This window comes from Gemmatimonadota bacterium, from assembly GCA_040388535.1.
Taxonomy (GTDB): domain Bacteria; phylum Gemmatimonadota; class Gemmatimonadetes; order Gemmatimonadales; family GWC2-71-9; genus Palsa-1233.
The window spans coordinates 461,373-576,715 of the sequence record JAZKBR010000004.1; the positions used below are offsets into that span (position 1 = coordinate 461,373).

Annotated in this window: 106 protein-coding genes (2 of these 106 cut by a window edge); 39 read left to right on the forward strand and 67 right to left on the reverse strand. The window is 65.3% G+C overall.

The window, feature by feature from the left end:
* The 3 genes in view from V4558_12050 to V4558_12060 are tightly spaced (each overlapping or abutting the next) and all read left to right on the forward strand, a layout consistent with a single transcriptional unit that may run on beyond the window.
* On the forward strand, positions 1–557 hold the 3' portion of the coding sequence (locus tag V4558_12050; protein MES2306236.1) for an N-acetyltransferase. It extends 517 nt beyond the left edge of the window; only the last 557 of its 1,074 coding nucleotides appear in the window; its start codon lies beyond the left edge, outside the window; the stop codon is at positions 555–557.
* Positions 554–1,528: an NAD(P)-dependent oxidoreductase gene (locus tag V4558_12055; protein ID MES2306237.1), complete on the forward strand. Its 975-nt coding sequence runs from the start codon at positions 554–556 to the stop codon at positions 1,526–1,528. Before V4558_12050 ends, V4558_12055 begins: the two co-directional genes overlap by 4 nt.
* Positions 1,519–2,364, forward strand: a complete 846-nt coding sequence (locus V4558_12060; GenBank protein ID MES2306238.1) for a phosphatase PAP2 family protein — start codon at positions 1,519–1,521, stop codon at positions 2,362–2,364. Before V4558_12055 ends, V4558_12060 begins: the two co-directional genes overlap by 10 nt.
* Positions 2,365–2,476: 112 nt before the next feature.
* Here V4558_12060 and V4558_12065 read toward each other — a convergent pair whose 3' ends face one another.
* Positions 2,477–2,941 (reverse strand): plastocyanin/azurin family copper-binding protein, encoded by a 465-nt coding sequence (locus V4558_12065; GenBank protein ID MES2306239.1) that lies wholly within the window; start codon positions 2,939–2,941, stop codon positions 2,477–2,479.
* 205 nt (positions 2,942–3,146) lie between these two features.
* On the opposite strand from V4558_12065, the gene V4558_12070 reads away from it, so the two are divergent.
* From V4558_12070 to V4558_12080, 3 genes are all read left to right on the forward strand, one after another.
* Positions 3,147–3,908 carry a hypothetical protein gene (locus V4558_12070; GenBank protein MES2306240.1) on the forward strand — a complete coding sequence of 254 codons (762 nt, stop codon included), beginning with the start codon at positions 3,147–3,149 and terminating at the stop codon, positions 3,906–3,908.
* 90 nt (positions 3,909–3,998) lie between these two features.
* Complete coding sequence (locus V4558_12075; GenBank protein MES2306241.1) at positions 3,999–4,529, forward strand: sigma-70 family RNA polymerase sigma factor; 531 nt, start codon at positions 3,999–4,001, stop codon at positions 4,527–4,529.
* Positions 4,510–5,427 (forward strand): zf-HC2 domain-containing protein, encoded by a 918-nt coding sequence (locus V4558_12080; protein MES2306242.1) that lies wholly within the window; start codon positions 4,510–4,512, stop codon positions 5,425–5,427. The genes V4558_12075 and V4558_12080 overlap by 20 nt, the downstream gene beginning before the upstream one ends.
* Positions 5,428–5,598: 171 nt before the next feature.
* Here the strand turns inward: V4558_12080 and V4558_12085 are convergent, their stop codons facing one another.
* The 8 genes from V4558_12085 to V4558_12120 form a co-directional block, all read right to left on the reverse strand.
* The gene (locus V4558_12085) at positions 5,599–6,870 is read right to left on the reverse strand and encodes a hypothetical protein (protein MES2306243.1); all 1,272 of its coding nucleotides are present in this window, start codon (positions 6,868–6,870) and stop codon (positions 5,599–5,601) included.
* Complete coding sequence (locus tag V4558_12090; GenBank protein ID MES2306244.1) at positions 6,870–7,469, reverse strand: cytochrome c; 600 nt, start codon at positions 7,467–7,469, stop codon at positions 6,870–6,872. Before V4558_12090 ends, V4558_12085 begins: the two co-directional genes overlap by 1 nt.
* The gene (locus V4558_12095; GenBank protein MES2306245.1) at positions 7,462–7,974 is read right to left on the reverse strand and encodes a DUF3341 domain-containing protein; all 513 of its coding nucleotides are present in this window, start codon (positions 7,972–7,974) and stop codon (positions 7,462–7,464) included. The genes V4558_12090 and V4558_12095 overlap by 8 nt, the downstream gene beginning before the upstream one ends.
* Complete coding sequence (nrfD, locus tag V4558_12100; protein ID MES2306246.1) at positions 7,974–9,332, reverse strand: NrfD/PsrC family molybdoenzyme membrane anchor subunit; 1,359 nt, start codon at positions 9,330–9,332, stop codon at positions 7,974–7,976. Before nrfD ends, V4558_12095 begins: the two co-directional genes overlap by 1 nt.
* A gap of 1 nt (position 9,333) precedes the next feature.
* Entirely contained in the window at positions 9,334–12,351 is a 3,018-nt protein-coding gene (locus tag V4558_12105) for a molybdopterin-dependent oxidoreductase (GenBank protein MES2306247.1), read from the reverse strand.
* Between the two features lie 34 nt (positions 12,352–12,385).
* The gene (locus V4558_12110) at positions 12,386–12,961 is read right to left on the reverse strand and encodes a cytochrome c3 family protein (GenBank protein MES2306248.1); all 576 of its coding nucleotides are present in this window, start codon (positions 12,959–12,961) and stop codon (positions 12,386–12,388) included.
* 85 nt (positions 12,962–13,046) lie between these two features.
* On the reverse strand, positions 13,047–13,880 hold the full coding sequence (locus V4558_12115) for a TrmH family RNA methyltransferase (protein MES2306249.1): 834 nt from the start codon (positions 13,878–13,880) through the stop codon (positions 13,047–13,049).
* Entirely contained in the window at positions 13,877–14,767 is an 891-nt protein-coding gene (locus V4558_12120) for an NAD(P)-dependent oxidoreductase (GenBank protein MES2306250.1), read from the reverse strand. The genes V4558_12115 and V4558_12120 overlap by 4 nt, the downstream gene beginning before the upstream one ends.
* A 38-nt stretch (positions 14,768–14,805) precedes the next feature.
* Here V4558_12120 and dinB point away from each other — a divergent pair, with 38 nt between their 5' ends.
* The 6 genes from dinB to V4558_12150 all read left to right on the forward strand — a co-directional run bounded on the left by dinB (position 14,806) and on the right by V4558_12150 (position 22,898).
* Positions 14,806–15,999: a DNA polymerase IV gene (gene dinB, locus V4558_12125; GenBank protein MES2306251.1), complete on the forward strand. Its 1,194-nt coding sequence runs from the start codon at positions 14,806–14,808 to the stop codon at positions 15,997–15,999.
* A gap of 31 nt (positions 16,000–16,030) precedes the next feature.
* Positions 16,031–16,426, forward strand: a complete 396-nt coding sequence (gene queF / locus V4558_12130) for a preQ(1) synthase (GenBank protein MES2306252.1) — start codon at positions 16,031–16,033, stop codon at positions 16,424–16,426.
* 78 nt (positions 16,427–16,504) lie between these two features.
* Positions 16,505–18,379: a serine/threonine-protein kinase gene (locus V4558_12135; protein ID MES2306253.1), complete on the forward strand. Its 1,875-nt coding sequence runs from the start codon at positions 16,505–16,507 to the stop codon at positions 18,377–18,379.
* Positions 18,376–20,292, forward strand: a complete 1,917-nt coding sequence (locus V4558_12140; protein MES2306254.1) for a serine/threonine-protein kinase — start codon at positions 18,376–18,378, stop codon at positions 20,290–20,292. Before V4558_12135 ends, V4558_12140 begins: the two co-directional genes overlap by 4 nt.
* Before the next feature lie 72 nt (positions 20,293–20,364).
* On the forward strand, positions 20,365–21,036 hold the full coding sequence (locus tag V4558_12145; protein ID MES2306255.1) for a TetR family transcriptional regulator: 672 nt from the start codon (positions 20,365–20,367) through the stop codon (positions 21,034–21,036).
* Positions 21,033–22,898 (forward strand): acyl-CoA dehydrogenase family protein, encoded by a 1,866-nt coding sequence (locus V4558_12150; protein MES2306256.1) that lies wholly within the window; start codon positions 21,033–21,035, stop codon positions 22,896–22,898. Before V4558_12145 ends, V4558_12150 begins: the two co-directional genes overlap by 4 nt.
* Here the strand turns inward: V4558_12150 and V4558_12155 are convergent.
* Entirely contained in the window at positions 22,895–23,383 is a 489-nt protein-coding gene (locus V4558_12155) for a hypothetical protein (GenBank protein ID MES2306257.1), read from the reverse strand. The genes V4558_12150 and V4558_12155 overlap by 4 nt on opposite strands.
* A gap of 91 nt (positions 23,384–23,474) precedes the next feature.
* A complete protein-coding gene (locus V4558_12160) occupies positions 23,475–24,383 on the reverse strand; it encodes an ADP-ribosylglycohydrolase family protein (protein ID MES2306258.1) in 909 nt (302 codons plus the stop codon).
* 103 nt (positions 24,384–24,486) lie between these two features.
* Here V4558_12160 and V4558_12165 point away from each other — a divergent pair, with 103 nt between their 5' ends.
* On the forward strand, positions 24,487–25,770 hold the full coding sequence (locus V4558_12165) for a citrate synthase (GenBank protein ID MES2306259.1): 1,284 nt from the start codon (positions 24,487–24,489) through the stop codon (positions 25,768–25,770).
* 108 nt (positions 25,771–25,878) lie between these two features.
* Here V4558_12165 and V4558_12170 read toward each other — a convergent pair whose 3' ends face one another.
* Both V4558_12170 and speA read right to left on the reverse strand, forming a co-directional pair.
* On the reverse strand, positions 25,879–26,457 hold the full coding sequence (locus V4558_12170) for a peptidylprolyl isomerase (GenBank protein MES2306260.1): 579 nt from the start codon (positions 26,455–26,457) through the stop codon (positions 25,879–25,881).
* Positions 26,458–26,499: 42 nt separating this feature from the next.
* Positions 26,500–28,434 carry a biosynthetic arginine decarboxylase gene (speA, locus tag V4558_12175; protein MES2306261.1) on the reverse strand — a complete coding sequence of 645 codons (1,935 nt, stop codon included), beginning with the start codon at positions 28,432–28,434 and terminating at the stop codon, positions 26,500–26,502.
* Positions 28,435–28,527: 93 nt separating this feature from the next.
* Here speA and V4558_12180 point away from each other — a divergent pair, with 93 nt between their 5' ends.
* Positions 28,528–29,448, forward strand: coding sequence for a TIGR01777 family oxidoreductase (locus V4558_12180; protein MES2306262.1), 921 nt, complete (start codon positions 28,528–28,530; stop codon positions 29,446–29,448).
* On the opposite strand, the gene V4558_12185 is transcribed toward V4558_12180, so the two are convergent.
* Positions 29,445–30,206 (reverse strand): PEP-CTERM sorting domain-containing protein, encoded by a 762-nt coding sequence (locus V4558_12185; GenBank protein ID MES2306263.1) that lies wholly within the window; start codon positions 30,204–30,206, stop codon positions 29,445–29,447. The two genes, V4558_12180 and V4558_12185, sit on opposite strands and share 4 nt — an antisense overlap.
* Before the next feature lie 25 nt (positions 30,207–30,231).
* Entirely contained in the window at positions 30,232–30,999 is a 768-nt protein-coding gene (locus V4558_12190; protein MES2306264.1) for a PEP-CTERM sorting domain-containing protein, read from the reverse strand.
* 401 nt (positions 31,000–31,400) lie between these two features.
* On the opposite strand from V4558_12190, the gene V4558_12195 reads away from it, so the two are divergent.
* The 4 genes from V4558_12195 to V4558_12210 are packed head-to-tail and all read left to right on the forward strand — an operon-like array spanning position 31,401 to position 37,942.
* Positions 31,401–32,951 (forward strand): multiheme c-type cytochrome, encoded by a 1,551-nt coding sequence (locus V4558_12195; protein ID MES2306265.1) that lies wholly within the window; start codon positions 31,401–31,403, stop codon positions 32,949–32,951.
* 10 nt (positions 32,952–32,961) lie between these two features.
* Positions 32,962–35,001 carry a hypothetical protein gene (locus V4558_12200; protein ID MES2306266.1) on the forward strand — a complete coding sequence of 680 codons (2,040 nt, stop codon included), beginning with the start codon at positions 32,962–32,964 and terminating at the stop codon, positions 34,999–35,001.
* Complete coding sequence (locus V4558_12205; GenBank protein MES2306267.1) at positions 34,998–36,488, forward strand: hypothetical protein; 1,491 nt, start codon at positions 34,998–35,000, stop codon at positions 36,486–36,488. The genes V4558_12200 and V4558_12205 overlap by 4 nt, the downstream gene beginning before the upstream one ends.
* Positions 36,485–37,942, forward strand: a complete 1,458-nt coding sequence (locus V4558_12210) for a cytochrome c3 family protein (protein MES2306268.1) — start codon at positions 36,485–36,487, stop codon at positions 37,940–37,942. Before V4558_12205 ends, V4558_12210 begins: the two co-directional genes overlap by 4 nt.
* A 16-nt stretch (positions 37,943–37,958) precedes the next feature.
* Here the strand turns inward: V4558_12210 and ugpC are convergent, their stop codons facing one another.
* On the reverse strand, positions 37,959–39,047 hold the full coding sequence (ugpC, locus tag V4558_12215) for a sn-glycerol-3-phosphate ABC transporter ATP-binding protein UgpC (GenBank protein MES2306269.1): 1,089 nt from the start codon (positions 39,045–39,047) through the stop codon (positions 37,959–37,961).
* Positions 39,048–39,061: 14 nt separating this feature from the next.
* Here ugpC and V4558_12220 point away from each other — a divergent pair, with 14 nt between their 5' ends.
* The gene (locus V4558_12220; GenBank protein ID MES2306270.1) at positions 39,062–40,414 is read left to right on the forward strand and encodes a GH1 family beta-glucosidase; all 1,353 of its coding nucleotides are present in this window, start codon (positions 39,062–39,064) and stop codon (positions 40,412–40,414) included.
* On the opposite strand, the gene V4558_12225 is transcribed toward V4558_12220, so the two are convergent.
* From V4558_12225 to V4558_12260, 8 genes are all read right to left on the reverse strand, one after another.
* Entirely contained in the window at positions 40,390–43,794 is a 3,405-nt protein-coding gene (locus V4558_12225) for a glycosyl transferase (GenBank protein MES2306271.1), read from the reverse strand. The two genes, V4558_12220 and V4558_12225, sit on opposite strands and share 25 nt — an antisense overlap.
* Entirely contained in the window at positions 43,791–46,916 is a 3,126-nt protein-coding gene (locus tag V4558_12230; protein ID MES2306272.1) for a discoidin domain-containing protein, read from the reverse strand. Before V4558_12230 ends, V4558_12225 begins: the two co-directional genes overlap by 4 nt.
* Complete coding sequence (locus tag V4558_12235) at positions 46,913–47,734, reverse strand: carbohydrate ABC transporter permease (protein MES2306273.1); 822 nt, start codon at positions 47,732–47,734, stop codon at positions 46,913–46,915. Before V4558_12235 ends, V4558_12230 begins: the two co-directional genes overlap by 4 nt.
* On the reverse strand, positions 47,731–48,621 hold the full coding sequence (locus V4558_12240) for a sugar ABC transporter permease (GenBank protein MES2306274.1): 891 nt from the start codon (positions 48,619–48,621) through the stop codon (positions 47,731–47,733). The genes V4558_12235 and V4558_12240 overlap by 4 nt, the downstream gene beginning before the upstream one ends.
* The gene (locus V4558_12245) at positions 48,621–49,880 is read right to left on the reverse strand and encodes a sugar ABC transporter substrate-binding protein (GenBank protein MES2306275.1); all 1,260 of its coding nucleotides are present in this window, start codon (positions 49,878–49,880) and stop codon (positions 48,621–48,623) included. The genes V4558_12240 and V4558_12245 overlap by 1 nt, the downstream gene beginning before the upstream one ends.
* Positions 49,877–51,313 carry a glucoamylase family protein gene (locus tag V4558_12250; GenBank protein MES2306276.1) on the reverse strand — a complete coding sequence of 479 codons (1,437 nt, stop codon included), beginning with the start codon at positions 51,311–51,313 and terminating at the stop codon, positions 49,877–49,879. Before V4558_12250 ends, V4558_12245 begins: the two co-directional genes overlap by 4 nt.
* A gap of 63 nt (positions 51,314–51,376) precedes the next feature.
* The gene (locus V4558_12255) at positions 51,377–54,316 is read right to left on the reverse strand and encodes a carboxypeptidase regulatory-like domain-containing protein (protein ID MES2306277.1); all 2,940 of its coding nucleotides are present in this window, start codon (positions 54,314–54,316) and stop codon (positions 51,377–51,379) included.
* A gap of 34 nt (positions 54,317–54,350) precedes the next feature.
* On the reverse strand, positions 54,351–55,382 hold the full coding sequence (locus V4558_12260; GenBank protein ID MES2306278.1) for a LacI family DNA-binding transcriptional regulator: 1,032 nt from the start codon (positions 55,380–55,382) through the stop codon (positions 54,351–54,353).
* Between the two features lie 294 nt (positions 55,383–55,676).
* On the opposite strand from V4558_12260, the gene V4558_12265 reads away from it, so the two are divergent.
* The 5 genes from V4558_12265 to V4558_12285 all read left to right on the forward strand — a co-directional run bounded on the left by V4558_12265 (position 55,677) and on the right by V4558_12285 (position 60,963).
* The gene (locus V4558_12265) at positions 55,677–56,342 is read left to right on the forward strand and encodes a hypothetical protein (protein ID MES2306279.1); all 666 of its coding nucleotides are present in this window, start codon (positions 55,677–55,679) and stop codon (positions 56,340–56,342) included.
* A 31-nt stretch (positions 56,343–56,373) separates the two neighbouring features.
* Positions 56,374–57,243, forward strand: coding sequence for an alpha/beta fold hydrolase (locus V4558_12270; GenBank protein MES2306280.1), 870 nt, complete (start codon positions 56,374–56,376; stop codon positions 57,241–57,243).
* Between the two features lie 74 nt (positions 57,244–57,317).
* Positions 57,318–57,911: an ECF-type sigma factor gene (locus V4558_12275; protein MES2306281.1), complete on the forward strand. Its 594-nt coding sequence runs from the start codon at positions 57,318–57,320 to the stop codon at positions 57,909–57,911.
* Positions 57,908–60,607 (forward strand): protein kinase, encoded by a 2,700-nt coding sequence (locus V4558_12280; GenBank protein ID MES2306282.1) that lies wholly within the window; start codon positions 57,908–57,910, stop codon positions 60,605–60,607. Before V4558_12275 ends, V4558_12280 begins: the two co-directional genes overlap by 4 nt.
* A gap of 98 nt (positions 60,608–60,705) precedes the next feature.
* The gene (locus V4558_12285) at positions 60,706–60,963 is read left to right on the forward strand and encodes a hypothetical protein (GenBank protein MES2306283.1); all 258 of its coding nucleotides are present in this window, start codon (positions 60,706–60,708) and stop codon (positions 60,961–60,963) included.
* Here the strand turns inward: V4558_12285 and V4558_12290 are convergent.
* Positions 60,960–61,871, reverse strand: a complete 912-nt coding sequence (locus V4558_12290; protein MES2306284.1) for a YegS/Rv2252/BmrU family lipid kinase — start codon at positions 61,869–61,871, stop codon at positions 60,960–60,962. The genes V4558_12285 and V4558_12290 overlap by 4 nt on opposite strands.
* Positions 61,872–62,077: 206 nt before the next feature.
* Between V4558_12290 and V4558_12295 the strand changes: the two genes are divergently transcribed.
* The gene (locus V4558_12295; GenBank protein MES2306285.1) at positions 62,078–62,371 is read left to right on the forward strand and encodes a hypothetical protein; all 294 of its coding nucleotides are present in this window, start codon (positions 62,078–62,080) and stop codon (positions 62,369–62,371) included.
* 108 nt (positions 62,372–62,479) lie between these two features.
* On the forward strand, positions 62,480–64,015 hold the full coding sequence (locus V4558_12300; GenBank protein ID MES2306286.1) for a M20/M25/M40 family metallo-hydrolase: 1,536 nt from the start codon (positions 62,480–62,482) through the stop codon (positions 64,013–64,015).
* On the opposite strand, the gene V4558_12305 is transcribed toward V4558_12300, so the two are convergent.
* From V4558_12305 to V4558_12345, 9 genes are all read right to left on the reverse strand, one after another.
* Positions 64,009–65,121 (reverse strand): hypothetical protein, encoded by a 1,113-nt coding sequence (locus V4558_12305; protein ID MES2306287.1) that lies wholly within the window; start codon positions 65,119–65,121, stop codon positions 64,009–64,011. The two genes, V4558_12300 and V4558_12305, sit on opposite strands and share 7 nt — an antisense overlap.
* Complete coding sequence (locus tag V4558_12310; protein MES2306288.1) at positions 65,121–66,284, reverse strand: hypothetical protein; 1,164 nt, start codon at positions 66,282–66,284, stop codon at positions 65,121–65,123. The genes V4558_12305 and V4558_12310 overlap by 1 nt, the downstream gene beginning before the upstream one ends.
* Positions 66,285–66,353: 69 nt before the next feature.
* Positions 66,354–66,842 carry a GNAT family N-acetyltransferase gene (locus V4558_12315; protein MES2306289.1) on the reverse strand — a complete coding sequence of 163 codons (489 nt, stop codon included), beginning with the start codon at positions 66,840–66,842 and terminating at the stop codon, positions 66,354–66,356.
* Positions 66,842–67,303: a YaiI/YqxD family protein gene (locus tag V4558_12320; GenBank protein MES2306290.1), complete on the reverse strand. Its 462-nt coding sequence runs from the start codon at positions 67,301–67,303 to the stop codon at positions 66,842–66,844. The genes V4558_12315 and V4558_12320 overlap by 1 nt, the downstream gene beginning before the upstream one ends.
* Positions 67,300–67,695, reverse strand: coding sequence for a hemerythrin family protein (locus tag V4558_12325; GenBank protein ID MES2306291.1), 396 nt, complete (start codon positions 67,693–67,695; stop codon positions 67,300–67,302). Before V4558_12325 ends, V4558_12320 begins: the two co-directional genes overlap by 4 nt.
* A gap of 27 nt (positions 67,696–67,722) precedes the next feature.
* On the reverse strand, positions 67,723–70,350 hold the full coding sequence (locus tag V4558_12330; GenBank protein ID MES2306292.1) for an ADOP family duplicated permease: 2,628 nt from the start codon (positions 70,348–70,350) through the stop codon (positions 67,723–67,725).
* Entirely contained in the window at positions 70,347–70,697 is a 351-nt protein-coding gene (locus tag V4558_12335; GenBank protein MES2306293.1) for a PadR family transcriptional regulator, read from the reverse strand. Before V4558_12335 ends, V4558_12330 begins: the two co-directional genes overlap by 4 nt.
* A gap of 50 nt (positions 70,698–70,747) precedes the next feature.
* Positions 70,748–71,461 (reverse strand): DNA alkylation repair protein, encoded by a 714-nt coding sequence (locus V4558_12340; GenBank protein MES2306294.1) that lies wholly within the window; start codon positions 71,459–71,461, stop codon positions 70,748–70,750.
* Between the two features lie 45 nt (positions 71,462–71,506).
* Positions 71,507–72,253: an SDR family NAD(P)-dependent oxidoreductase gene (locus V4558_12345; GenBank protein MES2306295.1), complete on the reverse strand. Its 747-nt coding sequence runs from the start codon at positions 72,251–72,253 to the stop codon at positions 71,507–71,509.
* A 149-nt stretch (positions 72,254–72,402) separates the two neighbouring features.
* Here V4558_12345 and V4558_12350 point away from each other — a divergent pair, with 149 nt between their 5' ends.
* The 3 genes from V4558_12350 to V4558_12360 are packed head-to-tail and all read left to right on the forward strand — an operon-like array spanning position 72,403 to position 74,827.
* Positions 72,403–72,912 carry a DinB family protein gene (locus V4558_12350; GenBank protein ID MES2306296.1) on the forward strand — a complete coding sequence of 170 codons (510 nt, stop codon included), beginning with the start codon at positions 72,403–72,405 and terminating at the stop codon, positions 72,910–72,912.
* Complete coding sequence (locus tag V4558_12355; protein MES2306297.1) at positions 72,909–73,763, forward strand: NAD(P)-dependent oxidoreductase; 855 nt, start codon at positions 72,909–72,911, stop codon at positions 73,761–73,763. The genes V4558_12350 and V4558_12355 overlap by 4 nt, the downstream gene beginning before the upstream one ends.
* Complete coding sequence (locus V4558_12360) at positions 73,760–74,827, forward strand: 6-bladed beta-propeller (GenBank protein MES2306298.1); 1,068 nt, start codon at positions 73,760–73,762, stop codon at positions 74,825–74,827. The genes V4558_12355 and V4558_12360 overlap by 4 nt, the downstream gene beginning before the upstream one ends.
* A gap of 3 nt (positions 74,828–74,830) precedes the next feature.
* Here the strand turns inward: V4558_12360 and V4558_12365 are convergent, their stop codons facing one another.
* The 12 genes from V4558_12365 to V4558_12420 all read right to left on the reverse strand — a co-directional run bounded on the left by V4558_12365 (position 74,831) and on the right by V4558_12420 (position 84,797).
* Positions 74,831–75,817 carry a sterol desaturase family protein gene (locus tag V4558_12365; GenBank protein MES2306299.1) on the reverse strand — a complete coding sequence of 329 codons (987 nt, stop codon included), beginning with the start codon at positions 75,815–75,817 and terminating at the stop codon, positions 74,831–74,833.
* 33 nt (positions 75,818–75,850) lie between these two features.
* Positions 75,851–76,888: a 6-bladed beta-propeller gene (locus tag V4558_12370; GenBank protein ID MES2306300.1), complete on the reverse strand. Its 1,038-nt coding sequence runs from the start codon at positions 76,886–76,888 to the stop codon at positions 75,851–75,853.
* Positions 76,889–76,902: 14 nt separating this feature from the next.
* Positions 76,903–77,496 carry a hypothetical protein gene (locus tag V4558_12375; protein MES2306301.1) on the reverse strand — a complete coding sequence of 198 codons (594 nt, stop codon included), beginning with the start codon at positions 77,494–77,496 and terminating at the stop codon, positions 76,903–76,905.
* A 41-nt stretch (positions 77,497–77,537) separates the two neighbouring features.
* The gene (gene rraA, locus V4558_12380) at positions 77,538–78,029 is read right to left on the reverse strand and encodes a ribonuclease E activity regulator RraA (protein MES2306302.1); all 492 of its coding nucleotides are present in this window, start codon (positions 78,027–78,029) and stop codon (positions 77,538–77,540) included.
* Between the two features lie 199 nt (positions 78,030–78,228).
* Positions 78,229–78,609, reverse strand: a complete 381-nt coding sequence (locus V4558_12385; GenBank protein ID MES2306303.1) for a DUF1801 domain-containing protein — start codon at positions 78,607–78,609, stop codon at positions 78,229–78,231.
* Positions 78,606–79,160 carry a TonB family protein gene (locus V4558_12390; protein MES2306304.1) on the reverse strand — a complete coding sequence of 185 codons (555 nt, stop codon included), beginning with the start codon at positions 79,158–79,160 and terminating at the stop codon, positions 78,606–78,608. The genes V4558_12385 and V4558_12390 overlap by 4 nt, the downstream gene beginning before the upstream one ends.
* The gene (locus V4558_12395; GenBank protein MES2306305.1) at positions 79,160–79,432 is read right to left on the reverse strand and encodes a DUF2164 domain-containing protein; all 273 of its coding nucleotides are present in this window, start codon (positions 79,430–79,432) and stop codon (positions 79,160–79,162) included. The genes V4558_12390 and V4558_12395 overlap by 1 nt, the downstream gene beginning before the upstream one ends.
* Before the next feature lie 4 nt (positions 79,433–79,436).
* Positions 79,437–79,793, reverse strand: a complete 357-nt coding sequence (locus tag V4558_12400) for a cupin domain-containing protein (GenBank protein MES2306306.1) — start codon at positions 79,791–79,793, stop codon at positions 79,437–79,439.
* On the reverse strand, positions 79,783–82,080 hold the full coding sequence (locus tag V4558_12405) for an MHYT domain-containing protein (GenBank protein ID MES2306307.1): 2,298 nt from the start codon (positions 82,078–82,080) through the stop codon (positions 79,783–79,785). The genes V4558_12400 and V4558_12405 overlap by 11 nt, the downstream gene beginning before the upstream one ends.
* Before the next feature lie 207 nt (positions 82,081–82,287).
* A complete protein-coding gene (locus V4558_12410; GenBank protein ID MES2306308.1) occupies positions 82,288–82,710 on the reverse strand; it encodes a GNAT family N-acetyltransferase in 423 nt (140 codons plus the stop codon).
* A complete protein-coding gene (locus tag V4558_12415) occupies positions 82,701–84,410 on the reverse strand; it encodes a hypothetical protein (GenBank protein ID MES2306309.1) in 1,710 nt (569 codons plus the stop codon). The genes V4558_12410 and V4558_12415 overlap by 10 nt, the downstream gene beginning before the upstream one ends.
* A 51-nt stretch (positions 84,411–84,461) precedes the next feature.
* The gene (locus tag V4558_12420) at positions 84,462–84,797 is read right to left on the reverse strand and encodes a cupin domain-containing protein (GenBank protein ID MES2306310.1); all 336 of its coding nucleotides are present in this window, start codon (positions 84,795–84,797) and stop codon (positions 84,462–84,464) included.
* An 85-nt stretch (positions 84,798–84,882) separates the two neighbouring features.
* Here V4558_12420 and V4558_12425 point away from each other — a divergent pair, with 85 nt between their 5' ends.
* Complete coding sequence (locus V4558_12425) at positions 84,883–85,833, forward strand: cobalamin-dependent protein (GenBank protein ID MES2306311.1); 951 nt, start codon at positions 84,883–84,885, stop codon at positions 85,831–85,833.
* Here the strand turns inward: V4558_12425 and V4558_12430 are convergent.
* The 6 genes from V4558_12430 to V4558_12455 are packed head-to-tail and all read right to left on the reverse strand — an operon-like array spanning position 85,830 to position 91,172.
* On the reverse strand, positions 85,830–86,291 hold the full coding sequence (locus tag V4558_12430) for an SRPBCC family protein (protein MES2306312.1): 462 nt from the start codon (positions 86,289–86,291) through the stop codon (positions 85,830–85,832). The genes V4558_12425 and V4558_12430 overlap by 4 nt on opposite strands.
* The gene (locus tag V4558_12435; GenBank protein ID MES2306313.1) at positions 86,288–87,055 is read right to left on the reverse strand and encodes a DUF1295 domain-containing protein; all 768 of its coding nucleotides are present in this window, start codon (positions 87,053–87,055) and stop codon (positions 86,288–86,290) included. Before V4558_12435 ends, V4558_12430 begins: the two co-directional genes overlap by 4 nt.
* Complete coding sequence (locus V4558_12440; protein MES2306314.1) at positions 87,052–88,284, reverse strand: cyclopropane-fatty-acyl-phospholipid synthase family protein; 1,233 nt, start codon at positions 88,282–88,284, stop codon at positions 87,052–87,054. Before V4558_12440 ends, V4558_12435 begins: the two co-directional genes overlap by 4 nt.
* Positions 88,281–89,042 (reverse strand): DUF1365 domain-containing protein, encoded by a 762-nt coding sequence (locus tag V4558_12445; GenBank protein ID MES2306315.1) that lies wholly within the window; start codon positions 89,040–89,042, stop codon positions 88,281–88,283. The genes V4558_12440 and V4558_12445 overlap by 4 nt, the downstream gene beginning before the upstream one ends.
* Complete coding sequence (locus V4558_12450) at positions 89,039–90,265, reverse strand: FAD-dependent oxidoreductase (protein MES2306316.1); 1,227 nt, start codon at positions 90,263–90,265, stop codon at positions 89,039–89,041. Before V4558_12450 ends, V4558_12445 begins: the two co-directional genes overlap by 4 nt.
* 1 nt (position 90,266) lies before the next feature.
* Positions 90,267–91,172: an acyl-CoA desaturase gene (locus tag V4558_12455; GenBank protein MES2306317.1), complete on the reverse strand. Its 906-nt coding sequence runs from the start codon at positions 91,170–91,172 to the stop codon at positions 90,267–90,269.
* An 88-nt stretch (positions 91,173–91,260) separates the two neighbouring features.
* On the opposite strand from V4558_12455, the gene V4558_12460 reads away from it, so the two are divergent.
* The 3 genes from V4558_12460 to V4558_12470 all read left to right on the forward strand — a co-directional run bounded on the left by V4558_12460 (position 91,261) and on the right by V4558_12470 (position 93,631).
* Positions 91,261–91,674 (forward strand): DUF2177 family protein, encoded by a 414-nt coding sequence (locus V4558_12460; GenBank protein ID MES2306318.1) that lies wholly within the window; start codon positions 91,261–91,263, stop codon positions 91,672–91,674.
* A 22-nt stretch (positions 91,675–91,696) separates the two neighbouring features.
* Complete coding sequence (locus V4558_12465) at positions 91,697–92,647, forward strand: AraC family transcriptional regulator (GenBank protein ID MES2306319.1); 951 nt, start codon at positions 91,697–91,699, stop codon at positions 92,645–92,647.
* Positions 92,648–92,764: 117 nt separating this feature from the next.
* Entirely contained in the window at positions 92,765–93,631 is an 867-nt protein-coding gene (locus V4558_12470; GenBank protein ID MES2306320.1) for a methyltransferase domain-containing protein, read from the forward strand.
* A gap of 29 nt (positions 93,632–93,660) precedes the next feature.
* On the opposite strand, the gene V4558_12475 is transcribed toward V4558_12470, so the two are convergent.
* The 3 genes from V4558_12475 to V4558_12485 all read right to left on the reverse strand — a co-directional run bounded on the left by V4558_12475 (position 93,661) and on the right by V4558_12485 (position 96,893).
* Positions 93,661–96,375, reverse strand: coding sequence for a response regulator (locus tag V4558_12475; protein ID MES2306321.1), 2,715 nt, complete (start codon positions 96,373–96,375; stop codon positions 93,661–93,663).
* Positions 96,376–96,464: 89 nt separating this feature from the next.
* Positions 96,465–96,695: a CsbD family protein gene (locus tag V4558_12480; protein ID MES2306322.1), complete on the reverse strand. Its 231-nt coding sequence runs from the start codon at positions 96,693–96,695 to the stop codon at positions 96,465–96,467.
* A gap of 24 nt (positions 96,696–96,719) precedes the next feature.
* The gene (locus tag V4558_12485; protein ID MES2306323.1) at positions 96,720–96,893 is read right to left on the reverse strand and encodes a DUF1328 domain-containing protein; all 174 of its coding nucleotides are present in this window, start codon (positions 96,891–96,893) and stop codon (positions 96,720–96,722) included.
* A gap of 171 nt (positions 96,894–97,064) precedes the next feature.
* Between V4558_12485 and V4558_12490 the strand changes: the two genes are divergently transcribed.
* The 4 genes from V4558_12490 to V4558_12505 all read left to right on the forward strand — a co-directional run bounded on the left by V4558_12490 (position 97,065) and on the right by V4558_12505 (position 100,698).
* A complete protein-coding gene (locus V4558_12490; protein ID MES2306324.1) occupies positions 97,065–97,889 on the forward strand; it encodes a Ku protein in 825 nt (274 codons plus the stop codon).
* Positions 97,889–98,368: a DNA polymerase ligase N-terminal domain-containing protein gene (locus V4558_12495; protein ID MES2306325.1), complete on the forward strand. Its 480-nt coding sequence runs from the start codon at positions 97,889–97,891 to the stop codon at positions 98,366–98,368. The genes V4558_12490 and V4558_12495 overlap by 1 nt, the downstream gene beginning before the upstream one ends.
* Positions 98,365–100,245 carry a DNA ligase D gene (gene ligD, locus V4558_12500; GenBank protein MES2306326.1) on the forward strand — a complete coding sequence of 627 codons (1,881 nt, stop codon included), beginning with the start codon at positions 98,365–98,367 and terminating at the stop codon, positions 100,243–100,245. The genes V4558_12495 and ligD overlap by 4 nt, the downstream gene beginning before the upstream one ends.
* Positions 100,246–100,317: 72 nt before the next feature.
* Complete coding sequence (locus V4558_12505; protein ID MES2306327.1) at positions 100,318–100,698, forward strand: hypothetical protein; 381 nt, start codon at positions 100,318–100,320, stop codon at positions 100,696–100,698.
* Here the strand turns inward: V4558_12505 and V4558_12510 are convergent.
* The 4 genes from V4558_12510 to V4558_12525 all read right to left on the reverse strand — a co-directional run bounded on the left by V4558_12510 (position 100,691) and on the right by V4558_12525 (position 103,914).
* Positions 100,691–101,059, reverse strand: coding sequence for a hypothetical protein (locus V4558_12510; GenBank protein ID MES2306328.1), 369 nt, complete (start codon positions 101,057–101,059; stop codon positions 100,691–100,693). The two genes, V4558_12505 and V4558_12510, sit on opposite strands and share 8 nt — an antisense overlap.
* Before the next feature lie 73 nt (positions 101,060–101,132).
* The gene (locus V4558_12515) at positions 101,133–103,193 is read right to left on the reverse strand and encodes a papain-like cysteine protease family protein (protein ID MES2306329.1); all 2,061 of its coding nucleotides are present in this window, start codon (positions 103,191–103,193) and stop codon (positions 101,133–101,135) included.
* A 19-nt stretch (positions 103,194–103,212) separates the two neighbouring features.
* Positions 103,213–103,575, reverse strand: coding sequence for a hypothetical protein (locus V4558_12520; protein ID MES2306330.1), 363 nt, complete (start codon positions 103,573–103,575; stop codon positions 103,213–103,215).
* A gap of 126 nt (positions 103,576–103,701) precedes the next feature.
* Positions 103,702–103,914 carry a hypothetical protein gene (locus V4558_12525; GenBank protein ID MES2306331.1) on the reverse strand — a complete coding sequence of 71 codons (213 nt, stop codon included), beginning with the start codon at positions 103,912–103,914 and terminating at the stop codon, positions 103,702–103,704.
* 50 nt (positions 103,915–103,964) lie between these two features.
* On the opposite strand from V4558_12525, the gene V4558_12530 reads away from it, so the two are divergent.
* Positions 103,965–104,888: a DUF4350 domain-containing protein gene (locus V4558_12530; GenBank protein ID MES2306332.1), complete on the forward strand. Its 924-nt coding sequence runs from the start codon at positions 103,965–103,967 to the stop codon at positions 104,886–104,888.
* Here V4558_12530 and V4558_12535 read toward each other — a convergent pair whose 3' ends face one another.
* From V4558_12535 to V4558_12565, 7 genes are all read right to left on the reverse strand, one after another.
* Positions 104,889–106,691, reverse strand: a complete 1,803-nt coding sequence (locus V4558_12535; protein MES2306333.1) for a CocE/NonD family hydrolase — start codon at positions 106,689–106,691, stop codon at positions 104,889–104,891. It lies immediately after the preceding gene.
* A gap of 83 nt (positions 106,692–106,774) precedes the next feature.
* Entirely contained in the window at positions 106,775–107,830 is a 1,056-nt protein-coding gene (locus tag V4558_12540; GenBank protein MES2306334.1) for a hypothetical protein, read from the reverse strand.
* Between the two features lie 42 nt (positions 107,831–107,872).
* On the reverse strand, positions 107,873–108,250 hold the full coding sequence (locus V4558_12545; protein MES2306335.1) for a hypothetical protein: 378 nt from the start codon (positions 108,248–108,250) through the stop codon (positions 107,873–107,875).
* Positions 108,251–108,339: 89 nt separating this feature from the next.
* Positions 108,340–108,768 carry a VOC family protein gene (locus tag V4558_12550; protein ID MES2306336.1) on the reverse strand — a complete coding sequence of 143 codons (429 nt, stop codon included), beginning with the start codon at positions 108,766–108,768 and terminating at the stop codon, positions 108,340–108,342.
* Positions 108,769–108,802: 34 nt separating this feature from the next.
* Positions 108,803–109,360: a GNAT family N-acetyltransferase gene (locus tag V4558_12555; protein ID MES2306337.1), complete on the reverse strand. Its 558-nt coding sequence runs from the start codon at positions 109,358–109,360 to the stop codon at positions 108,803–108,805.
* Entirely contained in the window at positions 109,332–110,024 is a 693-nt protein-coding gene (locus V4558_12560) for a hypothetical protein (protein ID MES2306338.1), read from the reverse strand. Before V4558_12560 ends, V4558_12555 begins: the two co-directional genes overlap by 29 nt.
* A 43-nt stretch (positions 110,025–110,067) precedes the next feature.
* Positions 110,068–110,679 carry a hypothetical protein gene (locus V4558_12565; GenBank protein ID MES2306339.1) on the reverse strand — a complete coding sequence of 204 codons (612 nt, stop codon included), beginning with the start codon at positions 110,677–110,679 and terminating at the stop codon, positions 110,068–110,070.
* A 190-nt stretch (positions 110,680–110,869) separates the two neighbouring features.
* Here V4558_12565 and V4558_12570 point away from each other — a divergent pair, with 190 nt between their 5' ends.
* Positions 110,870–114,277: a CheR family methyltransferase gene (locus V4558_12570; GenBank protein MES2306340.1), complete on the forward strand. Its 3,408-nt coding sequence runs from the start codon at positions 110,870–110,872 to the stop codon at positions 114,275–114,277.
* Here V4558_12570 and V4558_12575 read toward each other — a convergent pair.
* A protein-coding gene (locus V4558_12575; GenBank protein ID MES2306341.1) for a PAS domain S-box protein crosses the window boundary here: on the reverse strand, positions 114,274–115,343 show its 3' portion. It continues 2,449 nt past the right edge of the window; only the last 1,070 of its 3,519 coding nucleotides appear in the window; the start codon falls outside the window, past its right edge — the gene reads right to left on this strand; its stop codon occupies positions 114,274–114,276. The two genes, V4558_12570 and V4558_12575, sit on opposite strands and share 4 nt — an antisense overlap.

The following is a 115,343-nucleotide window of genomic DNA, read 5'->3' on the forward strand; positions in this document are numbered from 1 at the left end:
TCGAGCTGCTGAAGAAGCGCTACGGCCTCACGATGCGTTCGCTTGACATGAAGCGGTTCGCCGACGAGGTCGCGCTCATCAAGAAACTCTACAACGCCGGCTGGGAACAGAACTGGGGTTTCATCCCCATGACTGACGCGGAGATCGACAACCTCGCGACGCAGTTCAAGCCGGTCGTGATTCCGTCAATCATTCCGTTCGTCGAGAAGGATGGCGTGCCGATCGCATTCGGCCTCGGCCTCCCCGATCTCAATGAGGCGCTGCGTGACAATCGCGGCGGAGGGATGTTTCCGGCGGCCCTCACGATGATGTGGAAGCTGAAGACCAGGAAGATCACCCGGGCGCGCATTCCGCTGCTGGGCATCCTCCCGGAGTGGCGCGGCAAAGGGATCGACTCGGCGCTGTACCACTGGATCTGGAGCAAGGCGGCGGAAGTCGGCATCGGCTGGGGTGAGGCGGGCTGGCTGCTCGAGGACAACCCAGGAATCATTCAGGGACTGTCGAAGGCCGGCTTCACGCCTTACAAGACATATCGCGTGCTCGACCGCGCCACGTGAGGGCCCTCGTCACGGGCGCGACCGGCTTCGTCGGCGGGCACTTGGTGGATCAACTGCTCGAGCGTGGTGACACTGTCACCGCGCTCGTTCGTTCTCCGGCCCGCGCAGCCAGCGCCGCGTCCCGCGGTGTGCGGCTCGTGCCAGGTGATCTTGGCGACCTCGACGCACTTCGTCAGGCGACACGCGATCAGGATGTGATCTATCACGTCGCAGCATTGACCGGCGCAGTGGACGAGGCCGAGTTCATGATGGCGAACCGCGACGGCACCGCGAACCTCGCCAGGGCTGCCGTGGCAGCGGGCGGGGCCGCCCGCTTCGTCCTGGTGTCATCGATGGCTGCCGGCGGCCCGTCGCGACGTGGTGTCCTCAAGGAAGCCGATGGACACGACCAGCCGGTGACGATGTACGGTCGCAGCAAGCTGGCATCGGAACTGGTGCTGCGAGGCGAGCCGCTCTCGTGGACGATCCTCCGGCCGCCCACGGTGTACGGACCGCGCGACCGCGAGAACCTGCTCACGGTGTTCAAGGCCGCCCGGCTCGGCGTCGCCCCGGTCTTTGGCGATGGTTCCATGGAACTCTCGATCATTCACGTCGCCGACCTCGCGGATGCAATCATCCGGGCCGGGAGCACCGCCGGACTCGACCACCGGGTCTTCTACGTGAACCACCCTGACGTGATTACCAGCGCCTCACTGGTCCGCACCATCGGCGCGGAGATGGGAAAGGATGTCACCCTGCTCCCGATCCCGGAGTGGGTCGCCCGTACGGCGCTCAATGCCACCGGTCTCTGGGCGCGAGCGCTGCGCCGAAAGACCATCCTCCGCGCCGACAAGGCGAACGAGTTCTACCAGGAGGCGTGGACCGGCAATCCGGTGGCCTTCAGCGCCGCCACCGGATGGACGCCCCGATGGGCACTGGGCGACGGCATTCGTGACACCGCGGCGTGGTACCGCGAGGCGGGATGGCTCTGACATTCGCCGCACCGCGCTGGCGACTCGTCGATCGCCTGCTGGCCGGGTATGGCGTGCTGGTGGCGACGATCGCCCTCACGCGGATCACCCAGCGGGGCATGGGGCTGTTGTTCGCCGCGCATCTCGGTGTCGCGCTGCTTGCCTGGCTGGCCGCGCACGCCCCAGAGAGTTCGACGGGTCGCTTTCTGCGGACGAGCTATCCGTTGATCCTGCTCACGGCGCTCTACTCCTCGATTGACGCATTGAACGGCTTCGGCGCGGCGACGACGCACGATGGCGCACTGCAACGTCTCGAGTCGAGCTGGTTCGGCGGCCAGCCAAGTCGTGACTGGTGGCGACAGGCACCGAGCGTGTTCTGGTCGACCGTGCTCCACGCGGTGTACTTCTCGTACTACCTCATCGTCCCGATTCCCGCGCTCTTCTTCCTGTTCACTCGCCGGCTCGCCGTGCTGGAGCAATATCTCAACGGCGTGATGGCGACATATCTCTGCTGTTACCTCTGCTACATCCTCTTCCCTGTTGCCGGACCGTACTACGAATTTGCGCGCCCTGCGGGGAGCTTCGTGGCCAACGGACCGGCCCGACTCGTGTATGCCACACTCGCCCGGGGAAGTGCATTCGGCGCCGCCTTTCCATCTTCCCACGTCGCGGCCACGGTCGCGGCCACGGTCGGTGCGTGGTTCGGCTCGCGACGGCTGGCGATGGTCATCGCCGTGCCAACCGCGATGCTCGCGGTTGGCGTGGTGTACTGTCAGATGCACTATGTCATCGACAGCGTCGCGGGCGTCGCGGTCGGGATCTCGGTGCCGCTGCTGGTGATGCGGAGGGTGGCGTAGGAGTCGACGCCTGCGCCCCCGGGACAAGCAAAGCAAAGCGGGCGATGCAAGTGCATCGCCCGCTCTGTTCGTTCAGATCCCCATTCGACCGCGCGAGCGCGGTCGCTACGGGTTATTGAACGGTGATCATGCCGTGCATCCCCATCGCCATGTGCGGGGTGCAGGTGAAGTGGTAGGCACCCACCGGCGCGCCAGCGAACGAAACGACGAGCGAATCGCCCGGCGCCGCGATCAGGGCAGACGAGAGCGGACCCATCTTGTCGGCGATCGCCGCATCAAGAATGGCCTCTGCGCCAGCCGGAATGCTGTCGGACTTGAACGCCACGTTGTGCGGGCCGCCCGAGACGTTCTTGAACACCACCACATCGCCCGCCTTGATCGTCAGGTCGGCCGGCGAGAACTTGTAGGTGGTGCCTTCCTGCATCATCTGAACTTCATGCCGGGCGCCAGTCGCCGCCGCAGCCGGAGCCGCCACAGGGGCCGCAGCCGTCGTGGTATCCGCCGAAGTTTCCTTCTTCTCACCGCCGCACGCCGCCAGCACCAGCGCGACACCGGCCACGATTGCAGAAACGCGCATTCTTGTCTTGCCTCATCCCTGGTGATGTTTGTCGTCGAAACTGCCCCCCGGCAGCACCGGCTCCCGTCCACCAGGATCTCGGGAAGCTTCAAGAGTAATGCGTGGACGGGTCTCCGCGGTAGTCTGTCTGCTGGCAAATCCCGCCGAGGGCGCTAGTTTCCGGCCGCGCGCGCCCTGTTGACCGCACCTCCGCACCAGGAATCCGATGGCTCCACCGCCCTGCCGACGCTTAGGCTCCCAATGCCGCACCCTCAAGGTCACTGCCCGGGCGGCCACGCTTGAGGGCCAGGAGGACCACGATGCAACCTGGTTCTTCGGCCACACCGAGCGGCTTGAGTTCGGTCGGACCTTCGTGGATGATGGCGAGCTCTGGTGCGAGACGACGATCTTCGTGCCCTGCAAGTATCTCGAGGCCGGCGCAGGCAGCGCGGTGCGGTGCGGCGCGCATGGCTTCACTGGGCGCGTTCCGGTGCCTCGTCGCACCGCGGCGCCGCGGCGACTCGGGAAGGACCGCTTCCGTATCGTGGAAAACCGGAAGCTGGTTACCCGCGTCATCCCGCCCCCGACGCCGGTCAAGCGGGCCCTCCCGCTCGCGCCCGATACCAACCCCTGCGCCAAGGCACCCTGCCGGACCGCCGATCATACGCGTCACGCGGCGTGCTGCCGCGACCTTAATGTCGAGATCCGCTGCACTACCGAGGAGACGATGCTCGAGGCGCTGCTGCGCAGCCGGAAGTCTCCTTACCTGTGCAAAGTGGAACGCGAGGACCCCGAGGAAGGGCTCGTGAGCGCCGAGATCATCTCGGCCTGCGATTATCTCAAGGAAGACGGCCTGCATTGCGACCTCCACGGCCGCACCCGAAGCAATGGCGAGCCGGCCAAGCCGCATATGTGTACACATTGGCCTGAAACAAGGACAGGTCTGCATCCGGGGTGCGCCTTCCGGAATCGACGACTTCCTCTGTAAGTTGTTGTAACGCAATATTTTGGACTTGGGTGTGCATGCGGGCCCGGGGTGTGCGTCTACAGGGAAGCATCCCAGACCAAAGAGGACCCGATGGCCTTCGATCTCGAAGGGCTCTACCGGACCACCTACGACGCCGTTGTTCGTTTCCTTTACCGCAAGGTATGGGACGCCGACCGCGCCGAAGATCTCGCGCAGGAAGTTTTCATGCGCGCCCTCGCCCATCAGCCAGAGAAGCCCCGATCCTGGGTCTTCGCCGTCGCCGCGAATATCGCCCGTGATGAAGCGCGTTCGGCGATTCGTCGTCGCAAACATCTGGTTCTGCTGACGCACGAGCCGATCGCCTCGCCGGCGCCACTCGACAATGTCGAAGAAGATCTGGAGCACGAGGAGCAGGAGAATGAAGTCAAGCGCGCACTGGCGACCCTGAGCCCGCGCGATCGCGAAGTACTGTTGCTGTGGGATGCTGGACTCGCGTACCCCGAAATCGCCGAGCAGACCGGTCTCGCGCTGGGCGCCGTGGGCACGACGCTGGCGCGGGCTCGCAAGCGCCTGATTGCCGCACACGATGAACTGGGATCGGAGACCGAACAGGAGCCTCGCCGTGCGTCCGCACGTCCCTGAAGAGGAATTCCACGCCTACGCCGACGGGGAACTGTCGCCGGCACAGCGTGCCGAGATTGCCGAGCACCTGCTCGCTTGCCTGATCTGTCGTTCGATGTACGGCGAGGTGCAGGAAGTGCGGGCGCGGACATCGCGCCTGCTTGCCATTGCATCACCACGCACGATCAAGCGCCCTGCCCTTCCCGGCCGGACCGCGAAGCCGGTTCGCACCTGGATGGGTGGAGTCGCCGCGGCGAGCGTCGCGGTAGTCGGTCTGAGCACCTACCTCGCCCTGCAGCCGGTGCCTGCTGCGACGTCGCCAACGCGGCTCGCTGCGGCATTCGTGGCCCCGGCACTCTTTGCCACCGCCGGTTCCGCCTCGGCCACTACTCCGACCGAGCCTGCGCCATTGACGGCTGAGCAGCGCACGATGACCCTCGCCTCGCGGGCCGTCATCCGGCCGCAGGTTGTCGGTCCGGCGCCAGCGATGCAGGTCGTTCGTCGCTTCCGCCCGGTAGAGCCGCTGGCAGAGATTGATCCGTCGACCGGCTGGGAGTCGCTTTCCTGGGACGCGGCCATGACACTCGCCCACGGCTCGATTGCCCGCCTCGAGGGGTACGCCGTCGCGGCGGTACGGATCCAGCGGTCTGCCAGCGGCGGGCGGCCCACCTTCCTCGTGCGGCACCAGCTCCCCGACGGTCGCTCGCTCTGGGTGGTCGAAGGACAGGTGGATGAAGTCGGCCCGGTGCACCAGCTGCTTGAGGCGAGCGGTCTGTCGATGAGCATCCCGCTCCGCGCGAAGCCCGACTATGTCGGGACCGATGAGGAGCCCAAGCGCACGATCCGGATGGTGACCATTGCGGGCTACCTGCCGAGCGACTCGCTGAATGCGATGATGGGGAAGCTGACGCTGCAGTAACAACAGGGTGATGGATGACAGAAGGATGATGGATGACAGATGACAGATGATGGATGTGTGAAGGGCCGGCTTCCCAAAGAGGAGCCGGCCCTTCCAGTTTGTATCCATCATCCATCATCCATCATCCATCATCCATCATCCATCATCCGTCATCCGTCATCTACTTGTCAGCTAGTGCGCCGCTTCCTTCTGCAGCGTGATCAACGCCAGTCGCGGGGAGACCATCGGATAGGTGCGAGCGAACCAGCCAATGCAGGCGATGAAGAGCCCGAGGAAGGTCAGCGTGGGGCCGATTTCCGGGAGCCCGAAGACCGGCCCTGCTTCGGCGGTCACCGACGGCATCACCAGCAGATAGCGCTCGAGCCAGAGGGCGCAGAGCGAGATCGTGGCGAAGGCGCCGAAAATCGCCGGCGTCTTCTTGGGGCCAACGCCGAGCAGGCCGGTGAACGGAAGCACGAACATCCCCAGGAAGACCGCGCTGCCAACGACCCGCCACGGGCCCCAGAGACGCGCGAAGACGAAGCCCGTCTCTTCCGGCAGGTTGCCGTACCAGATCACCAGGAACTGGGCCCACATCAGGTAGGTCCAGAAGACGGTGAAGCCGAAACAGAGCTTGCCGAGGTCGTGGCGCTGCTTCGGCGAGATGAACTCACCGAGCTTGGCGCCGTTGTTCCGCGCAAAGATCACCATCAGGCCCAGAAGCATATGGGCGCCCAGGAACGACCCCATGAAGAACCAGCCACCGAGCAGGTTGGAGAACCAGTGCGGCTGCAGCGACATGATGCCGTCGAATGCCACGATGGTGAAGACCAGGGCATAGACCGCTGCGAAGATCGCCGCCAGCCGGTAGATGCGGGTATGGTTCTCGGCCTCGTTGTACCCGGCAAGCATCCGTTCGTAGCGAGCCTTGCGACCATCACTGACCTTTTCCTTGGCCAGCACGAGGTCCGGAAGCATGTCGCTCCGGATCAGGCGAATGCCGAGGTAATAGAGGACGCCGAGGCCAATGAAGAGCCGCGCCGCCATCCAGCTCTTCGAGAGCCAGAGGGCCTTGCCCGGCGACACGCCGTGCAGTGCCGCCTGCATGTTGCCGTAGATGTCCTGGTAGCCGAAGGTGAAGATCAGCGCGAGGCCGATGAGCGAAACCGGGATGAAACCCGACACCGCCTGCGACAACCGCAGGATCACACCCGACCACTTGGCATTGGCGATCTTGTAAACGGCCGTGATGGCGATCGATCCGCCGGTCAGCGACGTGAAGAAGAGCCAGTTGACGTGGAAGGTCTGCCAGGCGCGATGACTTCCTTCGCCCATGAGCGCCATCACGAAGAGCACGATACCGACCAGCGCAATCCCGCCACCGATCGTCAGGAAGGAGCCGTAATCGCTGTTGACACTCTTCTCAGCGAGGCGGTCTTCTACCACGGAAAAATCGGTCGCCATCAGCGGGCTCCCCCGGCGGCAGGTGGCAAGGGCGACTTCGCCTGGAGCGAGCGCACATAGTCAACGACGGCCCAGCGCTCGTCCTGACGGACGATCTTGTCGCCATACTGCGGCATACCGGCGCGGCCATAACGAATGATGCTGTAGAGGTAGCCATCACCCCAGTGACGCGCACTCGCCGTCATCAGGGATGGGGCACCATTGTACGGCGTCACGGTACCGTCGCCAGCACCCTGATAGCCGTGACACATCGAGCAGTAGGTGTCGAAGAGCTCTTCCCCGCTCCGCGCGCCGACCTTGGCGGGCGTGGTGGGATGCTGCAACGCGTTCGCCACCAGGGTATCGAAGCCGTAGACCGGGAAGGCCGCCGTCGGATCTCCGACGCGCCAGTCGCGCTCCCCACCGCCGAGTGGGACCACGTGGGCGGGCGTGTTGCGCGGGATGTCGAACCGCTGATACGGGTGGACGCCCTTGGAGAGAATCATGTGGTCGAACCACGGCACCCGGTGCATGAGGTCGTCGGGGGACGGCACTTCGTTGTACCAGAAGTTGCAGCCACCGAGCGCCAGCAGCACCATCGCAGACATTGCCTTACGCATCACGGAGCACCTCCACCGAGCCAGCCGCCGTCAGCATCCCGGCCACGGCGGCGGCCTGATCGGCACCGCAGGGGACGAAGACCCCAATCAGGTCGTCGCTGTACTTGGGATGATACGGACGGCCCTTGAGCGAGCGGCGCATCGAGAGAATGATGATGCCGGCGATGGTCGAGAGCGCACCCACGAGAATCGTGAGTTCGAACCCGAGCACCACGAAGGCCGGAATCGCCGCGATCGGCTTGCCACCAACCAGCAGTGGCCATTCGCGCGCCATCCAGATCGTCATCGAGAAACCAGCGGTGCAGCCGGTCAGGCCACCGATGAGCGTCCACATCCGGACCGGCGAGATCGGATCGCCGAGCGCAGCTTCGAGCTCGTGATTCGGCGCAGCCGAATAGACGGTGAGGTCGGTATGCCCCTCGGCCTTGAGGCCGCGGATCGCATCACACGCCGCATCGATGTGCTGGAACGACCCGAGCACTCCGGGTACGGTCTTCGCCGCCATCAGTGTGCCCCCCCGTGGGAGTTCCGGCGCGGCATCGGGATCAGTTCCTTCAGCTCCTGGATCGCCACGATGGGGAAGTTCTTGTAGAACAGCGTGAACCAGAGCCCGAACCAGCCAAACGATCCGGCGAGCATGGACCAGTCGGCCCACGTCGGGTTCATCTGGCCCCACGCGAACGGCATGTAGTCGTTCGAGAGGGACGAGACGACGATGACGTAGCGCTCGAACCACATCCCGATGTTGATGAAGATCGAGATCACGAACAGCGAGGTCATGTTGGTTCGGATCTTCCGGAACCAGAGCAACTGCGACACGAACGCGTTGCAGGTGATCATCGTCCAGCCGGCCCACCACATCGGGCCAAACGCGCGCCGGTAGAAGGTGACCTGTTCGAACGGCGATCCGGAGTACCACGCCACGAAGTATTCCATCGCGTAGGCGTAGAAGAGGATCGACCCCGTGAACAGCGTCAGCTTGCCGAGGTTATCGAAATGGTAGTCGGTGATCATGTGCTCGAACTTGAGCACCTTGCGCAGCGGCACTACCAGCGTGAACACCATGCCGATGCCGGAATAGATCGCGCCGGCGACGAAGTACGGCGCGAAGATGGTGCCGTGCCAGCCCGGGACGATCGATGAGGCGAAGTCCCACGAAACGACGGAGTGGACCGAGAGCACCAGCGGCGTCGCGAGGGCGGCGAGGTAGAGATAGGCGCGGGTGTAGTGGCGCCACTGCGAATCGGCGCCGGTCCAGCCCAGCGAGAGCGCGCCATAGACCTTCTTCTTCCAGCCGCTGACATTGTCGCGAATGGCGGCGATGTCGGGGACTAGCCCGACCATCAGGAAGGTGCTCGACACCGTCAGGTAGGTCGAGATGGCGAAGACGTCCCACATCAGCGGCGACTTGAAGTTCGGCCAGAGGTAGCGCTGGTTGGGGTACGGAATCAGCCAGTAGAAGACCCACTCGCGACCGATATGGATGATCGGAAAGAGCGCGGCCGTCATGACGGCGAAGACCGTCATCGCTTCCGTTGCGCGGTACACCGCGGTGCGCCAGGGCGAGCGGAACAGGAAGAGAATCGCCGAGATCAGCGTGCCCGCGTGACCGATACCGACCCAGAATACGAAGGTCGTGATGTAGACCGACCACATGATCGGCGGCGCGTAGCCGGCCAACCCGAGGCCGTACTTGAGCTCGGCCGTGACGGTGGCGAACATCACCAGGGTGAGGAAGGCCATCGTCGCGACCAGGAAGTAGTACCCCTTGGTCGGCTTGTCGGTGATCGACTTCAGGACGTCGCGGGTGACCTCACCGTGCGTCTGGGTCGGAATGCTCGGATCGTGCGCGATGACGGCCATCTCAGTGCTCCCCCGCCGGCGCGTGCGCAGCTGCCGGCTCGCGGTGGAGTACCTTGGCCAGATAGGTGACCGCTGGCCGGACGTTGGTCTCTTCGAGCATCACATATCCTCGCGGGTCACGCTTCCACTTCACGACCTTGGCCTCGGGGTCCTTCACGTTGCCGAACGCCAGGGCGCCCGACGGGCAGGCCTGGGCGCAGGCGGGCTGTACTTCCTTCTCCGTCGGGTCGCGATCCTCGAGCTTTGCCGTGTTCTGCGCACCGCGAATTCGCTGGACGCAGAAGGTGCACTTCTCCATCACCCCTCGCGCGCGCACCGTGACTTCCGGATTGAGCTGAAGGTTGAGCGGCTCCGGCCACGCGAATTCACTGTAGCGCGACCAGTTGAAGTAGCGAACCTTGAACGGACAGTTGTTGCTGCAATAGCGAGTGCCGACGCAACGGTTGTAGACCTGGCCGTTGAGTCCGTCGGGCGTGTGGTACGACGCGTAGACCGGACAGACCGGTTCACACGGCGCGTTGTCGCAATGCTGGCACATCACCGGCGCGAAGCGGGCCTCGAGCGGCTCACCATTCTCGCCGCCCTCCCAGTAGCGCTCGATGCGGACCCAGCTGAGTTCACGACCCTTCAGCACGGCCTCTTCGCCGACGGTCGCGATGTTGTTCTCGGCGTAGCAGGCGGTCACGCAGGCCGAGCAGCCAGTGCAACGCGACAGATCCACCGCCATCCCCCACTTCGGATGCGGATCGGCGTAGTTGCCGAGCTTGGTGCGCTCGGTCTGGCTCTCGTACCAGCCCGCGATCGCCTCGGCTTCCTTCTCGGTGTTCACTTCGTGCGCCGGATGCCCTTCGGCCTTGATCGCCTCTTCCGGCGTCATCCCCTTCGCTGCATAGGCAAGCGGCATCGCTTCGATGATGCCACGGCCGAGCTGTCGCGGGTTCCCTTCGGTCTTGGACACCTTGCGGTAGTCGCCGGTCGTCTTGACCGACACCTTGGTGCTCACGTACGGGAGGAATCCCTGTCCGTCGGCTGCGCCAAGGAGGTCGACGGCGTTGACACCGCGGCCCTTGGCGTAGCGGCCGTATTCGGTGTGGCCGAGTCCGAGCGGCATCGCGAGTACATCCTCGCGGATGCCGGGATAGACCAGCACCTGCGCCCGGATGGTCCCGTGCGGTGAAGTGAGCTCGACGATTTCGCCCTCGCGCACGTCGATCTTCTTTGCGGTTTCCGGATTCACTTCAACCCACGACTGCCAGGTGATCTTGGTGATCGGGTCCGGGTTCTCGAGCAGCCACGGCTTGTTGGTCCCGCGGCCATCGTGGTACATCGAGCTCGGATACGGCAGGAAGACGAACTCGCCGGTGCCATCGAAGGTCGGAACCGTGACGCTCACCGTTGCCGCCGACGACGCCATCGTGACCGTGGTCGTGGGTGAAGCGCCGAAGAGCCCGCCACGCCCGAGCGATTCACGCCAGTAGGTGTCGAAGTCGCCGGCGGGTGAGCTCTTCTGCCACTCGCGCTTGAGGTGCTCCTCGAAGCTCGGGGCGTTGAAGCCCGCGAAGGGGCCCCCGGCGAGCTGCGCGGCCTTGAGCAGCAGGTCGCCGGTGTGCATCGCCGCAAAGACCGGTTCAACCGTCGGCTGCAGCAGCCCGGTGACACCAGCGCGCGGACGGAGATCGTCCCAGCGCTCGAGGGCGTGAAGATTGGGGAGGATCAGATCACACGCGGCCGCCGTCTCATCGAGGACGGACGCGGTCGAGATCTTGAACGGCACCTTGGCCATCGCCTCGGCGAACTTGCCGCTCTTCGGCAGGGCGTAGAGTGGATTCGCTTCGTGGACGAGGAGCACCTGCACCTGGCCACCGCGCATCGATTCGAACAGAGCCGCGACGTCGCCATATCCGGACGCGGTCGCCGGAGCAGCGGAGGCCGCTGCGAAAAGCACCGTCTTGCCGACGTTGCCCGCGGCCTCGTTGAGCAGGTTCACTGCGTGGCAGAGATCGATCGCGCCGCGATGCTGGGCTGCGACGCCACCAGCGACCGCGAGTGACGGGGTGGCGGCGGCAAAGGCCTCACCCATCGCGGTCAGTTGTGCAGCCGAGAGCCCGGTCGCCTTGGCAGCCTGTTCCGGTGCATATGCGGCAAGCGATCCGGCGAGCGCGCCGCCCTTTCGTGCGGCGACGACCTGGGCCATTGCGAGTGCCACCATCACCTCGCTGCCGGCCGGGACATTCATCCACTCATCGGCATTCGCGCCGGTGAGCGACATCCGGGGACCGACGTACACATGCTTCGCCATGGTGCCGTCGTGGAAGCCGTGTGATTCGGCGAAGCCACGCTGCTGCTCGACGACCGCACCCCACGTTTCGAGGAAGTCGGCGCCGAACGACACGATGTGCTTCGCGCTGGCGAAGTCATACACCGGCAGGTCGGAGCGTCCCCACGTCTTCTCGTTGGCCTTGCGTTCCGCGTCGCGACCGAAGGCCTCCCAATAGACGACCTTGCCGCCTGCCGCGCCGATAAAATCGGTGAGCAGGGTGGAAAACGTCGAGGGACCGTAGCCGTTGATCGCCGCAACCTTGCCCGACGCTGCACCGACCTTGGCCGCGACACGCGCGGCAGCATCGTTCCACGAAATCTTGTCGAATCCGCCGGCGGCATTGCGCGCGAGCGGTCCGGCGAGGCGGTCGGGATTGTAGAGCCCCTGCAGGCCTGCCTGGCCACGGCTGCAGAGCGTCCCGGCGTTGATCGGGTGCTCGGCGAGTCCTTCCAGCTTGATGGGGCGGGCTTCGCGGGTCTTCACGGCGATGCCACACCCGGTGCTGCACTCGGTGCAGGTGCTGGCATACCAGGTCGCCACGCCGGGCACCTGCTGCTCGGACTGGACCAGGTAAGGCACCAGCTTGGCGACCTTGTCAGTCGAGCAGCCCGAGAGGGCGGCTGCGCCAGCACCGGTCACGCCGAGCACCTTGAGGAACTTCCGTCGATCGACGCCGGACGTTTCGCTCTCGTCGGCCATCGCTACTCCGTGGTCGGGATGTCTGGTCGTCATATCAGTAGTGGCAGACAGTGCAATCGCGCGAAACCTTCCGCTCGATGTGGCAGCTGATGCAGAAGCCCATGTTATTCACGTTGTTGACCTTGTAGACCTGCGGCATCCGCGAGACGTTGCCGTGACAGGTGGCACAGGCCGCGGGCCCGAGTGCCTTGATGTGACGCGCGTGCGGAAAGCGGACGTGGCGGGCGACGCTGTGGACGCGTACCCACTCCACCGGCTTCTTCGCGCTCCAGGCTTCCTTGAGCTTCTTGATCTCGGCCTTGTTGGCGTCGGTCTTTCCGGCGACCGCGATATGGCAGCCCATGCAGGTCTGCATGCTCGGAATGCCAGGCTCGGACGAAACACCGACCGAGTAATGGCAGTACTGGCACTGCATCTTGAGCTGGCCAGTGTGGATGTCGTGACGGAAGAAGATCGGTTGCCGCGGACCCTTGAGGGAAGACGAATCGGCCGCACTGAGCGGTGCCGGGCCGGTGGCGGGTTTCTGTGCGACGCCGGGGAGGGCGGCAAAGGCCAGCAAGGCCGTTGCCATCGTCACGACGCCGAGTCCGAGGACGAACCGCTTACTCATATCTGCTGACCGCCGAAGAGGATCCGAGACAGGGTTGCAACTCCTTGCCGGGCGCAAAGCTAGCCGAAGTCAGAGGTCCGTTCAACTACGGGACGGATGGGTCGTCTTCCGGAGCGGGGTCCGCCGGGACCAGCTGGCCGCCCACTTTGCGCGGCAATGGGGGAAGCAGGCCCTTCCGCCGGAGAAAGTGGCCCACTTCGAGGCCGATCGCCCGGAAGAGGCCAGCCTCGCGAACGTCGAGGTCGGCGCGGAAAATGACCTCCCGGAAGCCCCGCATCACCAGATCCGCCTGTCGCTTCTTGAAGAACTCGATGGCGTGCATCGAGGCCTCCCAATCGGCAAAGAGCGCCTCGAGCTCGGCGTGATTGGTGGGTCCGGCGGCGTGTCGCGGCCTCTTGAGGGGAATCTGGTCACCCCCACGGGCCACCCAGGTCTCGTAGGCCATCACCGCCCAGGCCTGCGCCAGGTTCAGTGAGGTGTACTCGGGGTTGGCGCTGATGGTCACCAGCTTGGCGCAGCGATCGAGTTCCTCGTTGCTGAGCCCGTGGTCCTCGCGCCCCGCGAGGATTCCCACTCGACCCTCGAGGCTCCGCTCCACCAGCTCCACCGCCGCCTCGCGGGGCCGCAGCGTGGCCCGCTTGGCGGTCCGCTCCCGACCGGTGAGCGCCAGCACGTAGCTGAGGTCGGCGAATGCCTCGTCGATGGTGGCGTGGATCGTCATCCGCTCGAGGACATCGGCGGTGTTGTGCGCCACCCCTTCGATACGGTAGAGGTCGACCGGACACTCCGGCGCCACCAGCCGGATTTCGGTGACCCCGAAATTCTTGGCGACCCGGACACAGGAGGCGAGGTTCACGAGGTCCTGCACGGCCACCAGCACCAGCACGGGCGCCGGCGGCATGACCCGTTCCCTGGTCATGCGCGGAGTTCCACGCCCGCACGACGTTCGGCATTGCGGAAGGGGTCGAGATAGTCGGCGCTTTCGCCCAGTTCACTCCGCAGGACCCGGGCGCGCTCACGGGCGGTGCGAATCACCGGGTCGGGGATGCCGAGTTCCTGTGCCAGATCATGGGCGATGCCGATGTCCTTCTCGAGCAGCGCGAGCCGGAAGAGCCGTGGAAAGCTGCCGCTGAGCACCCGCTCCGGCACGAGGACCTCACTGACGAATGACCGGCCGCTCGATGCATTGATCACGTCCAGCACCGCCGCCGGCGACAGACCCGCCTTGGCGAGGGTGACCATCCCCTCCGCGAGTGCCAGGATGTTGATGGCAAGGAGGGCGTTGTTGACCGCCTTGACGGCGTGCCCTGCCCCGACCGGGCCGAGGTGGATCACCTTGGCGGCGAAGGGAGCTACCACCTTCTCGGCCCGCGCAACGTCTGCCGGCGAGCCACCGCACATCACCGTGAGAGCGCCCTTGATCGCCATCGGCGGACCGCCGCTGAGCGGCGCATCGACAAAGCCAATGCCGCGCTCGTGCAGCCGTGCGGCGATCAGCCGCGAAGTCGCCGGATCGCCCGACGTGCAGTCGACAACGAGGGCGCCGGCGGGGAGGGTCGCGAGCAGGCCATCGGGTCCGTCGAACAGGGTTGCGACGTCCGCCGAAGTCGGCAGGCAGGTCACGATGGCGTCGACGCCATCGGCAAGTTCTCGCAGAGTATGGGCCTGATTCGCGAGCGGGTGAGCCGCAACGAATTCGGCCGCACGGGCCTCCGTCCGGTTCCAGACCTTTACTTCGTAGACCTCAGCCAGTCGTGCAGCCATCGGGACTCCGATGGCGCCGAGGCCGGCAAAGCCGATCCGCATCCGGGCTCCGGGTGTGTGAGACGCTAGAATGTACGGCCATGGCTACCCGAATCCTGCACCTCGATCTCGATGCCTTCTTCGTGGAGGTCTGCCGGCAGCAGCAGCCCGAGCTGCGCGAGATCGAACTGCTGGTCGTGGGTGGCAAGCGCGAGTCTCGCGGGGTGGTGCAATCGGCGAGCTACGGCGCGCGGAAATTCGGGGTCCGCTCGGGAATGCCGATCGGCCAGGCCGTGCGGCTCTGCCCCGATGCCACTTTCGTGCGTGGTGAATTCGCTGACTACCGTGACGCATCGCGACGCGTCAGGGGCGTGCTCGAAGCGCATGCGCCACTGGTGGTGATGACGGGACTCGATGAAGGGTATCTCGACTTCAGCGGCACCGACCTGTTGCATCCGGTGTCCTTGCTGGCCACGGCCACCACCATCCGGAATGCGGTGCACGCCGCCACCGGACTCGATTGCTCCATCGGCATCGGTCCGAATCGGATGATTGCGAAGATCGCGAGCGACTACGCCAAACCGCGCGGCGTCTGCGAAGTGCGCGAAGGATGGGAGCGCGACTTTCTCGCCGGCCTCGCGCTGTCGGCACTCCCCGGCATCGGTCCGAAGACGGCACAACGCCTTCGCGATCTGGGGCTTGAGAATGTGGCTGAGGTGCAGGCGATGTCACTCGACGAACTCGCTAGCGTGCTTGGGCGCGACGAAGCAGCTGCCCTGGCTCGCCGCGCGTCGGGCAAAGGGAGCGTCACGCTGCGACCCCACGGGCCCGCCAAGTCTGTGAGTCGTGAAACGACGTTCGGTCGCGACCTCACTGATGTGACGGAACTCGACCGGGTGCTGTTGCTCCTCACGGCGCGAATGGCGGGTCAGCTGCGCGATGAGGGGCTGGTGGCAGGGGCTGTCGTCCTGAAGCTGCGCCATGGCGATTTCGTGACCGTGACCCGACGGAAGACGCTCACGACACCGACTGCGTTCGATCACGAATTGCTGACCGTCGCGCGTGACCTGCTGCGCCCCGCCTTTGCTGCGGCACGGAGCCGCCGGCAGGGGATCCGGTTGCTCGGGGTCGCGGCGACCTCGCTGCTGCCGGTCGAGGCGCCGGATCTCTTCGAATCGGCCGACCGGGGGCGCCAGCGGGAGGTGGTCCGCGCGATGGATTCGGTTCGGGCGAAGTTCGGCTTTGACGCCCTCCGGAGCGGTCGGCTCGTCCGGCCGCCAAAGCCGGTGGATTAGCTTTGCTGTAAGACTTTACGTGGAGCAGGCGATGGCAACAGCAGAAGGTCGGACGATCCCGTTCGTGGGACCCGAGGCAATCGACACTACGGTACTGGAAACTTTCCCGTATGAGGGCCCCGATCAGGAGATCGTGACCAGCACCGGAGAGTTCAGCGCCGTCTGTCCATTCAGCGGCCTTCCCGATATTGCCGTACTGACGCTACGCTACGTGCCCGGCGATTGCTGCATCGAACTGAAGAGCCTCAAGTACTATGTGATGAGTTATCGAAACGTCGGCATCTTCCAGGAACACGCGACGGCCCGACTCGCGCAGGACCTGCAACAGGTGCTCCGCGCCAAGACGCTCACGGTCACTACGCGCTACAATGTCCGTGGCGGTTTCGAGACCACCTGCAGCGTCACGTTGCCGGGCAAGCCACTGTAGGACCACCACGAGGCACCCCCGATCGCCTTCTCCGCCGAGTCCGTCGCACTTCAGGAACTCCTGCTCGGTCGCTTTTCGCTGGAACGCGAGCTGGGGCGCGGCGGGATGGGCACGGTCTACCTCGCTCGTGATGTCCGGCTCGACCGGCCGGTGGCGCTGAAGGTTCTCCATCGCGAACTCGCCGGACAGCTCGACTCGCGCGCCCGCTTCCTGCGCGAGGCTCGCACCGCCGCCAGACTCGCCCACCCCCACATCGTCCCGATCTTCGCGGTTGAGGAACACCCCGACTGCGTGGTCATCGTGATGGCCTACGTCGATGGTGAGACACTCGGCGAGCGACTGCGGCGGCGTGGCACGCTCCCTCCTGATGATGCCGAACGGATGCTCCGCGAAACGGCCTGGGCACTGGGGTATGCCCACGCACACGGGGTCATTCACCGCGATCTCACGCCGGCCAACATCCTGCTCGAACGGGGAACTGGTCGGGCCGTGCTCGCCGACTTCGGCATTGCCACCCGGCGCGACGATCTGGAGCAGGGACCGGTCTTCGGCACCCCGGGGTATCTCGCACCGGAAACCATTCGCGGCGACCCGGCGACGATGGCCTCCGACCTCTATGCCCTCGGTGCGGTGGGCTACCTGGCCCTTGCGGGCACGCCGCCGCTCGAAGCCGAGTCACCGGCCCAGCTGCTGGCGCGGCACCTGGTACAGCCGCATCGGCCGCTGGCCCCCAAGGCGCGCGGAGCATCGCGGCGAATGATCGACGCGGTGGAACGGTGCCTCGCAAAGGACCCGGATGCGCGGCCCGCCGATACCGCCGCGTTCCTGACGCTGCTCGAGCGACCACCCGAACCGGTGGCGATCGCGCCGGCACTGCGAAGCTGGTTCACGCGATGGGATCGCATCCGTTCGATCTACGCGCTGGCAACGCCGCTGCTCGCGATGCAGACCTGGCTGCTGATCCAGAGCGCGTTCGAAGAAGGCAAGCGCGAGCTGCTGACGGTCGCCCTCATCACCACCGCCCTCTCCCTCACGGCGATCCCGATCATCACCCACCTGCTGTTCGAGGCCGCCGAGCTGCGGCGGTTGCGGCGCGTCGGCTTCGGCATCGATGACATTCGCTCGGCGCTGCCACACTGGCGCGCGGAGATGGTGCGCGAGCGCCGGCGGGAAGGGCTGGCGCCGTTGGGCGGTCGAGTCATCTGGGACCTCACGGTGATCGGTGCCCTGACGCTCATTGTGTCGCTTGGAGTGATCTGGCCCAACCTCGAGACGTGGAATGTTGCCGACGTCAGCATTGTCCGCGATGCGATGGTGTGGATGCTCTCCGGAGTCTACTTCGGCACGCTCACCGGCGTCGGCATCGGCTTCCTCCTGCCCGGTCACCGACCGAAGCCGGATGGCTGGATCAACGCCATGAAGGAAGCGTTCTGGCGGTCGCGCGTTGCCGGAACTCTGGCGCGTCTCTCGGCAGCGGGACAGCGCGCCGTCATCGCCGCGTCGTCGACGCTGCACCGCAATACCGAACTCGTACTCGGGCTCGCCGTCGATGATCTCTGGAAGGTCATCCCGCCCGCGACGCGCACCGAGCTGGGCGATGTTCCCTCGCTCGCGCATGCCCTGCAAGGGAGCGCGACCGAACTGCGCGACCTGATTGATCGGCTGCGCGAGAGTGAGCGCGAACTGTCGACCGATTCGTTCGAGTTCACCCAGATCAGCGAAGCGCTGGTCCCGCTCGAGGCGCGCCACCGCGAGACGGTGGCATCGCTTGAGCGCATCCGGCTGCAGCTGCTGCGGTTGCTGGCGACGCGCGAGCATACCGCGGAGCTGACCCAGCAACTCGAGGCCGCCCGATTGCTCGAATCGGCGCTGCTTTGTGAGGTCGGCGGCCACGCCGAATTGCGGAAGCTGCTTGGCCGCACCCGCCGGCCCGGCGCGGGCACCCCGACGTGACCGACACTCCGCCGGGCGCGACGCTCGAAGCAGTACAGGATGCCTTTGCCGGTGCCTGGTCGCTCGAGCGCGTACTCGGGATCGGTGGCATGGGAACGGTCTTTCTCGCCCGCGACGTTTCGCTCGACCGACCGGTGGCGATGAAGGTGCTCCACCCCGCCCTCGCGGCACGCGACGAGCAGCGTGAACGCTTCCTGCGCGAGGCTCGCACCGGCGCGCGACTCTCGCATCCGCATATCGTTCCGATCTTTGCCGTCGACGAACTCGGTGGCTTCGTCTTCTTCGTGATGGGACTCGTTGACGGCGAATCGCTGGGCAGCCGCCTCCGACGTGAAGGCCCGGTGCCTGGTGCAGACGCCGAACGGATCCTCCACGAAGTGGGGTGGGGCCTGGCCTATGCACACGCGATGGGAATCGTGCACCGCGATGTCACGCTCGACAACATCCTGCTCGAGCGGAGCACCGGTCGCGCGCTGCTCGCTGATTTCGGCATCGCCGCCGAGGTCGATCGCGCCGATCACGGCCCGCTGCTCGGAACACCGGCCTACCTCGCCCCCGAATTGATTCGCGGCGAAAGCGCCGGACCGGCAAGCGACATCTATGCACTCGGCATCACTGCGTGGACGATACTGGCCGGGCGCTTTCCGTTCGATGGCGACGATACCGCCGCCGTCCTGTTGCAGCACGTCACCGCCCCGCTGCCATCGCTCGCCAGCGCCGCACCGGCCACATCGCCTCGAGTCGTTCGCGCGATCGAACGCTGCCTCGAACGTGATCCGCTCGCGCGACCCGAGAGCGTCGAGGCACTTCTGGCGCTGCTGCAACGCCCTGGCACTGGTGCCACCCTCGCGGCCCCGATGCAGCGATGGATCGTGCGGGGCGCACGGATTCGGCCGGCGTGGGCTTTCGCGGCTCCGCTGGTTGGCATGCTTTCGATCTCGGCATTTACAGCCGCGATGATGACCCTGGATCCGTTCGACCTCCTCGGCACGCTTCTCCGGAGCGCACTCCTCGTCCTGATCCCGACGCTGCTGTTGCAGGCGATCTTCGAGTGGCGCGAACTTCGACTCGCCCTGCGTGCGGGCTACGGGCTCGAGGATCTGCGCCTCGCGCTCCAGCGCCACGCTGCCGAACGCGAAATCGAAGTCGCGCCGCTGCTGGGACGGGTGATGCACGACGTGGCCTGGCTCTCGGTGGGCGCCATCCTGCTGATGACGCAGGCAATCCGGTACGGTCCGCTGCTGGTCCGCGACTGGGAATCCTTCGTGCCGTTCGTGAAGGCCGTCGTCGATCTCGCTCGCTGGTGCTGGATGCTGCTCTGGACCGGCGTCGGCGCCGCCTTCGTCATCCGGATGCGCCGCTCGCTTCCGCGTCGCAACGCGACCCTGACGGAGCGATTCTGGGGCTCGCGACTCGGGGCGCTCGCCGCGCGCCTCGCCGGGATTGGCCTCCGCAATGCCGTGCCACCCGAGACGACCCTGCATCGACCGACCGAACTGGTGCTCGATCTCGCCATCGAAGAGTTGTGGGCCGCGCTGCCCGAATCGAGCCGCGTCTCGCTCGACGACCTCCCGACGCTTGCGACCGCCCTGCGGCATCGGATCGCCGAAATGAAGGCACTGCGGCGACACCTGTCCGACCCGGCCCTGCCGCAGTCGCCGGGTCATCTGTTGCTGGAACGCCAGCTGGGCGAACGGGAAGCCGCCGCCATCACCGCGCTCGAGGGGCTGCGCCTGCAGCTCGCGCGACTCACGCTCGATGTCGCCTCGGCCGGCGAGTTCACCGGACAACTTGCCGACGTGCGGACGCTCGAGATGGAATTGCTGGAGGAACTGGGCGGCCACGGCGCACTCCGTCGGGTGCTGCGGAGCGAGCGACCGCGCGAAGGGACCCCAGTGACGACTCCTGGCTGATGCGATCGGTTGCCAGGGTAGCGTAGCTGGCGGTAACTTGCTGACCAGCAAGCAAGCTATCGGAGGGCCCCTGTGCCTCGTGCCGCCGCTTCCCCGCCCCGACCCCGTGACGCTGAGCGTACTCGCAGCGCCGTGCTCGACGCCGCCGAGACGCTTTTCTCGGAGCGCGGCTTCGCTGCCACGTCCATGGCAGATGTTGGCGCCCACGCGGGCGTTTCCCGCGGCACGCCGGGCTACTTCTTCCGGTCCAAAGCTGAGCTCTATCGGGCCGTGATCGACCGCGCCTTCGCCGACGCGCTCGATGCCGTCCGGGTGGGGCGCGCGCGCGCCATGCGCAGCGGTCGACCTGCGGCCGACGTGCTCGCGGGGGCAGTGAGCGACTACGTCGACTTCGTCGAGGCGCACCCGAAATTCGTCCGGCTGATCCAGCGCCAGGCGCTCGGCGAGGCCTCGGGCCTCGGCAACCTCCCACTTGGGCAGGCGGTCGGTGCGGAAGCCGTCGCGGCGCTGGCTCAGGAACTCGGTTTCCCGCCGCGTGCGCGTTCCGCGGCGATGCACGTCTTTCTGTCGCTGATCGCCCTCACCTGGTTCCCGTTGATTCACGCCACCACGCTGATCCCTGCGATCGGCTTCGATGCGGACGACCCGCGATTCGGGGTCGCGCGCAAGAAGCACATCACCGCCCTGCTCCTCGGCGCCTTGCCCCCACGACGCACGCCTTCCGCTCGACGGAGTTCACGATGACTGAAGTGCTCGCTTCCACACCGCGGATGCCGTCGGCGGCCCCGCATGTCGCTCCGAGCGTTGACGAGGCACGCGCCGTCGCCGAGGCGGCGAGGGAGACCGAATGGAGCGCCCCGAGCTTCGTGCGCGAGCTCTTCGAAGGCCGACTCCGGCTCGACCTGATCCATCCGTTTCCCGCGGCGAGTGCCGAGGAGATTGCCAAAGCGAAGCCGTTCCTCTCGGCCCTCGAAGCGTTCCTCCACGCGAACGTTGACAGTGACCGGATCGATCGCGAGGGGAAGATCCCCGATGAGGTGATCGAGGGATTGCGCGCCCTGGGAGCCTTCGGGATCAAGATCCCCGAGTCGTACGGCGGTCTCGGACTCTCGCAGCTCTCCTACACGCACGCGATCGCCATGGTGACCTCGCACGACGGCTCGCTGACGGCGCTGCTCTCTGCGTCGCAATCGATTGGCGTTGCCGTGCCGCTCAGGCTCTTCGGTACCGAGGCGCAGAAGCAGCGCTACCTGCCGCGGCTCGCGCTCGGCGCAATTTCCGCATTCGCATTGACTGAACGGCAAGTCGGCTCCGATCCCGCCGGCGTCGCGACGACCGCCGAGAAGAGCGACGACGGCAGCCACTGGATCCTCAACGGCGAAAAACTCTGGTGTACCAACGGCCCCATCGCCGAGGTGATGGTGGTGATGGCGCGCACCGGGAAGCGGATCACTGCGTTCGTGGTCGAGTCCGACTGGCCCGGGGTGGAGCTCGTCCACCGGCTCCATTTCATGGGACTCAAAGCGATCGAGAACGGCGTGCTCCGCTTCACCAACGTGCGCGTCCCGGCAGAAAACGTGATCTGGGGCGAGGGCAAGGGGCTCAAGCTCGCGCTGACGACGCTCAACACCGGGCGGCTCACGCTCCCGGCGTCGTGCGCGGCCGGCGCCAAGCGTGCGCTCGAAATCACGCGACGCTGGGCGGCCGAGCGGGTGCAATGGGGGAAGCCGATCGGGAAACACGATGCCGTCGCGCAGATGCTGGGGACGATGGCAGCCGACACCTTTGCGATGCAGGCCGTGAGCGATCTCGCATCGCTGCTGGCCGATCGGGGCGATGCCGACATCCGGCTGGAGGCTGCGCTGGCGAAGTTGTGGAACTCGGAAATGGGGGATCGGATCATTGACGACTGCCTGCAGATCAAGGGCGGCCGCGGCTATGAAACCGCCGACTCACTCCGCCTGCGGGGGGAGCGGCCCGATCCAGTGGAGCGGATGTATCGCGATTTCCGAATCAACCGGATCTTCGAGGGCTCCAGCGAGATCATGCGCCTCTTCATTGCTCGCGAGGCGGTCGACACCCATCTGAAAGTGGCCGGCGACATGATCGACCCGAAGGCCACCACGTCGACGAAACTCAAGAGCCTGCTTCGCGCCGGCGTGTTCTACGCCGGGTGGTATCCACGGCTCTGGTTCGGCGCGGCCTTTCTCAAGCATGGTGAGTTCGGCCCACTCGCGCGTCACCTCCGGTTCGTCGAACGACGCTCTCGCAAGCTGGCCAGAACGCTCTTCCACGCCATGGTGCGCTTCGGTCCGAAACTCGAGCAGCGGCAATCGGTGCTCTTCCGGCTGGTGGATATCGGTGCCGAACTGCTGGCCATGAGTGCCGCCGTCGCCCGGGCCGACGCGCTCATGAAAGCCGGCAACCGCAATGCGACCGAGCTGGCGGACATCTTCTGCCGTCACGCCGCGCATCGCGTGGATGTCCTGTTCGGTGAGACCTTCGGGCCGGACGATCTGGCGACGTATCGCGCCGCGCAGCAGGTGATGGCGGGAGAATTCGCCTGGCTTGAGGAGGGGATGGTCCGCGAACCCGAAGCGCGCTAGTCGCCTTCGCTGATGAGGGCGATGGGGAGGCCGACCATCACCATGTGGCCGACCACCATCGCCACCAGCACGGCGGAGAACTTCAGCGGTCCGCTTGGCGCGTGGGAGAGCGGCACCACGATGAATCGCATGGCTGCCCACACCACGAGTCCGAAGATGAGGCCGGTGCGCGCCGGTCCGAGCGCGAGTCGTAGTTCCCGGAGCGGTGCGATCCGTCGCGTTGACACAGCGTAAATCGCGGCCCAGATCAGCGCGATCGTGAAGTGCAGCACGGCCCCTGCCGCCCAGATCCGCATCCCCCCTTCCTTCGCCGCATCGCCCACCGCACCCGCGGCAATCGACTGCAGCACCTTGCCCGGGATGAACGTCCCCCGCACCGCGAACGAAATCGACAGCGCCAGCACCAGATCGAGCGCTCCTGCGGCCAGGCCGGCGCGAATGACGCGATCGAGGGGCACGGGACGGAGCGACGAATCCAGCATCATGGCATTCCGGGCTTCGGGTCAGTTGGCAGGGTGAAGCCAACGATACCGGAGGCACCGGGGAGTCGCTGTCAGCGGGGTGTCAGAAACACCGTCAGGTTGGAGCCAGGCGACGCGCCAGCGCCGCTCGCAGCGTCGCCTCTTCGGCGCCTGCCTCGAGCCAGGGTGCCGGCCACACGGTCACGCCATCTCGCGCCCCGAGGAGGGCGCCGAGGACGGCGCCGACCGTCGGTGAGATTCCTCCCTGCAACGCCATCGCAGCCAGGGTGTCGAGGGGTCTTGGTCGATGATGCGCGGTCCAGAGCAACCAGGCGATCGCCACTTCGGGAGATGGCGCCGCGCCGAGCGGAACCGGCGGCGGCGTTCCAGGGTCTCGAGGAATCAGGCGAATCGCATCGAGCAGCGTCGCGGGAGCATCATTGGCCCGCAGCACCGCGATGACGTCGGGAATGAAATCCCGACTCCCCTCGAGAAATCTCGACGCGGCGACGACCACCGCGACCGTGGCGAGTGCCGTCGTTTCGCTCGGGTCGATCAATCGCGCAACGTGAAACGCACCGGCAATCATGGCCTGGGGCGACGCGCTCGCGAGCGCGGCCGGGAGGGCAGCCGCCAGCGGCGCGATCCCGGGCGCGGGGAGGTCTGCGATGGGCGCATCGAAGTCCCGCAGGTGATCGAGCGCAAGCGCGAGGAGGGGGTCCACGTCGGTGCCGTCAGCGGAACGCCACTCGACCCATCGGCCGGCGAGTCGGCGCAGGTCGACTCCGCCCGCAACAAGCTGCTCCAGCAATGCATCGGCGAGCGCGGTAGCTGCCCGGCGGTGGCCATGGGGCGCCGGGAGTGCCTGGGGCACGCCTGCCGCGCCGAGGCGCTCTCGGATGGCCTGCGGATCGGTCAGGTCGGCGGTGCTGGCGGCCAGGGCGGCGCCGAGAACGGCGCCGACGAGGAAGCCTTCGCAGCGCTCGGCGCGCGTCGGATCGGTGGGGAGACGCTGGGCGGTCATCCCGACAAGATACCGGAGGTCAGCGCCGCTTCCAGCCCCGTGTAGATTTCCCCTGCCAGCTATTTCGGCATCACGCTCCACCCTCCTTTTCAGGGGCCCGTCCGTGGCGAGCGACAGCCTGTCCATTACCGACAACCGCACTGGGAAAGCCTACGAGCTTCCCATCGTTGACGACACCATCAAGGCGATCGACCTGCGCCAGATCAAGGTGAACGCCGACGACTTCGGGATGATGACCTACGACCCGGCGTTCATGAATACGGCCGCCTGCCGCAGCGCCATCACCTACATCGATGGCGACAAGGGAATTCTCCGCTATCGCGGGTTCCCGATCGAGCAGGTTGCCGACAAGGCCACCTTTCTCGAAGTCGCCTATCTGCTGAACGCCGGCGAGCTGCCGACCCAGCCGCAGCTCGACAAGTGGACCAACGACATCCGGTACCACACCTACGTTCACACCAACATCATCAAGCTGCTCGAGGGCTTCCGCTACGACGCACATCCGATGGGCATGCTCCTCGGTGTCGTCGGTGCGCTCTCGACCTTCTATCCCGATGCGAAGAACATCGAGGATCCGGAGAACCGCTACATCCAGCGCGTTCGCCTGATGGCCAAGCTGCCGACGATTGCCGCGTTCTGCTTCCGGCACTCGCGCGGCCTGCCCTACGAGTTCCCGCGGAATGACGTGGACTACATCGGCAACTTCGTCAACATGACGTTCAGCATCGGCGGCAAGCACCAGCCCAACCCGGTGCTGCAGCGGGCCCTCGAAATCCTGCTGATCCTGCACGCCGACCACGAGCAGAACTGCTCCACCAGCGCCGTGCGCGCCGTCGGCTCCTCCGGCGTCGATCCGTTCTCTGCCGTCTCGGCGGGGATTGCGGCGCTCTACGGCCCGTTGCATGGTGGCGCCAACGAGGCCGTCCTGCGGATGCTGGACGAGATCGGCAGCAAGGACCGGATCCCGAAGTTCATCGAGGATGTCAAGAACGGCGGCGATCGCCTGATGGGATTCGGCCACCGGGTCTACAAGTCCTACGACCCGCGCGCCAAGCTCATCAAGAGCGTGGCGAACGATGTCTTCGCCCAGACTGGCCTCAACCCGAAGCTCGAGATTGCCCTCGAGCTCGAGCGGATCGCCCTCGAGGACGAGTACTTCATCAAGCGGAAGCTCTACCCGAATGTCGATTTCTATTCCGGGCTGATCTACCAGGCGATGGGCTACCCCACCGACTACTTCACGGTGCTCTTTGCCCTCGGCCGCCTGCCCGGCTGGCTGGCGCAGTGGGAGGAGATGATCACCGACAAGGAGCAGAAGATCGCGCGCCCGCGGCAGATCTATACGGGACCGGCGGAGCGGAATTTTGTGGAGATGAAGCAGCGATAGAGGATCTTGGATGACAGATGACAGATGACAGATAACAGCCGAAGGGCCGGCCCCTCACTTGGACGCCGGCCCTTCGTGTCTTCTCCACCATCTGTCATCTGTCATCTGTCATCGTCTCACGATTTCGATAATCCGGATCGCCGGCGTCAGCGCCTGCCCCGTTGCCGGCGAGTGCTGAATCGCGCGAACGATGGCCATTCCCCCGGTAACCCGGCCGAACGCGGCGAAGCCTTCACCATCGGGATTCCGCTTCCCCCCGGCATCAAGTTCCGGCTGCGAGCCGATGACAATGAAGAACGAGGAGGTGGCCGTGTTGGCGCCGGCGCGGGCCATGGAGAGCGTGCCATCGACGTGGTGCAGCCCGGTGACGCGGGTGCCTTCCATGGCGATCGGCGGGAAGTCATCGCTGGCGCGCTCGGACGCCACCGATCCCTGAATCACCTCGATCTTCACCGGTGAGTCGGGCTGGTTCTGCATCGTGACGGTGCGGTGGAACTGCCCGCCGTGGAAATGACCGCCATCGACATAGCGGAGAAAGTTCGCCGCCGTCCGTGGTGCGTGCGTGCTATCCACCTCGACAGAGATCTCCCCCATCGAGGTCCTGATCACCAATGGCACAGTGCCCTGTCCCTCGGCACGCACTGCCGCCAGGACAAGCCCGATCCCGACCACGCGAAGCAATCTCACCGGAACACCTCGCTTCTCGCTTCTCCCTTCTCGCTTCTCGTCCTACTCCTCGAGATACGTATACCCCTCAAGCCCCGCCACATAATCCGCGATGTAGGCGTTCGCTTCCTGCCGCGACAAGCCATTGGCGCGATTCACCTTGCGGCGGAAGGTCGCCAGCAGGTCGGAAGCGTGGAACTGCACGTAGGTGAGCACCTCGGTCACGGTGTCGCCGTGCACCAGATCGGTGATTTCGTAGCCATCGTCTTTCTGCCGGACGTGGACCGCGTTGGTATCACCAAAGAGGTTGTGCAGGTCGCCAAGGATTTCCTGATACGCGCCGGTGAGGAAGATGCCGAGGATGTACGGCTCCCCCTCCTTCCAGGGATGCAGCTCGAGGGAGGGCTTCCCCTTGCGACCACCGGTGAATCGGTCGATCACGCCATCGGAGTCGCAGGTGACGTCCTGAATAGTGCCGCGGCGCGCCGGCATCTCACCGAGACGATGAATCGGCATGATCGGAAAGAGCTGATCGATGGCCCAGTTATCCGGCAGCGACTGAAAGAGCGAGAAATTGCAGAAGTACCGATCGACCAGTGCCGTTTCGAGGTGGGCCGCGAGCTCCGGATACGAGGCCCGGTCATCACCCATCGAGGCCGCCAGCGCGTTCAGCGTCGTGATATAGAGCTGTTCGGCGTTCGCGCGGTCGCGCAGCGAGTAGACACCGCTCGCAAAGAGTTCCTGCGAGCGCTCCTTGGCGAAGACTGCGTCGTGGAAGGCTTCTTCGATCCGGTCCGGACTCAGGGTGTCAAGGTTCTCCTGCATCTCCAGCAGCAGCGGCTGGTCTTCCTCCTTGAGCACGACCGGGGCGGACTGGTTCTGCGATTCGCAGTCGATGACGTTGATGAGCAGCAGCGAATGGTGCGCCGTGATCGCGCGACCGGATTCGGAAATGAGATGCGGCATCGGCAGTTCTTCATTCCGGCACACGCCGCCGATGGTGTACACCACGTCGTTGGCATACTCGCGCATGGTGTAATTCATCGAGGCAGGCCGTGTGCTGCGTGAGCCGTCGTAGTCCACGCCCAGCCCGCCACCAACATCCACGTAGTCGATCTCGAATCCCATCTTGCGCAGTTCCACGTAGTACCGACCGACTTCCTCCAGCCCTGCCTTCACGAACCGGATGTCGGTGATCTGCGACCCGAGGTGGAAATGGACCAGCTTGAGAATGTGCTGCTTGCCGCTCTTCTCGAGCATGTCGAGCAACCGGACAAGCTCCACCGCGGAGAGGCCGAACTTCGACTTCTCTCCCCCGCTCTTGGCCCAGCGGCCGGAACCCTCGGTCGCCAGCTTGATGCGCACACCCACCGTGGGCTCGATCTTCATCTCATCGGCGACCTTGAGCAGCACCTCGAGCTCGTTGAGCTGCTCCAGTACAATGACCACCTTGTGCCCCAGCTGCTGCCCGATCAGGGCGAGGCGCATGAACTCCTCGTCCTTGTAGCCATTGCAGATGATCAGGTGGCGGGCGCTTTCGTTGAGCCCGAGCACTGCCATCAGCTCGGGCTTGGAGCCGCACTCGAGCCCGACGCCGTGCGGTGTGCCGAATTCGACGATCTCCTGCACCACATGCCGCTGCTGGTTCACCTTGACCGGATAGACCGTGGTGTACTTCCCTTCGTACCCGAAATCGTCGATGGCAACACGGAAGCGTTCGGCGAGCTCGGCGATCCGTGAGCGGAGGATGTCGGAGAAGCGGAGCAGGAGCGGGAGCCCGACGCCCTGCGCGCTGAGGTCCATCGCGATGTGATAGAGATCGATGCCGCCCGTCGCCGCGCCGTCGGGATGCACCATCACATGCCCTTCGTCACTGATCCGGAAATACCCCAGTCCCCAGCCCTGCATATTGTAGAGCTTCTCGGCATCACGAACCGACCACTTGGAAGGATCCGCCGAGGGCGACAGGACGAACGGGGAACTGGAGGAAGCGGCCATCAAGCGACTCCTGCGGGGTCCGGGACTATAGAGGGCACAATTCTAACATCCGTCCTGTCAATTGCTCGACCTGCGCCTGGAGAAACCACCGCGATGTCGGCTTCGAACACGATTGCGATCACCGGCGCCTCCGGGATGATTGGCCAGGCCCTCACGGCGGCGCTGCAGGCGGACGGGCGGACGATCCTCCCCATCTCGCGGCACGCGATCCCCGGCGGCACGCGCTGGGACCCGGGTCGCGGAATTCTGGATACCGGCGCACTCGAAGGAGTCGACGCCATCATCCATCTCGCGGGGGAGAGCATCGCCGCCGGCCGCTGGACGCCAGCGCGCAAGACCCTGCTCCGCGAGTCCCGGCTCACGCCGACCCGCTTGCTCGCGGAGACGATCGGGCGGCTCACTCAGCCACCCCGAGTCCTCATCTCGGCATCGGCAGTAGGGATCTACGGGAACCGTGGCGATGAACGGCTCGACGAGCGCGCCACCTTTGGCACCGACTTCCTGGCGCGCCTCGGGCAGGAGTGGGAGGCCGCCGCGGACCCGGCGCGGGCAGTTGGGGTGCGTGTCGTGCACCCGCGCTTCGGTGTGGTCCTCTCGACGACCGGCGGCGCACTGAAGAAACTGCTGCCCCCGTTCAGGCTTGGCCTGGGGGGTCCGGTCGGCGATGGCAAGCAGTGGCTCGCGTGGATTGCCATTTCGGATGTGGTGGGAGTGGTGCGGCACCTGTTGGCGAACGCCGACCTGGCTGGCCCCGTGAACGCGGTCGCCCCGGGAGAGGTGACTAATGGAGAGTTCGGTCGGATCCTCGGCCGGGTGCTGCACCGGCCGGCGGTGTTGCCGCTCCCCGCATTCGCGCTGAAGCTGGCCTTCGGGGAGATGGCCGAGGCGACGTTACTGGCGAGCCAGCGCGTCGTCCCGGCCGTGCTTTCGCAAAGCGGCTATCAGTGGAGTTTTCCGGAGCTCGAGCCTGCGCTGCAGGCGATCGTGCATCCGACGGCGGTCGATCGGCGTTAGAGCTGCTCGTCGCGGGCAGGACGCTTCCGGCGCTTCACGCCGGCGCCGGCGAGCCCGAGCAGACCGGTGGCCAGCAGCGACATTGTCGCCGGCTCCGGCACGATTTCAGTGGCACCGACTGGCGTATCGCCCGTCAACCAGAGGCCGTCTGTCTGGCCATCGCCCTTGAGGGTGACCTTGAGCGTATTGGAGCCGGCGAGGAGGCCGGGCAGCGAGAAGTTCGCGGTGCAGAGCGGGTAATCACTGCTGTTGAAAATGGCGTCCCCGTCGCGACAGAAGCCGAAGTGATTGCCAATGGCGCGGTCAGTGGATGACGTCAGCGCGGTCGTCGGATTGAACGTGGTGCCGTTGAGCACGAATCCGGTGAGGATGTTATCCCAGCCGGCGCTCAGGAGCAGGTTCCCGGCAAAGAGCGAGTTGAAGGTGACTTCAAACGTGTAGAAGTACCGGAGCCCGGCATCGGTGTCCTTGTTGTAGTCGCCCACCCCACCGACTGCAGAGGAGGAGGGCCAGGCGCTGATCCACTTGGCGCCGGAGCCGACTTCATCCGGTTCCCAGACGCCACCAACCGCCGGAACGACCCACGCTCCGTACGAGCCGCCCGAGTTGCCGCCTGGACCGTACGGCCCCGACGTCCAGGAGACCAGCCAGTTCGCGTCCTGCGTGCCGACGGCCGAGGTGCCCGTCTGGAAAGTCTGGGCCGCAAGCGGTGAAGCAATCAGGACCGAGATCAGGGCAACCGAAGAGATGTGACGCACGCGCGACTCCTTGGATCAGTGGGTATCAGACGGTCGAGCGACGGCGGCGAACCTTGCCGAGCACACCTGCAAGGCCAGTACCGAAGAGCAGCATCGTGCTCGGCTCGGGTACGACTTCCTCGGTGTTCGCCGGCGGATCGTAGGCGATATTGAACATCATGTCCTGATAGTCCTTGTCCGAACCGCCACCTGCACCAGTGTAGATGTCTTCGATGCCGGCAATCCAGTTGCTGCCGGCATTCCCGGGAGGGGCGAAGCCGAAGAGCGCGAACTGATTGTCGAGCCCGGAGTAGGCGTAGTTGCCGTTCGTCAGCAGGACGTAGAGCCCCCAATTCCCGCCGAACGTGATGGGCGACCCTGGCAGACCACCGTTGAGGGAAGTCCGCAGGCTCGTGGACGCGTCGTAGTAACCCCAATCGGTATTGGCGCCGGCGATGTCGCCTCCGGCGAGATTGCCACTCAACAGCGAGAAGGAGTAGCTGCCCGCGCCGAAGAGGAACGCCTGAAAACCACCGCCCGCACCCTCGAGGTACGTCGTCGGCGTCGGGCCACCATATGGCAGCCAGTTTCCGGGGCGCTGATTGGCGCAGCTCTTACCCGACGTTCCCGCGAGGCCGGTGACCACGTAGCCGGAGTTGCAGTAGGTGCCATCGGCGGAGACGTTATCCCAGAATTGCTGGCCGGCGCTGACGTTGTTGGGCGACCCGATGGCGGTCCACGACTGGGCGGTCATTGGTGACGCCAGAACGGCCAAAGCCGCCAAGCCATAGAATGATTCCTTGATCGAGCGCATCAGGACTTCTCCGGGGGTCGGTTACTGCTGCAGGCCGTGAATTCGCATCGGGATCGGTGTCGTTGGGAGGAAGAGGAGGCAACTGACGTGCCGCGGTACTCGATCCTGGCGAGGACCGGGTTTTCCAGGCTAACACGTTGAGACTCAATGGTTTATGAATTGCACGATCGACGCGATAGCGGTCGGGTGTGGCGTAGTTGCCCGTTGCCGGTGCGCCACAGACTGTCGTTTTCCTCCTGCCCCTGTGGCATCCGTGGCACTACCGACGATTCACGAGATCTTCATAAAGTCTTCATCGAGCCGGGGCGATCATCATCCCACATCCTTTTGGGCGATTGCCGGGAACCGTACAATCCCGGATACTGCCGAGGATGATGGCTGTATGTCCCCCCGGAGGGAGCATGTCGATTCTACCGCGTCGTGGTCACGTCCTCGGATTGATCTTCCTCCTTGCCGGATGCAGTTCCTCCGACATCGTCTATCGCGATCGAGCGCCATTCAATGCCGCGCCCGACGTCGCCAGCGGCCTCCTCGGCTATTACACCACCAGCACCAAACAGACGACTTGCGGCAATTGCCACTCCGGTCACCAGAAAGACTGGTCGACGACGCATCACGCCAAGGCGTACTCCACCCTCGTCGCGAGCGGCAAGGCCAGCGCGACCTGCTATACCTGTCACACGCTGACCGGGAACGGCAACGGACTGGTAGGTAATGTCGGCTGGAACATGACCCCCGACCCAGGCTATCAGGACGTGCAGTGCGAAAGTTGCCATGGCCCGGGCACCGAGCACGTCAAGCTGCCCGAGAACAAGGCGACCTGGCCGCTGGCGCGACTCTCGCTCACCAAGGCGAGCGCCAGTTGCGCGGCATGTCACACCGGCATCCACACGCCGTTCGCGGAAGAGTGGGCCAGCAGTGGCCACGCGAAGCTTGAGGCCCCGCCGCTCGCGAACACCACGTCGAACTGCAAGAATTGCCACGAGGGTCGCACGGCCCTGAAGGCGTGGGGTGTTTCGACCAACTATTCCGAACGCGATTCGGCGAGCGTCAACATCGCGACGACTTGCGCGGTATGCCACAATCCACATGGCTCGTCCAACGAGCACCAGCTGCGGTATCCGATCAATACGCCGGATCCCGACCAGAACCTCTGCATGAAGTGTCACCTCAATCGTGGATCGCCCACGGTGTCGTCGAGTTCCCCGCACGGGGCCGCAGGCTACGTACTCCTTGGCATCGCGGGATATCGTCCGGCGGGAGTCTCGGTGGACACGCAGGCGGTGCTGTCGACGCACTCGAGTGAGGCGAATCCCAAGTTGTGCGCGGGCTGTCATGTCGTCGCCTTTGATGTGACCGACCCGGCCAGCGGTGCCACCGTCTTCCATTCGACCGGTCACTCGTTCCGGCCGATCCCCTGTGTCGACGGGACGGGCAAGCCGACCGGCCTCACGGACTGCGCCTACACTCCGGCCGCACGGACGTTCAAGTCCTGCACCGCGTCTGGCTGCCATGGTTCTGCAGCGGTTGCCTCGCAACTCCTGAATACCCTGCGCTCGAGCCTCGCGATCATGTCCGACCAGATCTGGCTCGACCTCAACGGCAACAAGACCGTGGATGCGGCACCGACGGATGGCGGCTACCTCGCGATCATCAAGCGTGATCGGCCGACCGAACTCTCGACGGTTACCGTGATCACGCCGGCCAAGGGTGCGCTGTTCAACGTCAGTCTCTTCGGCGAGAATCGGAACGGTCACGGCGACGGCTCGTTTGGAGTGCACAATCCCGTCCTTGCCAGGGCCCTGCTGGCGGCGAATATCACTGAACTCCGTGCGGCGTATGCGCTCCCTGCCCCGCCTGCCGCGGTCAATGCGGCCGTCCAGAAGGCGATCGGCGACGCCAAGGTGCGCTTCCCCGCCGCGATGCAGCAGTCGCTCTCGATGCAGAAGTAGTGCTGCCGGTTTGACGATCACGCCCGTCATTCTCGCCCTTCAGCACCCCCGGGACACCGTGACAGGTGTCCCGGGGGGCTCGGCGTTTCAGGTCCACGATTCGCTCGGTGGAATGGCGGGGGCGCTGCGCGACACCCTGGTGCCACCGCCGCTACCTGAAGGCGTTGCGCGCTTCGTCCGGATGATCTTCGCCGTGCCGCGCTGGATCCAGATCGGCGGCGTGGTGCTTGGGGCAGTGGTTGCGATGGTATTGCTGACGCTGGCGTGGCGACATCGCACCGCAATCCTGCTGTGGATCCGGACCCGGAGTCGCCCGCTGCAGGTCACCTTTGCCGGCGGCGTCGCGGTCGTGTTGCTCGTCGCCGCATTTGCCGGCAAGACCAGTTGGGACTACATGCAGCACGACAACGGCTTCTGTACCGGCTGCCACGTGATGGAAAAGCCATTCGGCAAATTCCAGCAGACCGCCGGCAAGCATAGCGACCGGAAATGTCACGACTGCCACCAGCAGTCGATCTTTGCGAGCACGCGGCAACTGGTGCTCTGGGTGAGCAATCGTCCGACGGATATCGGCAAGCACGCGCCCGTGCCGAACTCCCGATGCGAAGGGTGCCACCAACTGATGCAGGGCAAGAAGGCCTGGGAGCACATCCGCAATCTGGCCGGTCACAAGGCCCACTTCGAGTCGGACTCGAGCGCGCTCAAGGATCTCCAGTGCGTGACCTGCCACGGCGCGGAGGTGCACCGCTTTCTCCCGTCGGCGCGGACCTGTCAGCAAAGTGGCTGCCATGTCAACCAGTCCATCAAGCTGGCTGGAATGAAGTCGCTCCCCGAGATCAACTGCGTGACCTGTCATGCATTTACCGCCGACCTGCCGGCGCTGGCCGATCGCGACTCCGCTCGCAAGGCGTTGGTACCGTCGGAGAAGCAGTGCCGCAGTTGTCACCAGATGGATGGCAAGCCGACGGGCTTCGTGCTGGCCAAGGATCCGCACAAGGGCAGCTGTGGGTCGTGTCACGACGTTCACGCCCACGCGCTCCCCATCGACGCGAAAGCGAGTTGCACGAAGTGCCACACCGATCTGGCGAGCAGTGCCTTCCACAACGGCAAGAACCATCAGCGCGTGAAGACGGAGTGCCTGACCTGTCACAATCCGCACGCTGCCTCGGTCGATGCCTCCGATTGTGTGGGTTGCCACACCTCGGTGCGAGCGCGCGGCAAGTTCCGGCCACCGTTGCCGTTCGACACCAATGCAGTGCTCAAGCGGCGAGTCGCGATGAACCCGACGCCGATGCCGTTGCACGCCACGGTAGAGAGCAGCAGTCAAGGAGAGGTCGACGTGCCCGAGCATCGCGGCAAGGGCGATGCGCTGCCGGAGGATCCTCCGCCCGGAAGTGGACCCCGGGCGGAGACATCCGCCCGCGCCACGCTTGACTCCTTTCCGCACGCCCGCCACACCTCGCTTCCCTGCCTCACCTGCCATACCGTCAACCGCGCAAAGAACGGCCTTGTCTTCGAGGCGCCGCGGGGCTGTGACCTCTGTCACCATCAATCCGCCATGGCCGGCAAGGTGGCCGCGAGCGACTGTCTTCGCTGCCACGCCGCCGCGAAAATCGCGGTCGCGAAACCCACGACGGTGGCAGTGCGCGTCGGGACTCGCGCTCCGGTCCCGCGGCAGGTGCTCTTCCGGCACGAGATCCACCAGAAGCTTGACTGCGCCGCCTGCCACCAGGCACCGAACATCGTCCCGCCAGACAGCGTCCGGAGCTGCGTGGCCTGCCACGACCAGCACCACGCCGAGCAACGCGATTGCAGCTCGTGCCACAGTCGCGCCGAAAACCGGACGGCGCACACCCGGGCCACACACACGGGGTGTGACGCCTGCCACACGGCGACCCGCATCGCGATACTCACGCCATCACGCACCTTCTGTCTCACCTGCCATCAACCACAACGGAATCACCAGCCTGCGGCCGAGTGCTCGAGTTGTCATTTCCTTGAATCACCAGCCGACTATCGCAAGCACCTGATGCGGGGGAAGGCCGGGTGAAGCGTCCGGCCATTGCCGTGTGCTGCCTACTCATCGGGGCCTTGACGACGACACCCCTCGTCGCGCAGGGGTGGCGCCTCCGCTTCGACGCCTATGCCCAGCGGGTCTCGTTCCGGGGCGTCACGCCCGACAGCGTCACAGCGGGGGAAGTCATCCTCTCCGACAGTGCCGGGCCGGTGACGCGCGACGGGTTCGCGGCGACCTGCGGCTTCGACTCGTGGTGCCGCTTCTATCGACCGGGCGACATCCATACTGGCATTCCGGCGAGTGTCGGCGTCGACCTCGCGATGTGGGGGCTCGGCATTCCCGGTCTGAGTGTGCGAGTGAGTGGCCGCAGCATGGGCGATCTCAGCGGTGACCGGCTCTGGCCTGGTACTGCGCCGGCACTCCGCCTCGTCGAGGGCTACGCCGAATACCTGAGAGGCGGACTCACGGCGCGTGCGGGCCGGCTGTTGCAGCTCGGCCGTCTCGCTGCGACTGGCTCCAGCGGCCTCGACGGAATTCGCAGCACCATTCGCACCAGTAAAGACCGCCTCGAGTTCGGCGCCTACGCCGGGTGGGGGCTCGCTCGTGGTGCCATCCTGCCGGTCACCTCGCCCGCGGTCAACCCGCTGCTCGACTTCCAGCCCGGCAATCGCCAGATCGTTGTGGGCGTCACCACTGGCGTCCATCTGGCCAGTTTCGATGCCGAGGCCGAGTACCGGCGCGAACTCGATCCGGCGACCAACTACATCGTGGCCGAGCGCGCCGCGCTCAGCGCGCAGTACCGCCCGCTGTCGCGCGTCCGCATTGTGACCGGTGCCGACTATGACATCGCACAGGGGCGGCTGGGCTCGGCCGATGCCACCATCGGGTACAACGGCAAGCGGCTGTGGGCGACGCTCGGCGCCCGACACTATCGACCCTTCTTCGATCTCTGGACAGTCTGGGGAGTCTTCAGCGCGGTGCCATATGATGGCGCGACGGCGACCGTCGCTGTGACGCCGATTGCTCCGCTGCAGCTTCGGGGACGGGCGGAGTGGTTCAAGTACCACGATGCCGAGGCGAATACCCCGGCCGTGCCGCTGAAGGATCGCGGGTATCGCTGGGAGCTGGAAGCCACCCTCACGCCGTTGAAGGCGTGGACCGTGGAAGTCGGTGGTCACGGTGAACTCCAGCCGGGCGCGTCCTCGAGCGGGATCGATGGGCGGGTGGCCTGGCGCGTGCGCGAGCGACTCGACCTTTCCGTCAATGGCGGATCACTGGAACGTCCCCTCGAACTGCGATTTCAGGACGCTGGCGTGACCTGGGCCGGTGCCGCGGCGGACTATCGGTTCACGGATCGCTGGCGCGCGGGGATTTCGGCCGATCAATACTGGGAATCGCGCGACCGTCCAGACGCGCTCTCGTTCGACTGGAATCAGTGGCGTCTCAGCGCGCGCCTCAGCGTGACATTGAAGTCGTCCGCCGATCGCTGGCAGCTTCCCCCCGCGAGCCGTACCCCGTGATCCGTCGCCTCGGATTGTTGTTCGCGGCGGCAGTCACGCTGTTCACGACGCCGGGCGTCGCCCAGCAGCGTGCCGAGCGGTTCGATCATACCCGGCACGCCAGGCTCTTCGTGAGCTGCGCGCTCTGCCATGCCGGTATCGATGCAGCAGACGCCGCCATCTTCCCGCCGTCAACAAGTTGCGTCAGCTGTCACAACGGCGCAGTCCAGCCCCGAGTCGAGTGGCAGCCGCGTAGCGTGCCGCGCGTATCGAATCTCCGCTTCGACCATCGAGCGCACTCAGCAGCGCGCCGGAACCGCGGCGATACCACCTCCACTTGTTCTGATTGTCACGCCCCGCCCGCGAGCGGGTGGATGCAGGTACGAGCCCCGGTCGCCCCGCAATGCGTGAGCTGTCACACCGCCGGTGGAGGCGATCATCTCACCCTGCCCGATACGGCGTGCGCGACCTGCCACCTGCCGCTGGCACAGGCTCGCGCCCTGACCCGCGAACGCATCAGCGCCTTCCCGGCTCCGCCCTCGCACCAGCTGGCCAACTTCGTCACGTCGTCGGGACATGGTGCGCTGGCGAAGCGCACCACGGGAGCAAACCGCGTGGCGCAGAGCTGTGCCACCTGCCACGCGCGCGACTTCTGTGCGTCGTGCCACGTGAATGCTTCGGAGCTTGGGGCCATCCAGGCGCTGCTGCCAGACCCGCGCTCACTGCTCGCCCCCCACGTGCTGAAGGCGCCGGCGTCGCACGCCGCGACCGATTTCGAGACCCGTCACGGCAAGCTCGCAGGCACCAACGCGGCCACGTGTCGGAGCTGCCACACGCAGGAGAGCTGCGCGACCTGTCACTCGGGGGCGATGCCCGCAGCAGCACGGGCACTCCTCGCTGCGGCGCCGGGCCGGGCTGCGGGAGCGCAGACCGTGGCCAGGATGCCCGCGAGTCACACACCCACGTGGCGCAAGGCCGGACACGGGCCGGTCGCAGCCGCGTCGAACCGCAGTTGTAGCTCGTGCCATCAACGCCAGGAGTGCCTGACCTGTCACGTGCCCAACACCGCACGGCGCGGGGCGTTTCACCCGGCGGGCTACCTCACCAGGCATCCGGCGGATGGCTACTCGCGCGCCAGTTCCTGCGCCGATTGCCACAATACGGGTGAGTTCTGCCAGAGCTGCCACAATCAGGCCGGCGTGACAGCCAAACGCACCTTGCTCGGCGCCTCAGGGTATCACGACAACAATCGGCAGTTCTTCCTCGGGCACGGCAAGGCAGCGCGCCAGGGGCTGGAGAGCTGTGTCTCCTGCCACGTCGAGCGCGACTGCCTCACCTGTCACTCGGTAGTAGGAGGGCGCGGCTTCAACCCGCACGGCCCCGGGTTCAATGCCGAACTGATGCTTCGCAAGAATCCGCAGCTCTGCACTGCGTGTCATGGCACGGCGATTCCGCGGCGACGGGCCACGCCCTGATTGCCCGCGGGCGCCGTCAGAGCCGCGCGCCGCTCTCTTGATCGAACCAGTGACAGCCATCAGGCACAACCGAGCATGCCATCGGCGAATCGACAGCGGGTGACACGCCGGCGTCGACGCGGAACGTGATCGGAACACCACCAGCGCGAATGGTGATCAGCGATTCATAGCCGAGGGGCTCAACTGCTTCGACGATGCCCTGAAAACCTGGAACCCCCGGGACCGGCCTGATTGCTTCCGGCCGGATGCCGAGCACCACGGCACCTTCGGGTCGACGCGCCGGGAGGTGCGCTTCGGGAATCGCGATCGTCAGCGCCCCATCAGGGGTCTCGAACTTCACCGACTCACCGCCGACCAGCCGACCTGCGATCTGGTTCATCGGCGGCGAGCCGAGAAATCCGGCAACAAAGAGGTTCGCCGGACGATCATAGATATCGAGCGGACTCCCCACCTGCTGCACCCGCCCCGCGTGCATTACCACGATCCGGTCACCGAGCGTCATCGCCTCGACCTGGTCGTGCGTCACGTAGAGCGTGGTCGTGCCGAGGCGACGACGGAGTGCTGCCAACTCGCGCCGCATCTGCACCCGGAGCTTGGCATCGAGGTTCGAGAGCGGTTCATCGAAGAGAAAGACCGCAGGCTGCCGGACGATGGCACGGCCGAGGGCCACGCGCTGACGCTGACCGCCGGAGAGTTGCTTGGGCTTTCGCGCGAGAAGTTCCTCGATTCCCAGCAGTGCAGCCACCTCGCCAACACGCTGGTTGATCGCAGCAGCCGACTGCTTTCGCAGTGTCAGCGCAAACGCCAGATTGTCGCGCACCGTCATGTGCGGGTAGAGCGCGTAGTTCTGGAAGACCATCGCGATGTCGCGGTCGCGCGCGGGCACGTCGTTGACAATCCGGTCGCCAATGCGGATCGTCCCGGCCGTCGCCGATTCGAGGCCTGCCACCATCCGGAGCGTCGTGGTCTTGCCGCAGCCGGAGGGGCCGACCAGGACGAGAAACTCGCCTTCGGCAATCTCGAGCGAGACCTCGTGCACCGCGACGTGAACGGCGCCGCGATCCTGGTATATCTTCTGGATGCCTTCGAGCGTTACCCTGGCCATCGAGATGCCCTTCCTTGTCTGAGACTATCCGCTTTCCCGCCGGTTTCCTCTGGGGTGCCGCCACCTCGGCCTATCAGGTCGAAGGCTCGCCACTCGCCGATGGCGCTGGCCCCAGCAACTGGCACCGCTTCGTGCACGAGCCCGGCCGGATCGACAACGGCGATAGCGGTGACATTGCCTGCGATCACTACCACCGCTGGGCCGACGATGTGGTACTGATGCGCGGGCTCGGACTCAACGCCTACCGCTTCAGCGTCTCCTGGAGCCGGATTCTCCCCAGCGGGCGCGGGTCGATCAACAAACCCGGACTCGACTTCTATGACCGTCTGGTCGATCGCCTGCTTCAGTATGGTATCGCACCGTCAGTCACCCTCTACCACTGGGATCTTCCCGCTGCGCTCGACGACCTCGGCGGCTGGCTCAACCGCGATGTGGCCGGCTGGTTTGCCGACTACGCCGGAGTTGTCGTGCGCGCGCTCGGCGATCGAGTGCCGATGTGGACGACCCTGAACGAGCCGTGGGTCGTCTCCGATGCCGGATACCTGCACGGTGTTCATGCCCCCGGCCACCGCAGCACCGCCGGGACCCCGCTGGTCAGTCACAACCTGCTGCGGGCGCACGGCGCCGGGATGCAGGCGATTCGTGCCGAAGGCGGCAAGTCGGCCGGACTGGTCGTAAACCTTGAACCGAAGTACCCCGCCACGGACCGCGCTGCTGATGTCGCCGCCACTCGGCGCGCCGACGCCTATATGAATCGCCAGTTTCTCGACCCGGTATTCCTCGGAAGTTACCCCGAAGAACTTGCCGAGATTTTTGGCGTCGACTGGCCCCGCTTTCCGGACGAGGACTTCGCACTCATCCAGCAACCGCTCGACTTTCTTGGCGTCAACTACTACACCAGGAACGTGGTCTGCGATGATCCGTCGGCGCTCCCCATTCGCGCCGGCCGCGTCCGCCAGAATGCAGCACTGCACACGACACTCGACTGGGAAGTCTACCCGGCGGCACTCACCGATGTACTGCTCTGGATCACGGAGCGCTATCCATCACTACCATTGTATATCACCGAGAACGGTGCGGCCTTCCTGGATACCGACCCCGCCGACGCCGAACTCGTGCATGATCCGCTGCGCGTCGACTATTTCCGCTCTCATCTGATGGCCGTGCACGATGCGATCTACCAGGGCGCCGATGTTCGCGGCTACTTCGCCTGGTCACTGCTCGACAACTTCGAGTGGAGCGCCGGCTTCGCCAAGACCTTCGGCCTCTTCCGCGTGGACAAGCCGAGCCAGCGCCGAATTCCCAAAGCCAGTTCTCGCTTCTACACGGATGTGATTCGTTCTCACGGCGAAGCGCTCGGTCGGTAGCGGGTCCCAACGTCATCGCCCAGGTCGATCTCGACCGGATGCTCACGACCGTCGCGCACGAGGTCGATGATGACTGCACCATCGGTCACCCGTGTCGGTGATGTAGTGGATTGCACCGTTGTCGACCCGGCAGACCGCCTCACGACGATGCGGTAGCGCGTGCCCTCGCCCGGGAGCCGATACGTCACCGTGAATCCGGGCCAATTGCCCGGGATGCAGGGCCGCAGCACCAGCATCTTGCCGTCGACCGTCGTCACACCCAGCAGTGATTCGAAGGCGACCCGGAACATCCACCCCGCCGAACCCGTGTACCACGTCCAGCCGCCGCGACCGGTATGCGGCGCCTCGCCGTAGACATCGGCCGCCACGACATACGGTTCCACCTGGTAGGTCGCGATGGCCTCGACCGAGCCGCCGCGGGTGACCGGGCTGAGCATTTCGAAGAGGTGTACTGCCCGCTCGCGTCGACCCGCCTCTGCCAATGCACGAACCGCCCAGAGCGCCGCGTGAGTGTATTGCCCACCATTCTCACGGACGCCAGGCAGATACCCCTTGATGTAGCCGGGGTCGTGCGGCGTCTTGTCGAAGGGCGGGGTCAACAGGCGGATGATGCCGGCCCGCTCATCGACCAGTCGCAGCTCCATCGCATCGAGCGCTGTGGCGGCCCGCTCTGGCGAGGCCACACCCGCAAGTACCGACCATGCCTGCGCGATCGCATCGATCTGGCATTCGTCACTCGACGCGGATCCGATCGGCGCACCATCATCGTAGTAGGCGCGACGATACCAGCCGCCATCCCACCCACCGTCATTGAGCGCCACGTGCAGCGTCCGCATCCGTTCACGGTACCGCTCGGCGCGTTCAACCTCACCCCGCGCAACCACGGTGGGGAGGAAGCGCTCGAGAATCAGGTAGAGGAAGAAGCCCATCCAGACCGACTCGCCGCGGCCGAGTCGTCCGACGCGATTCATGCCGTCGTTCCAGTCACCGGTGCCGATGAACGGGAGGTTGTGGACCCCGCCAGCGAGAGACCGATCGAGCGCCCGACAGCAATGTTCGTAGACGGATCCCGAGGTGCCCGAATCCGTTGGTGCCAGGAAGGCCTCGTCTTCCCCTTCATGCAGCGCGCACGCAGTGAGAAAGCGGGCCCGCTCATCATAGACCGACGAATCACCCGTGGTGTCGACGTAGTATTGCGTCAGCAGCGGCAGCCAGAGGAGGTCATCGGCAAACCGGGTGCGAATGCCACGCCCCGCCGGAGGATGCCACCAGTGCATCACGTCGCCCTCGACGAACTGATTGGCGGCGTGCAGCACGATCTGCTCGCGAGTGAGATGCGGCGCGTGGTAGACGAGCGAGGCCGCGTCCTGGAGCTGGTCACGATAGCCGAAGGCACCTCCCGACTGATACATCGCGGAGCGGGCCCAGATGCGGCAACTCAGGTTCTGGTACGCCAGCCAGCCATTGACCATCAAGTCGATCGCCGGCACCGGCGTCTCGATCTGCACGGCACCCAGCCGTTCCCGCCAGGCCGCCTGCACGACGTCGAGCTCCGCCTCGATCGCATCGGGTGACCCGAACCGGGCAATGATTTCCAGCGCTGCCGCGCGCGACGGCGATTGTCCGAGAAGCATCGACCATTCGACGGTGGCACCCGGCGCTACGTCGGCGGTGACGCGAAACGCCGCGCACGGATCGAGGCCGGGACCAGTGCGTCCGTCGAGCGGCAGGTCCCGGCGGATCGCGTCGGGCGCGGCTGCACTGCCGTAGCGCCCAAGGAAGGTCGCACGATCACCGGTGAACTCGACCGGAGCGATCGACTCACCATTGATGGCGGCGAAGGCAACCGCGCTCCCGAAATCCTGGCTCGCCGCGTTCCGCGCGAGCAACACGCGACCGGCCCCGGCCGACTCCGTGACCGTGGTGGCAGCCGTCGCCGATCGCACGCCGCCGAGGACCCATTCGCCGAACCAGGCGAGGGCCAGGGAGCGACTCTCGGTCCCGCGATTGGTAACCCGCACTCGCACAATTTTCACCGGAAGTTCATCCGCGACGAACGCGACGACCTCCTGTACCAGATCACTGGAGAGATGATCCCACTTCGTGTACCCGAAGCCGTGCCTGGTCTCATATGCACCGTTACCAGGAACGGGCGCCGGCGTGGGTGACCAGTAGACTCCGTTGCTACGGTCGACGAGATAGAGCGCCTCGCCGGCCGGGTCGCTGACGGGGTCGTTGAACCATGGGGTGAGCCGGTTCTCCCGGCTGTTGCCGACCCAGGTGAAGCCGAGCCCGGTCTCCGATGCCACGAAGCCGACGTTCGGGTTGGCCACGACGTTGGTCCAGGGAAGCGGCGGGAGTCGAAGGCCATCTGCCGTGCGATCGATCCGGATGACATACTCGTTTCCAGCAGTATTGAAGCCGCCGAAGCCGTTCGGAAATTGCAGCCCATCGCCAGACGCGGCGACCACCTCACCCCCAGCAGCGGGGAGCACCGTAGGCGGACGTTCGCGTGCCAGCATCTCGAGCGAATCAATGATCCCTTCAGTGGTTGCGCCGCTATGATCGACGGGCCGGGCCGCGGCATCGCGCAGCAGCTGCAGGACTTCGTCGCGAGTGTGGCCCGCGGCGAGAATCCCCACCAGCTGAATCGATGCGCCCGCAGGAATGCTGAAGCGGCGGCGCACCGCGAAGAGCGGGTCCAGCACATTGCCAGTGGTCCCGGAGAGCGAGCTGGTGGCGGTCAGGGCGACCGGATTGGCGAGCGACCGACCGCGACCAATAAAGCGCGCGCGATCGGTTTCGAATTCCGGTGCGCCAAGAGTCACCGACGCCGGGTCAACCAGGGCATGGCCGAGAAAGAGGGTCGGATCTTCGGGGCTGCGCTGACGACGACGCGCGAGCAATCCCGAGAACTCAGGAAGTGATTCAGTCTGAACAAACAGCTTCGAGAATGCGGGGTGGCCGGCGTCGGCACCTGCCACATTGAGGACGACTTCCAGACAGGTGGTCAGTTCGAGGTGCCGTGCCACCTTCCCCATGTTGTGGATGGTGTAGCTGCGCTGCTCGAAATTCCCCGCCGCGCCAACGGAGACCTCGGTGCGAACCTCGATCCCCTCATCGTGGCGAACGATGCGCACCAGTCCTGGGGCGAGGCTGACGCGATACCAGCCGGGTCGCTGGGGAGCAGGCTGCACTCCCGCCGACCAGAAGTGACCGCTCTCGACATCGCGCAGGTAGGCGAAGAACCCTTCGGCATCACGGGTGTCGTCACCCGACCAACGGGTAAGCTCGATCTCGCCAAGTCGTGAATAGCCGGCGCCGGCCGAGGAAATCCCGAGGTGATATTCACCGTTGGATAGCAGGTGCTTCTGGGTCATTGGTCGAATTCGATGCGGGCGGGGAGTGCTCGGAGTGTCACGGTACCATCCGGTGAAATCGGTACAGCAGCGCCGTTGACGAGGGCTCGCGTCGGACGCACACTCCCGGGAGCGTGAAGAAGCACACCGCCTGGCGGCACGGCAACCCCGGCAGCGATGGTGACCACCGTGGCGGCGCCGACATGCTTCGCCGTGTAGCTGAGCGGCCCCCACCAGGTGCTCAGCCGATTGACTGCGACACCACTATCGGCGAGCCAGGCATCACGGATCCCGGCGCCAACGATCAGCGCGCTGTCTGCCTCGCGTTCGTAGACGAAGAGATCGGCAGCGGACCTGAGGAAATCCGATCCGACCCAGGTATGGGGCAGATCGCCGAGGAACTTCGGCGCGGTGCGGTCGTGCCACACCACCTCAGGCCACTGATTCCATGCCGTGGGCTCCTGGTCGGCGAGGAAGGTATCGAGCATGGTGAGTGCGCGCTCTTTCCAGCCCAGGCGGAGCATGGCGCCGACGGTTCGCAGCTCGTAGGGCGTGTAGTTCACCCAGGCGTTGCCGGCGACGCTGCGGGCGCTCGCATTGGCGAAGTAGCGCTCGAATGTTCGCTCCAGCGCAGCTCGCGGAAGCCGCGGCAGTTCGTCCGCCGGCGACAACGCGATCGTCGTTGAGGTCGCATCGAAATCCCCGAGGTCTGCCGCACCGGGAATGAAATCGATCTTTCGCGCCTTCATCACGCCGTCGATCGAGGCGTAGAGGTCGGCCGCAAACTCGTCCCGACTGGCGGCGAGCCGGTGCGCATCTTCAGTCTGGCCGAGCAGCGCCGCCATTGTGGTAGCATCCTTGAAACCGCGCAGGGCAAAGAAATCATCCCAGTAGGAATGCATGGCCTTTGCCGAATACCCTTCGTGGCTGATCGAGGGCGGCAGCAGTCCGAAATAGAGGGCCTGCTCGCCACTCCGGTATTCCGCGGTCCGGTGAGTCCGCCGGAGCGAGTCGAGATAGCCGACGGCAGCCCGCACGTTGGGCCAGAGGTGTGCGAGCAGGGCGCGATCGCCCGTATGCCGGAAGTACTCCATCACCAGATAGATGAACTCCCCGTGACTGTCGTGCTCTGCCACCGGGTCGGCCCCGCGGCGATCGACGCAACAGGGAATCTTGCCGTCAGGATACTGATAGCGGGCGTACCAGAGCAGAAAATCACGCACTTCGCTGGCGTGCCCGAACCGGAGCAGCGCGGTCGAGGTCAGCGCCCCATCGCGGATCCAGGAGCGCTCATAGGAACGGGAACCGGGCTGGAGGGCCGCGCTATCCCGATTGACGAGGATGTAGCCGATCGTGCTGGCAATGCTGTTCGTGATGCGCGCACCCTCACCCGGCAGCGTGATGCTCGCGGCATCGACCGAGTGCGCCCATCCGGCGGTCACCTGTTGCAAGGCGGTGTCGACCCCGGCCGCGCGAAGCGGCGGCAGGAAGCCGCGATCGAAAGGCACTTCGATGTCGACGGTGGTACTCGCGCCTGGTGCAAGGTTGACGGGCCACGACAGCGCCCCCGAGGCCGCGCCAAAGGCATCCTGCACCGTGGTGCCGACCGGCAGCGCCCGCGCACGGAGATACTCCACGATATCGCCGCGGGCAAAGGGAACGGCGCCGAAACGTGCGCCGGCGGTAAGTGCCCGGACCTCGCGCAGCCCGTTCACCACCACCTGACTCCGATCCCAGCGTAACGAGTCGATCCGGCTGGTTCCGCCCGGTGTGCCGAGGAATTGCCAGGGCGGGTTGACCTGGAACGGTCGGATCGCGAGGTAGAGCGTCGTCCGCAACGGCGACGCGCCGTGGTTGGTGATGCGATAGCGGCCGATGAGGCTGGATGCCGTCGCCGAACCGCGCGCGAATGCGGTCACGTCGAGGGTGGCGTCGCCCACGCGCCAGCTCACCGTCGGAATCGGCAGCCGTCCCTGGGCCAGCGAAGCGCTCCGCTGAGCGTCGTTCCAGCTTCGTAGCTTCCCTTCCAGATACAGAAATGGCTCGATGCTGAAGGCACCGGTCCCGGGCTCGAGCGCACCGTCTTCCCCGAGCAGTGCTTCGTCGCGCGCGCCATTGACACCGACGACGGTCCACGCTGCCGCCTCACCACTCAGGTACCGCGGGAAGGTGCCTCGTGCTGCATCACTGGCGACCAGTTTGAAGAACGCATTTCGTGATGCGGCCGACTCGAGGGGCTCGATGCGCCACTCGCGGAGGCCGACGGGTCGGCTAGCGGAACCCGCCACGACGTCGAGTCGCAGATAGCGCACGTCACTGTCGGGAAGGTAGAAGTGATCCGAAAGCCCTCGCCCACGTTGCCGCGACTCGACCACGTGCCAGCGTCTTGCGTCTTCGGAGGCGAGCAGAGTCAGCCGCACGGGAGCGTGTTCTGGCTCCCAGACTAACGAAACCGCGCCGAATTCGCGGCTCCGCAGGAAGTCGAGAGTGAGAGATGCCCGCGCGCGACCCGCCCGCCAAACAGTGATACCATTGCCATCGATCGCAGCGCTCGCCGTGTGGCCTGCCTCACTGCTCGTCGCCGTGATGGCAGGGGTCAGCGTGTAGGGCCCGCTGTCGGGCAAGGGCGCAATCGCGAGATCGTCGAACCAGACGCTCCCCTTCCCACCACCGCTGCCGGCGGTGATCACCAGCTCGAGGGACGCCACCTCCCTGAGTTCCCCGCCCCCCTTGGGACCCCAGGCGAATGCGATCTGTCGCTTGCGGATGGTGATCTTCTCCCACGCGCCGGAAAAGTGACGATCGCGCTCGGTGTACCACCAGACATTCTCGCCGCTCGCATCAATCAGCTTGAATTCGAGTGTATTTGGCGCCGCACTCCCCTTGATCCAGAAGGTGAAGGCATAGTTGTCGTGCAGCGGCAGAGCGAGTGCTCGGCGAGCGATGGCGTACCCTCCGCCGGTGAAGCCGAAGTCCAGCCTCATCGCTCGGCCTCGACGTCCCACATCGCCGTGGAGAGTGAGTGCCACGCCATCGGCCGGGTGGGCGCTCCAGCCTTCGATCCGGTCGAAGGCATCGAGCACCTGCGCGGTGTCCCCCCGCAAAGGCACCAGCAGCGAGGCGAGCAGCAAGGCGCTCATCATCCCTTGACGCTCCCCGCCATGATCCCCTGGATGTAGTAGCGCTGCAGGAAGAGGAAGGCGATGAACACCGGCACCACCGTGACCACGGCGCCGGCCATCATCAGCTCGACATCCTGGACGTGTTCACCGGCAAGATTCGCGAGCGCCACGGGAAGATTGTAGCGCGCATCGTCGCTCAGGACGATGAGCGGCCACATGAAGTCATTCCAGGCACTCAGGAAGGTGAAGACGCCTAGTGTCGCGAGCACGGGACCGAGCGACGGGAGCACGATCGAGCGGAAGACGCGGAATTCACTGGCGCCATCGAGCCGCGCGGCATCGAGCAGATCGTCAGGGATCGAGAGGGCATACTGCCGCACCAGGAAGATGCCGTAGATCGGCGCCAGCACCGGGATCATCGCTCCGAAGAGCGTGTTGATCAGCCCCATCTCGCGGAGCAGGATGAACATCGGCAGCATGGCGACCTGCCCCGGGATCACCATCCCGGCCAGCAGCGCGCGGAAGATCGCCTTGCTACCTCGGAAGCGCAGCTTCGCGAAGGCATAGCCCGCCATTCCGGTGATCAGGACGGCGAGGATCGTCCCGCCGAGGGCGATGATCAGCGAGTTGGCGAAGTAGCGCCCCATGTTCTGCGACAAAAAGAGCGCGCGATAGTGCTCGAGCGAGGGATGGTGCGGCAGCAGCGGTGGCGGCGAGGTGTTGGCCTCCCCCGACCGCATCAACGACGCGGAGACCATCCACAGCAACGGACTCGCCGCGAGGAGTGCCCCCACGAAGAGCAGGGCATGGAGCCCAACCGAACGCCAGCGGAGCTTCACGGGGCACTCTGCCGCTGCAACCGCAGCTGAATCAAGGTGCCCAGCAGTGTGAGCAGGAAGAGCACGACCGCAATGGACGCCGAGAAGCCAAGGCGCCACCAGCGGAAGCCTTCCTCATACATATAGAGCACCAGCGTCAGCGTGCTCTTGAGCGGGCCGCCCTGGGTCATCACATACGGCTCGCTGAAGATCTGGAACGAGGCAATCATCGTTACCACGCCCACGAACACAAACGTCGGCCCGAGCATCGGCAAGGTGACGTGCCGGAACCGGCTCCAGGCCCCTGCCCCATCGAGCGACGCGGCCTCGTAGAGCTCATCGGGAATGCTCTGCAACCCGGCGAGAAAGACCAGCATGTTGTAGCCGAAGTTCTTCCAGACCGAGAGCAGAATCAACGAGGGCATCGCCCAGTGCGGGTCGCCAAGCCAGTCGATCGGCCCGACGCCAACCACCCCGAGGGCCGCGTTGAGCAGACCATACTGCGGGTGGTAGATGTATCGCCATACCAGCGCCATCGCGACCAGCGTCGTGACCCACGGCGCGAAGAAGGCACTTCGGAAGAACGGCTTGAAGCGAACCAGCTTGGCGTTGATCGCAATGGCGGCGGCGAGCGAGACCGCCGCCGACAGCGGGCCGCCGACGACCACGAAGTAGAGCGTGTTCTTGAGCGCCTTCCAGAAGAGTGGCGACGTGGCCAGGTCGTGATAGTTCTTGAGGCCGATGAAGCGGGTGTTGCCGAGGTCGGCGATGGAATAGAGATCGAAGTCGGTGAAGCTCAGCACGAACGCGCCGAGCACCGGGATCGCGAAGAAGATCCCGATCAGCAGCAGCGCCGGCGCCACGAAGGCCCACCCTGCCCTCGCCTCGGCCCGTGCCTCCGCTTCGATCACGGCTTCACCCCTGGGCGACGCGCGAGCAGATAGCGACGCCGCTCGAGCAACCGATCGACATCGGCATCGAGCGAGGCGAGCGCTGCAGCCTGGGTCTGGCTGCCGCGCACGGCGGTCTCGGTGCGATCCATCACCTTGGTGGTGACCTGTTCCCACTCGGGTACCATCGGTGTCGGCACTGCGCGGCCAAGCTGGATCCGGAATGCATCCGCCTCGCGATCCGCGGCGAGAGCGGAATCCGCCCACGCTTCCTTGCGCGCCGGCAAATCCCCGCTGAGACGGTAGAACTTCGCCTGCTGATCCGGGCGCGAGAGGTAGCGCACCAACTCGAGCGCCAGCGCCGTGTGCTTCGACGATTTGAACACCACCAGCGACGCCCCGCCAGCGAGCGACACTCCGGAAGCCGCACCAGTCGGCCCTGGCAGCGGCGCGGTGGCCCAGGCGTCCTGCAATTCCGGTGGCAGGCGCCGGCGGAATTCGCCGAGATTCCACGGGCCGGTGATGTACATCGAGAAAGTCGCGCGACCGAATTCCTGATAGAGGTTTGCGATCTCGGTGCTGCTCACCGGCGGGGCGAGCCCCTCGCGAAAGAGTGCCACGAGGAACGCGAACGCCTTGGCATACTCGGCCTGCCGGAAGACGCCGAAGCCATTGGAGTCGATGAGGGCGGAGCCTTGTTGCAACCCGAGGATCGCCATCGGCGGCCATTCGTTCACGGGCAAGTAGAGCGCGTACTTGTCGGGGCCCACCACGCGCTTCACGGCCCGCATCGCCGCGAGCCAGTCGGTCCAATTGTCGGGCATCGTCGCGTAGCCCGCCTTCGCGAGGATGTCCTTCCGGTAGAAGAGCACGCGGGTGTCGACGTACCACGGCACGCCGTAGATGGTGTCGTTAACGCGATTGGTCGCAAGAATGCCCGGGAAGTAGGAGCTGTCGGGAAGCCCGCCTGCCACCGGCGCCAGCGCACCAAGGGTCACCATCTCCGGGATCCAGGTGTTACCGAGCTGAGCGACATCGGGCGTCGCGCGACCGACGATGGCGGTCAGCAGTTTCTCGTGTGCCGCCGTCCACGGGATCTGCTGCACCCGCACGTGCACGCCGGGGTGCTCGCGCTCGAAGCCACGCACGAGCTCCTGCACCACTTCGCCTTCACGACCAAAGGCCCAGAAGCGAAGCGTTGCCTCCTGTCGTGGACCACCACACCCCGATGCAGCTGCCAGCAGGGCGAGCGCGCCCAGCGCGATACGATGATTCACTTCGCCTGGTCCAGCCAGCCGCCGCGGAAACCGGCGCGCTTGAGGCCCTGCACCAGATAGGGGCTCTTGCGCATGTACTTCCAGACCAGATCGGAGCGGTGATTGGCGATCATCGCGACAATGGGCCCCTGGTCGATACCGAGGTAGTCGGTGTCGAACCACCCCTTGCCGGGAATGAGACGTCCCTGGGACACCGGCACATCGGTCCATTGCCACGTCGGGTTGAAGGCATCGACGAACCCGTACTCACCGAATAGCGCGTCGCCGTAACTCTCGCGCATCGTGACCAGTGCGGGTCCGACGATTTCAGGCGCGAAGGCGATCGAGCCGCCAGCTGCGGTTGGCGCGATGGTGCCGTCGTCGCGGATCTCGGTGTAGCTCGCCCCGCGCGCGGCGTAGGTAAAGAAGCGACGGTCGCGCCCCTTCACTGCGTGCGTCGCATCGGCCGGACCATCGGATGCCGAGAGTCCCCACGTATTGGCGCCATAACCTGTCCAGCCATCCGGGTTGGCGACGGCGTAGTTGCGTTGGGCAATGGTGGCGCGACGTGAATTCTCGAAGTAATCGATCCCCTTGCCGCGCATGAAGCTGTCGGCAATGCCGCGGAAGTCGACCCAGACTTGCGAGTAGTGGTGGCCGAACATCGGCGCGAAGCCGACGTGCTGCTGCCCCTGGAACTCACCCCAGGTATAGGTGGAGGTCCAGGCATCCCACGCCTCGTTCGCCACAGGGTGCGTTGGAGAACCGAGTGCGAGGAGGTAGACCAGCATCGCCTCGTTCATCCCGCGCCAGTCGAGATGGTGGAACCCCTGCTCGGGATACCACCCCATCGTCACAAGTGGCGGCCGCGGCTGTGCCCATGCCCAGTCGACTCGGCGGTAGAGCGAATCGGCATAGGCGCGAATGGCGGGCTCAGAACCGCTCTCGCGATCGAAGTACTGCTGGGCGAAGAGCACCCCGGCCATCAGCAGCGCCGTGTCGATGGTCGAGAGTTCCACGGTCTGGAACCGGGTGCCGTCCGCAGGGTTGAGAAAATGATAGAAGAAGCCCTGGTATCCACCGGTCCCGGAGGCCGCCGCCCCCTGCCGAAGATTCCAGAAGAAGCGCAGTGTGGTCAGAGTACGCTCAGCCGCGGCCTCGCGGCTGACGTACCCCTGCTCCGCGCCGATCCCGTAGGCCGTGAGCGCGAAGCCAACGGCGGCAATGCTCGAGAATGACTGTGTCGGCCAGCGATCCGGCGTGAGGCCGGTGTTCGCCGGAGTCTTCTCCCAGAAGAACTTGAAGGTGCGCTGGGAAAGGGTATCGAGGAATGCATCGACCCGCGGCGCGGTGACCGTGGCGGCCGGTTCCATCGTCGTGGTACTGCAGCCGGCCAGCACGGCGACGACAAAGGTTGCGGCAAGGATGGGGCGAGTGGTGCAGAGTGAGCTCATCGGATCGCCCCAGAGGGTGGAGCAGCGATGGGGCACCGGTCTGGTGCCCCACCGCCATTCAGGTCAGAAAGTGTATTCGGCGCCGAGCTGGATCCGGCGAGCATCGGTCACGACGCAGCCGGCCTTGCCGAAGTTCTCCTTGTCGTTCGGGTCGCCCGTATTGTAGCAACCGAGGTTGGCGCGGTTGAACGCATTGAACATATCCACCGTCAGGCCCAACGTGCCGCGGCCGAACGACGGCAAGTCTTTCCGCAACCGCATATCGACATTCCGGTACGGGAAGGTCCCCGGCACGGTGTAGCCGCCGCGAATGTACCCAGCCCCGCAGAAGCGACCCGGGCAGCCGACGTCGATCTTGTACTTGCCGCCGAAGGTGGCAAGGCCCGAGAACTGGATGCCGAAAAGATACGGCAGATCGACAATCCAGTTCGCCACGACGCGATGCTGCTCGTCGTTGGACGGGTGCTTCGGGATCCCCAGCGCGTTCGGGAAGGCGAAGACATCACCCAGATTGTCGACACCCTGCAACGAGCGGGTTGCGTACGTGTACGCTACGCCGACGCCCCAGCCGAGATCCTTGGTCGACGCGCGACGATACGGGCGGTCGATCTGCACCTGGAGTGCGTCGTACCAGGTCTTTCCGTCGTTGGTGCTGTAAATGAAGTTGCTGAAGCCGTGCGCACCGAGATCGAAGTTGTCGCAGCAACCGCCGGTGGAGTTCAGCTTGAAGTTGGCCCAGTTGAGGGTCATCTGGTCCACACCGCGAACGCCCGCATAGGTCGCCGACACCGCCCAGTCCGCGATCAGCTGACGAAGCCCGACGTTGAACTGCGTCGACTTGGGGCTCTTGGCCTTGTTGTCGATGAGCCAGGCCTCCGGCGTACCGACGCTGTGCACCAATGCGTCGAGCGTGGACTTGCTCGCCGTGAGGTATGCGTCGCTCCACGCCACCTGATTCCCGGTCGGTGCCACGCCGCGCGGTGCGAACTTCACCGTATAGGTCGGGTGGGCGAGCTTCTGGGTCTCGTCGACAGCGAAGAGGTCGAACTGCGACCGGTCGTAGTAGATGCCGAATCCGCCGAAGAGCGTGGTCTTGCCGGCCTTGTCGAACGAGTACGAGAAGCCGAGGCGCGGCTGGATCGCGCCATAGAATGGCTTCCGCTGCGAGCCATCGGTGGTGTACCGGGTCAGGTCGAGCGGCGTCATCAGCTGATTGTTGTAGCGCGTCAGCGTGTCGACGACGTTCTTCGGAGTCACGTAGTCATAGTTGAGCATGTGCGACTCGTAATCCCAGCGCACGCCGAGGTTGAACGTGAGGCGCTCGGACGGGCTCCAGTCATCCTGCAGGTAGAGACCGACCTGATTGTTGTTCGCGTTCAGGTTCGGGTCGCCGGTGCCGTACCGGAGTTCACCCGGGGAACCGAAGTTGTAGGTCGAGCCGTCCTGCGTCGCGTTGTAGACGAAGCGCGGCGTGCCGTCGTTGTCCTTGAGAATGTCGTACTTCACGAGGTCGAACGAGGCCCCCATCTTGATCACGTGCCGACCAGCCATCTCGAGGCCTGAGTAGGTCAGGTCATCGCGGAAGCCGATGCGCTTCTGGAGGAAGTCCTGGGTGCTCGAGTTGCTGCCGATGACCGCCTGCCCACCGCTGTAGTTGTACTCGCGGGTCGCGATGCCGGCCTCGTTCGGGCTCGGGTTCCGGCGGAAACGCGAGTAATCCACCTTCGCCTCGTTGAGCCATGCGCCCATGAACGAGTTGTACTTGAGCTGGGCGATGGTCACGTTCTGGCGGTAGTTGACGGCGGTCTGGAAGGCGTTGTTACCGCCGAAGTCGCGGATGTCGGTCTCGTGGCGATTGCTGAACGAGAGCTCCATCTGTGACTTGGTCGACGGGGCATAGTCGAGCTTGGTGAAGATCAGCGACTCCCGGAATGGTGAGCCGAATTCGCCGTTGTACTTCGCGAGATTCACGGTGTCGAGCGCCGGGAAGCCGGTTGGCGGGGTGTTGATCGCCACGCGGTTGTTGCGATTCTGGGTATTGCCTTCGTACGACGCGAAGATGTGCGCCTTGTCCTTGATGATCGGACCGCCGAACGAGAGCGCCATCAGCGTGCGGTTGTAATCCGGCTTCTTGTAGTTCGGATTGGTGCTCTTGTCCTTGACCTGGAACGAGTCGAGCGCGACGAAACCTTCATTCTGGTATCCGACCAGTGCGTTGCCGGTCCAGATGTTCGAGCCCGACTTGGTGGTCGCGGTGATGATCGCGCTCGAGGACTTCTGATACTCGGCCTTGAAGTTCTGCGAGATGACCCGGTATTCCTGGATCGCGTTGCGCGGGAACGGATTGCCGCGCGAGGCGTCCTGTCCGCTCACACCACCGGCCGTGAGGTCGTTCTTGAGCGAGGTCCCGTCAATGAACAGGTTGACGGAGCTGGGTCCCTGACCGCCGGCCGAGAATGTCCGGAAGTTGCCGCTCACGCGATCCTCGGTGACCGTGACGCCCGGGGCCAGCGCGGCAAGATCGAGGAAGTTGCGGCTCGGCGTGGGCAGCTTGCTGATCTGCGCCGAGCTCACGTTGGTGGCGACTTCGGAGGTGCGTGTCTCCGTGGTCGGCGCCGCTGTGACAGCGATTTCGGCCAGGGTGACGGCGCGCTGCTCCAGCGCGAAGTTCTGCTCGATCGTGGTGCCGATCTGCACCACCACGACACGGCTCTGGGCACCACTGCCGACCCGGCGAGCGGTGAGTTCATAGGTGGCCGGAATCAGGCCTGGCAGCACATAGCCACCGTCGCCGCGTGCCTGTGCGGTGCGAACGACGCCGCTCGCGATGTTCTTCGCGATCACCTCGGCCCCAGTCGCCGCCTTGCCGTCGAGGGTGATCGTCCCTCGAATGGTGCCGGTCGAATTCTGGGCGGACACCGGACCGACCAGCAACACGGCGAAGAGCGCCATACTGATGGCCAGAAACCGGTTGAGGTGGTTACGCATTCCTCGAGTGTTCATACAACCTCCCTCCAAGGTGGACTACGGTACTGCGCTATTGCGGAATCGGGGGCCCGGCCGGTGCAGCCCGGGCACCGCAAGACCGGCGCACGACGAGGGTCGTCGTGGCGGTTTCACGGATGAGAGCGCGGCGGCCCGGGTGACGAAGCTCCGAGACCAGTGCCGCTGTAGCGCGCTCCCCGAGCGCGCTGATGTCAACGTGTACCGAACTGAGCGCCGGCTCGACATAGCGCGCCATGGGGATGTCGTCGAACCCCCCGATGGCGATGTCATCCGGGACCCGGAGTCCGGCCTCACGCAGGGCGAAGAGCGCCCCGATGGCCATGCCGTCGTTGGCCGCGAAGATCGCGGTCGGGCGTGGTTGCAGTCGCAGTAGTGTCTGCGCTCCGGCAGCGCCGGCGGCTTCGCTGAAGTCGCCGGGCACGATGAGTTCATCGAGCACCGGGAGTCCGCTGTCGGCAAGTGCCGCGCGATAGCCACGCAGCCGCTCGGTCGCGTCGAAGTTCCCCGCTTCTCCGGTCAGGATCGCAATGCGCTGGTGGCCGAGGGACGCGAGGTGACGGACCATGCTGTAGGCCCCCTCGTAGTTCTCGACGTTGATGGCATTGTGGGGTGTTTCGGAGGGCGGGCAGTTCAGCAGGACGACAGGGAAACCGGCGGGGAGCGCTCGCCGGGAAAGCTCACCGGTAAACTCGGGCGACATCAGCACCAGGCCGTCGACCCGGCCGCGCATCGCGCGAAGCGCTGCCTCCAGGGTCGGGCCACTATGGCGCGCGCTGGAGACAATGCATTGGTACCCCTCGAGCTGGGCCGTCTGGTCGATGCCGCGCATCACTTCCGAGAAGAACTCGCCGTAGAGGTCCGGGAGCAGGACGCCGATGGTATGGGTCCGGTTGGTGATCAGTGAACGGGCGCCACCGTGCGGGGTGTAATGCAGCCTGGCCGCCGCGGCCCTGACCCGGTCGCGGGTCTCGGGGGCCACCAGATCGTCGCGATTGAGGGCGCGCGAAGCAGTGGCGATCGAGACCCCGGCATCCCGGGCGACTTCCCTGATGGTGACGCTCAAGAGGACTCTGCCGGGCTCGTGGGAGGTGAGCGGACCGGGCACCCGACCGGATCGCCCGCCGGGGTGCCGGCGAGCTGATTGAGCGAATGCAAACGTTTTCGGTGATATGTAAACGTTTGCATTTGTTCGGATTTGCGCAAGGGGGAGGGCGCAGAGACTAATGCCACCACCGCAGTGCTCCCCCTCCCTGATCCCTGGTCTCCTGTCTCTAGTCTCTGGTCGGATGTCGCCCCCGGCAGGGATCCCCCGCATCTCCCGGTACTGATCCCTACCCTCCGACCCGGAGTCTTACCGATGTCCCAACTGATCCGCCGCAGCGGGTTTGCCAATACCCTGCTCCTTGCCACTACAGTCGTCAGCGGCGCGCTGCTCCTCCGCGGCGCGACCCCGGCCGCCCCTGCCACCACCGCGACTGTTCCCGCCGGCGATGCCTGGCTCACCAAGCTCACCGCCAAGCACCGGCAGCTCTTCGACACCCCGACCTCGAACGGTGGCGTCCCGCTGGTGCACCTGATGAACTACTACGACACCTGGAACAAGGCGTACGCGGTTCCCGACAAGGAGATCAACGGTGTCCTGACCTTTTACGGCGCCACAACCTTCTTCGGACTCTCGGATGCGATGTGGTCGAAGTACCAGCTGGGCGCCTTCCTGAACGAGAAGGACGCGGCCGGCACGCCGTTCACCGCCAATCCCTGGCGCAGCAACCCGGTGATTCTCGGGATGAAGCTCGCCCCGGCGAGTATCGAATCGATGCAGAAGCGCGGCGCGACCTTCATCATCTGCAATAACGCGCTGACGATCTTCTCCGGCATGGTCGCGCAGGCGCGCGGGCTCGACGCTAACGCCGTCTATGCGGACATGAAGTCGAACATCCTGCCTAACGTCACGCTGGTTCCGGGTATGGTGGTGGCGATCGAGCAGGCGCAGCGTGCGGGTCTCACCTATCACCGCCAGTAAACTGCTGCGACTGGTCCGCGACGAGCCGCGTATGGCATTTCCTTGCGACAACAGTACCGGCGGCGCCGTCGCGCGGCTGACCCTGGTGGCGAGCGATGGCTTCCCGCTCGCCGCCATTCGTTACCGGGCGCAGGGCGAGACGAAAGGCGTCGTGATCATCGCCCCGGCGACCGGCGTCCGGCAGAAGTACTACGGCGCCTTCGCATCCTGGCTCGCCAGTCGTGGTTACGACGCGATTACCTGGGACTGGCGCGGCGTCGGTGATTCCCGTCACGAGATGGTGCCAGGTGACCAACGGCTCACTATGCGAGCCTGGGGTGAGCGCGACCTCGAGGCGGCGCTGGTCTGGGGAAAGTGTCGCGCCGCCGGTCGACCGCTGCACTTCGTGGGACACTCCTTCGGCGGCCAGGCCCTCGGCCTCGCTGCGTCGGCCCCGGCGGTGACACGGGCCGTGATGATTGGCGCAGGCGAGGGGTATTTCGGACATTGGCCGGTGCCGACTCGGTGGGCCCTCGCGGCGTTCTGGTACGGAGTCATGCCGACCCTCGCCTCGCTCCTTGGTTATTTCCCGTCGTCCCGGTTCGGTCTGGGTGAAGATCTGCCCAGCGGAGTCGCCCGGGACTGGGCGCGATGGTGCCGGAACCCGGAGTATCTCGGGACCTGGGGAGGACACGCCCGGCTCACCCTGCCGGTGATGGCCTACTCCTTCAGCGACGACTGGATCGCCCCCCACCGCGCCGTCGATGCCTTGCTCGGGCGCTATCCCTCGGCGCGAAAGACTCACTGGCACCTCACCCCGCGCCATCTGGGAACCGAGGCAATCGGCCATTTCGGCTTCTTCCGCGAAGGGGTGACACCGAAGCTCTGGCGGGAAAGCGCCGACTTCTTCGACGCCGGATAACCGTGCCGGGCCGGGACGATCGGCAAGGCTTTGTGGACGAATTTCCACTGCCCTGAACAGGGCGGGGGGCTAAATTGATCGCTCAACTTGACGGGCCGGGTATCCAGATGACACCTGCGGCGCTTCCTCACCGTTCCTACGAGCTCGACGCCTCGACCGAGGCGCTCTTCCTGCGTTTGTACAGCGAGCTGCGCCGAATCGCCGACCACCTGCTTCGGCGCGAAGCCGTCGGTCATACCCTCCAGCCCACCGCCCTCGTCCACGAAGCCTGGTTCAAGCTCGCCGGCCCCGGCGCGCCCGAGCCGGTTGACAGGGGTCACTTCCTGGCGCTTGCCGCCCGCGCCATGCGGCAGGTGCTCGTCGACAGCGCACGTCGGCGGCGCGCCGCCAAGCGAAAGGGCGAGCCGGTCCATATCAGTGTGGCTGATGGTGCCTTGACCTTCGCCCTGCCACTTGATGACCTCATCGCCGTCGATGATGCACTGGTTCGCCTCGCGAGCAACGACGAACGACTGGCACGCGTGGTCGAGCTGCGCTTCTTCGCCGGGCTCTCCGAGGACGAAATCGCCGCGGCGCTGAATGTGACCACCCGGACGGTGCAACGCGACTGGGTGAAGGCCCGCGCCTGGCTGCATTCCGAATTGGCAAGCGAGCCGCCCGCGAAATGATCGCGGATCCGCAGTGGACCGAGCTCAACCAGCTCTTCGATGAAGCGGTTGAGCTCCCGGCCGAGCAGCGTGCCCGGCTGCTGGGTGCACTGCGGTTGCGAAATGCTCCCCTGGGCGAGCGGCTTGCGCGAATGCTCGACGCGCACGATCACCCCGGTCCGCTCGACCAGCGCATCACCCCGATGGATGACAGCTCGCTGCAGGAGCACGCCGCCGCCGCGTTGCGCGATCGCTACCGGCTCGACGAACCGCTCGGTGTCGGCGGCATGGCCGCCGTCTTCCTCGCCCACGAGACCAAACACGATCGCAAGGTCGTGGTGAAGGTGTTGCAGCCCCGGCTCGCTGCCGCGATCGGCACTGCCCGCTTTCTCGATGAGATCAGGATCAGTGCCAAGCTCTCCCACCCGCACATCCTCGCACTGATCGATTCGGGCGAGGCCGACGGACTGCTCTACTACGTGACTCCGTTCGTCGGTGGCGAGACCCTGCGCGAACGACTCGCTCGCCGTGGGGCGTTGCCGTTGTCGGATGCCGTTGCATTGCTTCGCGATGTCGCCGATGCCCTCGCGCACGCGCACGACGCAGGCGTGGTGCATCGCGACCTCAAACCGGAAAACGTGCTCTGCGTCGGGAGTCACGCCTTCCTGCTCGACTTCGGCGTGGCGAAGCTCGAAGCGGGCGCCGCCGTGTCGCGGCCCACCGACCCCGGTCTCGCCATCGGAACGCCGGGGTACATGGCGCCGGAGCAGGCGGCTGGCGTTACCGTCGATCATCGCGCCGACATCTACGTATGGGGATTGCTCGCGCGCGAACTGCTGACCGGCCAGCGACTCCTCGATGCGCCACTCGCGAGCCTCCGCGCCGATGTGCCGCGCTCGCTGGTAGCCCTGATCGAAGCGTGCGTCGCGCTCGATCCGGTGGAACGCCCCTCGACGGCGGCGTCGCTCGTCGCCGCGCTCGACGGCGTGTTGGCCCCGGTGAAGGTGGCGCCACGCTGGCCCTGGCTCGTGGCAGCGGCAATCGCGCCGATCGCGATCGGACTCCTCCTTGCCAGCAGGCCGGCGAAGCCCGTCGTCCCCGCGCTGACTGGTCCGATCGCCGTCACCCCGCTCGACGATGAGACCGCAGATACTTCGCTCGCCGGCTGGGGACGACTCGCCGGCGACTGGATGACCCAGGGGCTGCACGAAGCGAACCTGCTCCCGGTTGTCCCGTGGGAATCGGCGCTGCTAGCGACCGAGCGACACCATAGCGAGGCGGCGGCCGGCCGCCTGCAGGATTTCAACAAGCTGGTGCGCGAGGAGACGGGCGCCGGAGCGATCGTACGCGGCAGCTACTACCGCACTGGCGACTCGCTCCGGTTCCAGGCCACCGTGGTCGATGCCCGCTCCGGTGCACTACTGATCGCCGTCACGCCAGTGGTCGTCCTCCGTGATTCGGCCAACGCAGGCGTGCGACAACTCCGCGATCGGGTGATGGGCGCGATCGGGCTCGCCCTCGACCAGCGCGTCGCTGCCGGAAGTGCCTTCGCCACTCAGCCACCGACGTACGAGGCCTACCGCTCCTTCGACCGCGGTCTCGCGCATTTCAATCGTTATGAGTATGCCGCTGCACGGGTCGACCTGCAGGATGCCTGGCACCACGACTCGACCTTCTTCCCGGCGCTGATCCTCGGATCCTACGCTGCCGCGAATGACAACGACTGGGTCGCCGCCGACACCCTGATCCGGCTCGCGCTCTGGCACCGGCCGCTCCTCAACGACTTCTACCTCTCGTTTGCCGAGATGATGGCCGGCACAGTGAAGGGCGACAAGGAACGCGCGCTCCGCGGCGCGCTGCGGGGGAGTGCTCTCGCGCCCGGCTCCCGGCTCCCGTACAACGCGGCGCACTTGCTGGAGCAGCTCAATCGCCCGCGCGAAGCGGATTCGGTCCTGGCCGCAATGGATGCGGACCACGGCCCGATGCGCGACTGGCCCGCCTACTGGAGCCAGCGCGCCTTCAGCAACCATCTGCTCGGCGACTACGATCAGGAATTGAAGATGGCGCGCACGATGCGGGCGCGGCATCCGATGCAGCGAGTGAGCTGGGTGATCGAGGCCCGTGCCTATGCCGCTCTGGGTCGGCAGCAGGAACTCGACTCGCTCGTCGCGGTGGCGCGATCGCTCGAACCCGATGTCTACTGGTCGGTGGGAGCAATGCTCGTGATCGCAGGCCAGGAAGCGATGGTGCACCAGCACGGCAACCCGGCGCTGCTCTTCCAGCAGGCCGTCGACTTCCTGACGCCCCGGCTCGCGCTGGACCCGACCGATCGCAACCATCGTAACTGGCTCGCGAACGCACTGATCGGACTCGGCCAGCGCGACTCGGCCGAGCGCGTCCTGCTCGCCCTCGACCGCGACGAGCCGAACAGGCTGGCGACCCGCGGTCGACTCGCCGTGCTGGCTGCGCGACGTGGCAACCGCGCCAGCGCCGAGCAATGGCTGCTCGACGCTCCCGCACACCAGCGCGGCGAGGCGCTGCTCTATGAAGCCCGGATGGCCGCCGTCCTCGGCGACAAGGAGACCGCGCTTACCCGCCTCGCCGACGCCCTCCGCGCTGGCGTCGACAACTGGCACTGGAACATCCACTACGCCCTGCCCGACTTCGCCGCTCTCTCGCGGGATCCCCGGTTTACCTCGCTGGTCACACCGCATTAGGTCCTGCTGCGACTGGCGCTCCAGGAAACCGGTGCCACACAAGCGCCGTAAATCGTCATAGCTTTCGAGATGCGCCTACTCCAACCTCGAGGACCTCAATGACGATCAAGAAGGCTGCCAGGAAGGTTGCGGAAGAGACCGCGGCCGCGGTCGTGAAGAAGACCACCAGCGCGGGGACAGCGGCCAAGGCGGCAGCGAAGTCTGCGGCCACTCGCCTTGCCGACAAGGTCAGCGGTCGTGAAGCGAAGCGGAAGAAGGTCAAGAAGGCCGCGGCCGTCTTCCTCGGCGCCGCAGCCGCTGTCGGGGCCGGCGTCGCCATCGCCAAGGCCGCCAAGATGAAGAAGAAGGGTCGCTAGCGAGCACCCGCGGTCGCTGGCACCAGCACATCGAGGGCCAGCGGCCGGATCTTGTACTCCAGGGGCGCCTTCAGCACCGCGACTTCCCCATCGACCGCCACCCTGACGAAGTGGTGGCGCGCCTCGATCGTGACACTCTCCGCACTCACCATCTCGAGCTGACCTGTCAGTTCTCCCTTCGACAGCATCCGCCAGACCAGCCGAAGCAGATGCCAGCGGCGCCTCGCCTGCACGACGTAGACGCCGAGCTCTCCGGTGGTGAGCGAATCGCGGCCGCCCGCGTCGAGCCCGGTCATCCGGTAGGGATTGTTGCCGATCATCACGAGCGAGGTCCGCCGTAACACCGGTTCACCGTCGACCACCAGCCGCAGCCCGAGGGTCGGGTTGTGCCGGAGGACACGGAAGGTGGCCCACCCGGCAATGATCCACTTCCGCATTCCGTGCGCGGGAAAGCGCTGCCGCAGCTCGACAATTCTCGGATAGAGCCCCAGCGACGAGTTGTTCAGGAAGAGTCGGCCATTCACTTCGGCGACATCCACCTGTGTGCGGTGGCCGGCGACAATCACTGCGACTGCCTGGGCCAGCTCCTGGGGAATCCCGAGATCCTTGGAGAAGTGATTGAGGGTGCCGAGCGGTAACACGCCGAGCGTGATGTCATGACCCTGCATCGCGGAGACCACGCTGTTCACCGTGCCGTCACCGCCTGCCGCGACTATTACCTTCGCCCCGGAAGCGATCGCCGCCGCGGTCGCAGTCGCGAGTTCGCTGCCAGAGTGCGCCGCGAGTACCGTCGCCTCGCGCCCCGCTGCCCTGAAAAGCTGCTCGACCTCCTGCACACGCTCATCGGTCGCACGCGCACCGGCGGTGACGTTGAGGATGACCGCAGTCGCTTCGTCGGGCGCTAGCATTCCAGGCACGCCTCCTCACTTGAACATCTGCGGCAGATCGGACATCCTGCAGGCCCTGGCTCGAGACCGTACCGGCTGGGACGTTCACGGTGACCCTGGACGCACCCTTTTCGCGAGCCGGGAAGCCGGCACATTGTGCGCGAAGCGCCCCGAGCCGCGTCCACGGAAGGAGAACGCGCCCAACCACCCTTCCCAATGGATCCCGAATGTCGAGCACGCCACAGCTGCAGGTTCTCGGTTGGCTGATCTTCGTCTGGGGGCTCGCGCTGATGGTGATCGCAGCTCGACGCGGCAAGGAGCAGGTCCGTTCGACGACATTGCGGATCTCGGGTGCGCTCGGCGGCCTGGCCTTCTGTCTGTTGGCGGCGATCCTGATCTGGGCCGAGACCTCAGTGACACGAAAGGGGCTCCTGACCGGAGCAGTCGTCGCCCTCGCCGCGAGCTGGTATCTCGGTCGTCATTCTCGCAAGATGGATCGGGCGATCAAGCATACCGCCTGATCGCGAAGTGGGCTCGGCGGGCTTGCCCCGGCCGAGCCAGCGCGGGCAGTATTGTGGTGCTCCCCGCACCCATTCTGTTCCGCTCGATTCAGCCCCGGACCCGCCTCGATGACATCACGGCTCAAGCTCCTCGCGCTCTCGCTCTGCCTGCTCGCTACCACGGCGATGACGGGCAATGCACCGCAGATCGACTGGGCGATGGTGGCCCGGATCCGCGAGGAAGGGTTGCAGCACTCCCAGGTGATGGAGTTCGAGGGGTACATCGTCGATGTGCTCGGCGCCCGACTGACACTCTCCGAAGACATGAAGCGAGCCCAGGGATGGCTCAAGGGCGAACTCAGCCGCATCGGCCTCGTGAATGTGGCGGCCGAACCGTTCATGGATTTCGGAGTCACCTGGGACAACGAGTACACCTCGGTTCACATGCTCGAGCCGGACTATACGCCGATGGTCGGCTATCCGATCTCGCACACGCCGGGCACCGAGGGGAAGGTGGTGGCGCAGGCGGTGATCGTGGATCTCGTCGGCCGGGCCGACCTCGAGAAGTATCGCGGGACACTCAAGGGAAAGGCGGTGCTCGTCACGCCACCAGCCGCCATCGACCTGGTCGCGATGACCAACGGCGTGCCACGGCGGAGTGAAGAAGATCTCCGGAAAATGGAAGAGACCGTCATCGTGCCGCCGCGAGCCGTCGCGGCACGGAGCGTTCGCAATCCCGATCTGCTCACGGCCGAGGAGAAGCTCGTCTTCTACAAGTCGGAAGGGGTGGCGGCCGTACTGCAGTGCGAGAGTGGCTGGCTTGGCGCCTGCCGCGGCTATGCCTCTCCCATTGCCCGACGGATGAATTGGTCACGCGAGGGGATTCTTGCGGCTCCGCCAATGATTGCCATCACACCCGAGCACTACAACCGGATGTACCGGATACTCAAGCGGGACATTCCGGTGAAGGTCGAACTCGAAGTCCGCAACCGGATCGGCGACAAGGTCGAGCAGGCGATGAATATCGTGGGCGAAATCCCGGGCAGCGACCTCAAGGATGAGGTCGTGATGATCGGCGCCCACTTCGACAGCTGGCACGCGTCACCCAACGCGAGCGACAACGCATCGGGCGTCGCAGTGGCGCTCGAGGCGATGCGCATTCTCAAGAAGCTTGGCGCCAAGCCGCGGCGGACGATTCGGGTGGCGCTCTGGGCCGGTGAAGAACAGGGGCTCTTCGGTTCGCGCGCATATGTGAAGCAGCACTTCGGCACCGCGGCGGCCCCGACGCCGGCCTACGAAAAGCTCTCGGCGTATTTCAATCAGGACTATGGCTCGGGGCAGTATCGCGGCATTGCGTTGCAGGGGAACGAAGCTGCGCGCGAGTTGCTGACCGCGTGGATGACGCCATTCAAGGATTTCGGGATGACCACGGTCACCAACCAGAGCCTGGGCAGCACCGATCACGTCGCCTTCGACGACATCGGCCTCCCTGGATTCCAGTTCCTGCAAGATCCGACTCCCGGCCAGGGCGGGCACTCCAATCTCGACTTCCTCGACACCATCCAGCCCAACGACCTGATGAAGAATGCGGTGGTGATGGCGTCATACGCGTGGCACGCCGCGATGGCCGATGCGCGGGTACCGCGGAAGAGCGTGCGTCAGTAGCCGGTGACGCGGTAGCGCACGACCCCACGGAGTCCGTCATCGTCGGTCACCAGTCCCCATAACGTGCCGCGCTCCGCGACTTCCAGCGATACGCCGTCGGGCAGCAGGACCGTGCCGAGCGAGATGCCGCGGGGATCCAGCGCCAGCCAGCGATGGCCCCCTGATTCGGTCCGCAATTCGAGCCAGACGGTGTTGTCGCGGCCCAGCACGACCCGGCGCACGGGAGGGTAGGTTCGCGCCGGCACCACCACTGGGCGCGCCGCCCAGCTCGCGGCACTGCTGATCTTTCGAATTTCCTGCTCCCGCTCCCGGAGAGTGTCCAGCGCCCCTTTTGTGACTGCAATCGGTGCGAAGGGGAAAACCTTCACGAAAAGGGTGTCATCGTTTGCGCCGATCGAGGTGACTCGGAAGCTCTCGTCGCTGACTTCGACAAATGCGAATCCGGCGGTCGCGAAAGACTCCGTACTGAGACGTTCAGGGCAGAACGGAATCGCCATATTCGTGATCAGGGACCCGACAGCCCTCGACACCTGACAATGCGACCTGGGGAAGAACCCGATAGGCTTGCGAATGGCGCCGGCCGCACTCACGCGGACCAGCATCGTCGTTCCCGAGTCCGCACGTGCCGCCCAAGCGGGGCGCCTCAGCGTGGGAATGAATGAGACGGCAGCTCGCAAGTCGCCATTGGGAAGGAGCGCCTGCGGCCAGAGACGCGAGACACCAACCTCTTTGGAGACCGGCTCCGCAAACGACCGCACGAATTTGTAGCCAGGGGAAAAGACGCTCACTCGCGAAAGCGCCGGATCGAAGGTCCAGAGCGAATCCTGTTTGAAGCCAATCCTCGTTACGCGCCGGAACTCGCCTGGCCCCTCTCCCTTCCGGCCAACCGTGCTGACCACACCCACCGGACTGAATACCTTGATGAGCCCATCATTGGCCTGTCCGACCAGGATATCCCCTCGTGGCGACACCGCCACATTGAACAGCACGGCGCTCAGATCCGCCGTGGCCGGGTCCACCAGCAGATCTCTGCGGACCGACAGCGTTCGCGGCACCTGCACTTGCACCGCCACCGAGAGCAGGAGTCCAGCGGCGAGTGCGATCATCAGGTCCCCACCTTGTAGCGTACCACCCCCTGCACGCCATCCTCATCCGTGGTGAGGCCCCAGATGGTGCCGCGCTCGGCGGCCTTGAGCGTGACATCGGTCGGTAGCTGGAACGCACCGAGCACGTTCCCCCGCGGATCGAGCACCTGCCACCGATGCCCGCCAGCCGAAGTGCGCATTTCAAGCCAGACAGTATTGTCGCGACCGAGCACGACACGTCGCACTGGGGGATAAGTCGGCTCGGGCTTGGGCTTCGGCATCGCTTCCGCCATCGGTGGCGGAAGTTGTTTGCGAAGGCCCGCATCCCACGCTTCGGCACTGTCCCGCGCAGCGGTGGTAATGGCGATTGGCGTGAACGCGTAAGCACGTGAGAACAGCGTGTCGCCGGTCTCACGAATCAGGGTGACCCGGTACGTAGCGCCCTTCGCGCCAGATCCCAGCACGTCGACGAGGGCGAGTCCGAGGGCTCCATCCCAATCGGTACTCAGTCGTTCCGGGCAGTACGGGACCCTGGTGCTGCCCTGACTCTTTCCCACGGTGTAGGAAATGCTGCACCGTGAGGGCGGGGAGACTGCGAGTCGGCGCTGGTATTCGCCAGTCGCTGAAATTCTCACGAAGAGTGAAGCGCCAGAATCGATGTCAGCAGCCCATGCCGGCTTCGGCGTGCCGTTCCGCATCGAGGCGAGCGCCCGAAGGTCACCACCGGGGAGCACCGCCTGAGTGAAGAAGTTCACCACCGGTTGCTCGGCAACCTTGGCCTGAAACGCTTTCATCGCCGAAAATGGCTCTGGGAAACTTCGCAGCAACTTGTAGTCGGGCCCGAAAAGGGTGATCCGTGCGGTGCTGGGGTCGAGGACCCAGAGCGAGTCTCCGACAAAGCCCACGCGAGTGACGCGCCGGAATTCCCCGGGCCCTTCACCGGCCCTGCCAATCACACTCATCGCCCCCGTTGGCGAAAAGATCTTGATGTTGCTCTGGCCCGGTTGAGGAACGACGATCTCGCCCCGCCGGGAGACGGCGATATTGAAGGCTTCGCTCAGGTCGGCCTTGTCGGGCGACACAAGCAGGTCTCGGGTGACGGTGAGTATCCGCGGCGCTTGCGCGGAAAGTCCGGGCGGGAGGATACCAACGGCGAGTAGCAGAAGTGGCAGGAATCGCTTCACATCGGGCTCCAGGCAGGGGGACAGGAGTGTGCGGCGGGACCGCTATATCAACGCTGAATCGTTACCGCGTCAAGGAGCGTTTCCCAACTCCTTGGTCCACCGCACCAGGTGCGCCGGACGGCTCAGCTTCCCCGGATCGGGAAACGGCAGGTTGCCGCCCACGGTGTAGCCAAAGCGCGAATAGAACGCCGGCAGTTCCTCGCGCAGGTTGACGACATCGATTTCCATCGCGTCGCAACCGTTGGCTGCGCAGTACCGCTCGCTCCCCTCCACCAGCACACGGGCGATCCCCTCCCCCTGCCGCGCGGGATCGACCGAGAGCATGCCGAAGTATCCCCGCGTTTTGCGCAACTCGACATACACCGCGCCCAGCAACAGCTCGGCGTGCAGCGGATCATCGAGCACCAGAAAGTCACCGGTCGTCCCCTCGATGCGTGCACTCAGGTCGGCGGCGTTGGTGCGATCGCCATTGATGAAGAAGTCTTCGGCCCGATAGGCCGCGTTGATGACACGGATGAGTTCCGGAATGTCAGCGAGCGTCGCAATCCTGAGATCCATTAACCCCTGTTCCTGAGCAGTCGTGTCAGCGCCCGGTCGAGTGCTCCGGCAAATGCCTGCTTGGCACGGGCGTCATAGGGAGCAGGGCCGCCGGTGACCACACCGTTGCTGCGCGCCTGCTCCATGAAATCGCGAATCGAAAGACGTTCCCCGATCGTTTCCAGGGTGTGCTCATCGCCTCGGGGGTCCAGCACGACGACGCCCTTGGGCACCAGCAGGGCCGCGAGCGGAATGTCCTGCGTCACTGCGAGATCGCCTGAGGCCGCTTCTGCTGCGATATGCGCATCTGCGACATCGGCGCCGCCATCCACCCAGACCGTCGTGACCAGCGGATAGCCCAGCGGTGGGCGGAGATGGCTGTTGGCGACCATCACGACCGGAAGGTCGAGCCGCTTCGACGCGCGGAAGATCAACTCCTTCACATCGCGCGGCGCCGCATCGGCGTCGATCCAGATCTTCACCCTTGGTCCACGAATCGCTTGAGCTGCACATCGATGCCGCAAATATGCTCGGCGAGCCAGAGGTCAATGGTGTTCACCAGCTCATACGCGACGACCTCGCTGAAGCCGTCGCGTGCGTAGCCCTGACGGAAGCCATCCAGTGCGGTCACAAACTCCTGGTGCGCCGCGATATTTCGGCGGCCGGCCGGACACTGGTACCGCAGCATGCACCCTTCCTCGAAGCCGAAGTGTCCCTGGGCATACAGATCGAGTGATTCGAGGAATTCAGGATAGAGCCTGGCGCCCTGCACTTCGTCCAGCGCCTCGCGATAGTCTTCGGCCATCTTGAAGATCATCTTGTGCTGGTCGTCGATTTTGGTGATGCCAGTCGCGTAGTCTTCACGCCACTTCACGGAGCCTCCGCCTCGGGGTGCTCTAATCTACTCGCCTGAGATCACCTCCAGCGGCTTGATCCGCGCGGCCCGCACACCCGGCCGCCAGCAGGAGAGGAGCCCGGTTGCCAGCAACAGCGCGACGGCGGCGAGCAGCACCACCGGGCTGGTCGCCTCGACACGGTAGAGAAGTGCTCCGAGCCAGCGCGACTCGAACGTCACGAGCCCCAGTCCGACCAGCGTGCCCGCCCCGGCGTACCGCATCCCTCCCTGCACCACCAGCAGCCCGAGCGATCGTGGCGATGCCCCGAGCGCGAGACGAACTCCGAACTCACGGCGGCGCTGCCGGACGACATACGACATCAGGCCGAAGATCCCCAGCGCGGCCAGCGCCATCCCCGTCATCGCGAAGGCGGAGACCACGGCGGTCCATCGCCGAGGATCACCGAGGGCCTGCTCGAGATGCTCCTGCATCGGAATCTCGGTCGGCGCCAGATCGGGATCGAGCGAGGCAACGACCGCTCGCAGCGCGCGGAAGCTCGCCCCGGCGTCGAGGCGACTGCGCACCACAAGGTTGAGCGTTCGCGGGCCATCCTGCGCGAGTGGCGCATACATCCCCTCCGTGGCCGAGGCGAGCCCGAGGTACGGGACATCGCCGACGACACCGACTACTGTGGTCGGCGGACAGGTCGAACAGCCGCCGTTGTACAACTGCCGACCGATCGCACTCGATCGCGGATAGTATTTCGCGGCCCAGGCCCGGCTGACGATGACGACGGGCGGGGCCGTCGCCGAATCGCCCGGTGTGAAGAGTCTCCCTTCGAGCAGCGGGATCCCTAATGCCGCGAAATAGCCGGCTGAGACGGTCGACCACGGCACCACCGGCTGTGCCGTTCCGGTGGGCACCGGCCGATCGAGCAAGTCAAAATTGTTGACGTCGCCGCCGTTGTCGGGCGGGATCGACCCAGCGAGCCCAGCCGCAGTCACCCCGTTGAGCTCGCTCGCACGTGACTCGGCGAGCCGCCAGAAGGCCTGGCTCGTGGCCGGGTCACCGTAGCGACCGCCGGGGAGTGCGATCAGCACCGCGTACACTCCAGTCGGATCAAAGCCGGGGTCCACGCGCTGCAATCGAAGGAACGACGTGAGCAGAAGCCCGGCTCCGGTAACCAGCGGTAACGCGAGCGCAAACTCCGTGGCTACGAGCACACCGCGAACGATGCCGGCCCGTCGCCCCGGGCCGGTTCGCGCGGGCGAGATCGCGAGCGATGCCGCGCCGTAGCCACGCACCAGTCGCGACGAGAGTGGTGCCAGTGAGATCAGTGCACCCGCGACAAAGGTCAGCACCAGTGCAAATGCGACGCTGCGACCATCCACGACAAGTTCGCCGAGCCTCGGCAACGTCGGTGCGACCAGTGCGGTGCCCTTGATGGCAACGAATGCGATAACGAGTGCGAGAACCCCCGCGGCGGCCACGAGCACGAAACACTCGGTGAGCACCAGCCTGATGAGACGCCGACGTCCCGCGCCGAGCGCCACGCGAACCGATAATTCGTGCTCCCGACTCGCGGTTCGCACCAGCATCAGGGTCGCGACGTTGGCAATCGCGAGCAGGAGCACGAGTGCAACCGCACCCGCAAAGAGCTTCACCTGCCCGCCCGCGTCGCCGATGACCGCATCGCGGAGGGGATACGGCGTCAGCCGCGCTTCGCGATCCTGAAACCCGGCAACCCAGAGCGGAAAGAGCCGTTCGCTCACACCAGCGAGGTCAGCACGGGCGTCCTCCAGCGTCACTCCGGGCTTCAACCGGCCGATGGCACCGAAGCCGAATGGCCCGCGCCGCAACGGTGTGCGCAGCTGAAGAATCGGCCACGCTTCGGCAGTGATGCCGCCAAGCTCATCGCGACCAGCCGGCAATACGCCCACCACCGCGTGGGTCACACCATCGATGGTGACCCGCCTGCCAATGGCCTGGTCAGGACCACCGAGCAATCGCGCGGCGAGTCGGTACGACACCACCACAACAGGAGCGGCCGAGGGCGAATCGTCCTGCGGCTCGAGTAGACGGCCCCGCAGCGTCGCGACCTGCAGCGTGGCGAAGAAGCCCGAGGTGGCGCGGCCGACGCGCACACGCTCAGGTGCGCCGGCGCCGGACAATGACGCCGTCGTCGCTTGCCACGCCCCGAATGACTCCAACGTACGCTGCTGGGCGGCGATGGCCTGGAGATCCACCACCGAGAGTGACCAGCGATTGGTCGCGGAATTCTGCTGGTAGACGCGGACGAGTCGGTCAGGATCAGGATAGGGCAGCCCGGCGATCAGCACCCGCTGCACCACGGTGAAGACGACAGTTGCCGCCCCGATGGCCGCGCCGAGCACGCCAATCACGGTCAACGTGAAGCCGGCATTCCGGCGCAATGCGCGAATCGCATAGTGCACATCAGCGAACCATTCTCGCAGTGGGGCTACGCCGCTCGCGTCCCGGATCTCATCCTTGGTGCGCTCGATGCCGCCGAACGCGATCGCGGCCTCACGCGACGCCTGCGCACGGCCGTCGCGTTGCCGCGCTGCTGTCTCGCGAGCGACGTGATCGCGCATCTCCTCATCGAGCTCGGCCTCCTGTCGCGCGTGAAAGAGGAGGGCCTTGCACCGCTCGAACAGGTCACGGAGCGGGTTCATGCGCCACCCGGCGCGAGCTGCACTCGCAGGATCTCGTTGATCGCGCCCGATGCGCGCTGCCAGCTCGAAGTCTCAGCGGCCAGTTGCCGCTCCCCCAGGCGCGTCAGCAGGTAATAGCGGGCGCGGCGGTTGTTTTCCGACATCCGCCATTCTGCCTTGACCCATCCCTTGCGGAGCATCCGCTGCAGCGCCGGGTAGAGTGACCCCTGATGCACCTTGAAGACATCATTCGAGAGGAGGTCGATGCGCTGACCGATCCCCCAGCCGTGCATTGCGCCGAGGGAGAGGGCCTTGAGCACCAGCAGTTCGAGGGTGCCCTGCAACAGGTCGTTGGGTTCGTCGGCCACCGCTTCCTCCAGATTGTCTGGAGGGAGGATACGCGGCCTTCTCTAGACGGTCAAGAGGACCTCCCGAACTGCCGGACGGCTTCCTTCCCTGTTGCCCGCGCCGCAGGATTCTCAGACGCTGCCAACTTCTTCGCCAGCTTGCCGGCCGCCGCTTTCACGCCCGGCCGCCTGCGCCCGATGGAGCGGAGCGCCCAGCTCACCCCCTTCCGGACGAAGTTCCGCTCGTCGGTCGCGGCCTTCTCGATCAGCGGCAGCGAGGCGATGAAACGCGCATCAGGCGACTCCTTATCGTGGGCGCCGAGACTCGCGAGCAGGGCGAAGCCGGCGCGCTTGACCCATTCATCCTTGCTGCCGGCCCACTTGGCAACCTTGGTCCACGCGTGCGGTGACAGGTCGAAGAGGTGAAAGCAGACCGTGTCGGTGATGCCCCAGTTGTCGAAGTCCTTGCACCAGCGATCCATTTGCGCTGGAGTCAGTTTGTCGGGCTCACCGAGAAAGGCGGCCATCATCCGCGCTTCATACCAGTCGTGCTGCCAGAGCGCGAGCGCCAGCGCATGATTGCGCCCGATCCGCTTCGCCTCCTTCTGCATCACACCGACTGCCACACCAAAGGCCTTCTCCGCCGGCAGGGCGTAGCGTGGCATCGCGTCGCGGGTCTTTTTGGTCCCCTGCTTCCTGAGCCAGGCCACCACCTCGTCGGCCGTAACCGGTGGCACTGGAGCACCCTTGGCACTCGTCTTCTTCACCGTGCGCTTGGTCGCCACGTCGTCCTCCTCAACGAGTGAGAGCCGCCGCCTACTCGTGGCGACTCAAGGGTCAACACCCACACTCGCGTAGTAGCCAGCCACCGCTGCCTGGCCACCCGCCCTGGTGTACAGATCGGACACCCTGCTCTCGATCGCGCTCGCAATCACCTCAGCCACCTGCTCGGCGGTCTGCGAGTTCGGAAACGAACGCGAGTCGGGGCCTCCACCGAGGGCATTGAGGCCGAAGTCGGTCTGGACGATCCCGGGCGAGACCAGCGTGAACTGGATTCCGGGGTGGGTGGCCTGCACTTCTTCCCGAATCGTGGCGGTAAGCGCGTTGAGGAAATGCTTCGCGCCCGAATAGGCCGAGCGGAACATTGCCATTGGAATCCGGCCGAGCATCGACGAGATGTTGATGACCTGCCCGGTGCCACGCTCCATGAAATGAGGCAGCACTTCCTGCATCCCGTAGAGCGCGGACTTGATATTGACCTGCATCACCTGGTCGATGTCCTCGTCGGTCAGTGCCGACGGCACGCGGGTTATCCCCTGCCCCACGTTGTTGATCCAGACGTCGATCTGACCGAAGCGCGCCAGTGCAGTCGCGACCACTCCGCGCACTTCTGCGCGCTTCGTTACATCGGTAACCACCGCGATCGCATCTGCGCCGCATTCGGCCGCCACCGCCTCAAGCTGTTCCCGCCGGCGGGCCACGAGGATGAGCCTCGCCCCGCGCGCGGCAAGGAGTCGGGCCGTGGCCGCTCCGATCCCTCCACTCGCGCCGGTAATTACCACCACTCGCTGGTTCATTTCGCACCACCCTCTGGCTGGTCACGCGCCGGGGCGCACTGCCCTGGCGGACCCCGGAACGGAACCCTGTTCAGCGCGTTTCCGCTATCCCTCCCGGCAGGATAGACTTCCCCTACCTCGCGCCTCACTGCCCCAACTCGGGAACCGCCATGCGACCGACCCCTGCCGAATACAACCCGTACTTTGAACGCTACATCTCCCTCGTCCTCGTCGAAAAAGTGGTTCCGATCCTGGTGAGCCAGGTGACGCCACTGCGGGAATTGCTGCGCAACCTCTCCGATGACCGCGCCGGCTATCGCTACGAACCAGGCAAGTGGAGCGTCCGCGAATCGCTCGGCCACATGATCGATACCGAGCGGGTCTTCGGCTACCGCGCCCTCTGGGCGGCCCGAGGTGCGACCGCCCCGCTCCCAAGCTTCGATCAGGATGCCTTCGGGATCACGGCCCACCACGATAGCTGTTCGATCGGTGAACTGGTCGATGAGTTCACGGCGCTGCGCGAGAGCCACATTCACATGTTCAATCACCTGCCGGTCGAGGCGTGGACGCGCACCACGATTGCTGGCGACCATCCGCTCTCCGTGCGTGCCTCGGCATTCATCATGGCCGGACACGTCATCCACCATACGGCAGTATTCCAGGAGCGCTACGGGCTATGATCACTTTTCTCGGGACCGGGCTGCTCGGCGCGAACTTTGTGCGGGCGCTTCGCCGCCGCAAGGAAGAGGTCCACATCTGGAACCGCACCGCCGGCAAGGCCGAGGCGCTCGCGACTGAGGTCGGCGCGACGGCGTACACCGATCCGGCCGATGCCGTGCGCGGCGCGAGCCGAGTACATCTGGCGGTCTACGACGACGAATCCGTCGATGCGGTGTTGAAGGAGGCGGAAGCCGGGATCGGACCCGACTGCATCATCGTCGATCATACCACGACGTCGCCAGCGCCGACCCTCGCGCGGATCAATGCGTGGGCCGAGCGTGGTATCCGCTTCCAGCACGCCCCAGTCTTCATGGGTCCGCCCAATGCGCTCGCGGGTACCGGGACGATGCTCGCCTCAGGTGACCGCGCGACATTCGACATGGTGGCCCCGGCTCTCGAGCTGATGACCGGGAAGCTGGTCTACCTCGGCGCCGACCCGGTACGCGCTGCGGCGATCAAGCTGATGGGCAACCTCTTTCTGCTGGGGATGACTGCAGGGATCGCGGACATGTTTGCCCTGGGCGATGCGCTCGGTGTTGCCCCCGCGGACGCGACCCAGCTCTTTGAATGGTTCCCGATGGCCACGATGGCACAGGGCCGCGCAGCGAAGATGCGCGGCGGTGATCTCGGCCGCCCCAGCTGGACGCTCGAGATGGCCCGCAAGGACGCCCGGCTGATGATCGAGTCGGCGGAGTCGCACGGCGGGAAACTCGCGATGATCCCCGCAGTCGCCGCCGAGATGGACCGCTGGATCGCTTCGGGACACGGCCAGGATGACTGGATGGTGATCGGTAGCGGGCCGTCGAAGTGACCCGCTCGCGCCGAGATTTCCTTGCGTCGGCGGCGAGTGCAGCGGCATTCGTCGCGCTGCCGACTCGCGCTGCCCGTCCTCAGCCCACAACTGCGGAGCTGCCAATCCTGGGCCGCGGAGACTTCCGGTACACCATGGACCATCACTGGGCCAAGCTGCCTGCCGGGAAAAGGTTTGGTTATACCCACGGCATCGTGGAGGATCGCGCGGGACGCTTCTACATCGCGAACCAGAGTCGTGATGCCATCGCCATCTTCGACGGGCAGGGCAACTTTCTCTCATCGTGGGGCCAGGCGTACGCGAAGGGTGCCCACGGCCTCCGACTCTCGGAGGAAGGCGGTACCGAATACCTCTACCTCGCCAACACCTCGCTGGCCCAGGTGGTCAAGACGACGCTCGATGGCGACGTGGTGTGGCAGGCGGGTCGCCCGTACCTCGCGGGTGTCTACGCCCCGGACCGGGCGTACAGCCCGACGGAATCAGTGGTAGGGCCCAACGGGATGTTGTACGTGGCCGATGGCTATGGCCAGTCGTTGATCCACATCTACGACAGCAAGGACGGCAAGTATCTCGACTCCTTCGGCGGGCGCGGCAGCGAACCGAGCAACCTCAAGCAGCCGCACGGCATCTCGATTGATACTCGGAGCGGAACGCCGCTGTTGCAGGTCTCCGACCGGGGTAACATCCGGATTGTCAACTTCACGCTGGAGGGGAAGTACCTGGGCGAGGTGCTCACCAAGGCCGACCTGCGCTTCCCTTGCACTTCGCTGCATCGCGGCGACCTGATGTACGTCCCCGATCTGTATGCCCGGATTTCAATCTTCGACAAGGGGAACAAGAAAGTCGCCGACCTTGGCGACTATCTCGAAGGGAAACCGTTCCAGTCGGAGGCCGATTTCGGCACGACCTATCCCGACCTGAAGGGATATCCCAACATTCCTCCCGCAAAGCGGTTGCAGGACCACTTCATTTCACCACACGCCCTCTGGGTCGATCGCGCCAGCAACATCTATGTCGTCGAGTGGATCGAGGACGGCCGGGTCACCAAGCTCACCAAGGTGTAAGCCTTACGGCGATTTCGCGAGGTAGGCCGCGCGGATCGCCGATGCCGTCTTGTGCGCCCCGGTGTGACTCCACCCCGGGGGCATCACCAGATACGCAACCTTGTTCTTCAGGCCGGGCGCCTGCTTCACATCGCGCGCCAGCGCAACCAGTTCCCCGAAATAGAAATCGCGGAAACTCCCCACGTCGATCGGGCGAGTCACGCCGTACTCGGGCGGCATCGTGACTTCCTCGTGCTGTAGCGTGCCGAAGGCGCGATCCCAGACATTCAGCAGGTTGCAGAAGTTGGTGTCGATGTAGAGCGGATTGCGCGCGTGGTGCACCCGGTGGTGCGATGGCGTGAGGATGAGCCGGTTGAGCGGACCCAGCCGGCCATCGCGCAGCAGGTGTTCGCCCGCGTGGATGAAGGTCCCCCAGAAGCCGTCAATGAACATGATCAGGAAGAGCAGCGGTGGCGAGACGCCGAGGAGGATGCAGGTCGACGTCCGGACGATGTCGGCGTAGGGCGCCTCGAGGAAGAAGTGCGCCTGGCTGACAAACAGGTTCATCGTCTCCGGCGCATGATGCGTGCTGTGCAGGCACCAGAGCAGCCGGACCTTGTGGGCGAGGTAATGGTAGAAGAAGTGGCCCAGTTCCCAGACGATGTAGCCGTAGATGATCCAGTACCAGGTGATCCGGCTCTGGAAGATGGCGTAGGGCGAGAAGAGCCCGATGCAGAAGGCGAGCGCGGCGATGGAGATGAAGGTGCCGAGCACGCGGTTGAGCACGTAGGTGAAGAAGATCACCTTGTACTCGCGGACCTTGAAGTTCTTCTCGACCAGCGCGCGCACGATCTCGAACACGAGCAGCAGCGGCAGGAGCGGGCCGATCGCGCCGGTGAAGCCGTCCCAGGTCCGCAGTCGGCTGTAATCGTGCGCAGCCGCCATGTCGAGCCAGGATTGCACGCCGAAGAAATTGATGAATTCGTGCCAGATCACGACCAGTGGATGCATTGCCAGACCCTTGAAGAGAGGCGGGAGGCGCGGCTATCGCGAGTCGACCCGGAAGCGGTCGATTCCGACGAACGGGTCACCGAAGGAGCGGTAGATCGATCTGCCGTCGCGCGACACGAGAAAGGCTCGTCCTCCTTCCGGCATCTTGAGGGTGCCGAGTGGCGTGCCGTCGGCGCGGGTCAAGGCGAGGTAGATATCCCACCTCGGATGTTCAGGGTCATCCACTGTTTCGGGCCGGAGTCGTTCGAAAAGCAGTGCGTACCGGCCCTCGCTCAATTCGCCAAAGCCTCGGATCGTGGCCGGGGCGACCCAGGTGCCGGAGGCCTTCACCTCGTGAACGGTGTTGCCCGGCACGAGCGGTTTTCCGAATACGTGCGCCGGGCTCTCCACTAGAGACCAGGTCCCGGGGTTGAAGTGCGCGATCGCGAGCTGTCCGTCGCGGAGGATCGCAGCACGGTAGCCGTTCCCAGTCCGTCCGAATGAAGCGTCTTCCTCGGTCGGGGGGAATTTCTTCTCGAGCAAGGCACCGGACGTGGAATACACCAGGACGGCCGGCGCCTCTTTCCGGAAGACGTACTGGATGAGGTGCAGCCGATCGCCGACCAGTCTGATCTGCGAGACGTAGGGCGACGCGATCGTGAATGACCGTGTGAAGGCACCACCGGCGGCAAAGACGGATATGCGCTGCTGGGCGACGTCGGCGACGAAGAGGTCGCCATTTTTGGCCACGGCGAGACTGACCGGCCGCGAGAACTCACCGGGGCCCTCGCCTTTCCCGTTGCCCATGACGCGTCGCACCGTGCCATCACGATTGAAGACAATGACCTTGGGCGACCGGTTGTCCAGGACGTACAGCGCGCCGTCGGCGCCCTCAGCCAGATCCGCGATATTGCTCAGCATCCCGCCGTCGAGCCGGCGTTGGGCCGGAGTGCTGCCCGCAGGGCCGGCGGGATCTTCCCAGCCGAAGCGTTGCAGCGGGCTCAGGCGAAATTCCTGGGAGGGAAGCGCGGCGGCGCTGCAAGCCAGGAGAGTGAGGGCCAATGAAGCGCCGCGCCGATCTGACACTCTCATTCGGTGGCCTCCGTCTACCAGCGCCACTGAAGCCCACCTTCGATGTTGATCCCCGACAGGTTGAGCGGGATGCCGGGGCGATGCGACAGATCGAACGAGAGGCGATATCCAGCGCGCATTTCCACGCCGACCCCGCCCGCCAGAGAAGCACGCAGGCCACCCGCGAAGATCGCACCGCTCGCAACCCCTGATGCTTTCTCAAATCCGCAACACGAGTCGAATCGATCCTCGAGCGGAACAAGGCTCAGCCCGGCGCCGAGAAAAGGCCGCACTCCCGCAACGACGGCCGGCCGCTCGTTGAGCAGCATCACGTCAAACGGATGCGCCGTCGCACCGTATGCGTTATAGCCCTCATCGCCAAAGCCTCCGACATAGTCGACATATTCCGCCGAGAGACGACTCAGCCGGAACTCGATCCATTCATGAGCTCCGAGCCTGAACCCGAGCGCAGCAGCAGGCGCCGACGTCCCGAACCTCACGCCCCTGCCGCCAACCGAGGCTGAACCAAAGCCCACGTGCACATACCCCTTCGGGAGCTGCGCGCCGACGGGGGTCGTGTACATCAACAACGCCGGAAAGAGGGCGATTCCTGCCACAACACCTTTCACGATTCAGCTCCCGAGGGGGGCAGGCTTCAGTCTGGGGAAAATCACGTGGGCGCGGGGACACGCCCGACAACGACCCCATCGGCGTCGGCCCAGAGCCAGTCACCCGGCTTGAAATGCGCATCGCCAAAGGTGAGCTCTCCGCCTGCCTCTGACGAATCTCCCGACTCGCCGCGCCGCGGCACCGCGCCCAAAGCCCGCAGCCCAACGGCAATATTCGCGGTGAGCCCGGTGTCTCGCACGGCGCCATTTACAATGACGCCGGCCCAGCCGTTCTGCTGGGCAAGCAAGAGCGATCGCTCGCCGACGAGTGCCACGACCAGCGAACCACCGCCATCAACTACCAGCACACGCCCCTCCCCTGGGCCCTCGAGCGCGCGCCGAACCGGCCGGTAGTCCTCGTGCACCGCGAGGGTCGCGATCGGTCCGGCAAACTTCCGGACGCCGCCAAAATCACGCAGCGGTGCGTGCACAATCTGCACCCCTCCCGGATGATCATCGGCGAGGTCAGCGGTGGCCCACTCGGGTTCGGTCACGGATTCAACTCCGTCCATTCGACCAGGTTCACGGCGACACGCCCGCCTGGAACTCGCCGACGAGCCGGAATGGATTGGTGCGGCCTTGAGGCACAGGGGCTCGCTGGATGTTTGCTGGGAAAGGGGTGTCGCGAGTGTTCGACCCGGACACGCAGAATTCTAGCGCCGGGCCATGCTTCTGGTAACCCCGATCGGGGCGTCAGACGTGCCGGATCCACTCCCGGATCACGCCCTCGACCGCCGCACGGCGCGCGGTGAGATCATCGAGGTCCCGCACGGTCAGCAGCGCACGATCCTTCGCGAGCCACTTCAGCAGCTTCTCCGGGTCGGCGATCCGCACGATGGCGCCTTCATGTACCTTCGCCCCGAGGTGGAGCACGATCTGGATCCCCTGACTCGCTCGGACGTTGATAGTCGCGAACCACTCCGAGGTGCGGAAACTCGGCGCGTTCCACTTGATCCCTTCGGCAATCGAGGAATCAACACCGAGCATGATGGTGCGCACGAGATCGAAGGCCGGGGTGTTGCGGTGTTTCAACTCGGCGAGGAAGTCTGTCACTGCGGGAGTGCGGCCGCTCACTGCGGCGGCCCCAGAGGTGGCATACCCGCCGCAGCCCGGTTGCGCGCAACCTGATCGCGGGGGACCAGTGGTGCGGCACAGTCCGTGATCCGGATGATCGACATTCTGGAGGTTTCAGGCCAGGTCAGCTTACTCGTCCGCGGTCCAACGCAAGTCTCACCTTGCTGGAACTGCACCCGGATGGCCATCGTGACGGGGCGTGTCCGCTGGCCCACGCGCAGAGGCGCCAGTCGCCATTTGGACACTGCATGGACCGCTGGCCGCACGAACGCGGTGTTGGTGCTGCTCAGGACCTTGATCGAAGCGCTGTCCACCGCCCCAGCCACGTTGACGACAAAGTTGAGTGCCACCTCGCCTTCGACGCCTGCCGAGCGGAGGACCGGTGGATAGAGCGGCAGCGGATTGGAGTCGTTCCACGCCATGGCGCTCGTCGTGCCGCAACCACTCCGGTTATCACAAATCGGTAGCAGGACGACACCTTGCACCGGCACCGCGCGGGCGCAGCCCGCGACAGCGAACACTCCCAGCAGGATCGGCGCAATCGTTCGCATCACAACCTCCGGCGCACTGAGGCGCCCTTGGGCCAGTAGGCAAACTCCGGCTCATACACTGCGGCCTCGAGATCCACCAGCCGATCGCGCAGGTAGGTCTGCGCATCCGACACCGCCGCGTTGTAGACTGACGGGGCCACTTCCTTGAGGAAGAAATCGAGCAGGAGCCCCGCCTCGATATCACTGAGTTCTGCCTCGATGTTCTCCGAACAGTACCGCTTGATCGACGCGAGCGCCTGCTTTCGGGAATCGTCAGTGAGGGCGATTGGCATGATTTCAGATCTCCCGCCGCACCGCAGCGGTCGCGGCATCACCGGTATTCGGCGTTCCGGCACGCTCGATGATCATCAGGTGCACTTCCTCGGCGGCCACGGGTCGGTGCTCGACTCCCTTGGGCACCACGAAGAACTCGCCGGGCTCGAGCGTGACACTCCGATCGCGCATCTCGATCACCAGTTCGCCCTTGAGCACCAGGAAGAAGTCATCCGTGTCATCGTGATGATGCCAGACGAATTCTCCCTGCGCCTTGACCACCATCAGGTCGTGGCCGTTGAACTGCCCCACGGTGCGAGGCTGCCAATGTTCGCTGAAGCTGGCGAGTTTGTGCTCGAGGTTCACGACATTACCGCCCATCCAGCACCTCCCGTACCTTGGTCAGCAAGTCACTCATCGCCCACGGCTTGTGCAGGAAAGGTACCTCCGGCTCGAGCTCGATCGATTCGTGGACTTCCCGGGCAGCATAGCCACTGGTGTAGAGGAACGCGACATCGACCGCGTCACGCCGGAGCGCCCGATACAGTTCCCGCCCACCCATGTTTGGCATCACCACATCAGAAATCACCAGATCCAGGGCATCGCCGAGTTCCGCCACGCGCTGTAACGCCTCCTCGCCGTCAACGGCCGTGAATACCTGATAACCGAAGCGCTCGAGTACCCGCGTAGCCGAACGGCGAATGGACTCTTCGTCATCGGCCACCAGGATCGTTTCGGTCCCGCCGCGGAGGGGAACGTCCGCCGCCACGAGTACACCGGGTTCCGGTTGCATGATCGCCGGGAAATAGAGCCGCACGGTCGTGCCCTGGCGCGATTCACTGTAGATGTTGGCGTATCCCTCGTGTTGTCGCATCAACCCGTAGACCATCGAGAGGCCGAGACCGGTGCCGACGCCCTGTGGCTTGGTGGTGAAGAACGGATCGAAGACCCGTTCGAGATTCGCGGCATCAATCCCGATTCCGGTGTCGCTTACCGAGAGACAGAGGTACCGCCCCGGCTTTCCCCAACCCTGGGCCGTGCACCACTCCTCATCAAGCAGGCTCGAGGTCGCCCGGAGGACGAGCAACCCACCATCCGGCATGGCATCGCGCGCGTTGGTCGCGAGGTTGAGCACGATCTGCTCGATCGCTCCAGCGTCGCCCATTACGCCGGGGAGCTCGGGGTCGGTCTCGATCACCACCCGGATGGTGGCCGGAAGGAGCCGACTGAGCGTCGACCTCCACTCCTCACAGAGGGCCCCGATCGCGAGCGGGCGGAGGTTTACCATCTCCCGCCGCGAGAAGGCGAGGAGCTTGCGCACCATCTCGGCTCCACGGCTGGCGGCACCGCGGAGCTCAAGCACATCCTGTCGCAATTCCTCCTGTTCCGCCGGAAGACTTTCAACCAGAAGATCACTGTTCGCGAGGATCACGGTGAGGATGTTGTTCAGATCGTGCGCTATGCCGCCGGTGAGCTGACCGATCGCTTCCATCTTCTGCGCCTGCCGGAGCTGATCCGCCAACTGCTTGCGATCCGTGATCTCGGCGGAGACGCCGAGGACCTGCACGGCACTGCCATCTCCCGGATCGAGCGGGACCTTCACCGACTCGAACCACCGGAGGGTTCCGTCGACCGGAGAGGTGAGCTGCTCCTGGAAGATGCGCCGGGCGCCGCCGGTTGCGATCACCTCGCGATCGGCGGCGAGGTACTTGCTGACTTCATCCGGATCAAGATTGAAGTCGGCATCGGACTTCCCCACCAGCCCAGCCGGGGTTGTCCCATAGACCTCGGCCATCGCGCGATTCACGAGGGTGTATCGCCCGGACTGATCTTTCACAAAGATCAGGTTCGGGTCCGCATCAATGACCTGGCGGAGAAACGCCTCCTGTACCCGGAGCTTCGCGGCGATTTCGCGAGTCGCCTCGAGTACGCGCAGGCTCACCCGACGATGCACGGCGGCAGCGCCGAGGGCGGTCGCGAGCACCAGCATGGAGCCGAAGGTGACCGACGCCGTGAGCGCGGAACCAGTCAGCAGGAGATGGCTGTCCGGCAGTTCGCCGCCGGGCAGCGGCGTAAAGTGCGCCGCTGCCATCGCCGTGAAGTGCATCCCCACGATGGCCGCTCCCATCAGCATGGCGCTCACGACCTTGCCCACCTCGGCCGCGCGAGTCGTTGGCAGACGGTAATGGTGGGCGAGCCATAATGCCGCCGCCGCGGCACTGATCGCGACGGCGATCGATGCCAGTACGAGGAGCGGATCGTAGCTGGTGATGACGCCGGCCCGCAGCGCCGACATGCCGAGGTAATGCATGCCGGCGATGGCGGTGCCCATCAGCAGGGCACCGATGAGCAGCGAGGCAACCCCGAGTGTGGTGCGTGCTGAAACGCTGAGTGCGATGAGGGAGGCGACGAAGGCAACGAGGACCGAGAGGAGCACGCGGGGAATGTCGTAACCGATCGGCACAGCGAGCGAAAACGCGAGCATCGCGACGAAGTGCATGCTCCAGATCCCTACGCCCATGGCGAACGCCCCGGCGATCAGCCAGAGCATCCGTTGGCGACCGGCAGACGCCGCCACACGCCCGGCGAGATCGAGGGCGGTATAGGACGCCGCGATCGCGATCAGCAGGGAGAGTGCCACCAGAAACGGATCGTAGCTACCTGACACGGGGGCCTGTCACTCCTTCCATCCTACGAGCGATTGGGGGCTGCTCGTGGAACCGGTACTGTTCGCAGAGATGGAGCGGAGTCGCGCCCGAGGCTGCGAGCCGTGGAACTACACCTGCACAGGATCGGTAAACATGTCGACACTAATGATAGTAATCATTGTCGTGATCGTATTCGGCGGCGGCTGGGGCTGGTCGCGCCGGGGTCGCTAAAGCGCCTTGCCGAAGCGGCGACCCGTTTCCTGCAGCCCGACCCGCTGGTAGAACGCGCGGGCGCCATGTAGCGATTCATAGGTGGTGACCGAGAGGCGCTCGCAACCAGACTCGCGAGCCCGGGCCTCGACTTCCGCGACCAGACGACGGCCGACCCCGGCCCCGCGCGACGCAGCATCGACCACCAGCGCAGTCAACCACGCCACGTCGCGCGCGCGATTGAGCACACCGATGATGTGCATTGTGGCGAGCCCGAGAATCTCTCCATCGCGAACGGCCAGCAGGGTACGAACACCGCCGCGACTGAGTCGTTCCAGTCGCCCCGGGATCTCCTCGGGCAACACCGCATAGCCGAGCTGCGTCAACAGGCCGGCAACGGCGTCGGCATCCGCGGGCGTCGCGTCGCGGATTACAACCATCGCTGCACCGTGACCCCTGGCCCGAACGCCGCGCCAACGCCAGCGGTGATGCCCTGCCCTGATACGCTCAACTCACGTAGCCGTGGCAGACGCGCGAGGTGCGCGATGCCCGCATCGGTGAGCTGAGCAACACTGTCAAACGTCACGCTTTCCAGCGACTCGATGCCGGCGAGCAGTTCCGGCGTTCGATCTGTGGCCCTGGTATAGCTTGCGAAGTATTTCTTCAACGACGGCAGGTCGGTGAGATGTGCCGTTGCCTCGTCGCCCGTTTCACGGCAGTACATCAGCACCAGAGACTCGAGTCTGCTGCACTTCCCGATGTGCCGATATCCTGCATCCGGGAGATCGATCGGCATCAGTTCACGCAGCGCGGGAAAGTCAGGGAGCGTCGCCACGGCTTCGTCCGCCACGTTGACGCAACTCACCGACAGCGACTCCAGCGCTGGCATCGTCGCCATCGCCGCGAAGCCACGAGTGCCGAGGTTGCGACAGTGCCGGCCCCAGATATAGGCGATCGACTGCGACCGACTCAGTGCGACGAAGCCATCGTCGCCCGCCGGCGCATCCTGACATCCGAGGAAGCGGAGTCGTGGCATTGCCGCGATGTGAGGCATATGCGCATCGGTGGCATCGACTCCGAGCCAGCCGAGATTTGCCAGCGATACCAACGGTGCCATACCGGCCGCGGTGATCGCGAGTTCCCGAGCATCGAGGTTGAGGGCGTAGAGGCCGTCGAGCCCGCGCAATTGCGCAAGACCCTGGTCCGTGAACGAACCGCGCAGCAGCAGGTAGTTGGGCTGGGCGTCGTAACTGGTCAGACTCATCACCGCGTCGCCCCCCTGCCATTGCGCGAACACCGGATACTCGTGCAGCACTGCGAGCCCGCGGTCGGTGACTCCGTTGCCGCTGCGCAGCGCCTTGAGCCCCATTTTCCCGGCGAGGGCACGGAGCGCCCCGTCGGCGGTCGGTGTCCCCTGCAGGTTGACCTCCTGAAGGTGATGGCACCCAGCGGCGAACTGTATACCGGCATCGCTGACCGGTGTCCCCGCGAGCGAGAGCCACTCGAGTGCCGGAAGTTCCCGCAGCACCGCGAGCCCGCGGTCGGTCACGCTGGTCCCGCTGAGATCGAGTTGACGTAGTCCTGGCAGGCGTGCGAGCGTCAGGACGCCGGCATCGGTCACCTGCGCTGATCCATCCAGCCTGAGAGAAGTCAGCGAGCCGATGCGGGAGAGTGCCTCGACCATGGTATCGGTGACCTGACCGCCGCTTTCGAACCCGATCGCACCGCGCTCACTCATAACTGCAATCGCGGCGCTCCAGTCGCGGGACTCCTCACGCGAGGCATCCGGGAAATGCGTTCGCACCGGCCGCTGCATCAGCCGCGCCGAGTCGGCGGTCAGGCCTTCGCAATGCCGAACGAGAGCAGCCCAGTCCTCGAAGCGATGTTCTCGGGCAATCAGGAAGCGGGCATCGTCGAGAGTGATGTCGGCGTCGATCCCGGGTGACCCTGCCGGGCGCCCCAGATCGAGCTGGACATAGCTGCGCATCGCACGCCAGGCGCGCCGATGCCAGGTGAGGGCGTAGTGCCGCTCCATCGCGTCGGGAGTTCCCAGGTGATACGCGTCCAGCAACGCCACAACCTTTTCATCAAACTCGGCCCGTGCTCGTGCCTGCGGCGTCGCCACCCCCTCGTTGCTCATCACCACCTTCCTCCACTCGAATGCAACTGGCTGAATCCCGTGGCCGTCGCGCTACTCCAGATTCTCCTGGATAAACGTCGGGGAAAGATGAACATCGACCTGGACGAGGGGCGTCTCGCCGATGTTACGGAACGAATGAATCTCGCCGGCCTTGATCACGAAGATGTCGCCCGCACCGCCTTCGAACTCCACGCCGTCGACGTTCCACAGCCCCCGCCCTTCGCGGACGAACTGCACCTCATCGTACGGATGACGATGCGGTCCAGGACCCCGTCCGGGCAAGGCACTCAACAGGAACACCGAAATGTTGACGTCGCCCTGGTTGGCGCCGATGAACTGATGGGAACTGCCGACAAAGGGAAGTTCCTCCTGCCGCACGTGATGCATCGCTGCCTCCAAGACTTCGAGTGTTTGTCTAGACACAGGGGTAATTTGATTGACATTCCCTCGACACAACGACACCTTTCAGCCGATGACTTCTCCCGCGGCAGGCCAGCACAAACACCCGATGCGTCTGGTGATCCGGCAGAGCGGGCTCTCCGCCGATGTCCTGCGCGCCTGGGAGAAACGATATCAGGCGGTCACACCCGAGCGCTCCGCCGGTGGCCAGCGTCTCTACTCCGACGACGACCTCGTTCGCCTCTCGCTGCTGCAGCAGCTCACCACTTCCGGTCGCAACATCTCTCAAGTGGCACGACTCTCAGCGGTCGAGCTGCGAACCATGCTCGCGAGTACGACCGGCCAGCGCCCCTCGCCGGCCTCGGCCGAAGATCCTGACGAGAACGGGATCCAGGTACTGCAGGCCCGGATGCTCGACGCGACCTCGCGGCTCGACGACCAGGAACTCGATCGCCTGCTGGGGCCGGTGGCACTCCGGTTCGGCGCCATGACTGCGATCGAGCGGGTGATTGTTCCGTTCCTTCACGAGATCGGCGCACGCTGGCATCGCCACGAATTGAACCCGGCCCACGAACATCTCGCCACTGCCGTCGTGCAGCGGGCGCTGCATCGCATTCGGGAGGGAACGACGCCCCCGGAACACGCCCTGCGTCTGGTCGTTGCGTCGCTGCAAGGGGAACGTCACGAACTCGGACTCCAGATCGTCGCGGCCGTCGCGGCGAGTGAGGACTGGCGCGTCATCTTTCTGGGGGCCGACCTTCCTACCCGCAGCCTGGTCGAAGCGGCCGCGAGCGCCGATGCCAGGGTGCTCGCGATCAGCATCGTATCGAGCACGCCCAGCACGCCAGTGGTGGCGGAGTTGACGGAGCTGCGTCGTGCCCTTTCACCGGGAGTCGCACTCGTAGTGGGTGGCGCTGGGGCGGCACAGTTCCACGATCAGCTGCAGCCGCTCGGCATCCACGTGCTCGGCGACCTCACCCAGCTGCGGGCGTTGTTGCACACCTTCCACGACCGGGATCGCTAAGGCGCCACCCCGAACCGCCGCGCGAGCGCCGCCGTGCGGAAATCGAAGATCGCCTCCAGTTGTCGCCGCACCATGACACGATGCGCCAACGCGCCGGCCCACCCCAGTGGCAGCGCATACTCCACTCGATCCGCGACCAGTACGCCGCCCGGCACCGCACGGAATGCGTGACGATGCAACCATCGGGCGTAGGGCCCGACCAGCATCCGGTCGGCGAAGTGTGCCCCCTCGACATACTCCTCGATCACCGACTCCCAGCGCATTGGCAGTCCGAGCCAGCGGATTCGATACTGAATCCGCGTGCCGTTCCGGACCGTTGGGTCGCTCGCCGCGCGGACCTGGAAATTGAGCCAGCGCGGCGTGAGCTCGGAGAGGTTGTGCGGGTCCTTGAAGAAGGCAAACACCGCTTCGAGACTCCCGGGCACGACGAGTTCGCGCTCAAGCAATTGCGTCGTCACGCCGCTTTCCGGAACCAGGGGATGAAGATGCTGACCTGCCGCTGATAGCGCCGGTATGCATCGCCACGACTCCGCAACGCCTGCGCTTCGGTATGCGGGATGCCGGTAAGTCGAAAGAGGAAGAGGAGCATGGCGACAGGCCCCACCCAGGTCAGTACCGTGCCACCACCGATCAACACGTAGGCCCACCAGTGCAACCACTCAAAGAAGTAGTTTGGATGCCGGGTGTAGCGCCACAACCCCACCTCGCACACCATTCCCCGATGGCAAGGGTCAGCGCGGAAATGGGCGAGCTGACCGTCGGCAATCGTCTCGCCACAGACCGCGACTGCCCACACCAGCACGCCACACCACGCCAGCAGCGTGAGCGGGCCGCCGTGCATCGCCCCAAAAATCGGCAGGGAGAAGGTCAGGGCGAAGCCGGCCTGCGCCTGATAGAAGAAGAAGTACCCCAACGGAGCACGGGCGCCCCAATGTTTCCGCAGGTAGGCATACCGGCCATCCTCGCCGCGCGACGGGAGAACCCGGTCGCGCCAGAGGAAGAGGGCGAGCCGCAGGGCCCAGAGTGCAGCGATACTCGCCACCACCACCTTGCGCTGAGTATCCGCCTCGACGAACCACGGATAGAAGAGGGCCAGGAATCCGAGGCCCGCCGACCAGGCCACATCCACGCTGGTGGCGTCACGGGTGCGCAGTTGCACGGCCCAGAGCAGAATCATTGCGATCGCGATGATCAGCCAGCCATACCAGAGTGGCTGACTCATGCGGCGACTCGGACCGGCATGACTGCCCCTGCCTCGACGTGCGTCATTGCGCGGGGCATCGCGAAGATCAGCTGGACGCTGCCGATGACCGCCTCGCGGAAGCCACCCTCGCAATAGCAGAAGTAGAAGCGCCAGAGCCGTCGGAATTCATCGTCGAAGCCCATCGCCGCAATCCTCGACCAGTTGAGTTCGAACGCCATCCGCCACCGCGCCAGGGTTTCGGCGTAGTGCGGCGTGAGGTCTTCGAGCTGCACCATCCTGAGCGGCGTGTCTCGCGCCGCCCAAGCCAGGGTCGAGATCGAAGGGATGCAGCTGCCAGGGAAAATGTACCGCTTGATGAAGTCCATCTCGCGGCGTGCCGAGTCATAAAAGCGGTCCTGGATCGTGATGGCCTGGATCGCGGCCATCCCGTCGTCGGTCAGCAGCCTCGCACAGGTCGCGAAGTAGTCCTGGTAGAACTCGTGCCCCACAGCCTCGATCATCTCGATGGACACCAGCTTGTCGAACGTTCCGGTGAGATCGCGATAGTCCTGGAAGAGCACGCTGACACGATCGGCCAGACCGGCCGCGGTCACTCGCGCGAGCGCCAGTTGATGCTGCTCGGCCGAAATGGTAGTCGTCGTCACCTGACAGCCATAGGTCGCAGCTGCGTAGATGGCGAAGCCGCCCCACCCGGAGCCGATCTCGATGACACGATCCTGCGGCTGCAGATCGAGCTTTCGGCAGAGCCGATCGTACTTCGCGATCGACGCCTCGCGCATGCTCGCCTCGGGGTCTTCGAAGATGCCGGCCGAGTAGGTGAGCGTGTCATCGAGGAACGCGGCAAAGAACTCGTTTCCCAGATCATAGTGCGCGGTGATGTTCTTGCGACTCCCCTGCCGCGTGTTCCGACTGAACCAGAGGGCAAGCCGCCGTACCGGTATGAGAAGTCGAGCCGGCCCCCGCTCGAGACCCTCGATCGACTCGCGGTTGCGCGCCATCAGTTGGATCACCGCGGTGAGGTCCGGGCAACTCCACCACCCCTGGCCATATCCCTCGGCGGCGCCCAGATGGCCGCCCAGCGCGATCGCGCGATAGAACCGCGGGTCGCGGACCTCGATCGTCGCCGCCGGCCCAGCGCCATCGCCCACCGTCCACAACTGAGGCCCGTCAATCAGGGTGAGTTGACCGGCGTTCAGACCCGTGAGCCTGGAGATCACCAGGCGCTTCCAGAGACCAGTCGCGTTCATCGCTTTGCTTCCACGGATGGATGGGAATGGAACGGCACGCGCTTCAGCCACAACCGGAATGCCTGCCAGTAGATCCCGGCGGCCACGACCATCGTCATGAGCGGAAACCGGATCATCGTCGCGGCGAGATGTCGGGCGGTGAGGGGTTCCCGGTGCAAGGCGAGCGCGGCATCGAAGACACGGACCCCTGCCTCTTCACTCGCCATATACACGCCGATCCGCTCACCGGGCGCACTGAAGCTCCACTCATAACCTTGCGTCATCGACATGAACGGAGAGACGTGAAAGGCCTTGGCGAATCGGTGCAGGTGGCGCTCGAGCGTGTCACCGTGCCCGCGGCAATCCATCACATAGGCGTGCCGTTCGCGCCACGGCGTGTTGGTGACCTCTGCAACGATCGCTTCGAGGATCGCGCCAGTCGCATCGTAGCAGTAGTAGAAGCTCACCGGATTCATCGAGACGCCGACATACCGCAGGTGCGTCAGCAGGTGGATTGGCCCGGTCGGTGCGAAGCCGAGTCGCGACGCGACCAGCGCGCACACGGCATCGGCGAGGGGTATCTCGGCGCTGCCGAGATAATCGGCGCGACGGAATCGGATCGGCGCGGGGCGCGTCGTCGACCAGAACCAGCGGCGCTGGAACAGCGTCGGCAACTCGTCCAGGTCGAGATAGAGCATGAACAGCGGCAAGCGGAAGGTGTGCGACAGTGGCCTGAGGCGCCGGTGCACGACGTGGCCGCAATAGATCGCGCTTCTCACGCCCCCGCCTCGATGGCCGCGACCACCCGGTCGGCACTGCGGACACCGTCTTCGTGGAAGCCGTATCCCCAGTAGGCACCGCAGTAGTGCGTGCGACCGGTACTGATTTCATGGTGGCGTGCCTGGGCTGCCATCCCGGCAACGGTGTAGACCGGATGGCGATACCGGAGGCGGCGGTAGACAGACTCCGGACGGATCCGCTCACTCGCGTTCAGTGACACGCAAAAGGTGACCGGCGCCTCCAGCCCCTGCAGCATGTTCATGTTGTACGTGACGATAGCAGGTGCGTCGGCCTCGTTGCCAACGAGATAGTTCCAGCTTCCCCATGCGGCGCGACGTTTCGGCAGCAATGAATCGTCGGAGTGGAGGACGACGTCGTTCTCCTGGTAAGGGAGCGCGCCAAGAACTTCGTTCTCTGCGCTCGTCGGGTCGGCCAGCATTGCCAATGCGTCGTCGCTGTGACAGGCCAGCACCACCTGGTCGAACCGTTCGCCGTTCACCGTGACGCAGCCTGCGGAGCGACGCACCGCAGTGACGCGTGTTTCCAGACGGATGCGGTCTCGGAACGGCGCCACCAGCGCATCGACATATCGCTGCGAGCCTCCGGACACCACCCGCCACTCTGGGCGTCGGTTGACCGAGAGCATGCCGTGATTGCTGAAGAACTGGACAAAGAAGACCACCGGCATCTCGAGCACGCTGGCGGGTGGGAGCGACCAGAGCGCTGAGCCCATCGGGATGAGGTAGTCACGCCGGAGTTCGATGCCGTATCGATTGGCATCGAGGTACTCGCCGAGGGTGCCTGTTGCCCTGCCCGACTCGACATCGCGTGGCGCGGCACGATTGAAGCGGGCGATGTCGCGCAGCATCCGGTAGAAGGAAGGCCGCACCAGATTGCGTCGCTGGACGAAGAGCTGTTCGATAGAGGAGCCGTTGTACTCGAGGTCAGTCGCATCGGCGCGAACCGAGAAGCTCATCGACGTGGGCTCTGTCGCGACGCCGAGCTCCGCAAGCAGCGCCGTGAAGCGGGGATAGTTCGTCTCGTTGTAGACAATGAAACCGGTGTCGACGTTGCGCAGGGCGCCGAACCCGGCAAGCGGCACCGTGTGCACGTGCCCGCCAATCCGGTCGTCGGCCTCGAACAGGGTCACCTGATGGCGTGGGTGCAGCCGATGCGCTACCACGAGCCCCGCGACTCCGCTGCCCACCACGGCGATCTGCACGCTATGCACCCGCCTCGAGAATCCGGCGTGGCACGGGTCGCAGATCGTGAATGACACCGAGACGCGCGAGGATCCAAAGGAGGTAGTAGGTGAGGTCGAACTCCCACCAGTAGAAGCCCTGGCGCGCCGATCCCGGAAAGCGATGATGGTTGTTATGCCACCCTTCGCCGAAGGTGATCAGGGCGAGTGCGAGGGAGTTGCGGCTCTCGTCGTCGGTTGCATACCTGCGGCCGCCGAGGGTGTGAGCCAGCGAGTTGATGAGGCAGGTCGCATGGAAGAGCACGACCGTGCTGACAAAGAAGCCCCAGACGACGAACGACCATCCCCCCAGGGCGAACAGTGCCGCCGCGAGCAACGCCGGGACCACGATGTCGAATCGGTCGAGCCAGCGGAGTTCGGGGAAGCGGGCCAGGTCGCGCACTTCGTGGAGGTCGGTCGGGAAATTCACCGCGGCCGTGATCCATCCCATATGACTCCACCAGAAGCCATGCTGCACCGGCGAGTGCACATCGTCGGCGGTGTCGGCGTGACGGTGGTGCTTGCGATGATGCGCCGCCCACCAGAGCGGACCACGCTGCACCGCGCTCGCGCCCATCAGCGCCAGGCCGAACTGCACACCCCGGGATGCTCGAAACGCGCGGTGGGAGAAGTACCGATGATAGAAGCCGGTGATGGCGAACATTCGGATGCCATACAGTGCGAGCGCTACCAGCATCGCGGAGCGATCGAAACCCACCACCAGCACGCCGAGGCAGGCCACATGCATCGCGACGAAAGGGAGCACCCGGACCCAATCGACCCCGCGCGACAGGATGACCTCGGCCGCGGGGAGCGCACCGGCGTCAAACCAGGCTCGGATCCCCCGTCGCCAGGATGAGACGGGATCAGCAGGTGTCGGATTACCCATGCGGGAGGATAGCTACGCTGTCTAGCTATTGTCAAGCTAATTCATAGATATATATTGACTTTTGCCTACTACACTCCGCGAGGCACCTGTGTCGGCCACCACCATCCTCAAGCTCTATCTCGCGTCCCTCCTGGTCTGCTTCGGGCTCGACCTCCTCTGGCTCGGGGTCATCGCGCGCGGCTTCTACCAGCACCAGCTTGGAGCACTCCTTCGCCCCGACGTCCGCTGGGGCCCTGCCGTCGCTTTCTACCTCCTCTTCGTGGTTGGGCTCATGGTGTTTGTGATCGTTCCTGCGCTCGACCGCGGCTCGGTGGGCCGGGCGATCTGGTCCGGGGCGCTCTTCGGTCTCGTGGCCTACGCGACCTACGATCTCACCTCACTCTCGCTGGTGCGCGACTTCCCGGCGCCGGTGGCCGTCGTCGACATGGCATGGGGGGCAACGGTGGCCGCCCTGGTGTCGGCTGCGGGCTACGGCGCCGGTCGCTGGCTTACCGCGACCTGAGCGACCGCGTACTATCCACGCCATGGATCCGCTCTCCGATGTGCTCCGGGTCGTCCGGCTCGATGGCGCATACTTCTACCCCGTCGAGGCGGCGGCCCCCTGGCGGGTAGAGGCGGAGGCCGCCAAGCAGCTGCTGCCCCGGATCCTGCCGCGAGCGCAGCACCTGATTTCCTACCACGTCCTCACCGAGGGAGTCTGCTTCGGTGGACTCGCCGGCGAGGCGATGGTCGAACTCGCGCCGGGAGATGTGATCGTCTTCCCCCACGGCGATGCCCACGTGATGGCGAGCGCGCCCAGCTTGCAGGTCGGCGTCGATCGCCGCAGCTCGGCGCCCGACCGCTATCCCACCACGGTGATCCTTGGCGAGGGTGGACCGACCACCGCCACCTTCGTCTGCGGCTTTCTCGGCTGCGACCTCCAGCCCTTCAATCCGCTCCTCGCGTCCTTGCCTCGCCAGATGCATATCCGCGGAATGTCGAGCGGCTGGCTCGGCGGCTCGACCCGACTGATGACCGACGAAGCCCGACATGATCGAGCCGGCGCCAGTGAAGTGCTCACGCGGATGGCGGAGCTGATGTTCATCGAAGTGGTGCGTCGCTATCTGGAGGAGTTGCCGCAAGGGCAGCGCGGCTGGCTCGCCGGCCTGCGCGACGAGGTCGTGGGTCGCGCACTCGCACTGCTGCATGCCGATCCGGGGCACGCCTGGACTCTCGCGACGCTGGCGCAGGCCGTTGCCTCGTCCCGCTCCAAGCTCGCCGAGCGATTTACCCATCTGGTCGGTCAACCGCCAATGCAATACCTCACGCAGTGGCGAATGCAGGTCGCCTCAACCCTCCTGCTCCAGGGTGGCTGGAAGGTCGCGTCGGTCGGTGGTCATGTCGGCTACGATTCCGAAGCCGCCTTCAGCCGCGCCTTCAAGAAGTCGACCGGACTCGCTCCCGGGGCCTGGCGAGAAGCACGTCGCAGCGGCTAGGCACGATGGACGCTGGCACAAGAGCAGTGGACGATCAGTCATTGGCGCTCTCGCCTGGTCCCGACAGAATCCGCACACGTGAATTGATGACCGTGCCATTTTCTGTTGAGGAGTCCGATGCCCCCGAAGCGCCCCCCCTCACCGACACTCGCTGCCATTCCCACCGTTCCGCTGCCGACCTGGTCCGAAGACCCGCTCGCTGCGCGGGCGCGATCGATCTGGGGAGCGGCCGATTTCCTCCCGATCGCGCGCTCCTTCGAGCCGGGCGCCCGCGAATTCATCTCGCGACTGGCCCTGCGCGTCGGTCAGTCGGTGCTCGACGTGGCCTGCGGCACCGGCAATCTTGCCATTCCGGCAGCCAGCGCCGGCGCACGGGTCACCGGCGTCGACATCGCCCCGAACCTGATCGCCGCCGCGCGCGCCGAAGCACGTGCCGCCGGTGTGCCGGTGCAGTTCGACGTCGGTGACGTCGAGCTGCTCCCCTACGCCGACCAGCAATTCGACGCGACGATCACGATGTTTGGCGCGATGTTCGGGGCGAGGCCGGACCGGGTCGCCGCCGAGCTGCTGCGGGTGACGCGGTCTGGCGGGCGCATCGCCATGGCAAACTGGATGCCGTCCGGATTCGTGGTAGATCTGCTACGCGCCCATACGGCGATCGTGCCGCCTCCTGCGGAGCTGCCAAGTCCGCTCCTCTGGGGCGACGAGGCAACGGTGCGCCTGCGGTTCGGCAATGCGGTGACAGCGTTCACGTGTGTACCGCGAAGCATCCATCTCCGATTCGAGATTCCGCCAGCCGCGGTCTCGGAACTCTTCGCCACCTGCTATGGCCCGACTGTGGCCACCCTGAAGGCCGCCGAGACGGTGAGTCGGCAGGCCCTGCGAGATTCCCTCACGCGCCTCTTCGAGAAGCACAACATCGCGGGGGCTGGGGCAACAGAAGTCGTGGGAGAATATCTCGAGGTCTATGCCCGGGTCGCGTAGCGGACGCCAAGTCCAGGCGGCGCCCGGAATCACCCCGCCCGGGGTTGCTCCAGCAGTTGCTGAATCGCAGCGAGCAGTTCGGAGTTGAGGAATGGCTTCGACAGAAATTCGACCCGTTCCCGCTCCCGGACCCGCTCGTGGACCATCTCGCTGCTGAAGCCGCTGATCACGACAAACGGCACGTCGGATCGCAATTGTCGCATCGCGGTCATCGCCTCCTCGCCGTCCAGACGCGGCATGACCAGATCCATGACCACGAGCGCCACCGCGGCGAGGTGCTGCTGAAAGAGTTCGACCCCATCCTGCCCGTCCACCGCCGTGATGACCTGGAATCCGGCGCGCTCGAGCACTCGCTTCGCGATGGACCGGATAACCGCTTCGTCGTCAACGACGAGGATCAAGCTGTGTCCCTGATCGCGGAATGCGCGCTCTGCATCGACGATGGCGGCGGCGCCGGTGACGGCCACGGTGTGGGCCACGACCGCCGGGAAGTAGACCCGGAAGGTGCTGCCGCGACCGAGTTCGCTCTCGACCTGCACGCCCCCGTGATGACCCCGCAACATCCCGAGCGCGGCTGCGAGTCCGAGACCGCGGCCCACGAAGCGGGTCGTGAAGAACGGGTCGAAGATCCGGGAGACCGTCTCAGGCGTCATCCCTTCGCCGGTGTCCTCAACCTCCACCACCACGTAGTCGCCTTCTGTCAGCGTACCGTGCAGATCAAGGCGGGCGATCTCGGCCGTCGCGAGGTGAACTCGCGACGTGCGGACGGCAATCATCCCGCCGCGGGACCCCAGCGCCTCGGTGGCATTCGTGAGCAGCTTGTTCACGATGCGCCCGATCTGCTCCGCGTCACCAAGAATCAGCGGAATGCTGGTGGCCAGCTCCGTGCGCAACTCGACCGCAGGGGGCAGGGAATCCTTCATGGCGTCAACCACCTGGGCAACGACCACCGACAGGTGCAGCTGCTGTCGGTCGACCTCGGCCTTGCCGGTGTAGGCAAGCATCTGCCGCGACAGCTCGGCGGCGCGCTGCGCCGAGATCTCGATCTCGCCGATGTAGTCGAGCACCGGAGAATTCGCCGGCAGGTCGTCGCGGGCAAAGGTCGCGTTGCCCGTGATGCCAAGCAGCAGGTTGTTGAAATCGTGCGCGATCCCGCCGGCGAGCACACTCAGGCTCTCGAGTTTCTGTGCGCGCCGCAGGTGAGCGTCGGTACGCTTCCGCTCGGTGATGTCACGCGCCATCCCGATGGTGCCTGCGACCGCGCCATCGGTCGCAAAGAGCGGGCTCACAGTTGTCTCCACGACGCGCGTGACACCATCGACGTCGTGCTCATGATCGGCACTGATCGTGGCCCGCGACTCGATGGCGCTGCGGGTCTGCCCCGGCACGGCGGCCAGACGGTCGCCAATGCCCAGCTCGTCGTTCGTGTGCCCTTCGATTTCGGCACTGTTCCGCTGCACGAAGCGACAGAAGGCATCGTTTACGGCGGTGTAGCGCCCCTCGACGTCCTTCACCCACATCAGGTCGGAGACGTTGTCGAGAATCGCGCGCTGACGACGGACGCTCTCGGCCAGCGCCGCCTCTGATGCGCGGATCTGAGCGAGCTGGTCGGCGAGCAGGCCATTCACGCTGGCCTGTCGACGCCGCTGCACGAAGAGCGAGAGCCCGATATAGAAGGCGAGCAGGAGTCCGGCAGCGGTCGCAATGACGGCGTAGCGCGAAACCCGCAGCCGGCCCCGAAGCGTCTCGTTCTCTGCCGCCGTCTGATTCGTTTCGTAGATGACCTGCAGATTCTTCAGGATCCGGAACCGCTCGTCATTCTCGACGCTATCCTGCACCGCAGTGCCCTGGGCGGAGTAGCGATAGGCCTTCGCCCAGTCCCCTTTTGCGGCGTAGGCGGAGGCCAGGTGACGCATGATTTCGACATCGCCCTCCCCGCCTGCCACCTTTTCCAGGCCGACCTCAATGGCCTTGTCGGGCTGGTGCAGTTCGAGGTAGACGCGCGCCAGATCGTTGTAGTCATGCAGCTTGATCGCGCGCGGGACGGAATCGGAATTCACGATCGCCAGCAGCTGGGTCAGCGCCCGCTGGTAGTCGCCCTTTCCTTCATAGGCGATCGCGACGCTGCGCAACGCGGTCAGCCCGTTCGCGGTCCGATGCAGCGCGGCCCAGTAGGCGCTGGCCTCCCGCGCTTCGGCAATTGCCTCGTCATAGCGCTTGAGGAAGTTGTAGACCTCGCTCAGCCGGACGTGCACATAGGCCAGTGCACTGGAATCACCGGTCGTTTTCTGGACGGCGAGCGCCTGCTGAGCATACTCGAGGGCCTTGGCGCCGTCGCCATCCAGCAGCAGCAGCGAGGCAATGTTGTTGAAGGCGTAGCCCTTCTCGAGCGGGATGTTCGCGCTGTCGGCGACGCCGAGCGCCAGGAAGAAATGGCGGGAGGCAGCCCGATTCTCGCCGAGCCACTGGTACTCAACGCCGATGAAGTTGAGCGCCTGGGCCTCGCCGCGCCGGAAGCCGATCTGCCGCGCGAGCGTGAGTGCCTGCTGCCCCATGGCGATGGCAGCAGCCTGGTCGTTGCGGCGCAGCTCCCACGACTGGGCATTGAGTCGCAGGACCTTGGCGGTATCGGGGAGGGAGGCGAACGAGGTGTCGGCAGGCGCCTGCCCCCTGCCCCGGGCCGCGACGGCCAGGGTCAGGAGGACCGCAATACGAAATGCGAGTGGTGCGCCAGGTCGCGCCATAGCGCGGCAATATAGGGGAGCCGGGTGCGGTCGCCCTAGTTCTCCGGCCGGGGCGTGGCCCCGCAAGGGGGCCACGCCATGGTTCTGAGCTATGGCGTGCGACCGGCCTGATCTGCGGCCTCGTAATCGGCCTCGTTCCATTCATCGAGCTGGCGCTCGACCGAGTCCTTGGCCTCGCCATAGTGCTTCTGGATCAACCCGACGAGCTGGTCCCGCTTCCCTTCGAGGACGTCGAGTTCGTCGTCGGTGATCTTCCCCCACCGCTCCTTGACCTTCCCCTTCAGGATCTTCCAGTTGCCCTTCGTGATATCGGAATCCATGGACGTTGCTCCTGGTTCAAGTCGTTACACGATTTTCCTGGCGGCAGTGACACCGAGCACGAGCGCAATCACGAACATCACCAGGAAAATGAAGAAGAGGGTCTTGGCGATCCCGGCCGAAGCGGCGGCAATGCCACCGAACCCGAACAGGGCCGCGACGATGGCCACGACCAGAAAAATCATTGCCCAGCGTAACATCAGACTACCCTCCGAGACGGGGGATGAGGGCCGAACGGTGCTGCGATTGCAAAGTGTGTGACGGTCAGCGCGTGCGATGGTGCACATGACTTCGCATCGATGCGTTGCAACCCGTGCAACGGCGCGCCCGACGTACCGTCTCCGTCAGGATCGCACTGACCGGAGAGAGAGATGGCACGCAGCATCTGGAAAGGAACGCTCGGGTTCGGCCTGGTGACCATCGGCGTTGAACTCTTCAGCGCGGAGGCCCCCGAGCGACTCGATCTCGACCTGCTCGACAAACGGGACATGGGTCGGATCGGCTACCTGAAGATCAACAAGACTACGGGGAAGCCCGTCCCGAAGGAGGAGATCGTCCGCGGCTTCCCGGTTTCCGCCAACAAGTACGTCGTGCTATCGGACGCGGACCTCAAGGAAGCCAATCCCGTAGCAACCCGACTGCTCGAAGTCCTCGGCTTCGTCCCCGTCGGCGCGATTCCTCCGCTGTACTTCGCGAAGCCGTACTTCGTGGCGCCCGTGAAGGGGAGCGAGAAGGCCTACAGTCTGCTACGTGACACACTGGCAGAGGCCGGGCAACAGGCCATCGCCCAGGTGGTCATCCGGACACGGCAACACATCACCGCGGTCTATCCCCATGAGCGGCTGCTGATGGCCCAGATCCTTCGCTACGACGATGAACTGCAGACTCCTGAAGACCTCGGCGTGGCACCGCCCAGGAAAGGGGTGGCCACGGCGCCGCGGCCGGCCGAGCTGTCGATGGCGAAAAAGCTGGTGCACGAGATGGCGATCGACTGGACGCCGCGCGCGTACCACGATGAGTACCGGAATGATCTGCTGAAGCTCATCAAGCGACGCACCAAGGGCGCGAGGACATCCAAGGAGCCGGCCGAAGCGCCGCGAGAGACCAAGGTGCTCGATCTGATGGAGGCGCTTCGCAAGAGCGTCGGCGCGCCGCATCGGAAGAGCGGCGCGAAACGGGCCCGCCGGAGCGCCTGATGGCACTCGACGAGTACCGTCGCAAGCGCAGCTTCTCGCACACGACAGAGCCTCGCGGCAGGAAGGCGAAGTCGGCAGGTGGCAATTCGTTTGTGGTGCAACATCACCTCGCGTCGCACGAGCATCACGACTTCCGCCTGGAACTCGACGGCGTGCTGAAAAGCTGGGCCGTGCCCAAACTCGTGAGCAACACTGCCGGGGTGCGCCGCCTCGCCGTGGAAGTCGAGGATCATCCGCTGGCCTATGGGTCATTCGAAGGGGAGATCCCGGCGGGGCAGTACGGTGCGGGCACCGTGCGCATCTACGATCATGGGACCTGGGAGCCCGAGGGCGATCCGCACGAAGGACTGCGCGAAGGCAAACTCACTTTCTCACTCCACGGCAAGAAACTGAAGGGGCGCTGGGTGCTGGTGCGCACCGAAGCGAGTGAGGGGCGCTCCAAACCGCAGTGGCTGCTCATCAAGCGAAAGCGCGAGTGAGTACCCGCGCCCGATTTCTTCCCGTGCAGCTCGCCACCCTGGTCGAGATCGCCCCTGACGACAGCGGCTGGACCTGGGAAACCAAGTACGATGGCTATCGCCTCGAGGCAGTTGTCCGACGAGGCGCTGCGACGCTCTACACGCGCAATGGCAACGACTGGACCGACCGCTTCCCGACCATCGCAGCAGCATTCGCCGACATCACAGCCGCCTCGGCCGTTATCGATGGCGAAGTTGTGATCCTCTCGGCCCGCTCCGCCAACTTCCGCAAGTTGCAGGATTTCCTGGGAGGCGATCAATCGCTCCGGCCGGTCTACTTCGCGTTCGACCTGCTCGAACTCGACGGCCGTGATCTCCGGGGTCTCCCGCTCGCCGCGAGACGCGTTCAACTCGACCGTTTGCTCAAGGGCGCCACTGGCGACGTGCGGATTGGCCAGCGCCTGCGCGGGGCACCCGCAACGCTTCTCGCAAGGGTTTGCGCACAGGGCCGTGAAGGGATCATCGGGAAGCGTCTCGACGCGACATACCACGCCGGCCGGGATTCGTCGTGGATCAAGCTGAAGTGCGGCAAGCGGCAGGAATTCGTCATCCTGGGCTATACCGCTCCGAAGAATTCGCGCAGCGGATTTGGCTCGCTGTTGCTGGGAGTACACGATGCAACCGGGCTACGCTATGCCGGCCGGGTTGGCTCCGGCTTCAGTGACGCGCTGCTGCGATCGATGCACCGAACCCTCGAGTCGCTCGCCGTCGCCAAGGCGCCAACGATTCACTTCCCGGAGCGTCCACCCCGGGGCGTGCACTGGGTCAGGCCGAAACTCGTCGCCGAGGTCTCGTTCAGCGAATGGACGGCAAGCGGCTCGTTGCGACATCCGGTCTTCATCGGCCTGCGACAGGACAAGCCCGCTCACCACATTCAGAAAGAGGTCGCCGCAATGACCCGCTCCCCCGCGGCCACGACGCACCGGCGACAGGCCAAGCCCGATTCGGGCACCACAGTCGCCGGAGTCGAGATCAGCCACCCCGATCGGATCGTCTATCCCGAGGCCGGCATTACCAAGCTGGAGCTCGCGCGCTTCCTTGAGCGGTTCGCGCCGCTGATGCTGCCGCACGTCGGCAATCGGCCGCTATCGCTGGTGCGCTGCCCGGAGGGGATCGCCGAGGAGTGCTTCTTCCAGAAACACTGGACGGGCAAGCTTCCGGATAGCCTCACCTCGGTGGCGATCACCCAGTCCGACCGAGCGAAACATCCCTATGTCGTAGTGAGGGACGCGCGCGGCCTCGTCACCCTCGCACAGTGGGGTGTCATGGAAATACACCCCTGGGGGGCTCGCGCAGATGCTCCCGAGCGCCCCGATCGGATCCTCTTCGATCTCGATCCCGGTCCCGGCGTGAGCTGGGATGACGTCCGGAGCGCCACCTTCGGCCTCCGTTCACTCCTCGATGAGCTGGGCCTCGACTCGTGGGTCAAGACCAGCGGAGGCAAGGGCCTGCACATCATGGTGCCGATCGCGCGAACCGCGACCTGGAAAGAGGTTGCCTCCTTCGCGCAGGCGGTGGCGGTGCATATGGCAACACATTTCCCGGATCGATTCATCGCCAAGGCGTCGAAGGCCGCGCGACGCGGCGTGATCTTCGTGGACTGGCTCCGGAATACGCGCGGTGCCACGGCGGTGGGGACCTGGTCGCCGAGGGCGCGGGTCGAGGCGGGGGTCTCGGTGCCGATCTCCTGGCGGGCCCTGGCCAGCATCGCGAGCGGCAACCAGCATACGCTACCGACGCTGCAGGATGCACCGTTGCCGAGAAGTGACCCGTGGCGCGCTGTCCTGGAGAGTCGTCAGCGTCTCACGAAGGCGATGCGCAAGCAGATCGACGTGTAATGCTCCACGCGGCTGAGTCGTCACCGTCTTGGTACGAACTCAACACGACTCTGTTCGCGTCAGGAGCATCGCATGTCACGCATCGCTTTCGTCGCCGGTCTCCTTGCCCTCTCCGGGAGCGCCGGCTTTGCCTCAGGATACAGCATCTCGATTCCACGCGCCGCCGCCGGAGTACGTTTCACCAATCATCTGTCGGACACGCGGTCGGTTTCCCTCGAAGCCAACAAGCATGTGGTGTTTACCAATGTTGCTGCGGGCGCATCCACGGGTGAGTTGCTGGTGCAGGACACCGTCGTGACGTTCGACCTGAAATGGACCGGCTCCGACAGCGTGGTGGCGACCAGCAACTCGTCGCTGGCAAGCGGCGGCCACTACTCGGTCACGGCCACCCGGGCCAATGGAACGACGCCGATCCTGATCGTGCTGCGCGACACAGTGAGGCTGCTCAAGTAGCCTGCGTACGTGCCATTGCGTCGCGGATCATCGCGACCGTGGCTGCCGGATCTTCGACCTCGATCACGAGACGCGCGAAATGCTCGTGATCGAGTTCCAGCACGACCGCGTGTTCCGGATCCTGGATATCATAGAACACGGCCCCTTCGTGCTGGTAAAAGGTCCCCGCCGTGAGAATGCCCGGGATATTTGTCCCCGGCATCTTCATCCCGTGCCACCATCCGCGCGCCGCTTCCGCGTCGTGGCGGACACTGCGCACGTGCGCGAGCGGAAATTCCAGCTGACTCCGCAACGCCCAGAGCTTGTGCCAGCCTTGCACGTCGCATCGGATGGTATCGCCTGTGATAGTGACCTCGACCACGACTCCCTCCCTTGTGTGGAACTCACATGATCAGCCGATGGCGCACGCCAGGAGCAGCGGATCCGGCAGGTCGCTATGGCATCCAGCGGAGACGCAACGGCCAGGGCTGTTCGACTCCCACCGAGACACCCCACCGCTTCTCGGCGAGGAGGCTGCGCGCAAGATCGACGCGAAGTGCCCCGAGGCGAGCGCCAGGCAGGTCAATCCGGATGCCGGCCCCGGCATCGAGATAGTCGCGACGATCGCTTCCCCCGGCAGGGGAGCTCATGACCCTCGCCGCATCGACAAATGCACCGACCCCGAGACCAGCAAGCCCGATCCTTCCAACCCTGCGATCAATCGAGAGGCCACCGTGCAGAATGGTGCGACCCAGTCGCTGCGTCGGTCGGCGTTCGCTCGGGCTCATCCGGTGCGCGCGCAGCGGAATCGCCCAGGTGAGGTTGCCGCCGGCGAGTGGCCATACGCCTTCAGGCGCATCTGCCGAGGCCCAGTCGCCACCCGCACGCGCGGCGAGTTCAATGCTCGCGGGCCCGCGAGGGGCTTTCCAGGATAGCCGCGCCTGGACTCGCTGATACGCCGGCTGCTGCCGTAGCGGCGCCGCCTGCTCTCCCTGCAAGGACATTACCACACGATCCCGCGCCGAGTGCACGGCTCCGCCGAGGGCGACTGCGACGTAGTCCGCCTCGACCCAACGCTCGTACCGTATCGCACTCATCAACTCGAGATGAGGGCTCAACCAACCGGCGATACCGACGGTGGTGGCTCGCCGTCGCTGACGAGGGATCCCCGAATCCGGGGCAACCTCGGTGAACCGATACTCCTCCCTGCTCTCCTCGACGCTCAGTACGGCCGGGATTCCTACCTTTGCCGGCAGCTCCACACGAAGCGCCAGCCGGGGATGACCGGCGTCCCAGCGCCACTGTCCTGACCAAAGCTCACCAGCGCGGAATGGCGATGCCACGGCGAGGTCGACCTCGCGGAATGAGAGGGCGCTGATGGCATTCATCAGGATCAACCGGCGGGGAGGATCGATGATCGGTCGCTCGACAACGGCGGCCTGAACTTCTGCCACTCCGCCCGACACCGGCGCATACCGTACCGAGCCAATTCCAACAGCCGGTATGTCGCGCAACCGGCGCTCCGCCACGCCACGATTCTCCATCGTGAGCAGGCCGCCCGCCCGGATTCCGATGGCATCCGCGAAGACAGTGAACCTGATCCGCCGAACTCCGACCACGTTCACGAAATCGACCGTGAGCCGGCCGATATGATTCCACGCTGCGAGCGCGCCATCACGATCGCCGGCGAGGTATCGGCTGCTGGCGAGTAGTTGCCATCCGAGAGTGTCAGTGGGGACTTGCGCGAGGTATGCCTGCGCGATGTTCACGGCTTCCGGGTAGAGACCTTGGCGGAAGCGGACCCCCGCGAGTTCCCGGAGCACCAGGGCTTCGCCCGGGCATGCCTGTCGCGCCTTGCCAAGCAGCGAGTCCGCGCGGACGAGCTGATTCTCGCCCGCCTCGGTCACCGCTGCATCAAGCCAGGGACGGCAAGGCAGCGAATCAACGGTGATCGGGGGAAGGTGCGATGGCACCACAGCCGCAACCGGCGGCGGACGGATCAGTAAGGCCCAGCGATCAGCCCCATTCCAGCGCTTCAGAAACGTTTCGATAGCGACCGAGGCGAATGGCGCAACGGCGGGATCATGATAGACCACCCGTGAGTCACTCCAGCCGACAACGACAACGTAGTGGAAGCGATTGCGACCAACCTGGATCAGCGCGATCACGGGAATACTGTCGCGCAACGATTGCATCACTGCATCGGGAGTGCCGGCGATCGCCTGCGTCTGCCAGCCGCGCGACGCAGTCGTTGCGACCAGCTCATCGGTCCGGATCCCCCCTTCGCTCGGCCGCACCAGCGCACCGAACTCCTCCGGGGAGACGCCGCGTTTCCCCCACCAGCGCTCGACCATCGCGACGGCCGCGCCGCCACAGAGCAATTCCGACTGCGCAAGGTAGGGGACCTGCAGTACTGCCGGAGCGCCGCGAGACTGGGCGAGAAGAGCCTGGGGGATACCCGCGATGAGCCCGGACAGCGCGGAGAGTCGCAAGACCAGCCGTGTGCCCGGGCGCATCGAGAGTGGGTCGAACCGCTTACTTGAGGAGCAGGATCAGGATCAGCAGAGCGATGATGATGGCCGTAGTGCTGATCACGACGGTGCTGCTGCCACCGGCACGGATCTTTGCGGCGTAGTCGTTCACGGCCGCGTCATCAAGCGCAGCAACGCGGGCCGAGAGCTGTTCGGCGCTGACGCCCATCTTGCCGGCGGTCGCAATGGCAGCAGGCGTCGCGAGCGTGGTGTTCACCAAGGTACGATTGGTCGCGCTTGGGGGCGTGGTGGTCGCGGCTTCGAGCGTGGTAGTGGAGACGGTGCTCCGCGCCTGGGCCGAGAGCGGGGCGGCTGCCGTGATCGTGACGAGCGCGGCAATCAGGGGCAATGCAGAAATCTTGGACATGGGGACTCCTCAGGACGGCTGTCGCGCCACCGAAGGTGGTGCGTCTGTGAACGATATCCCGGCCCCTTCCGACGAGATATCCGTCATTGGGATGAGCCGGTGCTGCGTTCCAAGGGACGAGTGGCGTCAGCCACGGTGCACAGCCCCGCGGCCTCGCCAGCATCGCACACTTCCCCAGCCGAAGAGCAGGGCCAGGAGCGGAAAGACTGCCGCTCCGATGAACGCGCCCTGACCACCCACCCGGGTCTGTTGCAGGAAATGCGTCACGACCAGCAGGCGAACTGTATAGAACGCGAAGAACGTGCTCAGGGCACCCAGGAGAATTGCGAGCAGTCGCATGACACCCTTACCGTTGGAGGTTGATCTCCAGCCACCTTCAGGGAGGTGCCATGCGCACCCGCCTTCGACTCGTTGCTCCGCAAGTTCTCCTCGCGGTCGTCGCCCATTCGCTAGCCGCTCAGCAGGTCTCCGACACCCTCTTTCAGCCGAGGGTGGGCATTCAAGCATACCCGAAAGGTGCCGGGCCCGCCGTCCTGATTGACGAGGCGCACGTCAACTTCCACACGGTGGAGGGGCGTTACCTGACCTTTGCGCGCCTGCTTCGCAATGATGGCTATGTCGTGAGCGCCAATCGGGTTCCCTTCTCGAGAGCGTCACTGGCGCGGGCCAAGGTGCTGGTCATCGCCAACGCCCTCAACCGGCGCAATGAGTCTCGCTGGGAGCTTCCGACCCCGTCGGCCTTCACCATCGCCGAGGTGGCTGCAGTGAAGTCGTGGGTCGCAGGCGGCGGGTCGCTGCTGCTCATCGCCGACCATATGCCGTTCCCTGGTGCCGCGGCCGAACTCGCGGCGGCCTTCGGCGTCGCCCTCACCAACGGCTTCGTGACCGATTCCATCAGCGGCGAGGGAAACCTCGGCTTCACGCGTGCCACCGGACTGGCCGATCACGTCATTACTCGCGGCCGGACTCCTTCGGAACGCATCGATTCGATCGTGGCATTCACTGGCGAAGCCTTTCGCTTGACCGGACCGGGCAGCGCGCTGATCACCTTCGGGCCGCACACCACCAACTTCTACCCCAGGGAATCTTTCGAGGTCAAACCGGATACTCGACGCGAGCCTGCTCGCGGAATGCTGCAAGGCGCGGCAATCGAATTCGGTGCGGGCCGCGTGGCCGTGTTTGGCGAGGCAGCAATGTTCTCGGCCCAATTGGGCGGACCTGACCACGATCGGATCGGAATGAACGCACCCAACGCTCCGCAGAATGCGCAATTCGCACTCAACGTTGTGCACTGGCTGAGCAAGCTGCTCTAGTCAGGGCATCACCCGCACGGCGATATGCGACGGCCATGCGGGCGTGTGCCAGACCCGATGCTCCGACGGCTGGAAGTCGCCCACCCGCGCCTCGAAGATGTTGGCAACGAAGCGCTGGGGATTCCGGTCATACATCGGGAACCAGCTGCTCTGCACCTGGACCATGATCCGATGTCCCTTCAGGAAGCGATAGAGCTGCTCGTGCAGATCCACCTGATAGGGAATCACCCGGTTTGCTGGAATCGGTGTTGCGCGCTCAAACCCCTTCCAGTAGCGCCCGCGCAGGATGTCGGCGTTCACCATGAACTGGTAGCCGCCCATCTGCGGGTGGTCCGCCACCTCTTCGGGGTAGACGTCGATGAGCTTGACGACCCAGTCGGCGTCCGTCCCCGTCGTGGAAGCAAAGAGGTGCGCCACCACGTTGCCGACAACCGTGATGTCGCTCGTCAGAGCTGCGGAGACCCAGGTGAGCACATCGGGTCGACCGTCCACGAAACGCTGGTCCTGTTGCAGCCAGCTGCTCGCGGCCGACCCATCGTCGGGGCGCGGGGTGTTGGGCACGGGATGCGCCGGGTCAGCACGATAGGCGTCGAACGCCTCCTTTCCCGGCTTCGGCGGATCAAACGACAACACCCCCTGCGCGTGCAGGTAGAACTTCTTCGAGGTCGACTCGCGCGCGGGCCACGCATCAAAGGTCCGCCACTTGTTCGCCCCGGTCTCGAACGCCCAGACTTCGGGGAAGTGACCATCACCCTTGCCGTGCAGGTACCAGGCAAACCAGGGCCGCTGGATCTTGTCACGGAAGTAGTCCCCCGTGGCGCTCCCCAGGGCGATCGGCCCCAGCGAATCGGCACTGCCGCGCGCCCACGCGCCATGTGACCAGGGACCAAGCACCAGCCGGTTGAGCCCCTTGGCGTCGTGCGCTTCCAGTGTGCGATACCCGATCGAAGCGCCGAGGATATCCTCCTCGTCCCACACGCCGCCCACGAAGAGCGTCGGGACCTCGGAGCTGGTGAGGACGCGCTGCATCGCGCGCGCCTGCCAGTAGGCGTCGTACGCGGGATGCGACCGGAACCCGACCCACGAAGGCAACTCGGCGACGCCGGCCGTCTTGCCGATGTTGCTCAGGGTCGCCTGTCGCAGGTAGAACTGGAACTGGTCGTAATCCGGAATGGCGAGGCCATTTGTCCCCTCGATGTATGCCGAGTAGATCACGCCCTGGGTCTGGCGAAAAGCGCCCTGGTGAAAGAAGTCGTCGCCCAGCCAGGTGTCGGCGCTGGGCGCCTGGGGCGAGATCGCTTTCAATGCGGGATGCGGGTGCACACCGGCAAGGCCGGCGAGCCAGCCGCGATACGAAACGCCGAGGACGCCGACCTTGCCGCTGTTGGCGGGAAGCTGCTTGATGAGCCAGTCGATCGTGTCCCACGCATCCGTCGATTCATCGACGCCGCGGGGGTCGCGCGGATCGGCCATTGGTCGACTGGTGACGAAGGTGCCCTCTGATCCGAAGCGCCCACGAATGTCCTCGGTCACGAAGATGTAGCCATCTTCTCCGAGCTCGCGCAGCGAGGCCGGCAGATCAGCTGTGCGGAACTCGCGTGCGGCGCTGAAGGCAGTGCGGATCAGCAGGATGGGAAGTGGCCCCGTGGCGCCCTTCGGGATCAGCGCAACGGCGAAGTGCAGGGTGCCGTCCCGCATCGGGATGCTGAGTTCCTTGCGCTCGTATGTTGTCGATGCGAGTGGGTTCGCTGCAGCGGCTGGGAATGCAGCGCCAACAGCGAGAACGGCGCAGAGTCGGAACATCAGGCGCACAACGCCTCCTTGGGCGGTCGGCTGGGTGACGCCTTGATGTTACCTGTATCGCTGTCGTTCATCCAAGCGGGATGCTAGCGGAGGTACTCCTGCGCCGCCGCGGTAAAGTCAGCTGGCCGGCTGCTGGCACCGAGGAAGAACTCGACCTTGATGCGATCGGCGGCGGTCATCTGCACCAGCATCCAGCCGTAGGTCTCGGTCGCACCAGGGCGACGGATCTGGTAGCCGACGACTCCAGACGCAGGAGTTACGGTGGCGGGATCGGGATCTGAAACACCGATGTTGCCAAAGAACGGTGCTGCGATGGTGCCACCAACCGACACCTGCGGCGCGCCGCTGAAATAGTCGTATACGAATCCGATCGACTTCGCCCACCCTGCCGGGCTCCCCGCGCTCTGGGCATTGACCGGCAGCGAGCTGTGAAACCAGTCGCCCACCAGCTTGCCGGCAATGCCGAAATCGATGCGCCCGTCGCGGTTCGCGGGCACGCCGTCAAAGGTGCGTGAGCGAGCGTAATAGAGAGCACGGAGCGGTTCGGTGAAATACTTGTAGGGCGATACCGCGTGCCGGGTGTTCTCGCCGTAACGCGCCGGATTGACGAGGCCGGGCAGCGTTACGTCGTAGTCGTAGGCGCCCAGGTCAAACGACGGACAAAACCCCGTGGTCGTGCCGATCTGCTGGCCCGCGGTGACGTGGGTTCCCGGAATCATTCCCGATGCAAGCAGCACGTGATCGTAGTAGTAGTGGAAGGTCTTCGTCATCTGGATATCGACCTTGGTGTCGCCGCGGTCTTCGGTGACCAGCACGAAGGTGATGACTCCACTACCGGCAGCATAGATCGGCCGCTTGCTGCAATCGTTGTTCTGCTGATTGCCGCCGTATGCATCGACAAACGAGATGTAGACGTGGTCGGTCGGCAGCACGTGCCCCGGAGGGCCCAGCTTGCCGAGGGGCGTGGTCGAGATCACCCAGGCGGTGTCGATCGGAGAGACGGAGAGGACCCCCGGGCCAGTGGTGGTGAGCCCGTAGGGATTGTTGCCATCGGGGTCGGTCGGGCCGGTGCTCCCGTCACCACAGGCCGGGAGGGCGAGCAGCAGCGCGGCGATGAACGGGCGGAGGCGAGTCGTCATCCCGCAATTATCGGCAACTGTCGGGCCGGGGTGAGTGGCGTGCTACCTCCGCCCCTGCAGTCCCCGACCGATGCCGATCCCCAGCAGTACCCCGGCGGCCACCAGCGCGCAGGCCACGACGGGGAGGATCGGGTTAGCAAGGTGGGCCATTGCGATTGGTGCCGCGACGGTGAATCCAACCACACCGCCGATCAGCGCACCAGCGCGATCCTTGATCGGCAGCCAGCCACGTCGGGTGGCGATCCAGAGCGCCAGGGCGAGGCCAGTCACACCACCGGCAAGGCCGCCGTCATGGAGCCACTGCTTGCCAGAACGCCCGCCGATCAGGGCGCCCGCGACCGCCCCCGCTGCGGTGAGTCCCCAGGCGAGAAAGAAGGTGCGCAATCGTTTGAGCGAGCCCTGCGGAATAGTGACTGACACGCGTCTCCCCTCGGGTGAATGCAGGACTTCGGGGGTTGTGACGACGGCGATGCAGTTCGCGCGCACGCGCGGCGGTCTCTCCAGCCGTGTTACGGTTTTTCCGACGAGATCACCAGAGTGAAGCCATCGGGATCCCTGAGCCGGAATACCCGCACCCCCCAAGGCATATCGGCCGGTTCCGACGCGAGCATGCCGCCGTGCGCCCGCACCCGCTTCGCGATCGAGTCGATACTCTGCGCCGTGGTGAATTGCAGGGAAAACCCCTGCCCCTTTTCGCGATCGATTCCTTTCGCGCCGTCGTCCTGGCCGAGCAGGAGTTCCACCGCGCCGGCCTTGAGCGCCACGGCGACCGGCCTGCCCTCGCGTTCGTAGACTTGGCCCACGTGGAAACCGAGCACGTCACGATACCAGGCGAGACTCACCTGCAGATCCTTGACGGTGAGTGACGCGGACGACTTCCGTGCCCGGAAGGATTCCGGTTCAGTGCGGCGGACGGGGCGGTTCGGCTCGTCGGTCATCAGAACTCCGCGATCTGGGCTGGGGCGTGGTCAATCAACGCAATGAGATGCGATACCGCAGGGCCTCGCCGCTACCGAAAGCCTCCGGCAGCTGGAAGCGTTCGAGCAACACGCCGCCATTTGCTTCGATTACCCGCTGCGACGGCACGTTGTCAGGCAATGTCGTGAGCTCCACATACCGCAACGGCAGCGCCTGGATTTCCACGAGCATCAGGCGAAGTGCTTCACTCGCGTAGCCACGCGCCCGCTTCCACGACACCACCGTATACCCCAGATGCCCGAGGCAGGTCGGCGGGAGCGCCTCACCTCCCGGTTGCCATCGAAAACCTATGGCGCCACAGAACTCACCGTCCCACAGCCAGCGGCGGAAGCCAGGGAGGCGAGCGGTCGTGCTGCCGTCAGGGAGGTGGATCGGCGGCCCCTTCGCGTCGAGATCGTCGTGGCTCTCGAGAAACCGGGTGACATCGGCATCGATCAACGCCAGTTCGTCCGCGGATGACTCCGGCCGGGTGTTGTCCGGATACCAGCCGCGCGTCAGCGCGTCGCGGTAGCTCTCGAGATGTTCAGTCGCCGGGCGAACGAGGCGCATCAACGCGGGTTCCCGGTCCGGCCAGAAAGTTCATTACTCGCCTGAACTGCTCCCGACGACGTGCGGCCCACGCCGGCAGTTGCACCGCGCCAAAGGCAAACACGCCGACACCGATCGCCGCCATCAACCCGACCCCAGTGACGTTGGCAGTCGTGCCGATCCCCGCTGCGATTGCCGTCGCGAGCGACACACCGGAGAGCGCCAATCCGCTGATCATCATGGTACGCGAATCGCCCTTCACGGTGCGAAGGCGAAGCCGGAAGCCGCCAGCCGTGGGCTCGACCAGCGCCTGCAGATTGCCGTTGGTCCACTCGCGAAAGGCGCCATCCTGGCGCATCCGCCCCTTGGCATTGAAGGTATCTCGCAGATGGGCAACGAGTCGCCCCCAATCGTCGTCGGTAAACGGTCGGTCGAATTCCGCTGTCTCGCCGACGCCGAGGGTCAGGCCGAGCAGTTGCTGCGAGGTCGACCCGCGCGCGACATCGAGTGAGCGTGCGGCGTGCGAAATCGCCTCGGGTGAGAAGCCTGCCTCGCGGCCGATTTCGTGGAGGGCGGCGAGTGTCAACCCGTTCGCCTCCTGCGGCACCGGCGACAGCGCACTCTCGCTCTTCGCGGCCCGCTCGAAGATCGTGGCGATTTCCTCATCGGTGTAGCGTCGCTCACTCATGGCCGAAGAAGCTCACCGGGAGCGGGAGGGGAGTCAATGGAACTCAACGCGGCGGCTCCTGCCGCGCTGCCCGATCCACCGCGTCCACCGCCGCCTGCACCTCGGCAGCCGAGGGGCGCGGCGCCACTTCAGCGTCGGCCAGCCCCAGGCTCCAGCTCGCGCGCTCGATCACCGCGGCGCCACGCTCGGCGGGCAGCGACTCGCCGAACGCCAGCTCGACCCGGCGACAGATGCGCTCCTCGCGCGGGGGGTCGGGGAAGGTGTGGTTGGGTGCACCACGATGGATCCGGGCGTGCGTCGCCTCGTGAATCAGGCTCGACGCGACGACCTCGACACCAATGTCGCGTCGGGCGAGGAAGGTCAGCTCGGTGAGAATGGTGCGGTATGCCGGCAGGTAGGCACCGCGACAGCCATAGCGCTCGACAATGATCTTCTCGACATCGCGCCGCATGTGCCTGAGCCGAATCGGCTGGTATTCCTCGAGCATGCCGATCGCGTCGTCGAGTCGCGCGAGCACATCGGCGGTAGCGATTTCAGGTCGAGTGTTCGTGACCTCGACCAGGAAGCCGCGCACCTGATGCACCTCGGCCAACGTCGCGCCGGCTGCCCGGGCCAGTCCCAGGAATGCATGGTTGAAGCGCTCGCGCAGGCCCATCGGTCCTCCCCTTGAACTCCCGTGACGCCTCCAAGAATACTGCTGTGCGGGCCGCGGTCCCGCTGTCGTCATTGGATAGGTTACCGGATCCCGCATCCCGGTTATTTTCAGACTTCACTCGCCCAACTCCAGCAACGCGATGGCCCGACCCGCCATCACTCCTGCTCCCGCCCCCGGGACAGAGGCTTCGATGGACCAGGCCGGTTTCCCCATTGTCGGTATCGGCGCCTCAGCCGGCGGTCTCGAAGCGTTCCGAAGCTTCTTCGAGCGGATGCCTGCCGATAGCGGGATGGCCTTCGTCCTCATCCTGCACCTGCCGGCCGATCGCAAGAGTCTCCTCCCGGAGATTCTCGGGCGCTGGACCTCGATGCGGGTGATCGAGGCCACCAACGACACCCGGGTCATGCCCGATTGCGTCTACGTGCCCCTGCCGCACTCGCTGGTCAGCTTCGAAGCGGGAAGCCGCCAGCTCCAAGTGGTCCACATCGACGACAACAAGCTTTTCCGACCGATCGATACCTTCTTCGACTCGCTCGGCGCTGCGATGGGCGACCGCGCTGTCGGAATCGTCTTGTCGGGCACGGGGAGCGACGGCTCCCTCGGTCTCAAGGCCATCAAGGAGCGAGGCGGGCTCACCTTCGCGCAGGGGAGCGATGGCACCGCCCCGCAACACGCCGGGATGCCCGCCGGTGCCATTGCGACCGGTGCCGTCGACGTCATCGCCTCGGTCGAGGAGATCCCCGCGCACCTCCTGCGGCTGCGCGGGAGTCGACTCTCGGTCCTCGACTCACCCTTCGACTCGGCCAGTCAGGTCGAGGCCGCCCGACTCGCGATCTGCGACATCCTCCGGTCCCAGTTGGGACACGACTTCAGTGGTTATCGCGACAAGACCTTCCTGCGCCGGGTGCAGCGCCGGATGCAGGTGGTAGGCGTCACCACGCTCGAGCAATACATCTCGCGCCTGCTGACCGACCACGAAGAGGTTGTTTCCCTGTTCCGGGACCTGCTGATCCGGGTGACCTCGTTCTTCCGGGACAAGGAGACGTTCGATGTCCTTGAAGCGGACGCTATCCCGCGCCTCTTCGCCGGCAAGGGGGCGGACAATACGGTGCGCGTCTGGGTCCCAGGGTGCGCGACCGGTGAGGAGGCCTACTCGATCGCCATCCTGCTGCGCGAGCAGATGGATCGTCTCGTTGGTGCCCCGCGGGTACAGGTGTTCGCGACCGACATCGACGAAGCCGCGATCGACGCGGCGCGTCTTGGTCGCTACCCGGCAACGCTCCTCGAGGGACTCTCACCCGAACGCCGCGAGCGATTCTTCAAACCTTCGCGCGGGAGCTTCGTGGTCAGCAAGGAGATCCGTGATCTCTGCATCTTCTCGACACATAACCTGCTGCGTGATCCGCCGTTCTCCCGAATGGACCTGGTCTCGTGCCGGAATCTGTTGATCTACCTCGATACCACGCTGCAGGCGAGCGTGATCCCGGTGCTGCACTACGCCTTGCGCCCAGGCGGCGTCCTGCTGTTGGGCGGCTCCGAATCGACCAGCAAGCACACCGATCTCTTCGACCCGGTCGACAAAGCCCGGCGGATCTTCCGTCGCCGGGATGGCCGCAGTCAACCGTTGCAGCTCTCCGCTACCGACCTCGGGGCCGCCGTCTCACGAGGGGTGACCGGAGACTCTGCGAGCTCATTCTCCCGCTTCACGGATTCGCGCATGCCTGATCATCACGAGCCGCGTTCGCCACTCGCCGGTCCGGGAGGCGCGCCGCTCTCTGATCCGAATCCTCCGGACCGCCCCGGCGGCGAGCATCGCGGCACCAGCGGTGCGCTGTCCCGATTCTGGCGACGACTCACGCCCTACAGGAAGAGTTCAAAGCGGCTCGAGAGCGACCTCTACAGCACGCAGGAGGCCCTGCAGTCGCTGGCCGAGGAACACCAGACGGCCCTCGAGGAGCTGCGCAGCTCGAACGAGGAACTGCACTCGGTCAACGAGGAGATGCAGTCCACCAACGAGGAACTCGAGACCTCGAAGGAGGAGCTGCAGTCGCTCAACGAGGAGCTGCACACGGTCAACGGCCGCCTGACCGAGAAGGTGGACGAACTCGACGCTGCCAATAGTGATTTGCGCAACCTGTTCGAGAGCACCGAAATAGCGATGGTCTTCCTCGATCGCGATCTGGTGATCCGCAGCTTCACGCCAGCGATCGCCGCGCTCTACAATCTCCTGCCTGGCGATCACGGTCGCCCACTCACGGACATCGTGAGCCAGCTCGAGTATGACAGCCTGCTCCCCGATGTCGAACAGGTCCTGAGTACGCTGCAACCACTCGAGCGACGCGTTACCCTGAATGACCATTCGCGCCATTACATCATGCGGATCCTGCCGTACCGGGAGCCCGATCGTGCCGTAAGCGGAGCGCTCGTGACGTTTGTCGACGTCACGACGATCGTGCAGGCGGAGGTGGCGCTGCGCGAGGCTGAACTCCGCAAGGATGCCTTCATCGCGACGCTTTCGCACGAGCTCAGGAATCCCCTGGCACCGATCCGCACGGCCGCCGCGATGCTGGTGACCTCGAATCTCGGATCGGAGCAGCTTGGCAAGGCGCAGTCGATCATCGCCCGGCAAGTCCTCCACCTGACTTCCCTGCTCGATGACCTGCTCGACGTCTCGCGAATCGCCCGCTCCGCGGTCGTGCTCCGGAAGCATCCGGTGGCGCTCCAGACCATCCTGAACGACGCCGTCGAGACGATCCAGCCGACGATCGACGCCAAGCACCAGACGCTTGAAGTTGCCCGACTCGAAGAACGCATCGCCCTCGAGGTTGATCCGGTCCGGCTGACACAGGTCGTCAGCAACCTGCTCAACAACGCGGCGAAGTACACGCCGTCGGGCGGCCATATCACGCTGAGCTGTCGGCTCGATGCGGAGTGGCTGCACCTCGTCGTCCGCGACGACGGGATCGGCCTCGCCCCCGAGATGCTGCAGAAGGTCTTCCACATGTTTGCCCGCGCCGACGTCGCGATCGATCGGGCCGAACAGGGCCTCGGTATCGGACTCGCACTGGTGAAGGGACTTGTCGAACTGCACGGCGGGAAGGTCATTGCGCGGAGTGCTGGGCTGGGCAAGGGGTGCGAGTTTGAGGCGTCGCTACCGCGGTCACTCGTGGTACCCTACGACCGGATTCCGACAACCTCATCGACTGCCACCCACCCAGACGTTCTGCCCCGCGTGCTGATCGCCGACGATAACGAAGACGGCGCCGAGGCATTGCAAATGCTGCTGGCACTCGACGGCTACGAGGTCCATGTGGCGAATGGAGGCGAGCAGGCGCTTGCGCTCGCGGCGAAGGTTCACCCCGACGTCTGTGTCTTCGATATCGGCATGCCGGGGATGACCGGCTACGAACTCGCCAAGCGAGTCCGGCGCGAACCCTGGGGAAGCCAGCTCACCCTCATCGCCGTGACCGGCTGGGGCCAGGAGCGGGATGTGCGCAGCGCCCGCGAGGCCGGCTTCGACCACCACCTGACCAAGCCAGTCGACCCCGATCGCCTTCGCGCGCTCTTCCCGCCGCCACTGAGCCGCGACGAAGGCTAGTTCACTGCCGGGAAGGAGGCGGCCAAGAGGCGCAGGAGTGCGCCGTGGTCGATCGGCTTCACCAGATGGCTGTCGAAGCCTTCTTCGCGTGACCGACGGCGGTCCTCCTCCTGGCCCCATCCCGTCTGCGCAATCACCACCATCTCCTTCCCCCAGCTCTGCTCCCGAATCGTCCGGCAGACTTCATAGCCGTTGAGCTTGGGGAGGCCGATGTCGAGCAGGACCAGCTCCGGTCTGAACGATTCCGCCCGAACCAGCGCGTCCTGACCGTCGTAGGCGGTTTGCGTCTCGTGCCCCTCAAGTTCGAGCAGCATGGCGAGACTGTCGGCACTGTCGCGATTGTCGTCCACGACCAGCACCCTGCGCCCGGCGCTCCGCTCAACACGCGTGCTCGTCGCTTGCTCCGCCGGCGCTGCGGACTGATCCTGCAGGATTGGGAGCCGCAGCTCGAACTCACTGCCGCGCCCGAGACCTTCGCTGCGCGCAGTCACCGTCCCCTGGTGCAGTTCGGCGAGGCGTTTCACCAGTGAGAGACCAATACCAAGGCCGCCCTCATCACCGCCCTCGGCACGATCCGCCTGAGTGAAGAGATCAAAGATCTGGGGCAGCATCTCGGCGGAAATCCCGACGCCATTGTCGCGGACGCTGATCATCACGGCGCCGTTGCCACAACTGGCAGTGAGCGAGATGCGGCCACCCGGCGGTGTGTACTTGCAGGCGTTGATCAACAGGTTGCCCAGCATCTGCGTCAGTCGCACCGGGTCGGCATCGAGGTATACCGGCTCGGGGGGCAGGTTGGTCGTGAGTTCGTGTCCCGCCCGCTCGCACAAGTGCCGAACTCCGTCGACCGCATGATGCACGACCGACGCCAGTTCGACCCGGCCGCGCTTGAGCTGAAGCCGGTCGCGGGTGATCCGGCTCACGTCGAGCAGGTCGTCGACCAGTCGGACCAGCTGCGAGAGCTGACGCTCGATCGCGCCACGCGACTGCGCGATAAGGTCGGGGTCGGCGCCAGCACGCTTCATCAGTGCCAGCGAGTTGGAGATCGGTGCGAGGGGATTGCGCA

Coding starts and splice junctions, on each gene's coding strand:
- V4558_12060 (MES2306238.1), top strand. CDS start 1,519: ATGGCTCTGACATTCGCCGCACCGCGCTGGCGACTCGTCGATCGCCTG.
- V4558_12065 (MES2306239.1), bottom strand. CDS start 2,941: ATGCGCGTTTCTGCAATCGTGGCCGGTGTCGCGCTGGTGCTGGCGGCG.
- V4558_12070 (MES2306240.1), top strand. CDS start 3,147: ATGGCTCCACCGCCCTGCCGACGCTTAGGCTCCCAATGCCGCACCCTC.
- V4558_12075 (MES2306241.1), top strand. CDS start 3,999: ATGGCCTTCGATCTCGAAGGGCTCTACCGGACCACCTACGACGCCGTT.
- V4558_12085 (MES2306243.1), bottom strand. CDS start 6,870: ATGGCGACCGATTTTTCCGTGGTAGAAGACCGCCTCGCTGAGAAGAGT.
- V4558_12090 (MES2306244.1), bottom strand. CDS start 7,469: ATGCGTAAGGCAATGTCTGCGATGGTGCTGCTGGCGCTCGGTGGCTGC.
- V4558_12095 (MES2306245.1), bottom strand. CDS start 7,974: ATGGCGGCGAAGACCGTACCCGGAGTGCTCGGGTCGTTCCAGCACATC.
- nrfD (MES2306246.1), bottom strand. CDS start 9,332: ATGGCCGTCATCGCGCACGATCCGAGCATTCCGACCCAGACGCACGGT.
- V4558_12105 (MES2306247.1), bottom strand. CDS start 12,351: ATGGCCGACGAGAGCGAAACGTCCGGCGTCGATCGACGGAAGTTCCTC.
- V4558_12110 (MES2306248.1), bottom strand. CDS start 12,961: ATGAGTAAGCGGTTCGTCCTCGGACTCGGCGTCGTGACGATGGCAACG.
- V4558_12115 (MES2306249.1), bottom strand. CDS start 13,880: ATGACCAGGGAACGGGTCATGCCGCCGGCGCCCGTGCTGGTGCTGGTG.
- V4558_12120 (MES2306250.1), bottom strand. CDS start 14,767: ATGCGGATCGGCTTTGCCGGCCTCGGCGCCATCGGAGTCCCGATGGCT.
- dinB (MES2306251.1), top strand. CDS start 14,806: ATGGCTACCCGAATCCTGCACCTCGATCTCGATGCCTTCTTCGTGGAG.
- queF (MES2306252.1), top strand. CDS start 16,031: ATGGCAACAGCAGAAGGTCGGACGATCCCGTTCGTGGGACCCGAGGCA.
- V4558_12150 (MES2306256.1), top strand. CDS start 21,033: ATGACTGAAGTGCTCGCTTCCACACCGCGGATGCCGTCGGCGGCCCCG.
- V4558_12155 (MES2306257.1), bottom strand. CDS start 23,383: ATGATGCTGGATTCGTCGCTCCGTCCCGTGCCCCTCGATCGCGTCATT.
- V4558_12160 (MES2306258.1), bottom strand. CDS start 24,383: ATGACCGCCCAGCGTCTCCCCACCGATCCGACGCGCGCCGAGCGCTGC.
- speA (MES2306261.1), bottom strand. CDS start 28,434: ATGGCCGCTTCCTCCAGTTCCCCGTTCGTCCTGTCGCCCTCGGCGGAT.
- V4558_12180 (MES2306262.1), top strand. CDS start 28,528: ATGTCGGCTTCGAACACGATTGCGATCACCGGCGCCTCCGGGATGATT.
- V4558_12190 (MES2306264.1), bottom strand. CDS start 30,999: ATGCGCTCGATCAAGGAATCATTCTATGGCTTGGCGGCTTTGGCCGTT.
- V4558_12195 (MES2306265.1), top strand. CDS start 31,401: ATGTCGATTCTACCGCGTCGTGGTCACGTCCTCGGATTGATCTTCCTC.
- ugpC (MES2306269.1), bottom strand. CDS start 39,047: ATGGCCAGGGTAACGCTCGAAGGCATCCAGAAGATATACCAGGATCGC.
- V4558_12225 (MES2306271.1), bottom strand. CDS start 43,794: ATGACCCAGAAGCACCTGCTATCCAACGGTGAATATCACCTCGGGATT.
- V4558_12230 (MES2306272.1), bottom strand. CDS start 46,916: ATGATGAGCGCCTTGCTGCTCGCCTCGCTGCTGGTGCCTTTGCGGGGG.
- V4558_12250 (MES2306276.1), bottom strand. CDS start 51,313: ATGAGCTCACTCTGCACCACTCGCCCCATCCTTGCCGCAACCTTTGTC.
- V4558_12255 (MES2306277.1), bottom strand. CDS start 54,316: ATGAACACTCGAGGAATGCGTAACCACCTCAACCGGTTTCTGGCCATC.
- V4558_12265 (MES2306279.1), top strand. CDS start 55,677: ATGTCCCAACTGATCCGCCGCAGCGGGTTTGCCAATACCCTGCTCCTT.
- V4558_12270 (MES2306280.1), top strand. CDS start 56,374: ATGGCATTTCCTTGCGACAACAGTACCGGCGGCGCCGTCGCGCGGCTG.
- V4558_12280 (MES2306282.1), top strand. CDS start 57,908: ATGATCGCGGATCCGCAGTGGACCGAGCTCAACCAGCTCTTCGATGAA.
- V4558_12285 (MES2306283.1), top strand. CDS start 60,706: ATGACGATCAAGAAGGCTGCCAGGAAGGTTGCGGAAGAGACCGCGGCC.
- V4558_12290 (MES2306284.1), bottom strand. CDS start 61,871: ATGCTAGCGCCCGACGAAGCGACTGCGGTCATCCTCAACGTCACCGCC.
- V4558_12295 (MES2306285.1), top strand. CDS start 62,078: ATGTCGAGCACGCCACAGCTGCAGGTTCTCGGTTGGCTGATCTTCGTC.
- V4558_12300 (MES2306286.1), top strand. CDS start 62,480: ATGACATCACGGCTCAAGCTCCTCGCGCTCTCGCTCTGCCTGCTCGCT.
- V4558_12305 (MES2306287.1), bottom strand. CDS start 65,121: ATGATCGCACTCGCCGCTGGACTCCTGCTCTCGGTGGCGGTGCAAGTG.
- V4558_12315 (MES2306289.1), bottom strand. CDS start 66,842: ATGGATCTCAGGATTGCGACGCTCGCTGACATTCCGGAACTCATCCGT.
- V4558_12330 (MES2306292.1), bottom strand. CDS start 70,350: ATGAACCCGCTCCGTGACCTGTTCGAGCGGTGCAAGGCCCTCCTCTTT.
- V4558_12345 (MES2306295.1), bottom strand. CDS start 72,253: ATGAACCAGCGAGTGGTGGTAATTACCGGCGCGAGTGGAGGGATCGGA.
- V4558_12350 (MES2306296.1), top strand. CDS start 72,403: ATGCGACCGACCCCTGCCGAATACAACCCGTACTTTGAACGCTACATC.
- V4558_12355 (MES2306297.1), top strand. CDS start 72,909: ATGATCACTTTTCTCGGGACCGGGCTGCTCGGCGCGAACTTTGTGCGG.
- V4558_12365 (MES2306299.1), bottom strand. CDS start 75,817: ATGCATCCACTGGTCGTGATCTGGCACGAATTCATCAATTTCTTCGGC.
- V4558_12370 (MES2306300.1), bottom strand. CDS start 76,888: ATGAGAGTGTCAGATCGGCGCGGCGCTTCATTGGCCCTCACTCTCCTG.
- V4558_12390 (MES2306304.1), bottom strand. CDS start 79,160: ATGCGAACGATTGCGCCGATCCTGCTGGGAGTGTTCGCTGTCGCGGGC.
- V4558_12395 (MES2306305.1), bottom strand. CDS start 79,432: ATGCCAATCGCCCTCACTGACGATTCCCGAAAGCAGGCGCTCGCGTCG.
- V4558_12400 (MES2306306.1), bottom strand. CDS start 79,793: ATGGGCGGTAATGTCGTGAACCTCGAGCACAAACTCGCCAGCTTCAGC.
- V4558_12410 (MES2306308.1), bottom strand. CDS start 82,710: ATGGTTGTAATCCGCGACGCGACGCCCGCGGATGCCGACGCCGTTGCC.
- V4558_12415 (MES2306309.1), bottom strand. CDS start 84,410: ATGAGCAACGAGGGGGTGGCGACGCCGCAGGCACGAGCACGGGCCGAG.
- V4558_12420 (MES2306310.1), bottom strand. CDS start 84,797: ATGCATCACGTGCGGCAGGAGGAACTTCCCTTTGTCGGCAGTTCCCAT.
- V4558_12425 (MES2306311.1), top strand. CDS start 84,883: ATGACTTCTCCCGCGGCAGGCCAGCACAAACACCCGATGCGTCTGGTG.
- V4558_12435 (MES2306313.1), bottom strand. CDS start 87,055: ATGAGTCAGCCACTCTGGTATGGCTGGCTGATCATCGCGATCGCAATG.
- V4558_12440 (MES2306314.1), bottom strand. CDS start 88,284: ATGAACGCGACTGGTCTCTGGAAGCGCCTGGTGATCTCCAGGCTCACG.
- V4558_12455 (MES2306317.1), bottom strand. CDS start 91,172: ATGGGTAATCCGACACCTGCTGATCCCGTCTCATCCTGGCGACGGGGG.
- V4558_12465 (MES2306319.1), top strand. CDS start 91,697: ATGGATCCGCTCTCCGATGTGCTCCGGGTCGTCCGGCTCGATGGCGCA.
- V4558_12470 (MES2306320.1), top strand. CDS start 92,765: ATGCCCCCGAAGCGCCCCCCCTCACCGACACTCGCTGCCATTCCCACC.
- V4558_12475 (MES2306321.1), bottom strand. CDS start 96,375: ATGGCGCGACCTGGCGCACCACTCGCATTTCGTATTGCGGTCCTCCTG.
- V4558_12480 (MES2306322.1), bottom strand. CDS start 96,695: ATGGATTCCGATATCACGAAGGGCAACTGGAAGATCCTGAAGGGGAAG.
- V4558_12485 (MES2306323.1), bottom strand. CDS start 96,893: ATGTTACGCTGGGCAATGATTTTTCTGGTCGTGGCCATCGTCGCGGCC.
- V4558_12490 (MES2306324.1), top strand. CDS start 97,065: ATGGCACGCAGCATCTGGAAAGGAACGCTCGGGTTCGGCCTGGTGACC.
- V4558_12495 (MES2306325.1), top strand. CDS start 97,889: ATGGCACTCGACGAGTACCGTCGCAAGCGCAGCTTCTCGCACACGACA.
- V4558_12505 (MES2306327.1), top strand. CDS start 100,318: ATGTCACGCATCGCTTTCGTCGCCGGTCTCCTTGCCCTCTCCGGGAGC.
- V4558_12515 (MES2306329.1), bottom strand. CDS start 103,193: ATGCGCCCGGGCACACGGCTGGTCTTGCGACTCTCCGCGCTGTCCGGG.
- V4558_12520 (MES2306330.1), bottom strand. CDS start 103,575: ATGTCCAAGATTTCTGCATTGCCCCTGATTGCCGCGCTCGTCACGATC.
- V4558_12525 (MES2306331.1), bottom strand. CDS start 103,914: ATGCGACTGCTCGCAATTCTCCTGGGTGCCCTGAGCACGTTCTTCGCG.
- V4558_12530 (MES2306332.1), top strand. CDS start 103,965: ATGCGCACCCGCCTTCGACTCGTTGCTCCGCAAGTTCTCCTCGCGGTC.
- V4558_12535 (MES2306333.1), bottom strand. CDS start 106,691: ATGTTCCGACTCTGCGCCGTTCTCGCTGTTGGCGCTGCATTCCCAGCC.
- V4558_12540 (MES2306334.1), bottom strand. CDS start 107,830: ATGACGACTCGCCTCCGCCCGTTCATCGCCGCGCTGCTGCTCGCCCTC.
- V4558_12550 (MES2306336.1), bottom strand. CDS start 108,768: ATGACCGACGAGCCGAACCGCCCCGTCCGCCGCACTGAACCGGAATCC.
- V4558_12560 (MES2306338.1), bottom strand. CDS start 110,024: ATGAGTGAGCGACGCTACACCGATGAGGAAATCGCCACGATCTTCGAG.
- V4558_12565 (MES2306339.1), bottom strand. CDS start 110,679: ATGGGCCTGCGCGAGCGCTTCAACCATGCATTCCTGGGACTGGCCCGG.
- V4558_12570 (MES2306340.1), top strand. CDS start 110,870: ATGGACCAGGCCGGTTTCCCCATTGTCGGTATCGGCGCCTCAGCCGGC.